This window comes from Plantactinospora sp. CNZ321 (assembly GCF_004217235.1).
In genome coordinates this window covers 7,480,496-7,595,024 of record NZ_SHKQ01000001.1, presented here as the reverse complement: position 1 = coordinate 7,595,024, position 114,529 = coordinate 7,480,496, and the positions used below count along the sequence as shown (strand labels likewise).

At 72.0% G+C, this 114,529-nt stretch carries 100 protein-coding genes, 3 tRNA genes, 1 other RNA gene and 3 pseudogenes (2 of these 107 cut by a window edge); 58 read left to right on the top strand and 49 right to left on the bottom strand.

Going from position 1 to position 114,529, the window contains the following annotated elements; translation table 11 throughout:
- A protein-coding gene (locus EV371_RS33100) for a PHP domain-containing protein (RefSeq protein WP_130465520.1) crosses the window boundary here: on the bottom strand, window positions 1-464 show its 5' end (the start). Its footprint begins 610 nt before the window's first position; 464 of the gene's 1,074 nt are visible here — the first part of the coding sequence; it begins with the start codon at window positions 462-464; the stop codon falls past the left edge of the window.
- A gap of 105 nt (window positions 465-569) precedes the next feature.
- Between EV371_RS33100 and mtnA the strand changes: the two genes are divergently transcribed.
- Window positions 570-1,655 (top strand): S-methyl-5-thioribose-1-phosphate isomerase, encoded by a 1,086-nt coding sequence (gene mtnA, locus EV371_RS33095; RefSeq protein WP_130465519.1) that lies wholly within the window; start codon window positions 570-572, stop codon window positions 1,653-1,655.
- Here mtnA and EV371_RS33090 read toward each other — a convergent pair.
- Together EV371_RS33090 and EV371_RS33085 are read right to left on the bottom strand one after the other, a co-directional pair.
- Window positions 1,627-2,631 (bottom strand): prephenate dehydrogenase/arogenate dehydrogenase family protein, encoded by a 1,005-nt coding sequence (locus EV371_RS33090; RefSeq protein WP_130465518.1) that lies wholly within the window; start codon window positions 2,629-2,631, stop codon window positions 1,627-1,629. The two genes, mtnA and EV371_RS33090, sit on opposite strands and share 29 nt — an antisense overlap.
- Window positions 2,632-2,659: 28 nt before the next feature.
- The gene (locus EV371_RS33085; RefSeq protein WP_486485001.1) at window positions 2,660-3,295 is read right to left on the bottom strand and encodes a M23 family metallopeptidase; all 636 of its coding nucleotides are present in this window, start codon (window positions 3,293-3,295) and stop codon (window positions 2,660-2,662) included.
- A gap of 563 nt (window positions 3,296-3,858) precedes the next feature.
- Between EV371_RS33085 and EV371_RS33080 the strand changes: the two genes are divergently transcribed.
- The 4 genes from EV371_RS33080 to EV371_RS33070 all read left to right on the top strand — a co-directional run bounded on the left by EV371_RS33080 (window position 3,859) and on the right by EV371_RS33070 (window position 5,711).
- Window positions 3,859-4,185 (top strand): hypothetical protein, encoded by a 327-nt coding sequence (locus EV371_RS33080; protein WP_130466391.1) that lies wholly within the window; start codon window positions 3,859-3,861, stop codon window positions 4,183-4,185.
- Window positions 4,186-4,295: 110 nt separating this feature from the next.
- Window positions 4,296-4,463 carry a hypothetical protein gene (locus EV371_RS33660; RefSeq protein WP_165436896.1) on the top strand — a complete coding sequence of 56 codons (168 nt, stop codon included), beginning with the start codon at window positions 4,296-4,298 and terminating at the stop codon, window positions 4,461-4,463.
- Window positions 4,464-4,623: 160 nt separating this feature from the next.
- Entirely contained in the window at window positions 4,624-5,160 is a 537-nt protein-coding gene (locus tag EV371_RS33075) for a tRNA adenosine deaminase-associated protein (RefSeq protein WP_130465516.1), read from the top strand.
- Window positions 5,157-5,711: a nucleoside deaminase gene (locus EV371_RS33070; RefSeq protein WP_486484892.1), complete on the top strand. Its 555-nt coding sequence runs from the start codon at window positions 5,157-5,159 to the stop codon at window positions 5,709-5,711. Before EV371_RS33075 ends, EV371_RS33070 begins: the two co-directional genes overlap by 4 nt.
- A 156-nt stretch (window positions 5,712-5,867) precedes the next feature.
- Here the strand turns inward: EV371_RS33070 and EV371_RS33065 are convergent, their stop codons facing one another.
- Window positions 5,868-7,100, bottom strand: coding sequence for an ATP-binding protein (locus EV371_RS33065; RefSeq protein ID WP_130465514.1), 1,233 nt, complete (start codon window positions 7,098-7,100; stop codon window positions 5,868-5,870).
- The gene (locus EV371_RS33060; protein WP_130465513.1) at window positions 7,097-7,753 is read right to left on the bottom strand and encodes a response regulator; all 657 of its coding nucleotides are present in this window, start codon (window positions 7,751-7,753) and stop codon (window positions 7,097-7,099) included. The genes EV371_RS33065 and EV371_RS33060 overlap by 4 nt, the downstream gene beginning before the upstream one ends.
- A gap of 131 nt (window positions 7,754-7,884) precedes the next feature.
- Here EV371_RS33060 and EV371_RS33055 point away from each other — a divergent pair, with 131 nt between their 5' ends.
- From EV371_RS33055 to EV371_RS33040, 4 genes are all read left to right on the top strand, one after another.
- Window positions 7,885-8,427: a hypothetical protein gene (locus EV371_RS33055; RefSeq protein ID WP_130465512.1), complete on the top strand. Its 543-nt coding sequence runs from the start codon at window positions 7,885-7,887 to the stop codon at window positions 8,425-8,427.
- The gene (locus EV371_RS33050; protein ID WP_130465511.1) at window positions 8,424-9,620 is read left to right on the top strand and encodes a peptidoglycan-binding protein; all 1,197 of its coding nucleotides are present in this window, start codon (window positions 8,424-8,426) and stop codon (window positions 9,618-9,620) included. The genes EV371_RS33055 and EV371_RS33050 overlap by 4 nt, the downstream gene beginning before the upstream one ends.
- A 62-nt stretch (window positions 9,621-9,682) precedes the next feature.
- Window positions 9,683-10,354, top strand: coding sequence for an ABC transporter ATP-binding protein (locus EV371_RS33045; RefSeq protein WP_486485000.1), 672 nt, complete (start codon window positions 9,683-9,685; stop codon window positions 10,352-10,354).
- Window positions 10,354-11,604, top strand: coding sequence for an ABC transporter permease (locus tag EV371_RS33040; RefSeq protein ID WP_130465510.1), 1,251 nt, complete (start codon window positions 10,354-10,356; stop codon window positions 11,602-11,604). Before EV371_RS33045 ends, EV371_RS33040 begins: the two co-directional genes overlap by 1 nt.
- 67 nt (window positions 11,605-11,671) lie before the next feature.
- On the opposite strand, the gene deoD is transcribed toward EV371_RS33040, so the two are convergent.
- Window positions 11,672-12,379: a purine-nucleoside phosphorylase gene (deoD, locus tag EV371_RS33035; protein ID WP_130465509.1), complete on the bottom strand. Its 708-nt coding sequence runs from the start codon at window positions 12,377-12,379 to the stop codon at window positions 11,672-11,674.
- A 76-nt stretch (window positions 12,380-12,455) separates the two neighbouring features.
- Between deoD and EV371_RS33030 the strand changes: the two genes are divergently transcribed.
- Window positions 12,456-12,542 (top strand) — tRNA-Ser (locus EV371_RS33030).
- A 916-nt stretch (window positions 12,543-13,458) separates the two neighbouring features.
- Window positions 13,459-13,941, top strand: a complete 483-nt coding sequence (locus EV371_RS33020) for a hypothetical protein (protein ID WP_130465507.1) — start codon at window positions 13,459-13,461, stop codon at window positions 13,939-13,941.
- Window positions 13,942-14,083: 142 nt separating this feature from the next.
- On the opposite strand, the pseudogene EV371_RS33015 reads toward EV371_RS33020, so the two are convergent.
- The 4 genes and pseudogenes from EV371_RS33015 to EV371_RS33000 all read right to left on the bottom strand — a co-directional run.
- Window positions 14,084-14,395: pseudogene (locus EV371_RS33015) on the bottom strand (NUDIX domain-containing protein); the annotation flags it as partial.
- Window positions 14,396-14,428: 33 nt separating this feature from the next.
- Window positions 14,429-15,799 carry a glycoside hydrolase family 18 protein gene (locus tag EV371_RS33010; protein WP_130465505.1) on the bottom strand — a complete coding sequence of 457 codons (1,371 nt, stop codon included), beginning with the start codon at window positions 15,797-15,799 and terminating at the stop codon, window positions 14,429-14,431.
- Window positions 15,800-15,953: 154 nt separating this feature from the next.
- Window positions 15,954-16,598 carry a flavin reductase family protein gene (locus EV371_RS33005; protein WP_130465504.1) on the bottom strand — a complete coding sequence of 215 codons (645 nt, stop codon included), beginning with the start codon at window positions 16,596-16,598 and terminating at the stop codon, window positions 15,954-15,956.
- A gap of 100 nt (window positions 16,599-16,698) precedes the next feature.
- Window positions 16,699-17,211, bottom strand: coding sequence for a hypothetical protein (locus EV371_RS33000; RefSeq protein WP_486484999.1), 513 nt, complete (start codon window positions 17,209-17,211; stop codon window positions 16,699-16,701).
- 167 nt (window positions 17,212-17,378) lie between these two features.
- Between EV371_RS33000 and EV371_RS32995 the strand changes: the two genes are divergently transcribed.
- Complete coding sequence (locus EV371_RS32995) at window positions 17,379-18,161, top strand: hypothetical protein (protein ID WP_130465502.1); 783 nt, start codon at window positions 17,379-17,381, stop codon at window positions 18,159-18,161.
- Between the two features lie 58 nt (window positions 18,162-18,219).
- Here EV371_RS32995 and EV371_RS32990 read toward each other — a convergent pair whose 3' ends face one another.
- Complete coding sequence (locus EV371_RS32990; protein WP_130465501.1) at window positions 18,220-19,959, bottom strand: histidine kinase; 1,740 nt, start codon at window positions 19,957-19,959, stop codon at window positions 18,220-18,222.
- 155 nt (window positions 19,960-20,114) lie between these two features.
- Between EV371_RS32990 and EV371_RS32985 the strand changes: the two genes are divergently transcribed.
- On the top strand, window positions 20,115-22,556 hold the full coding sequence (locus tag EV371_RS32985; RefSeq protein ID WP_130465500.1) for an HAD-IC family P-type ATPase: 2,442 nt from the start codon (window positions 20,115-20,117) through the stop codon (window positions 22,554-22,556).
- 146 nt (window positions 22,557-22,702) lie between these two features.
- Here the strand turns inward: EV371_RS32985 and EV371_RS32980 are convergent, their stop codons facing one another.
- Together EV371_RS32980 and EV371_RS32975 are read right to left on the bottom strand one after the other, a co-directional pair.
- Window positions 22,703-22,987 carry a MerR family transcriptional regulator gene (locus EV371_RS32980; protein WP_130465499.1) on the bottom strand — a complete coding sequence of 95 codons (285 nt, stop codon included), beginning with the start codon at window positions 22,985-22,987 and terminating at the stop codon, window positions 22,703-22,705.
- A 928-nt stretch (window positions 22,988-23,915) separates the two neighbouring features.
- A tRNA-Ser gene (locus tag EV371_RS32975) sits at window positions 23,916-24,000 on the bottom strand.
- An 85-nt stretch (window positions 24,001-24,085) separates the two neighbouring features.
- Between EV371_RS32975 and ffs the strand changes: the two genes are divergently transcribed.
- The 9 genes from ffs to EV371_RS32925 all read left to right on the top strand — a co-directional run bounded on the left by ffs (window position 24,086) and on the right by EV371_RS32925 (window position 34,616).
- Window positions 24,086-24,175: signal recognition particle sRNA small type (ffs, locus tag EV371_RS32970), an RNA gene on the top strand.
- A gap of 191 nt (window positions 24,176-24,366) precedes the next feature.
- A complete protein-coding gene (locus EV371_RS32965; RefSeq protein WP_130465498.1) occupies window positions 24,367-26,949 on the top strand; it encodes a DNA polymerase III subunit gamma and tau in 2,583 nt (860 codons plus the stop codon).
- A 224-nt stretch (window positions 26,950-27,173) separates the two neighbouring features.
- The gene (locus EV371_RS32960) at window positions 27,174-27,482 is read left to right on the top strand and encodes a YbaB/EbfC family nucleoid-associated protein (protein ID WP_349340421.1); all 309 of its coding nucleotides are present in this window, start codon (window positions 27,174-27,176) and stop codon (window positions 27,480-27,482) included.
- Window positions 27,483-27,493: 11 nt separating this feature from the next.
- Window positions 27,494-28,087 carry a recombination mediator RecR gene (recR, locus tag EV371_RS32955; protein ID WP_130465496.1) on the top strand — a complete coding sequence of 198 codons (594 nt, stop codon included), beginning with the start codon at window positions 27,494-27,496 and terminating at the stop codon, window positions 28,085-28,087.
- 238 nt (window positions 28,088-28,325) lie between these two features.
- On the top strand, window positions 28,326-29,993 hold the full coding sequence (locus EV371_RS32950; protein WP_130465495.1) for an ABC transporter substrate-binding protein: 1,668 nt from the start codon (window positions 28,326-28,328) through the stop codon (window positions 29,991-29,993).
- Window positions 29,994-30,107: 114 nt separating this feature from the next.
- Window positions 30,108-31,112, top strand: a complete 1,005-nt coding sequence (locus EV371_RS32945; RefSeq protein WP_130465494.1) for an ABC transporter permease subunit — start codon at window positions 30,108-30,110, stop codon at window positions 31,110-31,112.
- A gap of 280 nt (window positions 31,113-31,392) precedes the next feature.
- Entirely contained in the window at window positions 31,393-32,370 is a 978-nt protein-coding gene (locus EV371_RS32935; RefSeq protein ID WP_130465492.1) for an ABC transporter permease subunit, read from the top strand.
- Between the two features lie 6 nt (window positions 32,371-32,376).
- Entirely contained in the window at window positions 32,377-33,498 is a 1,122-nt protein-coding gene (locus EV371_RS32930) for an ABC transporter ATP-binding protein (RefSeq protein ID WP_130465491.1), read from the top strand.
- Window positions 33,495-34,616, top strand: a complete 1,122-nt coding sequence (locus EV371_RS32925) for an oligopeptide/dipeptide ABC transporter ATP-binding protein (RefSeq protein ID WP_130465490.1) — start codon at window positions 33,495-33,497, stop codon at window positions 34,614-34,616. Before EV371_RS32930 ends, EV371_RS32925 begins: the two co-directional genes overlap by 4 nt.
- 91 nt (window positions 34,617-34,707) lie before the next feature.
- On the opposite strand, the gene EV371_RS32920 is transcribed toward EV371_RS32925, so the two are convergent.
- The 5 genes from EV371_RS32920 to EV371_RS32900 all read right to left on the bottom strand — a co-directional run bounded on the left by EV371_RS32920 (window position 34,708) and on the right by EV371_RS32900 (window position 38,758).
- On the bottom strand, window positions 34,708-36,189 hold the full coding sequence (locus EV371_RS32920; protein ID WP_130465489.1) for a multicopper oxidase domain-containing protein: 1,482 nt from the start codon (window positions 36,187-36,189) through the stop codon (window positions 34,708-34,710).
- Window positions 36,190-36,325: 136 nt separating this feature from the next.
- Window positions 36,326-37,198 (bottom strand): SRPBCC domain-containing protein, encoded by an 873-nt coding sequence (locus EV371_RS32915; protein WP_130465488.1) that lies wholly within the window; start codon window positions 37,196-37,198, stop codon window positions 36,326-36,328.
- On the bottom strand, window positions 37,195-37,749 hold the full coding sequence (locus tag EV371_RS32910; RefSeq protein ID WP_130465487.1) for a winged helix-turn-helix domain-containing protein: 555 nt from the start codon (window positions 37,747-37,749) through the stop codon (window positions 37,195-37,197). Before EV371_RS32910 ends, EV371_RS32915 begins: the two co-directional genes overlap by 4 nt.
- A 104-nt stretch (window positions 37,750-37,853) precedes the next feature.
- Window positions 37,854-38,222, bottom strand: a complete 369-nt coding sequence (locus tag EV371_RS32905; RefSeq protein ID WP_486484998.1) for a hypothetical protein — start codon at window positions 38,220-38,222, stop codon at window positions 37,854-37,856.
- Window positions 38,117-38,758 (bottom strand): HNH endonuclease family protein, encoded by a 642-nt coding sequence (locus EV371_RS32900; protein ID WP_486484891.1) that lies wholly within the window; start codon window positions 38,756-38,758, stop codon window positions 38,117-38,119. Before EV371_RS32900 ends, EV371_RS32905 begins: the two co-directional genes overlap by 106 nt.
- Before the next feature lie 124 nt (window positions 38,759-38,882).
- On the opposite strand from EV371_RS32900, the gene EV371_RS32895 reads away from it, so the two are divergent.
- Complete coding sequence (locus EV371_RS32895; RefSeq protein WP_130466388.1) at window positions 38,883-40,370, top strand: DHA2 family efflux MFS transporter permease subunit; 1,488 nt, start codon at window positions 38,883-38,885, stop codon at window positions 40,368-40,370.
- A 143-nt stretch (window positions 40,371-40,513) separates the two neighbouring features.
- Here EV371_RS32895 and leuA read toward each other — a convergent pair whose 3' ends face one another.
- The 3 genes from leuA to EV371_RS32880 all read right to left on the bottom strand — a co-directional run bounded on the left by leuA (window position 40,514) and on the right by EV371_RS32880 (window position 43,977).
- Complete coding sequence (gene leuA, locus EV371_RS32890; RefSeq protein WP_130465485.1) at window positions 40,514-42,268, bottom strand: 2-isopropylmalate synthase; 1,755 nt, start codon at window positions 42,266-42,268, stop codon at window positions 40,514-40,516.
- A 322-nt stretch (window positions 42,269-42,590) separates the two neighbouring features.
- Window positions 42,591-43,136 carry a nitroreductase family protein gene (locus EV371_RS32885; protein WP_130465484.1) on the bottom strand — a complete coding sequence of 182 codons (546 nt, stop codon included), beginning with the start codon at window positions 43,134-43,136 and terminating at the stop codon, window positions 42,591-42,593.
- A gap of 85 nt (window positions 43,137-43,221) precedes the next feature.
- Window positions 43,222-43,977 carry a hypothetical protein gene (locus EV371_RS32880; RefSeq protein ID WP_130465483.1) on the bottom strand — a complete coding sequence of 252 codons (756 nt, stop codon included), beginning with the start codon at window positions 43,975-43,977 and terminating at the stop codon, window positions 43,222-43,224.
- A gap of 231 nt (window positions 43,978-44,208) precedes the next feature.
- Between EV371_RS32880 and EV371_RS32875 the strand changes: the two genes are divergently transcribed.
- Both EV371_RS32875 and EV371_RS32870 read left to right on the top strand, forming a co-directional pair.
- On the top strand, window positions 44,209-45,474 hold the full coding sequence (locus EV371_RS32875) for an aspartate kinase (RefSeq protein WP_130465482.1): 1,266 nt from the start codon (window positions 44,209-44,211) through the stop codon (window positions 45,472-45,474).
- Between the two features lie 4 nt (window positions 45,475-45,478).
- Window positions 45,479-46,546 carry an aspartate-semialdehyde dehydrogenase gene (locus EV371_RS32870; RefSeq protein WP_130465481.1) on the top strand — a complete coding sequence of 356 codons (1,068 nt, stop codon included), beginning with the start codon at window positions 45,479-45,481 and terminating at the stop codon, window positions 46,544-46,546.
- 9 nt (window positions 46,547-46,555) lie between these two features.
- Here EV371_RS32870 and EV371_RS32865 read toward each other — a convergent pair whose 3' ends face one another.
- The 3 genes from EV371_RS32865 to EV371_RS32855 form a co-directional block, all read right to left on the bottom strand.
- Window positions 46,556-47,986 (bottom strand): sensor domain-containing diguanylate cyclase, encoded by a 1,431-nt coding sequence (locus tag EV371_RS32865; protein ID WP_130465480.1) that lies wholly within the window; start codon window positions 47,984-47,986, stop codon window positions 46,556-46,558.
- A gap of 106 nt (window positions 47,987-48,092) precedes the next feature.
- Window positions 48,093-48,716, bottom strand: coding sequence for a DJ-1/PfpI family protein (locus EV371_RS32860; RefSeq protein WP_130465479.1), 624 nt, complete (start codon window positions 48,714-48,716; stop codon window positions 48,093-48,095).
- A gap of 144 nt (window positions 48,717-48,860) precedes the next feature.
- On the bottom strand, window positions 48,861-49,829 hold the full coding sequence (locus tag EV371_RS32855) for a DJ-1/PfpI family protein (RefSeq protein WP_130465478.1): 969 nt from the start codon (window positions 49,827-49,829) through the stop codon (window positions 48,861-48,863).
- 238 nt (window positions 49,830-50,067) lie between these two features.
- Between EV371_RS32855 and EV371_RS32850 the strand changes: the two genes are divergently transcribed.
- The 3 genes and pseudogenes from EV371_RS32850 (at window position 50,068) to EV371_RS32840 (ending at window position 52,495) form a co-directional block, all read left to right on the top strand.
- A complete protein-coding gene (locus tag EV371_RS32850; protein WP_130465477.1) occupies window positions 50,068-50,517 on the top strand; it encodes a hypothetical protein in 450 nt (149 codons plus the stop codon).
- Window positions 50,518-50,532: 15 nt separating this feature from the next.
- Window positions 50,533-50,745: pseudogene (locus tag EV371_RS32845) on the top strand (GNAT family N-acetyltransferase); the annotation flags it as partial.
- A 316-nt stretch (window positions 50,746-51,061) separates the two neighbouring features.
- The gene (locus EV371_RS32840; RefSeq protein ID WP_130465475.1) at window positions 51,062-52,495 is read left to right on the top strand and encodes a hypothetical protein; all 1,434 of its coding nucleotides are present in this window, start codon (window positions 51,062-51,064) and stop codon (window positions 52,493-52,495) included.
- A gap of 44 nt (window positions 52,496-52,539) precedes the next feature.
- On the opposite strand, the gene EV371_RS32835 is transcribed toward EV371_RS32840, so the two are convergent.
- Complete coding sequence (locus tag EV371_RS32835; RefSeq protein ID WP_130465474.1) at window positions 52,540-53,199, bottom strand: class I SAM-dependent methyltransferase; 660 nt, start codon at window positions 53,197-53,199, stop codon at window positions 52,540-52,542.
- A 57-nt stretch (window positions 53,200-53,256) separates the two neighbouring features.
- The gene (locus tag EV371_RS32830; protein ID WP_130465473.1) at window positions 53,257-53,844 is read right to left on the bottom strand and encodes a hypothetical protein; all 588 of its coding nucleotides are present in this window, start codon (window positions 53,842-53,844) and stop codon (window positions 53,257-53,259) included.
- Between the two features lie 556 nt (window positions 53,845-54,400).
- On the opposite strand from EV371_RS32830, the gene EV371_RS33655 reads away from it, so the two are divergent.
- Complete coding sequence (locus tag EV371_RS33655) at window positions 54,401-54,547, top strand: hypothetical protein (RefSeq protein WP_165436895.1); 147 nt, start codon at window positions 54,401-54,403, stop codon at window positions 54,545-54,547.
- Window positions 54,548-55,042: 495 nt separating this feature from the next.
- Window positions 55,043-55,267 carry a hypothetical protein gene (locus tag EV371_RS32820; protein ID WP_486484890.1) on the top strand — a complete coding sequence of 75 codons (225 nt, stop codon included), beginning with the start codon at window positions 55,043-55,045 and terminating at the stop codon, window positions 55,265-55,267.
- A gap of 10 nt (window positions 55,268-55,277) precedes the next feature.
- Here EV371_RS32820 and EV371_RS32815 read toward each other — a convergent pair whose 3' ends face one another.
- The 4 genes from EV371_RS32815 to EV371_RS32795 form a co-directional block, all read right to left on the bottom strand.
- Complete coding sequence (locus EV371_RS32815; RefSeq protein WP_130465471.1) at window positions 55,278-55,460, bottom strand: hypothetical protein; 183 nt, start codon at window positions 55,458-55,460, stop codon at window positions 55,278-55,280.
- 159 nt (window positions 55,461-55,619) lie between these two features.
- A complete protein-coding gene (locus EV371_RS32810) occupies window positions 55,620-56,192 on the bottom strand; it encodes a PH domain-containing protein (protein ID WP_165436894.1) in 573 nt (190 codons plus the stop codon).
- Window positions 56,193-56,487: 295 nt separating this feature from the next.
- Window positions 56,488-56,564: transfer RNA gene (locus tag EV371_RS32800), tRNA-Pro, on the bottom strand.
- Window positions 56,565-56,660: 96 nt separating this feature from the next.
- Window positions 56,661-57,554: a metallophosphoesterase gene (locus EV371_RS32795; protein ID WP_130465468.1), complete on the bottom strand. Its 894-nt coding sequence runs from the start codon at window positions 57,552-57,554 to the stop codon at window positions 56,661-56,663.
- Window positions 57,555-57,579: 25 nt separating this feature from the next.
- Between EV371_RS32795 and EV371_RS32790 the strand changes: the two genes are divergently transcribed.
- Window positions 57,580-58,038: a GatB/YqeY domain-containing protein gene (locus tag EV371_RS32790; protein ID WP_130465467.1), complete on the top strand. Its 459-nt coding sequence runs from the start codon at window positions 57,580-57,582 to the stop codon at window positions 58,036-58,038.
- A gap of 117 nt (window positions 58,039-58,155) precedes the next feature.
- Here the strand turns inward: EV371_RS32790 and EV371_RS32785 are convergent, their stop codons facing one another.
- Window positions 58,156-60,579 (bottom strand): transglycosylase domain-containing protein, encoded by a 2,424-nt coding sequence (locus EV371_RS32785; RefSeq protein ID WP_130465466.1) that lies wholly within the window; start codon window positions 60,577-60,579, stop codon window positions 58,156-58,158.
- Window positions 60,580-60,987: 408 nt separating this feature from the next.
- On the opposite strand from EV371_RS32785, the gene EV371_RS32780 reads away from it, so the two are divergent.
- Window positions 60,988-61,284: a WhiB family transcriptional regulator gene (locus EV371_RS32780; protein ID WP_101369108.1), complete on the top strand. Its 297-nt coding sequence runs from the start codon at window positions 60,988-60,990 to the stop codon at window positions 61,282-61,284.
- Here the strand turns inward: EV371_RS32780 and bagB are convergent.
- From bagB to EV371_RS32765, 3 genes are all read right to left on the bottom strand, one after another.
- Window positions 61,271-62,419 (bottom strand): ArsA family ATPase, encoded by a 1,149-nt coding sequence (gene bagB, locus EV371_RS32775; RefSeq protein WP_486484889.1) that lies wholly within the window; start codon window positions 62,417-62,419, stop codon window positions 61,271-61,273. The genes EV371_RS32780 and bagB overlap by 14 nt on opposite strands.
- A 131-nt stretch (window positions 62,420-62,550) precedes the next feature.
- Entirely contained in the window at window positions 62,551-63,540 is a 990-nt protein-coding gene (gene bagA, locus EV371_RS32770; RefSeq protein ID WP_130465464.1) for an ATPase BagA, read from the bottom strand.
- A gap of 42 nt (window positions 63,541-63,582) precedes the next feature.
- Window positions 63,583-64,341 (bottom strand): Rv0361 family membrane protein, encoded by a 759-nt coding sequence (locus tag EV371_RS32765; RefSeq protein WP_130465463.1) that lies wholly within the window; start codon window positions 64,339-64,341, stop codon window positions 63,583-63,585.
- Window positions 64,342-64,601: 260 nt separating this feature from the next.
- On the opposite strand from EV371_RS32765, the gene sp36 reads away from it, so the two are divergent.
- From sp36 to EV371_RS32725, 7 genes and pseudogenes are all read left to right on the top strand, one after another.
- Window positions 64,602-64,757: a Sp36 family protein gene (gene sp36, locus EV371_RS32760; RefSeq protein ID WP_130465462.1), complete on the top strand. Its 156-nt coding sequence runs from the start codon at window positions 64,602-64,604 to the stop codon at window positions 64,755-64,757.
- Window positions 64,754-65,215 (top strand): Atu1372/SO_1960 family protein, encoded by a 462-nt coding sequence (locus EV371_RS32755; RefSeq protein ID WP_130465461.1) that lies wholly within the window; start codon window positions 64,754-64,756, stop codon window positions 65,213-65,215. Before sp36 ends, EV371_RS32755 begins: the two co-directional genes overlap by 4 nt.
- A gap of 101 nt (window positions 65,216-65,316) precedes the next feature.
- On the top strand, window positions 65,317-66,117 hold the full coding sequence (locus EV371_RS32750; RefSeq protein ID WP_130465460.1) for an MBL fold metallo-hydrolase: 801 nt from the start codon (window positions 65,317-65,319) through the stop codon (window positions 66,115-66,117).
- A pseudogene (locus EV371_RS32745) lies at window positions 66,114-67,685 on the top strand (adenylate/guanylate cyclase domain-containing protein); the annotation flags it as partial. The gene EV371_RS32750 and the pseudogene EV371_RS32745, both read left to right, overlap by 4 nt.
- A gap of 2,908 nt (window positions 67,686-70,593) precedes the next feature.
- Window positions 70,594-72,363: a protein kinase domain-containing protein gene (locus EV371_RS34880; protein WP_349340262.1), complete on the top strand. Its 1,770-nt coding sequence runs from the start codon at window positions 70,594-70,596 to the stop codon at window positions 72,361-72,363.
- An 86-nt stretch (window positions 72,364-72,449) separates the two neighbouring features.
- Entirely contained in the window at window positions 72,450-73,391 is a 942-nt protein-coding gene (locus EV371_RS32730; protein ID WP_130465459.1) for a transporter substrate-binding domain-containing protein, read from the top strand.
- Window positions 73,388-74,563: a hypothetical protein gene (locus EV371_RS32725; protein ID WP_130465458.1), complete on the top strand. Its 1,176-nt coding sequence runs from the start codon at window positions 73,388-73,390 to the stop codon at window positions 74,561-74,563. The genes EV371_RS32730 and EV371_RS32725 overlap by 4 nt, the downstream gene beginning before the upstream one ends.
- On the opposite strand, the gene EV371_RS32720 is transcribed toward EV371_RS32725, so the two are convergent.
- From EV371_RS32720 to EV371_RS32695, 6 genes are all read right to left on the bottom strand, one after another.
- A complete protein-coding gene (locus EV371_RS32720) occupies window positions 74,560-75,855 on the bottom strand; it encodes an acyl-CoA dehydrogenase family protein (RefSeq protein ID WP_130465457.1) in 1,296 nt (431 codons plus the stop codon). The genes EV371_RS32725 and EV371_RS32720 overlap by 4 nt on opposite strands.
- A gap of 43 nt (window positions 75,856-75,898) precedes the next feature.
- Window positions 75,899-78,064, bottom strand: coding sequence for an ATP-binding protein (locus EV371_RS32715; RefSeq protein WP_130465456.1), 2,166 nt, complete (start codon window positions 78,062-78,064; stop codon window positions 75,899-75,901).
- A gap of 109 nt (window positions 78,065-78,173) precedes the next feature.
- Window positions 78,174-79,712 carry an acyl-CoA carboxylase subunit beta gene (locus EV371_RS32710; RefSeq protein ID WP_486484997.1) on the bottom strand — a complete coding sequence of 513 codons (1,539 nt, stop codon included), beginning with the start codon at window positions 79,710-79,712 and terminating at the stop codon, window positions 78,174-78,176.
- Window positions 79,713-79,797: 85 nt separating this feature from the next.
- Window positions 79,798-81,459: an acyclic terpene utilization AtuA family protein gene (locus tag EV371_RS32705; protein WP_486484996.1), complete on the bottom strand. Its 1,662-nt coding sequence runs from the start codon at window positions 81,457-81,459 to the stop codon at window positions 79,798-79,800.
- Window positions 81,460-81,536: 77 nt separating this feature from the next.
- Window positions 81,537-82,343, bottom strand: coding sequence for a TIGR03084 family metal-binding protein (locus tag EV371_RS32700; RefSeq protein ID WP_130465453.1), 807 nt, complete (start codon window positions 82,341-82,343; stop codon window positions 81,537-81,539).
- Window positions 82,344-82,382: 39 nt separating this feature from the next.
- On the bottom strand, window positions 82,383-83,042 hold the full coding sequence (locus tag EV371_RS32695; RefSeq protein ID WP_130465452.1) for a TetR/AcrR family transcriptional regulator: 660 nt from the start codon (window positions 83,040-83,042) through the stop codon (window positions 82,383-82,385).
- A gap of 260 nt (window positions 83,043-83,302) precedes the next feature.
- Here EV371_RS32695 and EV371_RS32690 point away from each other — a divergent pair, with 260 nt between their 5' ends.
- The 3 genes from EV371_RS32690 (at window position 83,303) to EV371_RS32680 (ending at window position 85,318) form a co-directional block, all read left to right on the top strand.
- A complete protein-coding gene (locus tag EV371_RS32690) occupies window positions 83,303-84,466 on the top strand; it encodes a helix-turn-helix domain-containing protein (protein WP_130465451.1) in 1,164 nt (387 codons plus the stop codon).
- Window positions 84,467-84,689: 223 nt separating this feature from the next.
- Window positions 84,690-84,935: a hypothetical protein gene (locus EV371_RS32685; protein WP_130465450.1), complete on the top strand. Its 246-nt coding sequence runs from the start codon at window positions 84,690-84,692 to the stop codon at window positions 84,933-84,935.
- Entirely contained in the window at window positions 84,932-85,318 is a 387-nt protein-coding gene (locus EV371_RS32680; protein ID WP_130465449.1) for a hypothetical protein, read from the top strand. The genes EV371_RS32685 and EV371_RS32680 overlap by 4 nt, the downstream gene beginning before the upstream one ends.
- Here EV371_RS32680 and EV371_RS32675 read toward each other — a convergent pair.
- From EV371_RS32675 to EV371_RS32660, 4 genes are all read right to left on the bottom strand, one after another.
- Window positions 85,237-86,505 (bottom strand): alpha/beta fold hydrolase, encoded by a 1,269-nt coding sequence (locus EV371_RS32675; RefSeq protein ID WP_165436893.1) that lies wholly within the window; start codon window positions 86,503-86,505, stop codon window positions 85,237-85,239. The two genes, EV371_RS32680 and EV371_RS32675, sit on opposite strands and share 82 nt — an antisense overlap.
- The gene (locus EV371_RS32670; RefSeq protein ID WP_165436892.1) at window positions 86,502-87,203 is read right to left on the bottom strand and encodes an RDD family protein; all 702 of its coding nucleotides are present in this window, start codon (window positions 87,201-87,203) and stop codon (window positions 86,502-86,504) included. The genes EV371_RS32675 and EV371_RS32670 overlap by 4 nt, the downstream gene beginning before the upstream one ends.
- Window positions 87,200-87,628, bottom strand: coding sequence for a PadR family transcriptional regulator (locus EV371_RS32665; protein ID WP_486484888.1), 429 nt, complete (start codon window positions 87,626-87,628; stop codon window positions 87,200-87,202). Before EV371_RS32665 ends, EV371_RS32670 begins: the two co-directional genes overlap by 4 nt.
- A gap of 180 nt (window positions 87,629-87,808) precedes the next feature.
- Complete coding sequence (locus EV371_RS32660; RefSeq protein ID WP_130465446.1) at window positions 87,809-88,486, bottom strand: cyclic nucleotide-binding domain-containing protein; 678 nt, start codon at window positions 88,484-88,486, stop codon at window positions 87,809-87,811.
- A gap of 482 nt (window positions 88,487-88,968) precedes the next feature.
- Here EV371_RS32660 and EV371_RS32655 point away from each other — a divergent pair, with 482 nt between their 5' ends.
- The 6 genes from EV371_RS32655 (at window position 88,969) to EV371_RS32630 (ending at window position 94,594) form a co-directional block, all read left to right on the top strand.
- A complete protein-coding gene (locus EV371_RS32655) occupies window positions 88,969-89,610 on the top strand; it encodes an adenosylcobinamide amidohydrolase (protein ID WP_130465445.1) in 642 nt (213 codons plus the stop codon).
- Window positions 89,611-89,697: 87 nt separating this feature from the next.
- Complete coding sequence (locus EV371_RS32650; protein ID WP_130465444.1) at window positions 89,698-90,897, top strand: CapA family protein; 1,200 nt, start codon at window positions 89,698-89,700, stop codon at window positions 90,895-90,897.
- Window positions 90,898-91,063: 166 nt separating this feature from the next.
- Window positions 91,064-91,858, top strand: a complete 795-nt coding sequence (gene nth, locus EV371_RS32645) for an endonuclease III (protein WP_349340264.1) — start codon at window positions 91,064-91,066, stop codon at window positions 91,856-91,858.
- Window positions 91,855-92,565, top strand: a complete 711-nt coding sequence (locus tag EV371_RS32640; protein ID WP_486484887.1) for a TlpA disulfide reductase family protein — start codon at window positions 91,855-91,857, stop codon at window positions 92,563-92,565. The genes nth and EV371_RS32640 overlap by 4 nt, the downstream gene beginning before the upstream one ends.
- Window positions 92,562-93,275 carry an NUDIX hydrolase gene (locus EV371_RS32635; RefSeq protein WP_130465442.1) on the top strand — a complete coding sequence of 238 codons (714 nt, stop codon included), beginning with the start codon at window positions 92,562-92,564 and terminating at the stop codon, window positions 93,273-93,275. The genes EV371_RS32640 and EV371_RS32635 overlap by 4 nt, the downstream gene beginning before the upstream one ends.
- Window positions 93,276-93,415: 140 nt before the next feature.
- Window positions 93,416-94,594, top strand: a complete 1,179-nt coding sequence (locus tag EV371_RS32630) for a MarP family serine protease (RefSeq protein ID WP_130465441.1) — start codon at window positions 93,416-93,418, stop codon at window positions 94,592-94,594.
- Between the two features lie 50 nt (window positions 94,595-94,644).
- Here EV371_RS32630 and mycP read toward each other — a convergent pair whose 3' ends face one another.
- On the bottom strand, window positions 94,645-95,934 hold the full coding sequence (gene mycP / locus EV371_RS32625) for a type VII secretion-associated serine protease mycosin (protein WP_486484995.1): 1,290 nt from the start codon (window positions 95,932-95,934) through the stop codon (window positions 94,645-94,647).
- A gap of 249 nt (window positions 95,935-96,183) precedes the next feature.
- Window positions 96,184-100,164 (bottom strand): type VII secretion protein EccCa, encoded by a 3,981-nt coding sequence (eccCa, locus tag EV371_RS32620; protein WP_130465440.1) that lies wholly within the window; start codon window positions 100,162-100,164, stop codon window positions 96,184-96,186.
- Between the two features lie 315 nt (window positions 100,165-100,479).
- Here eccCa and eccD point away from each other — a divergent pair, with 315 nt between their 5' ends.
- Window positions 100,480-101,907, top strand: a complete 1,428-nt coding sequence (gene eccD, locus EV371_RS32615; RefSeq protein WP_130465439.1) for a type VII secretion integral membrane protein EccD — start codon at window positions 100,480-100,482, stop codon at window positions 101,905-101,907.
- Between the two features lie 90 nt (window positions 101,908-101,997).
- Here the strand turns inward: eccD and EV371_RS32610 are convergent, their stop codons facing one another.
- Window positions 101,998-102,504: an inorganic diphosphatase gene (locus tag EV371_RS32610; protein WP_130465438.1), complete on the bottom strand. Its 507-nt coding sequence runs from the start codon at window positions 102,502-102,504 to the stop codon at window positions 101,998-102,000.
- A 596-nt stretch (window positions 102,505-103,100) separates the two neighbouring features.
- Here EV371_RS32610 and dacB point away from each other — a divergent pair.
- From dacB to EV371_RS32585, 5 genes are all read left to right on the top strand, one after another.
- Entirely contained in the window at window positions 103,101-104,591 is a 1,491-nt protein-coding gene (gene dacB, locus EV371_RS32605) for a serine hydrolase family protein (RefSeq protein ID WP_486484994.1), read from the top strand.
- A gap of 47 nt (window positions 104,592-104,638) precedes the next feature.
- Window positions 104,639-105,709 carry a zinc-dependent metalloprotease gene (locus EV371_RS32600; RefSeq protein ID WP_130465437.1) on the top strand — a complete coding sequence of 357 codons (1,071 nt, stop codon included), beginning with the start codon at window positions 104,639-104,641 and terminating at the stop codon, window positions 105,707-105,709.
- A 6-nt stretch (window positions 105,710-105,715) separates the two neighbouring features.
- A complete protein-coding gene (gene tilS / locus EV371_RS32595) occupies window positions 105,716-106,762 on the top strand; it encodes a tRNA lysidine(34) synthetase TilS (protein ID WP_130465436.1) in 1,047 nt (348 codons plus the stop codon).
- 188 nt (window positions 106,763-106,950) lie between these two features.
- Window positions 106,951-107,481 (top strand): RNA polymerase sigma factor, encoded by a 531-nt coding sequence (locus EV371_RS32590; RefSeq protein ID WP_349340266.1) that lies wholly within the window; start codon window positions 106,951-106,953, stop codon window positions 107,479-107,481.
- Window positions 107,474-108,685, top strand: coding sequence for a hypothetical protein (locus EV371_RS32585; protein ID WP_130465434.1), 1,212 nt, complete (start codon window positions 107,474-107,476; stop codon window positions 108,683-108,685). The genes EV371_RS32590 and EV371_RS32585 overlap by 8 nt, the downstream gene beginning before the upstream one ends.
- A gap of 93 nt (window positions 108,686-108,778) precedes the next feature.
- On the opposite strand, the gene EV371_RS32580 is transcribed toward EV371_RS32585, so the two are convergent.
- Complete coding sequence (locus tag EV371_RS32580) at window positions 108,779-109,762, bottom strand: helix-turn-helix domain-containing protein (protein WP_130465433.1); 984 nt, start codon at window positions 109,760-109,762, stop codon at window positions 108,779-108,781.
- 184 nt (window positions 109,763-109,946) lie between these two features.
- Between EV371_RS32580 and EV371_RS34875 the strand changes: the two genes are divergently transcribed.
- The 4 genes from EV371_RS34875 to folE all read left to right on the top strand — a co-directional run bounded on the left by EV371_RS34875 (window position 109,947) and on the right by folE (window position 114,019).
- Window positions 109,947-110,078 carry a hypothetical protein gene (locus EV371_RS34875; RefSeq protein ID WP_349340448.1) on the top strand — a complete coding sequence of 44 codons (132 nt, stop codon included), beginning with the start codon at window positions 109,947-109,949 and terminating at the stop codon, window positions 110,076-110,078.
- A gap of 102 nt (window positions 110,079-110,180) precedes the next feature.
- Complete coding sequence (hpt, locus tag EV371_RS32575; protein WP_130465432.1) at window positions 110,181-110,756, top strand: hypoxanthine phosphoribosyltransferase; 576 nt, start codon at window positions 110,181-110,183, stop codon at window positions 110,754-110,756.
- Between the two features lie 516 nt (window positions 110,757-111,272).
- On the top strand, window positions 111,273-113,300 hold the full coding sequence (gene ftsH / locus EV371_RS32570) for an ATP-dependent zinc metalloprotease FtsH (protein ID WP_130465431.1): 2,028 nt from the start codon (window positions 111,273-111,275) through the stop codon (window positions 113,298-113,300).
- A gap of 41 nt (window positions 113,301-113,341) precedes the next feature.
- Window positions 113,342-114,019 (top strand): GTP cyclohydrolase I FolE, encoded by a 678-nt coding sequence (gene folE / locus EV371_RS32565; protein ID WP_130465430.1) that lies wholly within the window; start codon window positions 113,342-113,344, stop codon window positions 114,017-114,019.
- Between the two features lie 82 nt (window positions 114,020-114,101).
- Here the strand turns inward: folE and EV371_RS32560 are convergent, their stop codons facing one another.
- Window positions 114,102-114,529 carry the 3' portion of a hypothetical protein gene (locus EV371_RS32560; RefSeq protein WP_130465429.1) on the bottom strand. The gene runs 4 nt beyond the window's last position, so the window shows 428 of its 432 coding nt (coding positions 5-432); the start codon falls outside the window, past its right edge — the gene reads right to left on this strand; it ends in the stop codon at window positions 114,102-114,104.

The following is a 114,529-nucleotide window of genomic DNA, read 5'->3' as shown; positions in this document are numbered from 1 at the left end:
CGCAGCCGGGCGGCGGTCAGCCCCCGGGCCACGGTCAGCCGGGGCGAGTGGTCGGTCAGTACCAGATACTCGTGCCCCAGCTCGACGGCGGCGAGTGCCATCTCCTCGATCGGCGAACCCCCGTCCGACCAGTCGGAGTGGGTGTGGCAGTCACCGCGCAGCGCCGCCCGCAGCGCGGCGGCCTCCTCGTCCAGGTCGAGCCCCTCGGTGGCGAGCAGCCGACGCAGATAGACCGGCTCCTCGCCACGCAGCGACTCGGTCACGGTCCGCGCGGTCACGTCGCCGACGCCGGAGAGTTCGGTCAGGGTGCCCGCCCCGGCCCGGGTCGCCAGCTCCTCGGCGGGCAGCTCGGCCAGGGTCTTCGCGGCCGACCGGAACGCCTTGACCCGGAAGCTGGCCTCGTTCGCCCGCTCCAGCAGGAAGGCGATCCGACGGAGGTCGGCGATGGGGTCGCGGCCAGTCATGCCGATCAGGTTAGCCGCGGAGGCCAGCATTCCGTCCGGCCAGCGGCCGGCACCGGGGCGGCCGCCGGCTCGCCCGGCCCGGAATGCCGCCGTACCCTGGCCGTCATGCGCACGATCGACTGGGTTGACGGTGCCGTCGAACTCATCGACCAGACCGCCCTGCCGGGTCGGCTCACCATCCTCCGGTTGACCGCCGTCGAGGACCTGGTCGGGGCGATCCAGCGGCTCGCGGTACGCGGCGCCCCGGCGCTCGGCGTGGCCGGTGCGCTCGGCGTCGCCCTCGCCGCACACCAGCCGGGCGACGTGGCGGCGGCGGTACGCCGGCTGGAGACCGCTCGGCCGACGGCGGTGAACCTGGCCCGGGGCGTACGCCGGGCCGCCGCCCGGCTGCCGGAGGGCGCCGACGCGGTCCTCGCCGAGGCGCTGGCGATCCGGGACGAGGAGATCGCCGCCTCGGCGGCGATGGCCAGGCTCGGCGCCGACCTGCTGGCCGAACTCTGTGGCGCGCGGCCCCGGCTGCTCACCCACTGCAACACCGGCGCGCTGGCGGCGGTGGTCGGCGGTACCGCCCTCGGGGTGGTACTCGAACTGCACCGGCGGGACGCGCTCGGCGCGGTACTGGCCAGCGAGACCCGGCCACTGTTGCAGGGCGCCCGGCTGACCGCCTGGGAACTGGGCCGGGCCGGGGTGCCGTACCGGGTGGCGGTGGACGGGGCGGGCCCGTTCCTGATGGCCCGGGGCGAGGTCGACGGGGTGGTGCTCGGCGCCGACCGGATCTGCGCCAACGGCGACGTGATCAACAAGATCGGCACGTACGCGCACGCGCTCGGCGCCCGCCGGGCCGGCATCCCGTTCGTCGTCGTCGCGCCGGAGTCGACCGTCGACCTCGACACGGCCGGGGGTGACCAGGTCGAGATCGAGGACCGGGGTGCCGACGAGGTGCTGTCGTACGGCCGGACGCCACGCCCGCCGGAGGGCCGGGTCTCCCGGCAGCCCGGAGCCGGTCGACCAGGCGGGTCGGAGACCGGGACGGAGGCCGGTCGAGCGGGCGGGCCGGGCGGTGATCGACCGGCCGGGCCCGACGGCGCCGACGCGGTCAATCCCGCCTTCGACGTGACCCCGTACGAGCTGGTCACGGCGATCGTCACCGAGCGGCGGGTGATCAGGCTGGATCGGGGGGAGCGGGTCTGACCGCGGTGACCGTACGCCGGTCCTCGGCGACCCGGGTCACCCAGCCACCCGCCCGGCCGAGCCGGAGCAGCGCGTCCGGTCGGGCCGGCAGGTCCACCGGGGCGCCGGGTCGGGCCGGCCAGGTCCGCCGGGCCGCCGAACCGGGCGCCAGCCAGTCCCGCAGCGCGCCGATCGGGTCCGCCGAACCGAGCGCGCTGCGGGCGCCGTCCAACTCCCGCAGTACCGCGTCCAGCGCCGGCCCGACCGCGGCGGCGTTGCCGCCGCACATCGCGGCGACCAGGTCGGGCCGGGTCGCCGCGACCCGGGTGCCGTCCCGGAACGAGCCGGCGGCGAGGGTGCCGGCCAGCGGATCGCCGGCGGCGACCGCCGCGATCGCGGTGGCCAGCAGATGCGGTACGTGGCTGACGGCAGCCACCGCACGGTCGTGCTCGGCGGCGACCGCCGGTACCACCCGGGCACCGATACCGGTCAGCAACGCGGCCAGCTCCAGCCAGTCCGCCAGCTGGGTCAGCCCCGGTTCGAGGCAGAGCACCCAGGCACAGCCGGTGAAGAGAGCCGGATCCGCGGCACCGAACCCGGAGGTCTCCCGGCCGGCCATCGGGTGCCCGCCGACGAACCCGGCCCGCCGGTCGGTACCGCCGCGCAGGTGCCGGTCGACCAGGGCGCGTACCGGTTCCTTTACCGAGGTGACGTCGGTGACCAACCCGGTGTAGCCGGCGGCGGAGAGCTCGTCGAGCACCCCGGCAACCGCCGGCAGCGGTACGGCGATCACCACCAGTTCGGCGCCGGCCACCGCGTCGCGTACCGTCCGGGCGACCTGCCAGCGGTGCGCCGGCGGCGCCTGCGCGGCAGCGGTTCGGGCGGTGGCCCTGGTCGCCGGGTCGGCGTCGTGGCCGAGCACCGCATGCCCGGCCGAGGCCAGTGCCCGCAGCACCGAACCGCCGATGAGACCGAGCCCGATCACCGCGACGTCCACGACCGGAACTCTCGCACACCGGCCCGGGCTACGGCGCCGTCGGGCAGCCCTTGTCGGCGCGCCACTGCCGCACCTTCGCGGCCGGTGACGTGTTCCGCTTCTTGCGCCAGGCGTCCAGGAACGACGCCGGCCAGACCACGCCGCGGCGGATCCACCAGTCGGCGGTCTTCTGGCACGGCGGTGAGATGCCGAAGTGCAGGTGGCAGACGTTGTTGGCGTTGCCGGTCCGGCCGACCGTGCCGACCTGCTGACCGGCGCGCACCCGAACGCCCGCCTCGATCCCGTCGGCGACGTTGGTCAGGTGCGAACCGTAGTAGCGGACCCCGTCGTCGCCGAGCAGCGAGACCGCCTTGCCGCCGTTGTTCGGGCCCTGCGGGCCGGTCTTGCGGTACCGGTCGACCCGGCTCACCTCGAGGATCTGGCCGTTCGTGACGGCGACCACCGGCGCGCCGCAGTTGGCGAAGATGTCGGTGGCCGGGTACACCGAGTGGGTCGGATGGTAGGCGACGTTGCCGGTCCGGACCGGGAAGACGTACCGGTGGGTGCCGCTGGTCGTCGGCGGCGGGGTCGGATTCCTCGACGCCGGATCGGAAGGCTGCGGGCCGGTCGTCGGCGCGGCGCTCGGGATGCCCTCGGCGGCCGGGCTCGTGGCCGACGTCCCCATCGGCTCGAAGGCGGGTGCGCCGGTCGGCTGCCGGGTACCGGCGCAGCCGGCGGCGAGCGCCGTCACCGTCACCAGCAGGACGGTGACCCACAGCGGTCGACGGCCGATCCGGCCCGGTCCGGCTGATCCCCCCCATGACATTCGGCCATAGTGGCAGACCGGTCCGGAGCGCGCCGGCCGTACCCGGAGCCGCCGGTACCGGACGACATCCGTACCGCCGTCGGGTCCGCCGTACCGGCCTCGTCCGTGCCGTCAGCGGGGTACCGGATTGCTGGCCGGCCCGGGTCGCGATCCGTTCGTCCGCCGGTGCCCGGCGGGTAGGCTGCGAACGGCGTGGAGTCACCGGTGGGGTGGAGAGGAGCGGTGTCATGGCGGGACAGCCGGCTCTGCCGCCCCGGTCCGGCGTACCGCTGCCCGGGCAGTCGCACCCCGGGCCGCCACCGCCCGGGCCGCCGCACCCCGGGCCGCCACCGCCCGGGCAGCCGCACCCCGGGCCGCCACCGCCGGGGGTCGGGCCCCGGCAGGTCTGGCAGCCGCGACCCTTCGGGCACACTCCGTCCGGGCTGTTCCCGGCCAGCCCGCCGCCCGTGCACACCCACCCGACCTACCGGGAGCCCCATCCGGTACGCCCCGGCTCGGTCGTCGCGGGAGCCGCCTCCGCCGCTGCCTGGCTGGTCGCCTTCGGCCTGCTCGGTCACGGCCTGCGCGGGTACGTGCTCTGGACGCTGCTGGCCGGCGGGGTGGCCTGGCTCGTCGCGCTGCTACTGACGCAGCGGGGCAACCGGGGAGCCGGCGCGGGCATCGCCCTGGCCACCGGCGTGGGCTGGGCGATCGCCGCGGCCGCGCTCGCGACGCGCTGGTCCACCAGCGCCGACTGGCCGCTGTGGTAGCCGGCACGACATCCGCGGGTATCCGGCACGACAGCCGCGCTGAGTGATGCGATCGCTGCGCACCGCGATCGGTCTTGACGAATCGGGCCCGACTCGGCACTCTCGGCGGTATGGCCTGGACAGAGCATCGGCTCGACCCTGAACGCAGCCGTCGTCGGTTGCAGCTCCTCGCCGAGCTTGCCGGGGCGAAGTCGGTGCGGGAGCGCGAACACCCTCGACGTGCCCGCGTCGACCGCCTGCGTGAACTGATCGCCACCCGTCGCCGCCTGGCGAACTGACCGGCAGCCCCGTCCACCTCGATTCCCCGCCTCTCCTTCGGGGCGTTGCGTGGGCTCTGCCGGATACGACCGGATACCGTCACGCGTGACAGAGAGCCGACTGGGCACCGTGAAGTCGGCGTGATGTGCGGCTGGGGGCCGCTGGGTAATTGGGGGGACCGTGTCGTACTTTGCTGCGGCGGTGGTGCGCCGCCCGTCCGGCTGGGCCGCGACAGAAGTTGATCTCAATGGTGCGGCGGACATCGACGAGGTCGCCGAGCTGCTCCGCGACGTCGACCAGGACGCCGAGATCTCGCTGCTGTTCGTCGAGGCCGACGACGCCTACCTGACCATCATGCGTCTCGACGAGGGCGAGGACCTGCGGATCTTCGGCTCGGACTCGGCGTTCGCCGAGGAGTCGCGGCTCGGCGCCCTGCTGGTCGGCGACATCAAGGCCCCGGTCCTGGGCATCGACGACGTGGTCGAGCCGGTGGAGCGGATGGCCGGGCCGACCGGTGACGACGACGAGAACGAACCGGCCGTCGATCCGGACGCCGACCCGGTCGGTGACGCCGACCTCCTCGCCGACCTCGGCATCTCGGCCCATCGCCTGCTCGCGCTCTGCGCGCACGAGGGGATGCTCCCGGCCGACGTGACGGCCGAGGTCTGCCAGATCATCGGCTGCGGCAACCAGGTCGAGGACCTCCGCGAGGCGTGACCGGACCGACGGGCCGACCCGGCGGCGAGCCGGACCCGCCGCTGACCGGGCGCCGGCACCGGCACGAGGCGTGGATGCGGCGCGCGCTGGAGGTCTCCCGCGCCGCACCAGGGCCGGTCGACGCCCCGCCCAGCCGCCCGGCCGAGGTGGCGGCCGTCGAGCCGCCCGCCGACGACGTCCCGGTCGGAGCCGTGGTCTACGGCCCCGACGGTACGGAGTTGGCGAGCGCCCGCAACGAACGCGAACTGACCGGCGACCCGACCGCGCACGCCGAGATCCTGGCCCTGCGCCGGGCCGCCCGGGCGGTCGGCGCCTGGCGGCTGACCGGTTGCACCCTGGTGGTGACCCTGGAGCCGTGCACGATGTGCGCCGGTGCGCTGGTACTCGCCCGGATCTCCACGCTCGTCTTCGGCGCTTGGGAGCCGAAGACCGGTGCGGTGGGTTCGCTCTGGGACGTCGTACGCGACCGGCGACTCAACCACCACCCCGAGGTGTACGGCGGTGTCCTGGCCGCCGAATGCGCTGCCGCGCTCCGCGCCTTCTTCCGCTGACCCCGGTTCTGCACAGGACGTGCCCACGTTGTGCACACCCTTGTGGATAACTCGGCACGCCTGTGGAAAACTCTCGCACCAGCTGGCCCGCGTGCTCTGCTGCGCGGGGACCCGCCGGCGCAGAACCGGGATCGCCCCGCAACAGATCCGCCAGCGTCAGGGCAGCCCGGCCCGGGGCGCGACGATCGTCGCCGGAACGGCCGGCGGGGCGTACGCCGGAACGGCCCGGACCGGGAGCTCGGCCGGCAGCAGGACCGTCACGACCAGCCCACCCCCGGGCCGGGGCTCGGCCCGGACCGAACCGCCGTGCGCGCCGGCGACCGCCCGGACGATCGACAACCCGAGACCGAAGCCGCGCCCGCCGCCGACCCGCTCCTGACGCAGCCGCCGGAACGGCTGGAAGATCGTCTCGACCTCGTACCCCGGCACCAGCGGCCCGGTGTTCGCCACCACCAGGGTCGCCCAGCCGTCGACCGTGGCGGTGTTGAGCCAGACCTGGCCGCCGGTCGGGACGTTGTGCCGGAGCGCGTTCTCCAGCAGGTTCTGGGTCAGCCGTTCCAGCAGTACCGGGTCTCCGGCGGTGGGCGCCGGTCCCAGGTGTCGGTGCACCGGCAGCTCCGTACGCATCTGCTCGGCCACGTGTCCGGCCAGTTCGGCGAGGTCGAGCGGCGTACGCTCCACCACCTGCTGATCCGAGTCGGCCAGGGTGAGTAGCCCGTCGATCAGCCGCTCGTGCCGCTCGTTGACCGCCAGCAGCGTCTCGCCGAGCTGCTTCAGCTCGGCCGGCGCGTCCGGCCGGGTGACCGCGAGTTCCAGCAGGGACCGGTTCAGCGCCAGCGGCGTACGCAGCTCGTGCGAGGCGTTGGCGACGAACCGCCGCTGACCGTCGAAGGACTGGTCCAGCCGTTCCAGCATCAGGTCGAAGGTGTCGGCGAGTTCCCTGACCTCGTCCCGGGGGCCGTCCAACGCGATCCGCTCGTGGAGCCCGCGACCGGCGGTGCCGGCTCCGGCGATCCGCCGCGCGGTGCCGGTGATCTGGTGCAGCGGTTGCAGCGCCCGGCCGGCGATCAACCAGCCGAAGGCGAAGGCGGTCGCCGAGACCACGGCGAGCGCGATGCCGCCCTGGGTGAGCAGGGTCTCCAGGGCGTTCTCCCGCGCCTCGTCCTGGATCTGCCGGGCGAAGACCCGGAGCTGCTCGGCGCTCTCCGGGGTGATCACCCGGTCGGCGGAGGGCTGGGGCAGCCGGGCCGAGTTCAGCGTGACCCCGAACGTTCCGGGCATCCGCTGCTCGACCAGTACGTAGGTGACGGCGAGCAGCACCATCCCGGCGAGCAGGAAGAGGCCGCCGTAGACCACTGTCAGGCGGGCGCGGATCGTCAGTCGTTTCACCGGATCTGGTACCCCACTCCCGGCACGGTCTCGACGATCTGCGGATCGCCGAGCTTGCGGCGCAGCTTCATCACGGTCACCCGGACCACGTTGGTGAACGGGTCGATGTGCTCGTCCCAGGCCCGCTCCAGCAGCTCCTCGGCGGAGACCACCGCACCGCCGGCCCGCATCAGCTCGGCCAGTACCGCGAACTCCTTGCGGGAGAGGGCGACGTACCGGCCGTCGCGGTAGACCTCGTGCCGGGCCGGGTCGACGACCAGACCGGCCCGGGTCAGTTTCGGCGGCGCGGCGGGCCGGGCCCGCCGGACCAGCGCGTGGACCCGGGCGGAGAGCTCGACCAGCGCGAACGGCTTGATCAGGTAGTCGTCGGCGCCCAGCGCCAGCCCGGCGACCCGGTCCCGGACCGCAGCGGCCGCGGTGAGCATCAGCACCCGGGTCCCGCCTCCGCCCTCGACGACCGCCCGGCACACGTCGTCGCCGTGCACCACCGGCAGGTCCCGGTCGAGCACCACCACGTCGTAGTCGTTGACGCCGAGCCGCTCCAGGGCCGCGTCGCCGTCGTACGCGACGTCGACCGCGAACGCCTCCCGGCGCAGCCACTCGGCGACGGCATCCGCCAACAGCTTCTCGTCCTCCACCACCAATACCCGCACCGTCCCATGGTGACTCGGTCGCGGATAACCCCGTCGTAAACGTCGACGGTTACGCCCCGGATACGTGCCGCCGACTTGACTTTGTCCGTATCGGCCGGCGAACCGCGCCGGCCCACGGAAGGAGTTGTGCCATGCGCCGACGAATGTCGGGCCTCTGGCTGGCCCTCCCCGTCCTCGGCCTGGCGCTCGCCGGCTGCGCCCGGGCCGACGAGGGGCCGGGGGTGGCCACCGCCCAGGGCGGCAGCGGAGCCGGACCGACCGCCAGCGCCAGTGCGGTCGCGCTCAGCGACGAGGATCGCCGCCTGGAGTTTGCCAAGTGCATGCGGGAGAACGGGGTGGAGATGCCGGACCCCGAGCCGGGCCAGGGCGGAATCCGGATCCAGCGGAAACCGGGCGACGATCCGGCCAAGACGCAGGCGGCGATGGAGAAGTGCCGCCACCTGCTGCCGAACGGCGGCCAGCTTCAGCTCGATCCGGAGCAGGTCGAACAGGTGCGCAAGATGGCGAAGTGCATGCGGGAGAACGGTGTGCCGAACTTCCCGGACCCCGGGCCGGACGGCACCGTGCAGGTGCCCCAGGGCAGTGGAATGAAGATGAACGACCCGAAGTTCCAGGCCGCCATGGAGAAGTGCCGGGGCGAGTTCCCGGTCCGGATCAGAGGTGGTGGCGAATGACGGCGGGCACCCCGGTGACCGAGAACGGCCCGTCTCCGGAGGGGTCGGCTCCGATCGGTACCGGAGCGGACGACGGCGCGGGTACGGCGCCGGCGGCCGGGACCCGGCCGGGGCGGCGGCGCCAGAGCGGCCGTGGCCGGGCGGTCGCCGTACTGACCGCCGCCGCGCTCACGGTCGCCGCCGGGGTGGCGGCCGCCGTCGGATTCGGCGGCGGCGATCCGGGTACGGCCACCGCCAGCAACCTGCCACCGGCGAATGCCCAGGTCACCCGGCAGACGCTGGTCGACTCGGAGACCGCCGACGGCGAGTTGGGGTACGGCGAGACCCGTACCTTGGCCGCCCGCAAGGGAGGCACCATCACCGTGGTCGCCGCAGCCGGCTCCCGGGTCAGCCGGGGCAAGCCGCTCTACTCGATCGACAACCAGAAGGTCGTACTGCTCTACGGCGGGCTGCCGGCGTACCGGACGCTGCGCTCAGGTGACAGCGGTGCGGACGTCGAGCAGTTCGAGAAGAACCTGCGGGCGCTCGGCTACGACGGGTTCACCGTCGACGACGAGTACACCCCGGCCACCGCCGAGGCGGTGCGGGAGTGGCAGGAGGACCTGGGCCTCGACGAGACCGGCCGGGTCGAGCTGGGCCAGGTCGTCTACGCCACCGGTCAGGTCCGGGTGGACAGCGTCGAGGCCGAGGTCGGCGACGTGGTACAGCCCGGCGCCGGGGTGCTCGGCTACAGCGGTACCGCCCGGGTGGTCACCGTCTCGCTGGACGTGGCGGACCAGCGGTTGGCGAAGCGGGGCGCCAAGGTCACCGTGACGCTGCCAGACGGCAAGGAGGTGGCCGGCACCATCGCGGCCACCGAGACGATCATCGAGACCGAGAGCGGCGCGAACGGTGGGCAGGGCGACCCGGAAACCAAGATCGAGGTGACCGTCACCGCCGCCGACCCGAAGGCACTGGCCGGATTCGACAGCGCCTCCGTCGACGTGGCGTTCACCGCCGCCCAGCGGGAGAACGTGCTCACCGTACCCGTCGCCGCGCTGCTCGCCCTCGCCGAGGGCGGCTACGGCGTGGAGATCGTCGAGGGCGACGCGACCCGGATCGTGGCGGTGCAGACCGGACTCTTCGCCTCCGGGCGGGTGGAAGTGACCGGCGACGGGCTGGTCGAGGGAGCGACCGTGGGGATGCCGAAGTGAGCCGGGACCTGGCGGCGTCGGGTGCCGCGCTGGCCGAGCCGCCGGCCGGTACCGACGGGGTCGTGGTGCTCGACCGGGTGACGAAGATCTATCCGGGCGGCGTGACGGCCCTCGGTGGCGTCACCCTGACCGTCCAGCCCGGTGAACTGGTGGCGATCGTCGGGCCGTCCGGCTCGGGCAAGTCCACCATGCTGCACCTGATCGGCACCCTCGACCGGCCGTCGACCGGCACCGTGCACATCGACGGGTACGACGTGGCGAAGCTGTCGGACCGGCAGCTCTCCGCGCTGCGATCGTCCCGGATCGGTTTCGTGTTCCAGCAGTTCCACCTCGCGCCCGGTGTCCCGGTGCTGGACAACGTGGCGGACGGGCTGCTCTACGCCGGCGTACCCCTCGGGGAGCGGCGGCGGCGCGCGGAGGCCGCGCTGGTCCGGGTCGGGCTGGGACACCGGCTCGACCACCGGCCGCACGAACTCTCCGGCGGCGAACGGCAGCGGGTGGCGATCGCCCGGGCGGTGGTGGGCAACCCGGCGCTGCTGCTGGCCGACGAGCCGACCGGCAACCTCGACTCGACCTCCGGGGCCGGGGTACTGGCGCTGCTGCGCGAGCTGAACGCCGCCGGTACCACGGTGGTGGTGATCACGCACGACCGGGAGATCGCGGCCAGCCTGCCCCGGCAGGTGCAGATGCGCGACGGCTTGGTGCTCACCGACGGCTCGGACGGGGTCCGCTGATGGCCGGGGCGAACGGCGGGGCACGGCCCCGGCTGGCGAACGGCGGGGCACGGCCCCGGCTGGTACCGGCCCGGATGCGGCCTCGGGACATCCTCCGGGTCGGCGGCGTCGGGCTGCGTACCCGGCCGCTGCGGGCGTTCCTCTCCGCGCTCGGCATCGCCATCGGCATCGCCGCGATGGTCGCGGTGGTCGGGATCTCGTCCTCGTCCCGGGCAGAACTGGACCGGATGCTCGACTCGCTCGGCACCAACCTGCTGACCGTCGCGCCCGGCAACACCATGTTCGGCGAGGCTGCCCAGCTGCCGGAGGAGTCGGTGGCGATGATCGGCCGGATCGGCCCGGTTCAGCAGGTGTCCGCCACCGGGCTGCTCGTCGAGGCCCGGGTCTACCGCTCGGACCGGATCCCCGAGGTGGAGAGCGGCGGGATCGCCGCCCGGGCGGCCCGACTGGACCTGCTCGACACCGTCGGAGCGACCGTGGCCAGCGGCACCTGGCTGAACGGGGCGACGGCACGGTATCCGGCGGTCGTACTCGGGGCGACCACGGCGGAACGGCTCGGGCTGGGCCGCGCCGGACCGGAGGTACAGGTCTACCTCGGCAACCGGTGGTTCACGGTGGTCGGGATCCTGGCCCCGGTGCCGCTGGCGCCGGAGCTGGACCTCTCCGCCCTGGTCGGCTGGGAGGCGGCGGCGTCGTACCTGGGCTTCGACGGGCACCCGACCACCGTCTACACCCGGTCGGCGGAGCCGTCGGTCGAGGCGGTGCAGGCGGTACTCGGCGCCACCGCCAACCCGGAGGCGCCGAACGAGGTCAAGGTGTCCCGGCCGTCCGACGCGCTGGAGGCGCAGCAGGCCACCGACGAGGCGTTCACCGGGCTGCTGCTCGGGCTCGGCGCGGTCGCGCTGCTGGTCGGCGGGGTCGGAGTCGCGAACACGATGGTGATCTCGGTGCTCGAACGGCGGGCCGAGATCGGGTTGCGCCGCTCGCTCGGTGCGACCCGAGGCCAGGTACGCACCCAGTTCCTCGCCGAGTCACTGTTGCTCTCCGCGCTCGGCGGAGTGGGCGGAGTGCTGATCGGCATCGGGGTGACCTCGGGCTACGCCCTGTCCCGGGACTGGCCGACGGTGGTACCGAGCTGGGCGATGGCCGGCGGGGTCGGCGCGACCCTGCTGATCGGCGCCTTCGCCGGGCTCTACCCGGCGATCCGGGCCGCCCGGCTGGCCCCGACCGAAGCACTCGCCACGCCCTGACGGGTGCAAGGAAGGGCCCCTTCCTATCGCTTCTTGTGTAAGAAGGGGCCCTTCCTTGCGTTGAGGATCAGGCGACGATGGTGTCCAGGGCGATCTCGACCATCTGGCTGAACGTCTGCTCGCGCTCCTGGGCGGTGGTCTGCTCTCCCCGCTTGATGTGGTCGCTCACGGTCAGCAGGGTCAACGCCCGCGCCCTGAACCGGGCCGCGATGGTGTAGAGCGCCGCCGACTCCATCTCCACCGCCAGCACGCCATAATCGGCGAGGGTGTCGTAAAGGTCCGGACGGTCGGTGTAGAAGGCGTCCGCGGCCAGGATCGGCCCGACCCGCATCGCGATGCCGCGCCGCTCCGCCACCTCGACCGAGGTACGCAGCAGCCCGAAGTCGGCGACCGGGGCGTAGTCGATCAACCCGTCGAACCGCATCCGGTTCATGTTCGAGTCGGTCGACGAGCCGCTGGCGGCGATCACGTCCCGGAGTTGGAGGTCCTCGCTGAGCGCGCCGCAGGAGCCGACCCTGATCAGCGACTTCACACCGTACTCGTTGATCAACTCGTGTGCGTAGATGGAGGCGGACGGCATCCCCATGCCGGAACCCTGGATCGAGACCTCGGTGCCGGACCAGCGGCCGGTGAAGCCGAGCATGCCGCGCACCGTCGAGTAGCACTTGGCGTCCTCGAGGTAGGTCTCCGCGATCCACTTGGCCCGCAGCGGGTCGCCCGGCATCAGGACCCGCTCGGCGATCTCACCGGGCTTGGCGCCAATGTGCGTACTCATGTGGCGTCATCCTGCCAGGTCGCTCCGGTCGATACCGCCGCGACGTCGCCCTGCGGCGTCGGGTACCCTACTCGGCGGTGGTGTGTCCGAGCGGCCTAAGGAGCACGCCTCGAAAGCGTGTGAGGGTTCACGCCCTCCAAGGGTTCAAATCCCTTCACCACCGCTCGTGAACAGCGAGAACGCTCGGTCGATCCGTGAGGATCGGCCGGGCGTTCCCACCTCTGGTCTCAGTTCCGGTCTCAGTTGTGCCTGGGGCGTTCGCGGTGAGGCGCGGCAGGCGCCGCCTTCCTTGGTTCGCCGTCCTGCGACCCGTGCCCCGACAGGTCGTCGACTACCTAACGGCTGCCTGGCTTGCGATCAGTCAGGCGATCCAGAACCGCGTAGGTCGCAACGGCTATGAGCATCGGATTGACAGTCGCTGGCACCTGCCACGCCAGTACGCCGAGTAGGGCGGCGACAGCCAGAAGGACCAGAACTCGTAGCGAGACGTCGGGTTCGGGATACAGCTGGCCGGTTGGCTGACGTAGCCTCATAAGCGGAGATCCTTTCTGATGGGAGATCCAAAGACGGCACCCGTTGCGGCGGGTGCCGTCGCGCTTTCCGGCCATTGGCCTGCTCCTGCGCGACGGCCAGCGTCCCAAGATCCGTTCGCGTGCACGTGCAGATGCACGTGCGGGTAATGATAGGGCACTTTGGAGAGATGCGGGGAGTGATCAACAGGAATCTCACAGTACTGATTTCGGAGGCAGGGGAGAGGCGAGTTGACGGCGCGCGCTGCCCCACCCGTACCGTCTTCGCTATCTCCAGAGCGGCCCGCCGACCCGCTGGGCGATGACGCATCCACTCGTCGTAGTCGGTACGCGGGTTGACCGGGCCGCCGGTCGGTGGGGCCGTCTCCACTCGCCCGCCACCCGGGACCACGTCCCGTGGCCCCGGACGATGCCCGCCAACCAGTGCCTGACCAGCGCCTTCAATGATCCTTCAACCGTGTTGCACATGCGGCTCCGCACACTGGTCGCCGTTGTCCGCAAACACGCGTTGGGTCGTCCCAACGGGTTCGACATGGCTGGAGGTAGTTGGTGCGCTTTTCAACGGGAAGGGGAATCCGCAAGAGGTTCCTGGTGCCGATCACGGCGCTGTGCGCAGTGGTCGGTCTCCTGCTCGCCGGTGGTCCCGCCCAGGCGGCCACCTACAACAAGTACACCAGGACCCAGGCGTCCAACCAGGACGCCGGTGGCATCGACACGTGGGCCTGGCTCAACAAGGTCGGCGCCGGGTCGGAGATCGACTATCAGGTGCACTTCCAGGCGTACGGCGAGAAGCTGTGGGTCTATGTCAGGGTCGGTATGGCGTCCAAGGGCAAGGTCACGGTGGTCGTCTACGACACCACGGGCAAGCACGTTGACACGGACACCTTTACCGTGGACATCGGGGAGAACCGGGAACTGAACCTGGGCACCCCGGACGGCAGCGGCAACATCGCCGAGGGGTACACGGTCTACTCCAGGATCTGCGTCGGCAACTCCACCACCTGCACGGCGTACGCCAAGGGCAGGGCATGACGACCTGACCTCAAGTTGATCACGGGGGCGGCTGCGGCCCGTCCACTGCCTCGCCGGCAGCGGGCGGGCCGCTCGTGATCTATGCGCTCGGCCTGCTCTGCGGGCATGGGCCGGCCGGCACTGATCACGGACGGCGGCTGCCCTAGCGTTCGTCCGGGCGCTTGAGGCGGGGAAGGATGAGCGGGAGCGCGCGTTCGACGAAGCTCGTGATCCGCATGTCCGCAGACTTCTCCGCCAGACGTTCCGGACTGAAGTGCTCGACCCGTTCGACCTCGTGTTTCTCGACCCGCAGGGGTCCGTCGTACGAGCCGAGGAAGATGCCGACCATCTCCCGATCGGGCACCGAGTAGAACTTGCCGACGTACTCGAGGGGCACCTCGATGCCGAGTTCCTCCTTGAGTTCCCGTCTCGCCCCCTCCTCGTAGCTCTCCCCGCTGCGCAGGTGGCGGGCTGCCGCACCTGACCAGTAGAGCGGGTACGCCTTCGGCTATGGCGTCCAGAGGCCGAGGTCGATGGTCCTGGTCAGGGTGGCCCGCTCGTCGTCACCGTCCAGCGACCAGACCATCGCGCCACCCAGTCGCTCCGCGCGGATGTACAGCGTCTTCTGGAGTACGACGGCCGGGTCGTCGTACGTCCAGAAGGTCGTACCGTCGTAGAGCCATGCCGTCCCGGCGCGGAGGTCGCGGTAGACCCTGAAGCCGTCTTTGCCGACCCTGGTCTTCAGCACCTTGTAGTCCTCGTAGCCGGGCTCGAAGGTGGCCGGGGCGGCGCCGCCGGTGGAGATGCCGAAGAGGCCGTTTCGGCCGCCGGTCACCCCGGTCCAGCCGCGCCCGTAGTAGGGGATGCCGAGCACGAGCTTGCGGCGCTCGGCGCCCCGGTCGAGCCAGGCGTCGACGGTGCGGTCGACCGCGAAGTCCGGCTCGGTCGCACCGGCCGGTACCCGCAGCGCGGACTGCTGGTTGGCGATCGGCTCCCAGGTGCCGTGGAAGTCGTAGCCCTGGACCGTGGCGAAGTCCAGGTGCCGGAAAATCTTCCGTACCTCGAACCCGGCGTCGATCGCGGCCGGGTTGGCGGGCACGAACGCGGTCAGCTCGTAGTGCTTCCCGGCCGGCTTGCCGAGCGCGTCGAGCTGGCGGCGGAACTCCGCGACGAGCGCGGTGAAGTTCTGTTTGTCCTCCGGCCGGTGGACCGTGTCGACGTCACCGGGCGAACCCGGCCACTCCCAGTCCAGGTCGATGCCGTCGAAGACTCCGGCGAGCGAGCCGGGCCCACCGGCGCTGCCGTCCGGATTGGGCAGATTGCCCCTGAGGTAGAGGTCGATGCAGGAGGCGACGAACGTCCGCCGCGACTCCGGGGTCAGCGCGGCGTCGGAGAAGTGTGTCGACCAACTCCACCCGCCGAGCGAGATCAGCACCTTCAGGTCGGGATGCAGCGCCTTAAGCTTCTGAAGCTGCCCGAAGTTGCCGTTCAGCGGCTCGCCCCAGGTGTCGGCGACGCCGTCCACGCTCTCCTGCGCCGGTACCGGCCGCTGGTAGTCGGCCCAGGCGTCGCCCTCGCCCGGCCCGCCGTCGACGTAGCACCGACCGTCCGGGCTGACGTTGCCGAAGGCGTAGTTGAGGTGGGTCAGCCGGCTGGCCGCGCCGGAGTCGTGCAGCTTCTTGACCGTGAAGGCCCGGCCGTAGATGCCCCACTGGGTGAAGTATCCGACCTTGACGAAGTCGCCCCGCTGGCCGCCGTCGTGCCGGGACGCCGCGTCGCGAGCGGCCGAAGCAGGGGGTACGGCGACGCTTGCGAGCAGGGCGGCGACGGCGGTGGCCGCGGTGACGGTACTGAGTCGACGGAGAGGAGAACCGCGCATACGCACTCCTGAACGGGGATGGAGCGTCGGCAGGACACCGGCGGTCGGCAGAACAGTTAGGAAAGTTTTCGGTGTCCTGAAAGGTAGGGCCGTCGATGTGGGGTGGTCAAGTGCGCCGCGCCGGATCGCACCGAAGGTACGACGCATGGTCGGATCACTCAGACGTCGACAGCGCCGGGAGCCGGTGCGGCATCCGCCAGCCGTCGGCGAGCCTCGACGGGTGCACGTTGCGGCCGCCGCCGAAGAACTCGCAGAACTTCATGATCAGTGGATCCCAGCCCAGCGGATCGACGTGCTGCGTACCGGGGATGACCAGGGACTCCTCGACGTGCGCGCGGAGTACCTCGACCTGGAAGGCGGTGCATTCGGGCGTCGGCTCCGCCATCGGCAGTACCGCGATGACCCGGCACTCCAACTGGATCGGGCACTGGGCGACCCGGGGCGCCCGGACCAGCTCGGACGGCTGTTCGGTCAGCCCGGCGAGGGTGAACTTGTCCGGCTCGTACCGGTAGCCCTGCGCCAGCTTGTGCGCCGGCACGTCCCGCCTTCCGGTGGTGAGCGCTATCCGGTCCACCGCGTCGACCATCGCCGACGACGGCAGGTTGAGTACGCACTCCCGCTCCCGTCGCAGGTTGGCCGTCGTCTGGCCGCTGTTGCCCAGCCCGAGCATGCCGGACTGGCCCAGCCACCAGGCCGAGGACATCGGCGCGAGATTGGCGCTGCCGTCCTCGTTACGGGAACTGATCAATACCACCGGGGTGCCGAAGTACAGCACCCTGAGTCCGGGAACGATGTGCATGCGGCAACTCTCGCCGGCCGGGGCGGACGATTGCTGGCGGGCATCGGACGTGGCGTTCCGGCAGGTCTGCCCGCAGATCCCGGGCCCTGGCCCGGGGCGGTCAGCAGGTGCCGAAGCCCTCGTCGAAGAGGCGCTTCGCGTAGTCGGTGTAGCCGGCGACGGTTTTCCGCACCGTCCGTCCATCGTGCAGAAACAGGTAGGCCCGGTCGCCCTGCATCGCCAGTAGCCCGTCGTAGCGGTAGCTGCCGGGCGGCGCCGTCAGCCGGGTGGCGGCCGGATAGGCGGCCTCGACCCGGTCCACCGGGGTGCCGGCGGTTACCCCTTCCGGGGTGCGCACCGGGGGGCTGGCCCAGAGCAGCACCAGCCGATCGTCGGCGAAGACCGGGCTGACCGTGGTCGGGTCGGTCAGGCGCGGGCCGCAGGCGGAGGCGGGTTCGGCGTGCAGTTCACCGCGTCGGAGCAGCTCCTGCTCGGTGTCACCGAACTCGATGTCGCGCACGCCCCTGAGATGGAGGACGTCCGGCCCGTAACCGGGTGTCGTCGCCGGCTCGTCCGACACCGTCCGGTACGCGTGACAGACCGCCACCGCACCCGCCACGAGTACCGCCACCAGACGTACGACTTTCCGTGCCTCCATGTAACCCTCCGGGAGCACAGCGTAGTTTATCCCTGATTAGTCCGGTTGGTCGGGGTGTGGACCGCCGTCCACACCCTGTGGATAGCACATGTGTACGAGCAAAGTCGGTTACGCCGCGCACAGCGCACCGGCACAATTCCAGCATGGTGATCATCGCCGAGCCCCTGCACGCGCGGCCTCGAACCAGCGGCGAACTGGCCTGGCTCGGCGACGGCTGGCCGGAGTTCATCTTCCACGACCAGGGGACCGCCCGACTCCTCGGCCGGATCCGCGAACTCTTCGCCGGACTGGAACTCGTACTCCTCGACGACGCCGACGGACCCCCCGACGCCGACGCCGACGCCGACAACAACGACGCCGGCAACGGCGGTGGCATCGTGGCTGCCGGCTGGGCGGTGCCGCTGTGCTGGAGCGGTGCCGTCGACGACCTGCCGACCGGCTACACCGCCGCGCTGGCCCGGGCGCTCGGCGCGTACGACGCCGGTCATTCGCCGGACACGCTGGCGATCCTGGCCGCGCAGGTCCGCCCGGACCGGCAGGGGCAGGGACTGGCCGGAAAGCTGCTGCGGGCACTCGGTGACCTCGTCCCCGCGCAGCACCGGGTGATCTGCCCGGTACGGCCGACCCGCAAGGCCCGCTATCCACTCACCCCGATCGACCGGTACGCCGGCTGGACCAGACCGGACGGCACACCGTTCGACCCGTGGCTGCGTACCCACGTCAGGCTGGGCGGGCGGATCCTGGCGACGGCACCCCGGTCGCAGGTGATCACCGGCACCGTGGCGGAATGGCAGCGCTGGACCGGCCTGGAGTTTCCCGACTCCGGCGAGTACGTCATCCCGGACGGTCTGGGCACGCTCCGAATCGACCTGGGCGCCGATCGGGGGACCTACGTCGAACCCAACGTCTGGGTCCGACACCGCTGACCCCACACGTCCACTCGACACGAGACGTCGGCGGCCGAAGCTGGTGACGAACAACTGGTCACGAGGGCGGGAGCTGGTCCTTCGCCACCAGCCGGCCGTGCGCGGCGCAGAGCCGGTAGACGTCCAGTCGAGGCTGGAGCACGTCCCCGTGCGAGCGGTAGTACCGGCAGTCCGCGTCGACCGGTGTCGGCAGTGGATCCGGGTCGGGTGGTTCCAGCATCTCCCGGCGAGGCAGCAACGGGATCGCGGTGGCCCAGTCCTGGCCGACCCGCAGCGCCGCGTACCGTTCCGGGCTGAGTACCGAGTTGCTGGTCGCGTAGAGGTAGTAGCCGAGGGCGGCACCGCCGAGCGTCGCGGCGAACGTGGCCAGCACCATCGCCGCGCCGACCAGTCCCCGCCGAGCCTCCCGGTGCACCCGCCGACGCTGTTCGGCGGCGGACCCGGCTGCTGACGGCAGGCAGTGACGCTGGTCGGCGGCGGACCCGGTCGCCAGTGGCGGGCCGTGACGGTGATTGGCGGCGGCCATTGGCGGCGGGCCGGACGTCCGGGACGCCCCGCTCGGCGCCCTGCTCCGGCTCGCGGAGGAGAGCGGATCCGCCGGTGCTGCCGTCGCGGGGCGGCTGGCGTGGCTGGGCAGGCGGGCCACCACCTCGAAGCCGCCGTCCCGCGCGCCGGTGCGCAGGGTGCCGCCGGCCAGCCGTACCCGCTCGCGGAGCCCGACCAGGCCGCGCCCGCCCCGGACCGAGACCGGCGCGGACCGCGGCGCACCGGGCGGCCGCGCGTTCGTGACGTTGACCAGGACCGCCCCGGTGCCGTCGGCTTCGAGTCGGACCCGGACCGCCGCGCCGGGCGCGTGCTTGTTGGCATTGGTCAGCGACTCCTGCACCACCCGGTAGACGGCCCGCCCTGTCGACGGCGGCAGCGGTTCGGCCGGGCGGCTGTCGTGCAGCCGCACCGGCATCCCGGCGGCCTGCGCCCGGCGTACGAGGTCGGCGACGTCCCCGCCGGCCGGCCGTACCGGACCGGCCGTCGGATCCGGTCCCGTCATCCGTCGTGCGGCGTCGTCCCGGAGTACGTCGATGATGTCCCGAAGCTGCTCGGTGGCGGCCGCCGCGCCGGCCCGGAGTTGCCCGGCGACCGCCCGGGTCCGCTCGTCCAGATCGGCGGAGAGCTCCAGCGCACCGGCCCGGAGCGCGAGCAGGCTCAGTTCGTGGCCGAGCGAGTCGTGCATGTCCTCGGCGATCCGGGCCCGCTCCCGGAGGCGTACCTCGCGGGTCAGCATCCGCTGTTCGCGTTCGAGTTGCTCGGCCCGCTCCCAACCGGCGGCGATCAGCGCCCGCTGCTGCCGCCGGTAGCGGCCGACCAGCCACGGAAACAGTCCGGCGTAGACCAGCGCGCCGGCCATCGTCGCCCAGTCCACGAAGCCGGACCAGCTCAACACCAGCGGGGTGCCGAGCACCGCCAGCGCGCAGTAGCTCGCCGCCGCCGGCCAGGTGCTGTCCATCCGCCGGCCGAGCAGGTAGCTGACCAGCGGCAGGCCGAGGCAGTAGTTCCCGTCCACCGTGCAGAGCAGCACCACGGCGAAGAGCGGGATCAGCGGCAGGCGTCGCCGGACCGCGAGCGCGCCACCCCAGAGCGCCAGGCCGCCGAGCAGCAGCCCGACCGGGTACGCCCGATGTCCGGTCCAGGACCAGGCAACGGCGGCGGCCAGCGTCGCCCAGAGCAGTACGTCCAGCAGGAGGGCCCGGTAACGCCGCAGCTCGCGGCCGATCCGGTCTGCCTGCGCCACGGCTCGCACCGTTCCGACGGTACGCAGCGGCGCCGCTCCCGACGATCCGGGACGCCGCCCCGCCGACCCGGAAATATCGGCGTCGCCGACCCTGAGAAAGGTCAGGGTCGGCGGCTGACGATCGGGCGCAGCCGATCGACGGCCCGGGTTCGTAGCTTCGGGCCATGCTGACAACCGAGGCCGGGCTGAGTACTGCCCAGGTCGCCGAGCGGATCGCCGCGGGACAGGTCAACGACGTACCGGTGCGGTCCGGGCGGAGCGTCGGGGAAATCGTCAAGGCGAACCTCTGCACCCGGATCAACGCGATCATGGGCGTGCTGTTCGGGGTGATCCTCGCGGTGGGCCCGATCCAGGATGCCCTCTTCGGCGGTGTGATCATCGCCAACACCCTGATCGGGGTGGTCCAGGAGCTGCGGGCCAAGCGCACCCTGGACCGGCTGGCGATCGTCGGTGCGGCCCGTCCGGTGGTACGCCGGGACGGTCAGGCCGTCGAGGTGACCTCCGCCGACCTGGTCCTGGACGACCTGATCGAGCTGGGATCCGGCGACCAGATCGCGGTCGACGGGGTGGTGGTCGAGGCGGAGCAGTTGGAGGTGGACGAGTCGCTGCTGACCGGCGAGGCCGATCCGGTGGTGAAGCGGGTCGGCGACCCGCTGCTCTCCGGCAGTTTCGTCACCGCCGGTGCCGGTGCGATGCGGGCCACCAGGGTCGGCCGGGCGGCGTACGCGGCCCGGCTCACCGAGGAGGCCAGCCGGTTCACGCTGGTCAACTCGGAGCTGCGCGGCGGGCTCAACACCATCCTGCGGTTCGTCACCTGGCTGATCGTCCCGACCGGACTGGCCCTGATCGCCAGCCAGTACCTGGTCAACTCCGACGACCTGCCGGAGGCGATCCGACGGATGGTCGCCGGGCTGGTGCCGATGGTGCCGGAAGGGCTGGTCCTGCTCACCTCGGTGGCGTTCGCGGTCGGGGTGATCCGGCTCGGCCGGCGGCGCTGCCTGGTGCAGGAGTTGCCGGCGATCGAGGGGCTGGCCCGGGTCAGCGTGGTCTGCCTGGACAAGACCGGCACGCTCACCGACGCGGCGATGACGGTCTCCGAGGTACGCCAGCTCGATCCGACCGCCCCGGTGTCGGAGCTGCTCGGTCTGCTCGGCGCGGCCGACGAGCGGCCGAACGCCAGCCTGCGGGCGATCGTCGAGGCGTACCCGGCGCCGCCGCACGGCATCGGATCGAGGGCGGCGTGGCGGATCGGGGAGCGGATCCCGTTCTCGTCCGCCCGGAAGTGGGGCGGGGCCACTCTCACCAGCCCGGACGGGATCAGCGCGCAGTGGCGGCTCGGCGCCCCCGACGTACTCCTGCCGGCCGGGCATCCGACCCTGGCCGAGGTCGACGCGTACGGTGCCCGGGGCCTGCGGGTGCTGCTGCTGGCCCGGGCCGGCGCCAACACCCCGCATGCGCACGCGCCGCACCGGCTGATGTGTTTGGAAGGGCCCCCTATACAACAGAAAACGATGAGCGGGGGCCCCTCCTTGCACCCGGTCGCGCTGGTGGTGCTCGCCCAGCGGCTCCGGCCGGAGGCGTCAGAGACGCTGCGCTACTTCACCGAGCAGGGGGTGGTGGTGAAGGTCCTCTCCGGCGACAACGCGCTCTCGGTGGGCGCGGTGGCCCGCAGCCTCGGGCTGCCCGGCGCCGAGCATCCGGTCGACGCCCGGGAGCTTCCCACCGATCCGGTGGAACTCGCCGAGGCGGTGCGCCGGAACACCGTCTTCGGCCGGGTCGGGCCGCAGCAGAAGCGGGAGATGGTGGCGGCGCTCCAGGGCGCCGGGCACACGGTGGCGATGACCGGGGACGGGGTCAACGACGTACTCGCGCTCAAGGACGCGGACATCGGGGTGGCGATGGGCTCGGGCAGTCCGGCCAGCCGGGCGGTGGCCCAGATCGTGCTGCTCGACAACAACTTCGGCGCGTTGCCGGCGGTGGTCGCGCAGGGACGGCGGGTGATCGGCAACATCGAGCGGGTCGCGAACCTCTTCCTGACCAAGACGGTCTACTCGGTGCTGCTCGCCGTGATCGTGGTGCTGAGCCAGGTGCCGTACCCGTTCCTGCCCCGGCATCTGACCATCATCTCGTCGCTGACCATCGGCATCCCGGCGTTCTTCCTGGCGCTGGCCCCGAACCACGAGCGGGCCCGGCCCGGTTTCGTCGGCCGGGTGCTGCGGTTCGCCGTACCGTCCGGGGCGGTGGCGATGGCGGCGACGATCACCTCGTACCTGTTCGCCCGGAGCGTCTACGACGGCGACCTGGCCGCGGAGACCTCGGCCGCGACGCTGACCCTGTTCCTGGTCGGGCTCTGGGTGGTGGCGATCATCGCCCGGCCGTACACCTGGTGGCGGATCCTGCTGGTGCTCGCCCTCGGCCTGGCGTTCCTGACCATCCTGGTGGTGCCGTTCCTCCAGGAGTTCTTCCAGCTGAGCCTGGTCGGGACGACGGCGCCGGTGGTGGCGGCGGGGCTGGCGGTCGCGGCCGGAACGCTGCTGGAACTGGTCCGGGTCGCGCTGCGCCGCACCGGTGCCGACAACCCGGCGGTACGCCGGGAAGCGCGCTGACAACCTCTCCGATGCCTACTCACCAGCGGGCGGTGCCTCGAAACTGGACTGATTGGCGGCACAGGAACGACGGGCGGTCCCTGCCCTGGCGGGAGGGACCGTGCGGTCTTCGTGTCGTTCCAGGCGCGCCGCCCGGGCGGGTGCGGTCAGCCCTGCTGGTAGCGCTCGTTCTGTCGCAGGGCCTCGGCGAGCTGGTCCTCGAGAATGATGATGCGGCAGGCGGACGCCATGTCGGTGCCCTGGTCGCACAGCTCCCGCGCCCGCGCGGCCAGCCGCAGCTGATAGCGGGAGTAGCGGCGGTGTCCGCCACCGGAGCGGTACGGGTCGATCAGTTTCGCTTCGCCGAGCCGGCGCAGGAAATCCGGCGGGCAACCCACGATCTCCGCCGCGCGGCCCATCGTGTATGCCGGATAGTCCTCGTCGTCGAGCATGTCGTCGGTTTGGGCCAATGAAACCTCCATCACGAGGGCCCCGGCGCTGGAAAGCGCCGGGGCCCAGGGGTTACGGGTCGATAACACCATCTACCGGCAGAGCTGCCGGCTTGTCGTATCCGCACCGCCCGTGCGTGACGGGAGCGGGTGCGAGGATCGCATAAGCGTGACCGGAGACCACCTCTCGTTCGATGGAAGCTGCGGTGTCCGCGCCAGCCCGGCACTGCGGCCGGCAGCGGGCGATCCAACGGTGTGCGAGCCCTCCCTTTCCTCTGACTTTCTCTGTCGTACTTCCGTGCTGTCCGCCGGTGTCGGAGCCCCACGCGACTTCATGGCCCCGCACACGTGCGACGGACGTCCCTCACCTCGGGTGCGGCCCTGAATCCCACATCGGCCCCACCCGCTGTCACTGCCCGGACGTGGATCACGTCCGGGCACTACCTACCAACTACTTGCCGAGCGGAGCCGGAACGATCCTCGGCCCTGCCCCTCCGCCCTCGGGTGGGGCGGCTGCGTCAGCGTCTTTTCTTCACCCTTGACCTGAAGAAGACTAGCCGCTGTCGGCGAGAATATCTACTACTTAGCACATAGATTTGCTCGCAGGCCGCGCTCAGCTTGCCGTCGAGCAAAGATCATCAACGCACCTGGCCCAACCCCGCCACGGCCTGCCACCGGGCGCGACGGACAGACCGCTGTCCCGCCCACCCGCCATCCGCCCCACCCACGCCGCCGCCGGGCAAGATCGTGCTCTTTTGCTGAAAGAGTGGCTTCGTCGAGCGGCCTCGGCACGAGTAGTTGGTCGGGGCCTCGATACTGACGGCCTGTCGACGTCCCGACGGAACCCGTGGCCGGCGGTCAACTGCGGCCTCAAAATCAACGCCCGACGGATCCGCGAGGATCTGCCGGGCGTTTGCGCTGCTCAGGCGAGCGGAGGATACGAGATTCGAACTCGTGAGGGTGTGAACCCAACACGCTTTCCAAGCGTGCGCCCTAGGCCTCTAGGCGAATCCTCCGTCCGACAGGATACAGGCTCCCCGCCGTACGCCCACCCCGGCCGGTCCCCCGAAGATCCCGCGAGCGGCCGGGTACACTTGGCGGCACCCCCCGTGTGGCGTCACCTCGTGAACCTCCCCAGGGCCGGAAGGCAGCAAGGATAAGCGAGCTCTGGCGGGTGCACGGGGGGCCTTGTCTTCCCGCTGAGCGTCCCTGGCAGCCACCTACCCAGACCGCCCACCGCCCGCCTCCTACGGGCTCCCTCGCCGCCCACCGGTCGGCGAACGGGTGGTCGACGTGGAAATCGTCGGGGGCGCGTGACAACCTTGGCACTCGGCAGCGCGGCGGCGGGTGGAGAATGGCCCGGTCGAGAGGAGGCGGGACGAGTGGCACTGGCGCTCTACCGCAAGTACCGGCCCCGCACGTTTGCCGAGGTGATCGGCCAGGAGCACGTCACCGAGCCGCTGTCCCAGGCGTTGCGTACCGGCCGGTTGAACCATGCCTACCTCTTCTCCGGCCCGCGTGGCTGCGGCAAGACCTCCAGTGCCCGGATCCTGGCCCGCTCGCTCAACTGCGCGCAGGGGCCGACCCCGGAGCCCTGCGGGGTCTGCGACTCCTGCAAGAGCCTGGCCACCGACGGGGCCGGCTCGATCGACGTGATCGAGATCGACGCGGCCAGTCACGGTGGCGTGGACGACGCCCGGGAACTGCGCGAACGCGCCTTTTTCGCCCCGGCCAGCAGCCGGTTCAAGATCTATGTGATCGACGAGGCGCACATGGTCTCGACCCAGGGCTTCAACGCCCTGCTCAAGCTGGTCGAGGAGCCGCCGGAGTACGTCAAGTTCATCTTCGCCACCACCGAGCCGGAGAAGGTCCTCGGCACGATCAAGTCGCGGACGCACCACTACCCGTTCCGGCTGATCCCGCCGGGCGTGCTCCGGCCCTACCTGGAGCAGCTCGCCTCGGCCGAGGGCGTCAAGATCGAGCCGGCGGTTTTTCCGCTCGTGGTCCGGGCCGGCGGCGGCAGCGCCCGGGACTCGCTCTCGGTGCTCGACCAGCTCATCGCGGGTGCCGGCCCGGAGGGGGTCAGCTATTCCCGCGCGGTTGCCCTGCTCGGGGTGACCGACGTCGCCCTGATCGACGAGATGTGCGACGCGCTGGCCGCCGGGGACGGCGCCGCCGCGTACGCCACCATCGACCGGGTTGCCGAGGCCGGGCACGATCCGCGCCGGTTCGCCTCTGACCTGCTCGAACGGCTCCGTGACCTGATCGTCCTGCGCCAGGTGCCGGACGCGGTCGCCAAGGGCCTGATCGACGGCCCGGCCGACCAGATCGAGCGGATGGCCGCCCAGGCCGAACGACTCGGCCCGGCCACGCTGTCCCGGTGCGCCGACATCGTGCACAACGGCCTGGTCGAGATGCGTGGCACCACCGCACCGCGACTGCTGCTCGAACTGATCTGCGCCCGGATGCTGCTGCCCGGCGCCGAGGACTCCACCGGCAGCCTGCTGCAACGCCTCGAACGCATGGAGCGCCGGCTCACCCTCTCCGGCGACGCCGCTCCGCCGGCCGCCGCCATCCGCCCACCGACCGCCGTCGACCCGGGCACGGCCCCCGCGACCGCTTCCGCTCCGCCGGCCACCGCCAGCGCCGTCCCGGCCGCTCCCGCCCGGGAGGTACGCGACGCCGCCGCACCCGGGCCGAGCCAGGCACCGGCCGGACCGGTCGTACCGCCGCCGGCCGCCGCCCCGGAGCCACCGGCCCGGCGTCCGGTGCCGCCCGAGGCGGTGATGCCCGACCCGGCCACCCCGGATCCGGTGCCGGCCGGTACCGAGCCGACGGGCGAACTGGACGCCGCCGCCGTACGCCGGGTCTGGGGCGACGTCGTCGGTATGGTCAACCGCAGCAACAAGCGGATCGCCGCGCTGATGCGCGACGCGGTCGTACGCGACCTCGACGGCGACACCCTGGTGCTGACCGTCAAGTCCCCGGTCCTCGCCCAGATGCTCGCCAACGCCTCCGAGGTGCTCACCGACGCCCTCTACGAGGAACTGGGCGGGCGCTGGCAGATCCGTTGCGAGGTGGCCGGCGAGCAGCGTGGGCCGGCACCGGGCGCCCCGCCCCGCCAGTCCACCGGCAGCGGCCCGGTCCCGAACGGCGCCCCGCCCCGGGGCGGCACCGGCTCCGCCTCCGCCGGCGGCAGCCGGGGTGCGACCGGTGGTCGGGAGCGGTCAGCCGGTGGTCGGGAGCGGTCAGCCGGCGGATCCGGCTCGGGCAGCGCCGGTGGCGGTGCGCCGTCCAGCGCCGATGACGACGACTGGCCGGAACCGGCCCGTCCCGGTGGCGTCGCACCGAGCGGCTCGGCCGACGACGACTGGCCGGAGCCGACCCCGCCCGGCAGCACCGGTCCCGCCGGCACGACCGGCACCGCAGCCGGAGCGCCGGGGACTCCGGCCCCCGACGGCGGTCCGAGCGGTGCCGGTAGCCGTACCAACGGCATCGGGGCGCCGGGCGGCAACGGTGCCCGGTCGGCGGGCAGGGGCGGGCCGAGCGGCGGTAACGGGTCCTCGGCCGCCGGTAGCGGCGGATTCGCCGCTCCCGGCGTAGGCAGCGACGGAGTCGGTGCGGTGAGCGGTGTGCGTACCGGCGCGGGGGCCGGCGGCGGCGCGGTCGGTTCCGGGCTCGCGGCGGCCCGGGCGGCGGCGGCCGGCCGTGGACCGAAACCGACCCCGGCTCCGGAGCGGACGCCGGACCCGGAGTGGGCGGGCGAGCCGCCCTACGACCCCGACTACGACGGCCCGCGCCCGCAGCCGGCGTCGATCGGTTACGAGGGCTTCGACCCGGGCGACGAGCCCCTCGACGAGGTGATCGACGAGCGGACCGCCCGGCAGACCAGTGAGCAGCAGGCGGTGCAGTTGCTGCAGCAGACCCTCGGGGCGGAACGGATCGGCGAGGTCGATCTCAACTGACGTCCTCGCCGCTCGCCGACCAGCCGGACGGCCGGCCGGTCGCGGGGCGTCGACCCGGTTGGGGCGTCGAGCCAGCCGGCTGTGGGGCGTCGAGCCAGCCGGCTGTGGGGCGTCGAGCCGGACGGCCGCGGGGCGTCGAGCCGGCCGCGACCGGTCCGACTAGGCTGGACGCGACCAGTTTCCGCAACCGAGGAGTCGCCGTGCGCCCGGGTGGACAGCCCAACCTGCAGCAGATGATGAAGCAGGCGCAGAAGATGCAGCAGCAGCTCGCCGCCGCGCAGGCGGAGCTGGCCGAGGCGGAGCTGACCGGTACGGCCGGGGGCGGGCTGGTCACCGTGACCATTTCCGGTGCCGGCGAGGTCAAGGCCGTCAAGATCGATCCGAAGGCGGTCGACCCGGAGGACGTGGAGACCCTGGAGGATCTCGTCCTGGCGGCGGTGCACAACGCCCACGACGAGGTGCGCAAGCTGACCGAGGAGAAGATGGGCCCGGTCACCGGCGGCATGGGCGGCCTCGGCCTGCCCGGTTTCTGAGCCACCCCGCGATGTACGAGGGTGCCATCCAGGATCTGATCGACGAGTTGGGACGCCTGCCGGGGGTCGGTCCGAAGAGCGCCCAGCGGATCGCGTTCCACGTGCTCTCGGCCGATCCGGCCGACGTGACCCGGCTGGCCACCGCGCTGCGCCGGGTCAAGGAGCTGGTGCGGTTCTGCACCGTCTGCTACAACGTCGCCGAGTCCGAGCAGTGCCGGGTCTGCCGCGACCCACGCCGCACCGAAGAGGTGCTCTGCGTGGTCGAGGAGCCCAAGGACGTGGTGGCGATCGAGCGGACCGGCGAGTTCCGGGGCCGCTACCACGTGCTCGGCGGCGCGATCAACCCGCTGGAGGGTGTCGGCCCGGACAACCTGCGGATCCGGGAACTGCTGGCCCGACTCGGCACCGGCTCGGTGCGCGAGCTGATCCTGGCCACCGATCCGAACACCGAGGGCGAGGCGACCGCGACCTACCTGGCCCTGATGGTCAAGCCGATGGGCATCTCGGTGACCCGACTCGCCAGCGGTCTGCCGGTCGGCGGCGACCTGGAGTACGCCGACGAGATCACCCTGGGCCGCGCCTTCGAAGGTCGCCGCGCTGTCTGACATCGGTGGTGAACAGCCCGACAGGTGATGTAACAAATTCGCATATCCAGAGCCGGACAAAGGCCTCGATTGTTGACCATGCGCGACGCTCTGTCGCTGGTGTCCTGACTGTAAAGACACGATCCGGTACCAACCCATTCGCGGCCCGTTTCCGCCCGGTCCGCGCGACGGCTAGTGTCTCGCCATCGGTGGCCCCCGTCACCGCGTTTGTCGTATCCACAGGACGAGGTGAAGCACCATGCGTGCACCAAGACCGAAGGTCGCCATCGCGGCCGTAGCGGTCGCGGCCCTCGCGGTAGCCGGCTGTGCCGAGAGCGACCGCGGCGATTCGGGCGCAAGTGAGAAGGACACCCTGGTCTTCGGCGTGGCCGGTGACCCGAAGGTGCTGGACCCCAGCCTGGCCAGTGACGGCGAGTCGCTGCGGGTCGCCCGTCAGATCTTCGAGACCCTGGTCCGCCCCGAGGAGGGCGGCACCAAGATCACGCCGAGCCTGGCCGAGAGCTGGACCCCGGACGCGACCGGCACCGTCTGGACCTTCAAGCTCCGCTCGGGTGTGAAGTTCCACGACGGCACGGACTTCAACGCCGACGCCGTATGTGTCAACTTCAACCGCTGGTACAACGCCAAGGGTCTGATGCAGAGCCCGGACGTCACGCCGTACTGGCAGGACGTGATGGGTGGCTTCGCCGCCAACGAGCGGGACGACCTGCCGCAGAGCCTCTTCAAGTCGTGCACGGCGAAGGACCCGACCACCGTCGACCTCGCCTTCACCCGGGTCTCCAGCAAGATCCCGGCCGCGCTGATGCTGCCGTCGTTCTCCATCCACAGCCCGAAGGCGCTGGAGGAGTACCAGGCCAGCAACATCGGCGGTAGCGCCGACAACATCCAGTACCCGCCGTACGCGATGGAGCACCCGACCGGCACCGGTCCGTTCAAGTTCAAGTCCTGGGACATCGCCAACAAGACGCTGACCCTGGAGCGGAACGAGGAGTACAGCGGCGCGCAGAAGGCCAAGCTGAAGACCCTCATCTTCAAGACCATCTCCGACGAGAACGCCCGGAAGCAGGCGCTGCGCTCCGGCGACATCCAGGGCTACGACCTGGTCGGTCCGGCGGATGTGGAGCCGTTGAAGAACGAGGGCTTCAACATGCTGACCCGTCCGGCGTTCAACATCCTCTACCTGGCTATCAACCAGGACGGCGGCAACCCGAAGCTCAAGGACATCCGGGTCCGGCAGGCGATCGCATACGCCCTGAACCGGCAGGCGCTGGTCGACTCGAAGCTTCCCCCGGGCGCCAAGGTGGCCACCCAGTTCATGCCGGACACCGTGGAGGGCTGGAACCCGCAGGTCACCACGTACGACTACAACGTGGAGAAGGCCAAGCAGCTGCTCGCCGATGCCGGCGCCAGCAACCTGACGCTGCGGTTCCACTACCCGACCGAGGTCACCCGGCCGTACATGCCGAACCCGAAGGACCTCTTCGAGCTTCTCTCGGCGGACCTCCAGGCGGCCGGCATCAAGATCCAGCCGATTCCGCTGAAGTGGACCCCGGACTACCTCAACGCCACCACCACGGGCACCGAGCACGACCTGCACTTCCTGGGTTGGACCGGTGACTACGGCGACGGCTACAACTTCATCGGCACGATGTTCGACCGGCAGAAGCCGGAGTGGGGCTTCAACAACCCGGCCCTCTTCGAACTGTTCAAGAAGGCCGACACCACCGCGGACGCCGCCGCCCGGTACGAGCTCTACAAGGAGCTCAACGCCGAGATCATGAAGTTCCTGCCGGGTGTGCCGATCTCGCACTCGCCGCCGGCGATCGTGTTCGGTAAGGACGTGACCGGGGTCAAGCCGAGCCCGCTCACCGACGAGCGGTACGCCACCGCCGAGTTCAAGTCCTGACATAGAGAAGAGGGACCGCGGGCGGGCGCGCCCTGATCCCGGCCGGTAGACCCCGGCCGGAGGTCAGCCCAGCGCCCGCCCGCGCGACCCTCCGCACCCCGCCAGAGGTCGCCAGTGTTCCGGTTCATCGTCAGACGCCTGTTGCAGCTGATACCCGCGCTTCTCGGGCTCTCCATCCTGTTGTTCATCTGGCTGCACCGGCTGCCCGGCGGCCCGGAGACCGCGATCCTCGGCGAGCGTGGCACCCCGGAGATGCGCGCCGCGATCCGGGACAACCTCGGGCTGGACGAGCCGGTCCTGGTGCAGTACGGCCGGTTCATGCAGCGCATGTTCCGGCTCGACCTGGGCACCTCGATCTCCACCAAGCGCGAGGTGACCACCGAGTTCCTGCAACGCTTCCCGGGTACCTTCGAACTGGCCACGACCGCGTTGGTCATCGCGATCGCGGTCGGCATCCCGCTCGGCTACCTCGCCGCCCGCCGTCGCGGCCGGCTCCTCGACCACCTCTCGGTGGGCGGATCGCTGATCGGTGTCTGCATCCCGGTCTTCTTCCTGGCGTACGTGCTCAAGGCGATCTTCGCCGAGAACCTGCATCTCTTCCCGGCCAGCGGCCGGCAGGACCCGACCATCGACGCGACCCGGGTCACCAACTTCTTCGTCCTCGACGGGCTGCTCACCCGCGAGTGGGACGCCGCCGCCGACGCGCTCTGGCACCTCGTCCTGCCCGGCCTCGCCCTGGCCAGCATCCCGCTGGCGATCATCGTCCGGATCACCCGGGCGAGCGTGCTGGAAGTGCTCAGCGAGGATTTCGTCCGGACCGCCGAGGCCAAGGGCCTGACCGAGCGGGTCGTACGCCGACGGCATGTGCTGCGCAACGCGATGCTGCCGGTGGCAACCACGATCGGCCTGCTCACCGGTGGTCTGCTCTCCGGCGCGGTACTCACCGAGACCGTCTTCGCGTTCAGCGGCATCGGGGCGTTCATCGCGGACGCGATCAGCCAGCGGGACTATCCGGTGTTGATGGGCTTCATCATGATCATTGCCGTGCTCTTCGTACTGGTGAACCTGCTGGTCGACCTCTCGTACAGCCTGATCGACCCCAGGGTGCGTGTCCGGTGAGCGCGAGGAGTGAGCTTGCGAGCCCCGCAGTCGCGAACGGAAGGCGGGCTCGGGTGAGCGCGAGGAGTGAGCTTGCGAGCCCCGCAGTCGCGAACGGAAGGCAGGCTCGGGTGAGCGCGAGGAGTGAGCTTGCGAGCCCCGCAGTCGCGAACGGAAGGCAGGCTCGGGTGAGCGCGAGGAGTGAGCTTGCGAGCCCCGCAGTCGCGAACGGAAGGCGGGCTCGGGTGAGCGCGAGGAGTGAGCTTGCGAGCCCCGCAGTCGCGAACGGATGGTGGGCCCGATGACGATCACCGAACGGGCCAGGAAGAAGGCCGAGAAGCTCGACCGGCTCGGCGAACTCTCCGCGGCCCGGGACGAGGAACGCGGCGTCAGCCTCTGGCAGGAGGCGTTCCGCCGGCTCCGACGCAACCCTGCGGCGATCGCTGGCGCGGTCGTACTCGGCATCTTCCTGCTGGTCGCGATCGTCGGGCCGTTCTTCGTGCCGTACGGGCCGACCGACACGGTCGGGATCCGGGACGGTCTGGTCAAGTCGGGCCAGGGCATCATCCCCGGCCCCTCCGCCGAGCACTGGCTCGGCTTCGACCACCAGGGGCGGGACGAGTTCAGCCGGTTGATCGTCGGAGCCCGGCAGACCCTCCTGGTCGGCGTGGTCGCCACGCTGATCGGTCTGGCGATCGGCGCCCTGATCGGCGGTGTCGCCGGTGCCGCCGCCGGACTCGGCGGGCGCTGGGGGCGCTGGGTCGACACCATGCTGATGCGGCTCATCGACATGATGCTGGCGCTGCCCAGCCTGCTGCTCGCGGTCAGCATCGCGGCGTTGCTCGGCGCCAGCCTGACCACCGTGATGATCGCGGTCGGTGTGGTCTCGGTGCCGGTCTTCGCCCGGCTGCTGCGCGGGGCGATGATCGCCCAGGCCAACAGCGACTACGTGCTCGCGGCGACCTCGCTCGGGGTACGCCGGTCGAAGATCGCGCTCGGCCACGTGCTGCCGAACTCGCTGGCCCCGGTCATCGTGCAGGCAACGCTGACCCTGGCCACCGCGATCATCGAGGCGGCCGCGCTCTCCTTCCTCGGCCTCGGCAACCCGGACACCGCGATTCCGGAGTGGGGTGTGATGCTCGCCGACGCGCAGCCGTACCTGGGCATCCGGCCGGCGCTGGCGATCTATCCGGCCGTGGCGATCATCATCACCGCGCTGGGCTTCACCCTGCTCGGTGAGGCGATGCGCGAGGCCCTCGACCCGAAGCTGCGGAAGTGATCAGTCATGGCACTGCTTGATGTGCAGGATCTCTCCGTCACGTTCCGTCAGCGCGGAAAGCGTACGGTGCGGGCGGTCGACGGGGTCTCGTTCTCGGTGAACGCGGGCGAGGTCGTCGGCCTGGTCGGCGAGTCCGGCTGCGGCAAGAGCGTGACCTCGCTGGCGCTGATGGGTCTGCTGCCCCAGCAGCCCGGGATCTCGGTGCAGGGCCGGGCCGACTTCGACGGTACCGACCTGCTTCGGGTCGACCGGCGGGCGATGCGGGACATCCGGGGCCGGGACATCGCGATGATCTTCCAGGACCCGCTCTCCTCGCTCAACCCGGTCATCCCGATCGGCCGGCAGGTGACCGAGGTGCTGGCCCGGCACCGTGGGCTCGGCGGCGACGCGGCTCGCAAGGAGGCCGCCGACCTGCTGGACCGGGTCGGCATCCCGGACCCGAAGCGGCGGCTCAGGGAATATCCGCACCAGCTCTCCGGCGGGATGCGCCAGCGGGCGCTGATCGCGATCGCGGTGGCCTGCCGTCCCCGGCTGCTGATCGCCGACGAGCCCACCACGGCGCTGGACGTGACCATCCAGGCACAGATCCTGGAACTGCTCAAGGACCTGGTACGCGACTCCGGCACCGCCCTGGTGATGATCACCCACGACCTGGGTGTGGTCGCCGGGATGTGTGACACCGTGAACGTGCTCTACGCCGGCCGGGTGGTGGAGACCGCCCGCCGCAAGCCGCTGTTCACCAAGCCGAGGCACCCGTACACGGTGGGGCTGCTCAGGTCGATTCCGCGCCTGGACGTGGGCCGGGGCGAGCGGCTTTCCCCGATCCCCGGCTCGGTCCGGGACGTACTGCCCTGGGCCGACGGGTGCGCCTTCGCGCCCCGCTGCGACCGGCAGGTGGAGGCGTGTCTCGGCCAGCCGCCGCAGCTCGCGCTGACCCACACCGACCGGACGTACCGGTGCGTCAACCCGGTGCCGCCGGCCGGCGCGGGGCCGGCCGGACCCGCTTCGGCGGCCGCCGCGGAGCCGGCGGTGGCCGGAGTCGTTCCGGCGCAGGCGACGGTGCCCGGGGAACGGCCGGTGGAAGAGCGGGCGGAGCTGCCCGCTCCGGGCGAGGAGGAGTCGGCATGACCGACGTGCAGGCCACCGGGAAGTCCGGAAACCTGGTCGAGGTCCGGGATCTCAAGGTGCACTTCCCGATCACCCGGGGAGTGCTCTTCGACCGGGTCGTCGGGCATGTCAAGGCGGTGGACGGGGTCGACCTGTCCATTCCGCGCGGCAAGACGTACGGGCTGGTCGGCGAGTCCGGCTGCGGCAAGTCGACGCTCGGCCGGGCACTGCTCCAGTTGACCCGACCGACCGGCGGGCAGGTGAACTTCGACGGCGTCGAGCTGACCAGGCTGCCGCCGAACCGGCTCCGGACGATGCGCCGCCGGATGCAGATGATCTTCCAGGACCCGATGTCCAGTCTGGACCCCCGGCAGAATGTCGAGTCCATCCTGGTCGAGGGCTTGCAGGCGCACGGGATCGGTGCCGACCGGGCGGCCCGGCGGGACATCATCACCAAGACCCTGGACGCGGTCGGGCTGCCGAAGTGGGCGCTGTCCCGCTATCCGCACGAGTTCTCCGGCGGGCAGCGGCAGCGCATCGGCATCGCCCGGGCGCTGGTGCTCGGCCCCGAACTGATCGTCGCCGACGAGCCGGTCTCCGCGCTGGACGTGTCGATCCAGGCCCAGGTGGTGAACCTCCTCGACGAACTCCAGGACGAGCTGGGGCTGACCTACCTGGTGATCGCGCACGACCTGGCGGTGGTGCGGCACATCTCCGACGTGGTCGGCGTGATGTATCTCGGTGCGCTGGTGGAGGAGGCGCCGAGCGACCGGCTCTACCGGGAGCCGCTGCACCCGTACACCCGGGCGCTGATGTCGGCGGTGCCGGTGCCGGACCCGGACCTGGAGGACCGTCGGGAGCGGATCCTGCTCGCCGGCGACCTGCCCTCGCCGGCCAACCCGCCGGCCGGCTGCCGCTTCCACACCCGCTGCCCCTGGGCGCAGCCGACCCGGTGTGCCGACGAGCGGCCGGCGCTACGCGAGATCGGCGAGAGCCGGGTGGCCTGCCACTGGGCGGAGCAGATCGCCAGCGGCGAGATCCGACCGCACAGCGTGAGCGTGCAGATCGTCCGGCCGGAGGACGAGGGCGAGGCGCCCGGCGTCGTCTCCGCGCCGAGCGAGCCGGGCTCGTTCGTCTAGGTGGCCTCCGGGCGGCGGGACGAGTTCCTCGCCCGCCGCCGATGCGGTCAGCTCCGCTGCCGGTGTCGCGTCGATGCGGCAGCAGCCCCGGTCAGTTCCCGGGTGCGGAGCCGTGGTGCGCGTGGTCGGCAACGGCGATCGTCCGTGGTACCTGAGCCTCGGTGCCGGGTTCGACGATGACGAACTGCCCCATCATGCCGGAGTCCTCGTGCCGGAGGATGTGGCAGTGGTACATGTAGGGCGTACTCGGGTCGGTGTGCTGACCGAACTGGACGGCGAGCCGTACCTTGCTCTTTCCCGGCACGTACACGGTGTCCTTCGGGCCGCTGGCGTAGGCCGGTGGCGGCCCGCCGTTCACGTCCAGGACCCGGAACGCGACCTCGTGGATGTGGAAGTTGTGCGCGTAGACGTTGTTCTCGATCTCCCAGATCTCCCGGGCGCCGGCCGGCACCACCTCGTCGATGCGGGACATGTCCATCTCCTTGCCGTTGATGGCGTCATGGCCGTTGAGCCGGAATCGTCGAACCCGGGCGTCGGCGGGTACCTCGACCCGGTTCTCCGCCAACCGGGCGGGTAGCGCGGGCGAGGCCGCCAACCGTGGCGCGGCGACGATCTTCAGCACGTCGAAGTCGCCGGCGTCGATGTCCGCGGACCCGCCGACGCTGGAGAGCACCACCTGCTCGCCGGCGGAGAACCGTACGACGATCTCGATCCGTTCGCCGGGGGTCAGCGACACCTGGTCGACCTCGACCGGGGCTTCGAGCAGGCCGGCGTCGTTGCCGACGACGTGGAACCGGCGGCGGTCGGTGAACCTGACGTGGTACATCCGGGCGTTCGAGCCGTTGAGGATGCGGAACCGCACCAGTTCGGTGCTGACCTCCAGGTAGGGGTCGTAGGTCCCGTTGACCAGGATGTGGTTGCCGAGGATGCCGAAGGTCCCCTTCAGCGGATCGCCGTCCAGGGAGCCGTCCGGGGTGAAACGCTTGTCCTGGAGGATCAGCGGGACGTCGTCGACCCCGTACGTCTCCGGCAGCGGCGGGCCGCCCGGCTCGTCGAGGATGAACATCCCGGCCAGTCCCCGATAGACCTGCATGGCCGTGGACCCGTGCACGTGCGGGTGGTACCAGGAGGTGGCGGCCGGCTGGTCGATCGTCCACTGCGGGGTCCAGGTCGCACCCGGAGCGATCGGCTGGTGCGGTCCACCGTCCATTTTGGCGGGCAGCCGCATCCCGTGCCAGTGCACGGTGCTCAGCTCGCCCAACCGGTTGGTCACCGCCATCCGTACCGTCTCGCCACGCCGGGCCCGGATCGTCGGGCCGAGGTGCGGTCCGTTGAAGCCCCAGGTGGCGGTCGGTTTGCCGGGCAGCAGCTCGCTCTGGCCGCGTTGCATGGCCAACTCGAACCGCCGCACCCCTGCGGCGTCGACGGTCGACTTGGCCAACGGCGGGATGCGTAGCCGGTTCCCGAACGTCAACGTGCCCTGCGGGCGGAGGTCGTCCGTCCGGGCGCCGGAGCCACAGGCGGTCGCGAGGGCGGGCAGGGCGGCTAGCAGGAGAAACTTTCTGCGGTGCATAAGGTGATCATGCTTTGTCGGTCGAGGTTGCGGATCAGGAGGATCACCCCAACCGCAGCTAGGGGGAAGTCAGGGTGTCGGCCGTACGGTGTGCCGCCGGGTCCTCGGCCGGACCCGGCGGCACACCGGCCGAAGGTCAGGCCTCCGTGTGGGCCTCAACCGGCACGTTGTCGGTCGGGTCGTCGAGCCAGATCGGGCGCCAGTCGGCCAGCTCGTGGTAGCGGCGCAGCTCGGCGAGGCCACTGAGCCATCCGGCCCAGGCCGCGTACGGCGGCTGGTCGAAGCCGCTCTGCACGAAGGAGAGCTTGGTCTTTCCGCCGCTGCCCTCCAGCTCCCAGCTCACCACCCCGGCCGGCCCCCAGTCGACGGTCATCGCCTTGCCGGGGGTGAGATCCAGCACCTTCGCCGGGTTGGGGTTGTTGTCGAAGCCGCCCATCGCGTAGCGGCCGCCGACGAAGGGCTCGATCCCGATCGGGTAGCCGAACCACTCGCTGGCCTTGGCCGAGTCGGTCAGCGACTCGTAGAGCTCCTCGGGGGAGGCGTCGATGACGATCTCCTCACGGAGCGTCGCCGAGGTGAAGTCGGTCTTCGGGGTGAGCGGCCGTCCCTCGACGTGGTCGACGAGGTTGGCGATCGCCAGCGCCCAGTACGTCTGGAGCACGCCCCGGATGCTCGCGCCGGTGATCACGTCCTGGAAGCTCCAGTGGGTCTGCGAGAGCGAGATGACGGTGGAGTCGGGGCTCTCCTCGGTCAGGGTGATCTCGGTGGTGGTCTCCTCGCCGTCCAGCAGCCAGCTGAACCGGAGGCTGTGCTCGCCGACGTGGCGCAGCCGTTGGTGCGGCGCGTCGCCCTCGGGCACCTGTGGGCCCCAGAACTCGTAACGGTGTGGCAGCTCCACCTCTGCCTGGTCGGCGAGCCAGACGCGCAGCTCGGCGGCGTCGGTGAGGGCGTGCCAGACGTTCTTGATCGGCGCGGCGGCGCGAGCGCGAAGCGTCAGTGGTGCGGTCATTCGGTGCCTCCGTGTGGGTAGCAGGCGACGGCGAGCTTGAAGGCGTCGCCCTCGGCTCCGCCGTAGCGGGTGAACAGCTCTTGCAGTGCGGCCTGTAGGTCGGCGAGGAACTGTTGGCGTTGTTCCGCCGGCACCCGGATCTCGCCGGAGACGCCGATCGACGGCAGCTCCGGTGCGGTCCGGTCGAGGGCGGCGATGTCGGCCTGGACCTCCTCCATCAGGTTGAGCAGGTAGCCGAGGCTCATCTCGTCCTGCGCCTTGCGCAGCCCGAGCCGGCCGACCAGCCGAGGGGAGAGCCAGTACGACCGGGCGCTGGCCCGGTAGATGCCCTCGGCGATGCCCCGCACCCTGCGCTCGGAGACCTGGTCGACGAGGCCGGCCTCGACCAGGCGCTTGACGTGGTAGTAGACCCGCTGCGGGGTCTGGCCGAGTTGGGTCGCCACCTCGGTGCAGGTGCGCGGCTCGGCCAGTTGGCGCAGCACCTCGATGCGCTGCGGTTTGAGCAGGGTCTCGGCCTGCTCGATCTGCTCCAGGTACATCACGTCTCTCATAACAAAAACAATCCTGTACGTAAAAACTGATTTTGTCAATCGGCCACGCGAGAGCCGATCGGGTCCGATCGTGGAGGCGGAGCGTCTGCTCGTGGAAGCGGAGGTCAGCCCTCGGGACGGTTCAACAGGCCGACCGCGACGGTGTGCACCGCGGCCAGGTCAGCCGGGTCGGAGAGCGCCGCCCGCCCACCGGTGACCGCGTACCACTCGTCGGCGTCCTTGTACTGCACCCGCAGGACGGCGTCCTTCCCGTCCAGCTCGGTGCGGAGCGTCAGCTCGCCGGTGATCACCCCGACCTCGTCGGTCATCACCCCACCGGGGCCCGCGGTGATGTCGGTGGTCTGCGCGGCGCTTTCCGTCCCGGCCATCAGCAGCTCCCCAGCATGTCGTCGAGCGCACCCTTCTCGGCCGAGGTCACCGAGAGCCGCCAGTAGTGCTTGACCGCGATCCAGTCCTCCGCGTACCGACACCAGTCGCCCCGGTTCGGCGGCTTCCACTGCGACGGGTCCTGGTCGCCCTTCGACCGGTTGGAACTCGCCGATACCGCGAACAACTGCGGCCGGTCCAGGTCGTTGGCGAAGTCGCCCCGCTTGTCGTCGTCCCACTCGTCGGCACCGGAACGCCAGGCGTTGGCCAGCGGCACCATGTGGTCGATGTCCACCGCGGAGGGGTCGGCGAGGGTCCGCTTGTCGTACCGGCTCGACCAGCGGCCCCCGACCACGTTGCAGCCGGAGAGCTTGATGCCGGTGCCGTCCCGCTGGAGCACGGTGTCCCGGACGTCGCAGTTCTTGCCGGCATGCCGCCAGTGCGGGAATCGCTCCCGGCTGTAGCCCCGCATCGAGCCGGCACTGGCCACGGTGAGCTGGTCCAGCTGGGCGTGGGCGTCGGTCGGTCCGGTCGGCTCCGGCGCCGGGCTCTCGACCGGGGCGCAGGCGGCGGCCACGAGCAGGCCGGCGAGCACGGCCGCAGTTCCCGACCGTGCTAGTGATCTGGTACGGATGAACGGCACGTTCCCAGCTCGCGAGGTCTAGACCGGTCCGAGGGGCGACCGGCAGAGGTTCCGGCGTTTCGCGGCATCCTACGACACAGGCAGGAAGATTGACACCGTGAGCGATTCGTCAGCACCGTTGCGGATGTCCAGCACGGCCGGTCGAGGCACCCTGCTCGCCGCCGTCGTCGCCTCCGGCATGGTCTTCCTGGACGCCACCGTGGTCAACGTGGCCCTCCCGCACCTCGGCGCCGAACTGCGGGCCAGCACCGCCGGCCTACAGTGGACGCTCAACGGCTACCTGCTGACGCTGGCCGCGTTCGTACTGCTCGGCGGGGCGCTCGGCGACCGGGTCGGGCGGCGCAGGGTCTTCCTCGCCGGCGTGCTGGCGTTCACCGCCGCCTCCGTACTCTGCGGCGCGGCGCAGAGCATCGAGTGGCTGATCGTCGCCCGTTTCCTCCAGGGACTCGGCGGCGCGCTGCTGACCCCCGGCTCGCTCGCCCTGCTCCAGGCCAGCTTCCACCCGGACGAGCGGGGTCGGGTGATCGGCGCCTGGTCCGGCCTGGCCGGTGTGTCGACCGCGCTCGGCCCCTTCCTCGGCGGTTGGCTGATCGACGCGCTCTCCTGGCGGGCGATCTTCTTCCTCAACCTGCCACTCGCGGTGATCGTGATCGTCGCCGCGCTGCGCTGGACCCCGGAGAGCAGGGCCGACGGCGCGGCGGCAGCCCGGTTCGACGTGGCCGGCTCGCTGCTCGGCGCGCTCGGCCTGGCCGGCGTCACGTACGCGCTGATCGAGGCGGAGCAGCGCGGACCCGGCTCCGCACCTGTGGTCGGCGCGGCGGTACTCGGAGTCGCCGCCGCCGTCGCGTTCGTGCTGCTCGAACGGCATCGGGGCGAGCGGGCGATGCTGCCGCCGACCCTCTTCGTCAGCCGGCTCTTCGGGGTGCTCAACGTCTACACCGTGCTGGTCTACGCCGCGCTGACCGGACTCACCTTCTTCTTCTCCGTCTATCTCCAGAACGTCGTCGGCTACTCCGCCCTGGAGACCGGCCTGGCCACCCTGCCGATGACGATCCTGCTGCTGGTCGGCTCGGCACGCTCCGGCGCGCTCGCCTCGAAGATCGGGCCCCGGCCACAGCTCACCGTCGGCCCGCTGGTCGCCGCCGCCGGGCTGTTCCTGCTGCACGGGGTGAGCCGGGGCGACTCGTACTGGACCGACGTCCTGCCCGGGATCACCCTCTTCGGGCTCGGCATGACCCTGGTGGTGGCCCCGCTGACCGCCTCCGTGCTCGCCGCCGCCCCCGACCGGCTGGCCGGCGCGGCGAGCGGCTTCAACAACGCCGCGTCCCGGGTCGGCGGGCTGCTCGCCGTCTCCGGGCTGCCCCTGGTGGTGGGGCTCTCCGGTGGCGGGTACGAGCGCTCCGACCAGCTCACCCCGGCGTACCGGCAGGCGGTGCTCTGGTCCGCCGGGCTGATGCTGCTCGGCGCGCTGATCGCCGCCGTACTGGTGCACCGGCCGGAGCGGGAGCCGAAGAAGTCCCGCCCCTGCCCGTCCCTGCCGCCGCCCCCGACCCACCAGCACGAACCGGACCGGGATACCGGCCGGGCACGGGCGGAACAGCACCGCTCGTAGCGGTGCCGACAGGCGTGCCGGACGGGTCGGGCACGGCGACGGCGGTGCGCCGGTTCGTGCGGGTCGGCCGGGATCGCCGATCCGGCCCGCACGAACGGCTGCTCACTGGAGGACGTGGCTCGGCTTAAGCCGGCTCGGCCCGCTCAGCGCAGGGCGCGGTTGACGGCGCTGGTCACCGCCCGGACCGAGGCGGTCACGATGTTGGCGTCCAGACCCACGCCCCAGACCGTACGACCGTCGACCTCGCACTCCACGTACGCGGCGGCCTGGGCGTCGCCGCCCGAGGACATCGCGTGCTCGTGGTAGTCGAGGACCCGGACCTGGACGTCGAGCGCCTGCAACGCGCTGACGTACGCGTCGATCGGGCCGTTACCGGTTGCCGAGAGCGGCCGGCTGTCGCCACCGAACCGGGCGTCGACCTCGATGTCGACCTTTCCGTCGGTGGTGCCGATGGTGTAGCCCTGCACCTGGACCGCCGGCTCCCGCTGCTGGTCCATCAGGTATTCCTCGGCGAAGAGCTGCCACATCCGGCCCGGCTCCACCTCGCCGCCGTCGTCGTCGGTGACCCGCTGCACCACGCCGGAGAACTCGATCTGGAGCCGCCGGGGCAGGTCCAGGTGGTGCTCCGTCTTCATGACGTACGCCACGCCGCCCTTGCCGGACTGCGAGTTGACCCGGATCACCGCCTCGTAGCTGCGGCCGAGGTCCTTCGGGTCGATCGGCAGGTAGGGCACCGCCCAGCCGAACTGGTCGATCGGCACCCCGGCCGCCTGCGCGTCGGCGGCCAGCGCGTCGAAGCCCTTGTTGATCGCGTCCTGGTGCGAGCCGGAGAAGGCGGTGTAGACGAGGTCACCCGCGTACGGGTGCCGCTCGTGCACCGGCAACTGGTTGCAGTACTCGACAGCCCGCTTGATCTCGTCGATGTTGGAGAAGTCGATCTGCGGGTCGACGCCCTGGGAGAAGAGGTTCAGCCCCAGCGTGACCAGGTCGACGTTGCCGGTGCGCTCGCCGTTGCCGAAGAGGCAGCCCTCGACCCGGTCCGCCCCGGCCAGCAGGCCCAACTCGGCGGCGGCGACGCCGGTGCCCCGGTCGTTGTGCGGGTGCAGGGAGAGGATGACGCTGTCGCGGCGGGGCAGGTTCCGGTGCATCCACTCGATCGAGTCGGCGTAGACGTTCGGGGTGGCCATCTCGACGGTCGCCGGCAGGTTGATGATCAGTGGCCGGTCCGGGGTCGGGTCGATGACCTCGATCACCGCCGCGCAGACCTCCAGGGCGTAGTCCAGCTCCGTCCCGGTGTAGGACTCTGGCGAGTACTCGTAGAAGACGTCGGTGTCCGGGGCGTGGATCTCGTGGTACTTCTGGCACAGCCGGGCGCCGGAGGTGGCGATGTCGGTGATCCCGGCCCTGTCCAGGCCGAAGACCACCCGGCGCTGGAGCGTCGAGGTCGAGTTGTAGAAGTGCACGATCGCGCGCCTCGCACCCCGGATCGCCTCGAAGGTGCGGTCGATCAGGTGCTCCCGGCACTGGGTCAGCACCTGGATGGTGACGTCCTCCGGGATCAGGTCCTGCTCGATCAACTGCCGGACGAAGTCGAAGTCGGTCTGGCTGGCCGACGGGAAGCCGACCTCGATCTCCTTGTAGCCCATCTGCACCAGGAGCTGGAACATCCGCCGCTTGCGTTCCGGCGACATCGGGTCGATCAGGGCCTGGTTGCCGTCGCGCAGGTCGACCGCGCACCATCGGGGCGCCGTCTCGATCCGCCGGGTGGGCCACTGCCGGTCGGGCAGGTCGATTGCGAACTGCTGGTGGTAGGGCTGGTAACGCCGGTACGGCATGCGGCTGGGCCGCTGCCGGGCTATCGGATCAGCGTCGGTGGTGGTGCCGGCAGGTTGTGCCATGACAGGAAGCTCCCGTGGTCATGTGGCGTGAACGCCGAGTGTCAGATCGAGATTTCGGATCTTCGTGCCGGATCCGGGCCTGGTCGCGGGCCGGATCCCGGTGTCAGATCTTTCGAAGAGGCTGACCGGGACGGGGCCCGGCCGAGATGCAGGACGGCGCGCTTCAACTCCGCGACGAGGTGCCGGCCTGGGAAGCCTCGTCGCGGCGGCGAAGGAGCAGGGCCTGCCACATGACAAAGTCACCTTAAGTGCTCGACGAGCGATCGGGTAAGCGTAGTCCGCAATCTGGGAGCCGCCCAGGTGGCGACGGGGGTGGGCGGGGTCAGCGGAGCAGCAACTCGGCCAGCGGGCGACGCTGGCGCAGGCCGATCTCCCGCGCCCGCAGGTCCTCCGGCAGCGAGTAGGGGTCACCGAGCCGGCCCACCGCGACCACCACGTGTGGGCGTACCCCGGACGAGAGGTCCAGGTCGGCGTGGAGCCCGGCGGCGTCGAACCCGGAGATCTGCCGCACGTAGAGCCGCAGCGCGGTGGCCTGGACCGTGAGATGCGCCACCGCCTGGCCCAGGTCGTACGCGGCGTGCGGCAGCGGCCCGCCGTTTGGCCCGGTGGTGGTGTGCGCGCCGAGCAGCAGCGCCGAGGCCCGGCTGGCCCACCGCTGGTTACCGGCGGAGAGGTTGGTCAGGATCCGCTTGAATGCCTCGTCGTCGCGGCGACCGACCAGGAAGCGCCAGGGCTGGGTGTTGTCGGCGGACGGCGCCCAGCGGGCCGCCTCGAGCAGCGACGCGACCTCGGCGTCGGTGAGGTCGGCGACCGGGTCGAAGGCGTGCGGGCTCCACCGGGTCGCCAGAATCGGGGAGAGCTGGGACATGGTGCCGAGTGTGCCGTATCAGGCACTCTGTCCCCACACTGGGGTCACCCGACGTGACGAAGCGCACCCATAACGTGAAGGAGGCTCATTCGCCGTCTGAGCCGTCGGGCGGCGGTGCGGCGATCGGTAACGGCTCCCGGTCGACCAGCGGACCGGGCAGCGCGACGGTGGCCGGGGCGGCGGTCGGCGTACCGGCCAGGGTCAGGGTGCCGGCGGGCAGCCGGGCCGCCGTGAGGGTGCCGTCCTGGGCATAGCAGTAGATGCCCGGGTCCAGCTGCGGGCTGACCGACGCCGAGGTCGACTCGACGGCGAAACACCTGCCCCGGGCGCCCGGCAGGGCGGCGGCGGAGACCGCGAGCGGGGCCTGCCGGTCGGTGAGCACCGCCGGCCAGTCGGTGAACGGGTGCCGCATCCGGGGGTCGATGCCGGGGTCGAGGGGTTGGTCGGGCCCGGCCACCCGTACGCAGCCCGACTCCGGTCGCTCCGCCGAGGGGAGCGCGCACTGGAACATTCCGGCACGATTCTGGACAACTGAGACGTCGGCGCTGCCGCCGAGCGCGCCACCCGGGATGTCCACCCGCCAGGAGCGGTCGGCCGCCCGGACCACCGAGATCGACCGGTCCGGTTCGCCGGCTGCGCTGAGCGTGTACACGGCCGTCAGCTGGCGGTCCTGTGCGGCGGCGGCGAGCGCGGCGAGCTGGTCCCGGGCCTCGGCCGGCTGGCTCGCCGCCGGAGCGGGACTGGTCGCGGCCGGCGCGGGGGTCTCGGCGCCGCAGCCGGCCAGCAGCGCCGTGCCGGCCAGCAGGAGTGCGCCGAGCAGGGGGGCTACGCCGGGATGCACCCCGCCATTCTCGGGGTATACCGCTGGAACGGGTGATCAGTCCAGCTACTCTCGCGTGTCGCGCCGGGTCGGATGGTGGGAACGTCTGGTCGGCGCGACGGCGCCGGCCGGTACTCTGAGTTGGTCTCACACGGCGCCGCCGGTCTCGACCCGGCGGCGTCGGCACGCTCAGGGTCGTGCGCCTCGTCCGGCCCGGGATTCGCTTGGCCCATCGGGAAGGAGTGCACCGTCGTGGCACTGGTCGTGCAGAAATACGGCGGATCGTCGGTCGCCAACGCCGAGCGGATCAAACGGGTGGCCGAGCGGATCATCGCCGCCCGCAAGGCCGGCGACGACGTGGTGGTCGTGGTGAGCGCGATGGGCGACACCACCGACGAGCTGCTCGACCTCGCCAACCAGGTCAGTCCGCTACCGCCCGGACGCGAACTCGACATGCTGCTCACCGCCGGTGAACGCATCTCGATGGCACTGGTGGCGATGGCGATACACAACCTGGGCTACGAGGCGCGGTCCTACACCGGATCCCAGGCGGGCGTGCTGACCACCTCGGTGCACGGCCGGGCCCGGATCATCGACGTCACGCCCGGCCGGCTGCGCTCGGCGCTCAACGAGGGTGCGGTGGTGATCGTCGCTGGCTTCCAGGGCGTCTCCCAGGACACCAAGGACATAACGACGCTGGGTCGGGGCGGCTCGGACACCACCGCGGTGGCCCTGGCGGCGGCGCTGGAGGCGGACGTCTGCGAGATCTACACGGACGTCGACGGGATCTTCACCGCCGACCCGCGGATCGTGCCGAACGCCCGGCACATCAGGATCCTCACCTACGAGGAGATGCTCGAACTGGCCGCCTGCGGCGCGAAAGTGCTGCACCTGCGGAGCGTGGAGTACGCCCGGAGGGCCGGGTTGCCGATCCGGGTACGTTCGTCATACTCGACCAACACCGGCACGTTGGTGACCGGATCGACGGAGGACCTACCCGTGGAGCAAGCACTTATCACCGGGGTCGCCCACGACCGGAGCGAGGCGAAGATCACGGCGGTCGGCGTACCGGACGAGCCGGGAGCGGCGGCCCGGATCTTCGAGACCGTCGCGGGGGCCGAGATCAACCTCGACATGATCGTGCAGAACGTCTCGACCGAGGGCACCGGCCGGACCGACATCTCGTTCACCCTGCCCAAGTCCGACGGACCGACCGCGATGGCGGCGCTGAGCAAGGTGCAGGAGCAGGTCAAGTTCAAGGGCCTGCTCTACGACGACCATGTCGGCAAGGTGTCGCTGATCGGCGCCGGCATGCGTTCGCACCCGGGTGTGGCGGCCAGCTTCTTCGCCGCGCTGGCCGAGGCCGGGGTGAACATCGAGATGATCTCCACGTCCGAGATCCGGGTCTCGGTCGTCTGCCGGGACACCGACCTCGACATCGCGGTCCGGGCCGTGCACGAGGCCTTCGACCTGGGCGGCAGCGAGGAAGCGGTGGTCTACGCCGGGACCGGGAGGTAGTCCGATGGCGACGCTCCCCACACTCGCGGTGGTCGGGGCAACCGGTGCGGTCGGCACGGTCATGTGCGACCTGCTCTCCTCCCGGAAGAACGTCTGGGGTGAGATCCGGCTGATCGCCTCGGCGCGCTCCGCCGGGCAGACCCGGCTGTGCCGGGGCGAGGAGCTGACCGTACAGGAGTTGACCGCCGAGGCGTTCGACGGCGTGGACGTGGCCATGTTCGACGTACCGGACGAGGTCTCCGCGCGGTGGGCGCCGGTCGCGGTCTCCCGGGGCGCGGTGGCGGTGGACAACTCCGCCGCGTTCCGCGGCGACAGGGACGTGCCGCTGGTCGTACCGGAGATCAACCCGGAGCAGGTACGCAACCGTCCCAAGGGCATCATCGCGAACGCCAACTGCACCACCCTGACGATGATCGTCGCGGTCGCGCCGCTGCACCGCGAGTACGGGCTGCGTGAGCTGGTGCTCTCGTCGTACCAGGCGGTCTCCGGGACCGGGCAGGTCGGGGTGGACACCCTGCACGACCAGCTCTCCAAGATCGCCGGTGACCGGGTGCTCGGCTCCCGACCGGGCAACGTGCGGCAGGCAATCGGCGACGACCTCGGCCCGTTCCCGGCCCCGATGGCGCTCAACGTGGTGCCCTGGGCCGGGTCGCTGCGGGACGGCGGCTGGTCGTCCGAGGAGCTGAAGCTGCGCAACGAGTCGCGCAAGATCCTCGGTCTGCCCGACCTGAAGGTCTCCGCCACCTGCGTACGGGTGCCGGTGGTCACCGGACACTCGGTCGCCGTACACGCGGTCTTCGGCACCGAGGTGGACGCGGAGGGCGCCCGGGAGGCGCTGCGCAACGCCCCCGGGGTGATCCTGGTCGACGACCCGGCGACCGGCGAGTTCCCGATGCCTATCGACGCGGTCGGCACCGACCCGTCCTGGGTGGGCCGGATCCGCCGCTCGGTCGACGACCCCCGCGCCCTCGACCTCTTCGTGACCGGCGACAACCTGCGCAAGGGCGCCGCCCTCAACACCGCGCAGATCGCCGAACTCCTCTCCGCCGAGTTCTCCGCCGCCGCCCGCTGAGCGGCGGTGTCAGACACCGGCCAGGCGTACGCCGTCGCGGCCGTTCCGTTTGACGCCGTAGAGGGCCTCGTCGGCGCGGCGCAGGGTCAGGTCGGGTGGCTCGCCGTACCGCTGCACGGCCACCCCGATGCTGACCGTCCGGCCGGTACCCCGGGCCGCCTCCACCAGGCGTTGGGCGATCCCGACCGCCTCCTCCGGGCGGACCACCTCGACCACGGCCACGAACTCGTCACCGCCGATCCGGTACAGCTCGTCGCCGTGCCGCAGCGCGCCTTCGAGGGCCCGGGCGAGATCGACCAGTACCTGGTCGCCGACCTGGTGGCCGTAGGTGTCGTTGACGGTCTTGAAGTTGTCGACGTCGATCGCGAGCAGCGCCGTCCGGCCCGGGTGCGACCCGGCGATCCGCTCGCCGAACGACCCCTGGTGCCGCAGCCCGGTCAGCGGGTCGGAGCTGGCCCGCTCGCGCAACCGCGCCAACCCGTTCAGGCGTTCCAGGCAGATCCACGACTGGGCGCCGAGCAGCTCGATCAGGTTGACGGTGGTCGGGTCGGGGCGCAGCGTACGGGTGTCGCCGACCAGCAGCACCCCGCAGAACTCGGTGGGGCCGAGCGGTACCGAGATCAGGGTGCGTACCCCGGCGGCGATCAGCACGTCCTGGTCCGGCGTGGTCGGGTGGTTTCCCTCGCCGAGCGTGTAGGAGGCACCGTAGGTGTGCGCGTGCGCCCGGAGCCGTTCCAGCACCGGTCGGCCGGCGCCGGCCAGCGCGGCATGCACCCGGGACTCAAGAGCGTCGGGTACCAGGTCCGGCGTCGCCACCCGAGGCCCGGCCGGCCCGTCCAGCACGAAGACCGCCGAGCTGAGCCCGGAGACGTCCCGGGCCGCGGAGACGGCGGCGGTCATCAGCTCGGCCTCGGTGGCGGCGGAGGTCAGCGCGGAGGCGTGCCGGAGCAGCTTCTCGCTCCGGGTCTCGGCGGGCGGGCCGCCGAGCTGCCCGATCCTGCCGCCGAGCAGGGCGGCGACCTGCTCGGCGGTGCGCCGCCAGGCGTCCAGGTCGACGTCGACGGTCGGCCACTCCAGATCCAGTACCCCGATCGGCTGCCCCGCCAGGTCGAGGATCGGGGCGCAGATCTCCGCCCGTACGTCGGGTCGCAGCGGCACGTAGTCGGGTTCGTTCGTCACCTCTGGCACGGTTTCGGTCTTGCCGGAGGCGTACACCCGGCCGACCGTTCCGGTGTCGGTCGGTACCGAGGCGAAGACCTGCCACGATCCGGTCGCGGCGACACAGCGGAGCCGGTCGCGGACCCAGAGCAGCACCGCGATCCGTCCCGGCATGTGCTTGCCCAGCGTGACCACCGTCACCTGAGCCGCCTCGACGGCGGTGGACGCCGTGCGCAGCCGGGTGGTCACGTCGCTGACGACGCGGGAGTGGTCGAGGGACACCGTTTCCGATCCGGGGAGGAGGGGTTCGAGGGGTCCGACCAAGATTACTCAGGGTATTGAGAATCTGCCGGGTGTGAGTGATCTCCGCCTCCCCGGACGCCTCGGATCAGTTGATCAGCGCCAGGGCCGCCTCGCGGAGCGGCGCCGATGCGTTCGCCGGGGAGCCGGCGTGGAACGGCGGGTCCGGGTCGTACTCGATGGCGAGCTGGACGGCGTGCGCGGTCGGCACGTCGGTCGCCTCGGCCAGCAGGGTCAGCGCCATGTCGACGCCGGCCGAGACGCCGGCCGCGGTGATGATCCGGCCGTCCCGGACCACCCGCTCCCGGACCGGCTCGGCGTCGAAGGCCCGCAGCTGGTCGAGCCAGCCCCAGTGGCTCGTCGCCCGCCGCCCGCCCAGTAGCCCGGCCGCGCCGAGCAGGAACGAGCCGGAACAGACCGAGGTGGTCCACCGGGTGTACTGGTGGGCGAGGGCGATCCAGCCGACCAGTGCCGCGTCGGCGAGCGCGGCCCGGGTGCCGGGCCCGCCCGGTACGACGATCACGTCCGGGCGGGACAGCTCGGCGTAGCCGGCCGTGGCGGTGATCGACATCGCGCCCCGGTCGTCGACGACCGGGCCGGGTTCGGCGGCGACCATGGTCACGGTGACGCCGGGAGCGAAGGCCAGCACCGTGTACGGCCCGACGACGTCGAGGGCGGTGAATCGCGGATAGAGCGGGATGGCGACGTGCATGCTCGGTTCCTCCTTGCCGGAACGGGCGGGATCGGCTGCGCGGTACGGGGCCCGGCAGATGTCGGGACGTGCGTGATCGGCTCCGGTGCGGCGGTTGCCGGCGACTGCCGGAGGTGTGGGAGGGTCGGTGGATGTGCCGGCCGGTCAGGCCTGTTTCGACCGGAAACGGCGGCGGTAGTCGCCCGGCGCGACCCGCCAGTGCCGGCGGAAGACGCGGTAGAGGGTTTCGGCGGCGCCGAGACCGGACTCCCGGGCCACCCGGTCCAGCGGGTGGCCGGTGTGTTCCAGCAGCCGGCGGGCGGCGTCGGCCCGGCTGCGTTCGACGTACCGGCCCGGGGAGACGCCGGTCTGCTCGGTGAAGAGCCGGGAGAAGTGCCGCTCGCTCATTCCGGCCCGGCGGGCGAGCGCCGGCACGCTGAGATCCTCGGTCGGGTTGGCGTCGATGAAGGTCTGGAGTTCGCGCAGCGGTTCGCTGCGTGGCACCGCCGCCCGCATCGCCGTGCTGAACTGGCTCTGGCCGCCCGGCCGGTGCAGGTAGACCACCAGGCCCCGGGCGACGTACCGGGCGAGTTCGTGCCCGTGGTCCGCGGCCACCAGCGCGAGTGCGAGGTCGATGCCGGCGGTCACCCCGGCCGAGGTCCAGACGTGTCCGTCCCGGATGTAGATCCGGTCGGCGTCCACCTCCACCGCCGGATAGCGATCGCCCAGTTCCTGGGCGGCCAGCCAGTGTGTGGTGGCGCGCCGACCGTCGAGCAACCCGGCCTCGCCGAGCAGGAGCGCGCCGTTGCAGACCGAGCCGACCCGTTCGGCGATGCCGGCGAGTCGGCGGATCCCGGCGACCAGCTGCCGGTCGGTGAGGTGCGCCGACGCGGCGAGCCCACCGGCGACGAGCAGCGTGTCGATCGGCCCGGTGACCTGGTCCAGGGCCAGGGGTGCCAGAGTGCTGATCCCGTTGCCCGCCGTCACCGGGCCCGGGCGTACCGCCGCGACCTCGATCCGGTAGCCCCGGGGATCGCCGACGATCAGGCTCGCCAGCGCGAAGACGTCGGCCGGGCCGGTGAGGTCGAGGTTCTGGAACCCCTCGTAGATCAGTGTCACCACCCGTCGCCGCATGTGTTCATGCTGCTCGCGGCGGCGCTGTGGCGTCAACGACACAGGTATTGCAGATTACGCCAGCGGATCGGCCCGGTCGCTTCGTGCGGCCCCGAGTGGCTCGGGCCGGTCACCGGCGGCGGCCCGGCGCTCGGCCAACACGCCGAACGGACCGGGGAAGCACGCACGGTGCTTGGCTAAGATCGTCGACAATCCACGTGATCATGATGGCGGGAAGTCGGCGGACGGAGAGCCCGACATGGCGAGGTTGCCCGACGAGGTGGTGGCCGCGATCGGCCGGATCACGATTGCCGCCGGGGACCTGGAACTCATCCTGGCCTGGATCGGCGCCGACCAGGCCGGCGGCAACGCGTTCGAGGTGCTGGCCCGGCCCGGCGAACCGGTACGCGCCGCCCGGGGCTCGGTCGAGTTCGCCACCCCGGCGTACCGGCAGGCGTACCTCCCGGTGGTCGAGATCGCCGCGAAACTGCTCGCCAAGCGACACGCGGTGGTCTCCGCGATGTGGGTCAGCGAGGCTCCGGACGAGTCCGTGCAGCGCTGGGAACTGCTCGACGACAAGACCCACGTACGCCAGCTCGTCGACCCCCGGGCCCTGGACGAGCTGTCCCGGCAACTGCTGGAGGCGCGCAACCGGCTGGTGGCGATCGTGACCGCCCAGCTCAACAACGACCCGGTACCCGCCTCCTGACACTGGACGGAGCCGGACCGGCGCGGACAGGGAATCGGGCGGCAGGTCCTCGACCACGTGATCGGCTGGGCCCGCGAGCGTGCGCTCCGGGTCGACCTGTGGGTCGCCGACGACAATCCCGGCGCCCGGCGCCTCTACGAGTGCCACGGCTTCCGCCCGGACGGCCGGACCGAGCCGATCCGGGAGGGCAGCGAGGCCACCATGAGCCACCTGGTGCTGCCCGGCTGACCCGCCCCGGACGGAACATCCATTCTGGCCGGCCCCGTCCCGTTCGGGCAGACGTGAAATCGGGCGGGTGGTCGGCCGGAGCGCGATGCCTATCCATCGTGGAACGATGGTGGTGTGTGGCGGGGTGGCTCGACGAGCGTCGATCTGGTGGTCGGGGAGGGGTCCCGAACCGGCCGGGTTAGGTTCCGGGAACCGCACCGCCCCGTCGACGCTCGGTGGTGGCTCGTCCACCTCGACCGCCGGCACGACCGAGGCCAGCTTGCGACGTTGCCGCTCGCCGCCGGTCGATCGAACCCCGTGACGGGAGGGGACCAGGATGGATCTCGTGACGCAGGCCGGGCTGGACCGCGAGCCGGCGGAGCGGTCCTATGACCCGCTGGCCACCGCCCTCGGCAACGCCTCCCTGATCGGCGTCGGCTACCTGATGCTCGGGCGGATCAGGCTGGCCGTGGCCGCGACGCTGGTCAGCGTCGTACTCGTCGCCTCCCTCGTCTGGGGTGCGCGATCGGGGTGGGCCGAGATCGTCGTACTCCTCTGGTGGGTGGCTCTGGTCGGGCACGCGTGGCTCCTGGCGGGCGGGCGGCAGCCGGGGGCCGTGCAGCGTGACCAGCGACTGGTCGCGCTCGCCGTCACGGTTCCGGTGCTGCTCGCCGTGGGGTTCCTGCGGTTCGACGCGGCGGGGATCGAGCGGACCGTCACCGAGGCCCGGGGCAGCGGCGACTGCGCTCGGGCGTTGACCGCGCTGGACCGGGTGTCGTTCGGCCACCGGGTCGCCGACGCTCCGCTGACGGTTCGTGGCGAGCGGAGTGTGGAAGCCTGTCAACGGCTGCGGGCCGCCGAGCAGAGGCTCGCCAGCGGGTTGACCGGGGACCCCGACGGGCTGAAGGCGGGCTTCGACGAACTCGGCGCGGTCCTCGTGGACCTGCCGGGTCACGAGAAGATGGTCGACGCGACCCTGGACAGGTTCCTCGGTGAGCTGCCGACCGACGACCCGTGCCGGACCGCCACGGTCACCGACTGGCTTCGCCAGCGGCCGGCGACCAACAACGCGCTGGACCGGGCCACCGAGGTGGTGGCGCGGACCGCACCGGCGGCGCTGGTCGACTGTGCCGACGGCCTGATGGCCGGCAGCGAGTGGGAGGCGGCGCGGACGCGCTACCAGCAGCTTCTCGACCAGTATCCCGGCCAGGAACTGACAGCCAGGGCTACCGAGGGAGTCAAGCGGGCCGGCCTGGCCATCGAGCTGGCGAACGTCCGCAGCCTGCTCGACGGGCCTGCCAGCAGCCGACCCGCGTACTGCACCAAGCCGGCGCCGTACAGTGCCGCCACCCCGTACACCAAGGGGAGGACCAACCGGGCCCTGTTCTACGGCGACGACGAGTACACGAAGAAGCTTCCCGCCACCTGGCGGGCCGCCGACGTCACCGCTGCGGTGCTGATCGTCTGCGTGGGCCGAAAGGAGTATGGCACCACCGTCCGGACCTGCCCGTACGAGAACAAGATCTCCAAGCGGTTCCCGACGTACGTGGCGTTCCGCAAGATCGCGATTCCCGTGCAGGCCTACGAACTCCGGACCGGAAAGCTCGTGTTCAACAGCAAGGTGCAGATCAGCGGCGCAAGCTGCCCGAGGATCCTCAGATACACCCGCTACGGCAGCCTGATCGATCTCGGCCCGCCGTCCGAGGTGTACGTCACCGCGTCCAACGCCAACGTCCGCGCCGCCTTCCAATCGCTGATCACCCGGGGTTGACGGCCGGCGACGGATCGGTTTTCGGAGTGGGCTGGGGGCCGGTGCTATCCGGCGTCCAGGCGTCTGCGGGCCAGCAGGTAGCCCTGTGAGGTCCGCTCCCGCTCGCCCTCTGCCGCGCGGACGGCCTGCACCCGGACGTCGAAACCTGCCTTGTCCAGCAGATCGGCGACCTCCTCGGGTTGTTGGCGGTAGAAGTCGAGCGAGATCGTCAGGTCGTCCACCCCGTCGTAGTGCTTAAGGTCATCACCGATCTGGAAGGCGAGCATGAGCTGCCCGCCCGGGGCCAGCGTTCGATGGAACTCCGCGAACACCTGGGGGCGGTATTCCCAGGGAACGTGGATGATCGAATAGTTGGCGAGGAGGCCGCCGAGGGAGCCATCGGGGATGTCCAGAGCCAGCATCGATCCCACCTCGAACCGCAGGCCGGGGTAGGCCTGTCGGGCGAGCGCGATCATCTCGGGGGACAGGTCGACACCGAACGCCTTGAGGTCGAGCTCGTGCAGGGCGTTCGTCAACCGACCGGGACCGCAGCCGATGTCGGCGACCGTGCTGTTGCCGGTCGCCCGGACCCACTCGGCGAAGAGGGCCAACATGGCCCGGTCCACCGGCAGATTGGCCAGGTCGCTAGCGACGACGTCGAGGTGAGCGACGGTGAGCGCGTCGTAGGACTCGCGGGTGGTGCGCAGAAACGGTGCCTCGGTCATGGGCGGCAACCCTAGTACGGCTGAGGCCACCATCTCGTCCGCTGACCGGCGACGTGATCAGGGCGCGGGCAAGAGGTCGAGGGCAGCCAGCAGCATCGGGACGGCCAGTAGAATTCCGCCCAGCCCGAGGGGCGCGCCGAGCGCGCCGAGGACGGCAACGCCTTTCCGAAGCCCAGAGCGCCGCGAGTACGAAATCGCCAGGACACCGTAACCGGCTGCGAAGAGCAGGAAGAAGAGCACGTAACCGACTCCGGCCATATCGATCTGGTCGGCGGTGCCCGCCAGGCCCGAGGCCATGCCGACCGCTTGGATCACGCTGCCGAGGGCGTACACGCTGAGCATGGCAAACGCTCCCCACAGCAGCACGCCCAGCAGGGCCGGAGGAAGAAGCCTCGGGCGCTTGACGATCGACAGCAGTGCCAGCGTCGCGCCGATCACCTTCAGCACGGCGACGAGCCAGTTCATCACGGCGATCCCAGAGGCGTACTCGGCGTGGACCCCGTCGGCGAAGTGGTCGGTCATCTCGAAGTGGACGTTCACCGTCGCGAACCCGATGCAGAACAGGACCACCAGAGCACCTGTCACGGCGACGCCGACGCCGGGCGTGGCAGGGGCCTTGTCTCTAGCGGAAGCAACGGAAGCCATGCCGCCAGTCAACGCGCGTTCTTCAACCGAGTCCTCCCTCCCGAGAGGGGGATCGACCTGCGGACTAGCGCTGAAGTGGGAGCCGCGGCAGGCGCATCCAGTCACTGGATGTGCCTTCTGGGTTGGCCCGGCGGTCATGCGGGTACCGGATGTCGCGCCCCCGCATGACCGCCTGCTCCTCGTAGTCGCGGTAGCCGTTGTGGCCCCGCTCGGAGGAGGTCGGTCCCGCCTGCTTGTAGCGCGCGGGGCGCGGGCGGTCGTTCCGATCGCCTCGGCGAACCGCCGATCCGCGCACCAATCCCCCGAGACGTGGCCCTGTCACGTCACGACCGCTCCGCCATCGAAGGATCGCCCCAACCCCTCTTCGGCTCAACCTGTCGACCCACGCACCGTGGAGCGGGCCAGGGCCCGGGTGCCAAGGGTGGAGCGCCCTGCCGGACGTACGACCTTGGCGCCCTGGCCCTGGCCCGCTCGGCTCCGCCTGGGTCGTCGGTAGGCGGGATGGCTCTCCACCATCCCGGAGCCTGAGCGCTCCCGCCGGAGGCTCCTGCTTCTGGTGAGTCCGGCCGAAGGCCGGTCCTTCTGGTTCTTCTGCCCCGTGCTGCTGATCCTGGCGGCCCGGGGCTTCGTCGTGTTCCGCGCCGTCCGGCGGGGCTCTACCGTCGACGCCGGGAGTGAAGAGGTGTGGTGTGGCAGCGGGTAACGGCTCCACGGGAGCCAGTTGCCGCGCCGTGGCCCGCACTCGTGGAGCGCCTTGATCCTGTACTTGAAGACGCCCACAGCGTGGTAGCGGCATGACCGAACCATGTCAGCCCGAGCATCGGCCCTACGGAAAGGGCTCCCTGGCAGTCCAGGACACGAACCTTTGAAACAAGACCCTTGGGTCCGGTTCGGGCTGCGGGTTCAGCCTGTGGAGATCTTGCAGCGCCGACATGAGCTGTGCCGCCATGTAAACGGCCAAGCCGACGGGCGCGTCTTGGAATTCGGCTTTCAACAGCAGTCGCGCCATCCCGCATGGCCAGGGTTGCCCGGGGCAGCCAGAGCAGTGCCAGAGGGGTCGGCGGGGCTGGTGCGGTCTGAGTCGAAAAGGGGTGGGCCGTTCGTAGGGCGGTAACCCGTTCGGGGAGGTCATGCCCCTAACGGTGCCGGACCTATGGACTAGGGTCAAGGGATCGGGTCAACGAATACCTTCGGGTAGGTGGATGAGCCGGAACTCGTCGGGGCGCACGAGATCCGGGTCATGCTGGGCGGGATCAGCAAGCAACGCGTTCACGTGATCACGTCACACCGGAACTTCCCGGACCCGTATCAGGAGCTGATGATGGGCAAGGTCTGGCGGAAGTCGGATGTTGAGGCATGGATCAGGAAGTTCCGGCCAGACCTGGCGAGCCAGGTTCAGCAGAACGAGCCAGACGAGGAGTAGACCGCCGTTCCTAGACGACGGCGGTCACGTGTCGATCGATCTGGCGAGCGGCATCCTCGGGGTCGATCAAGAGGGTGTTGATGGTCAGGTCCGCGAGCCCGATGATCGCGGTTTCATCCCAGGCTTTCAGCCTTTCGGCGGTGTCTCCGGTGCCGCGTTCCTTGATCCGGATTTCGGCGATCTCGCGGGGCACCAGACGAAGACGACGCTCCAGCGGGTGTCGGGGATGGCGTTGGTAACGGCACCGATGCCCTCGGCCTGGCCGAGGTGGAGCACCGGGACGTGCTTGGCCAGCCTTGTCGCGAGCTCTGGTCAGGCCCGGTATCGCAGTGATACCGGGCCTGACCTGCATTCACTCTGGTCGGCACTCGCTCGGTGCGGGTTGGGTCGACCGTCGGTGCTCATGGGCGCGTCGTTCGAGGTAGGCAGCAACCTCGTCCGCCCGGGTCTTACGTCCGAGCCAGCGACTCAGGTTCGACTTCTGTGGCGCGGGAGCCACCACTCGGCTGCCGTCAGTGCAGGTGATGGTGATCCCGTCATAGCCCGGATCACACCTGACGATCACGGACCACGGGATGCGGACCGTACGCCACCGGCTGCGCAGGATCACTCCTTGTGGACCCACGGACGTCCGAGGACGGAATGTCTGCTGCCACATCGAGAGTCCCAAGACCCCGAAAGGCACCGCGACAGCGAGCGGCGCGCGCAGATCGCCTTCGGGTGCAGCAGCCGCGTAGGCGACGAACACCATCACCCCTGCGGCCATACCGCCGAGCACCAGTCCGGCAAAAATCCTCAACCCGACGCCCAGCCGCCACACCTGCACTTCGTCCAAGTCGATCGGCAATCCCGGCCCCAATCTGTCCAACGCGAACGCGGCCAGCACACATCGACCCCCGTCCGCGAACACCCGTGGCACCATCATGGTCCAGCACCTTGACCTTGACCGACAGTCCGACATTGATCCGCCGCTGCGGCCCGCCGTACAGGTCCGGCGCTCGGACCCTGACGGGGCTTTGGGAGGCTGCCCTAGCGGTCCGCCGGGCACTGGCCACCGGCTCTCCCGTGCCGGTGCTGGACCGCCTGTTGAAGGCCCCGGCGGTAGGCCGATGGGAGAGGAATCCTCAAGATCTTCTCCCAGATTTCTCCCAAGGCGACCCGGGAGACGAGTCAGGGCCGGTCTCATAAACAACGAGACCGGCCCTGAACTGCACTTACTCTGGTCGGGGTGGCCGGATTCGAACCGACGACCTCTTCGTCCCGAACGAAGCGCGCTACCAAGCTGCGCCACACCCCGAGGCGTGCCGAGCAATAGTAGCCCACCCGTCCTCTCGGGCAAATTCGGTATCCCGCCCGGTGCGTCCCGCTCACACCGGGTCTGGGCAGCGGCAGGTCAGCGCGGAATCAGGGTCAACAGCGACGCCTCCGGCCGGCAGGCGAACCGTACCGGGGCGGTGGGGTGGGTGCCGAGGCCGGCGGAGACGTGCAGCCAGGCGTCCGTCTCCGGCCAGCGGTGCAGGCCTCGGGCCATCGACCGGGGCAGGTCGCAGTTGGTGGTCAGCGCGCCGACCAGCGGGACCCGGACCTGTCCGCCGTGGGTGTGGCCGGCGAGCAGCAGGGTGAAGCCGTCGGCGGCCATCTCGTCCAGTACCCGGGGCTCGGGCGAGTGGGTGACCCCGATGGCGAGGTCGGCCTCTGCCGGGACCTGCCCGGCGACCGAGGCGTAGTCGTCCCGTTCGATGTGCGGGTCGTCGACCCCGACCAGCTCGATCTGCCGGCCGCCGGCCTTGATCGACGTACGGGCGTTGTTCAGGTCCGCCCAGCCGGCACCGACCAGTACCTCCCGCAGGTCCTCGGCAGGCAGTTCGACGCCCTGCACGTACTCCCGGTCGGGCAGCAGGTAGCTGAACGGGTTCTTCCAGACCGGTCCTCGGTAGTCGTTGGAGCCGAACACGAAGGCGCCGGGGTAGTCGAGCATCGGTTGCAGCGCCCGCAGCGCCCCGGGTACCGCGTCCGGGTGCGCCAGGTTGTCCCCGGTCACCACCACCAGGTCCGGGTCGGTGGCGGCCAGCGAGGCGACCCAGGCCTGCTTGCGGCGCTGGTCCGGCATCATGTGCAGGTCCGACAGGTGCAGGATGCGCAGCGGTTCGGCGTCGGTGGCGAGCACGGGTACGTCGTACCGGCGCAGGGTGAACATGTTGCGCTCGACGAGCGAGGCGTACGCCAGGGCGGCGCCGCCCGCGAGGACGGTCCCGGCAGCCAGGCGGAATACTGTGCGCTTCTGCATGCGGATCAGGGTAGTTTGACCGTCCATGGGTACCCTGAAGGACCTCCTGACCACGGACATGCGTACCGCGCTGAAGGCTCGGGACGAGCTGACCACCTCGACCCTGCGGATGGCGCTGGCGGCCGTCGGCACCGCCGAGGTCGCCGGCAAGGAGAAGCGGGAGCTCTCCGACTCCGAGGTGCTGGCGGTGCTCACCCGGGAGGCGAAGAAGCGACGCGAGGCGGCGGCCGCCTTCGGCGACGCCGGGCGGACCGAGCAGGCGGAGCGGGAGCGGGCCGAGGGCGAGGTGCTGGACCGGTACCTGCCGAAGCAGCTTACCGACGAGGAGGTGGCCGAGCTGGTGACGGGCGCGCTGGCCGCCGGCGGGTTCACCGAGCGCGGCCAGATGGGCCCGGCGATGAAGGCGGCCCAAGCCGCGGTGGCGGGCCGGGCCGAGGGCGGTCGGGTGGCCGCGGAGGTACGTCGGCAGCTCGGCGTCGCCTGACGGCCGGGTCAGCCTGCACGCGCGACGGGCGGGCATCCCAGCGATGGGATGCCCGCCCGTCGTCGTCGTGACTGCGTGGCGTGGCGTCGGGCCGTGGCCTGGGCCGCTACCGACCGCTCAGCGGCGGCCGGGTGGCCGGGGGCCGCGCGGTCCACCCGGTCCGCCCGGCGGGTCGTCGCTGGCCGGAGCCTTGCCGTTGCTGACCTCGATGCTCACCGCCCCACCCTTGATGGTCCGACCCTCGGGGCTGGTACCGGCCGCCGTGCCGGCCGGGCAGCTGGAGTCGACCTGGCCGCCCACCTCGGCGTCGAAGCCGGCACCCTTGATTCTGGAGAGGGCGGTCTGGATCGGCTGGCACTTGACGTTCGGGATGCTCCGCTGGTCACCGTTGACGATCTTGCCGCCCGGCGGGGTGAACTGGATCGCGGGTTTGCCCTTCATCGCGTCCCGGAGCGTCTGGTAGACGGCGTGGTTGACGCCGCCCGGGTCGTTGTGCCTCATGTTCTGCGTGGTCTCGGCCCAGTCCGGGTCGGCGAGGATGCCGGCGACCGCGAGCTGCTTCGTCATCACGACCAGCGAGGCGCTCTTCTCGCCGTCGGTGGTGCCGCTCTTGCCGGCGACCGGCTTGCCGACGGCGCCGCGCACGTTGCGGGCGGTGGCGCCCTTGCACCGGGAGGTGGAGGAGCGGTCGCCGACCGGGCAGCGGGCGGCGTCCACGGCGGCCCGGGCCACCTCGGTCTTGATCGTCTGCGAGCACTGCGGGTTGGCGATGTCGAGCTTGTTGCCCTCCTGGTCCCGGATCAGCTGCACCGGGATCGGCTTGCAGTACTTGCCGTCGGCGGCCAGCGTGGCGTACGCGTTGGCCAGCTCCAGCGGGGTTGTCTGGGAGACACCGAGGGTGAAGGCGCCCCAGCCGTTCGCGAGCTGCTTGGTGGAGGCGAAGTGCGCGTCGTTACTGGCCCGGAACGTGATGCCCATCCGCTTGGCGGCGTCGACGACCTTGGCCGCGCCGACCCGCTCCTGCAGCGGCACGAAGTAGGTGTTCACCGACGAGCCGAACGCGCTCCACATGTTGTGCACGCCGGCCATGCTCTTGCTGGCGTTCTGCGGGCAGTACTTGTTGGTGCCCGGGCAGGCGGCGTCTGAGCCGTACTCGACGATGTACTTCGTCTGGGCCACCTGCTTGGCGTTGATCGTGGTCTCCAGCGGGTAGCCGTTCTCCAGAGCCGCCACCACGGTGAAGATCTTGAAGGTAGAGCCGGCCTGGTAGCCGGTGATGTCGCCACCGCCGGTCAGCAACGGGTTGGTGGTGTTCGGGTACGTACCCCGGATCTTCTTCTTCCTCTTCGCCGGGTTCGTGCTGAGCTTGTTCTGCGGCTTCTTCGGGTCGTCGAGCTTGTAGTTCCGGTTCACCGCCAGCGCGCGGACCCGCCCGGTGCCGGGCTCGATCGCCGCCACCATCATGGCTTCCTTCTTGCCCGTCTTGACGTTGCGCTCGACGGCGTCCTTGGCGGCCTTCTGCGTCTTGGCGTCCAGGGTGGTGACGATGGTGTAGCCACCGCTCTTGAGCCGCCGCTCCCGGTCGTACTGGGTACGGCCGAAGGTCTCCTGCTGCATCCACCAGCGGTAGAAGTAGTCGCAGAAGAAGCCCCAGTCGTTCTTGCCGACGTCGACGCAGCCGTTCGGGGTGCGCTTGTCCTTGACCACCAGCTTGATCGCCTTGGCCTTGTCGGCCTCTTCCCGGGTGATTGCCTTGGTCTCGACCATCTGGTCGAGCACCCAGTTGCGCCGGTTGACCGCCTCCGGGTAGCCGCTCTTGGTGGTCGGGTCGTTCTCCGAGGGGGCCTTGACCATCCCGGCCAGCATCGCCGCCTCCTGGAGCTTCAGGTTCTTCGGGTGCTTGCCGAAGTACACCTGGCTGGCCGCGAAGATGCCGTACGCGCCGTTGCCGAACGGGGCGATGTTGAGGTAGCCCTCCAGGATCTCGTCCTTGGTCAGGTCGCCGTCGAGCTGCATGGCGTACCGCATCTCGCGCAGCTTCCGGGCGCTGGTGTCCTCAGTGGCTGCCACGACGTCCTGCGGGTGCGTCGCCGAGTAGGCGATGGATAGCCGGACGTACTGCATGGTGAGCGTGGAGGCACCCTGGGTGGTGACCCCGGCCTGGTTGTTCGCCACGAACGCCCGGGCGACGCCGTTGATGTCGACGCCGTTGTGCTCGTAGAAGCGCTTGTCCTCGGCGGCGATCAGTGCCTGCGCCATCACCGGCGCGACGTCCTTGAGCGGCACGTCGCGGCGGTTCTCGTCGTACATGGTGGCGAGCGGGGTCTTGCCGTCGGAGGCGTAGAGGTAGCTGATCTGCGGCGCCTTCTTGACGGTCAGCTCGGTGGGCAGCTTGTCGAACGTCTCCGCGCCGGCTTTGGCGGCCAGGCCGGACATCGCCACTGCGGGGAACGCGGCCGCGGCAACCACCACGCCGGCCAGCAGCCCACAGATCAGCAGCGACGCGGCGTTGGTGAAGACATTGTGGTCACGCTTCCGCATCCAGGTCACCTCGACAGGGTACGTGAGTCGACACAGAGGTCGCGCCCTGCGTACTTTCCCCATTTCCTGCGGGCGCTGGCCTCGTTGTGTTAAACGCACGACCCCTGGTGCGCGGTTGCGGGCTCCTCGCTGCAGAGTCTCCTCCCTCCGGGAAGTCTCCGCAGCGTTTTCGCTGATCGCGGCCGGGTAGTCAGGGCCGGATTGCCGGATGAAGCGTCAAGGAATGTCCGGGTTGACGGATTTGGCTGACAACGTTGCGTAATCAGTTGACTACAGAGCATGATGGTCGAGCGAGAGAAACGCATGTCGTCCGTGATGCCCGGGGGAGGGCAGCACGGGTGGCCGGGGGGTTATCGCCGGCTGACCGGCTCTGGTCGGTAGCGGGACTGCAAGGGGGGACAGGAGCAGATGGGCATGATCACAGATTGGCCCACGTTGGCGGCGTGTCAGAACGGTGATCCTGACGCGCTGTTCGTGCAGGGTGCCGAACAGAACGTGGCGAAGCGGATCTGCCGCAGCTGCCCGGTGCGGTACGAGTGCCTGGCCGACGCACTCGACAACCGCATCGAGTTCGGCGTGTGGGGTGGCATGACCGAGCGGGAACGCCGGGCGCTGCTGCGTCGTCACCCGCAGGTGGCGAGCTGGCGCAAGATGTTCGAGGCGGCCTTGAAGAACAAGGACAAGGTACTGGTCAACGCCGGCTGATCGCGGCACCGATCGTGCGCAGCCCGTCGACGTCGTGCACGTCGGCGGGCTGAGCCGTCACCGCCACCGCCGGTACCGCCGGAAAGGCGTCGGTGAAGACCCGGGCGACCCGCCGCTCCCGCGCCGCCTGCTGGGCGAGCGCGGCATGGGCCAGCAGGGTCTCCACGGTCGCCTCGTGCCCACCGAGCCGCACCAGCCGCTCGGCCGCGGCCAGGCTCTCGGCGGCGGTCGGCCGCTCCACGGCGGGCCGATGCACCCGATTCAGCACCAGGCCGGCCAGCGGCATCCGTTCCTGGCTCAGCCGGCCCGCGAAGTACGCCGCCTCGCGGACCGCGTCCGGCTCCGGCACCGCGACCAGCAGGAACGCCGTCTCCCGTGCCTGGAGGACCCGGTACGTCTGCTCGGCGCGCTGCCGGAAACCCCCGAACATCGAGTCGAGGGCCGCCACGAAGCCGGACAGATCAGTGAGCAACTGGGCGCCGAGCACCTTCTGCACCACCCGGGAGAACATCCCGAACGAGGCGGTGACCAGGCTGAACATGCTCCGCCCACCACTGCGGGCCGGAGCCAGCAGCAGCCGCAGCATCCGCCCGTCCAGAAACCGGGAGAGCCGCGCCGGCGCGTCGAGGAAGTCCAGCGCGGACCGGGACGGCGGGGTGTCGACCACGATCAGGTCCCACTCGTCCCGGGCGTGCAACTGGCCCAGCTTCTCCATCGCCATGTATTCCTGGGTGCCGGCGAAGGTGGAACTCATCGCCTGGTAGAACGGGTTGGCGAAGATCTCCGCCGCCTTCGCCGGATCGGTGTGCGCGAGCACCACGTCGTCGAAGGTCCGCTTCATGTCCAGCATCATGGCGTGCAGCTCGCCGCCGCTCGCCTCGATGTCGATCCCCTTGACCTGCCGAGGGGTGTTGTCCAGCTCGTTCAGCCCGAGCGACTGGGCCAGCCGCCGGGCCGGGTCGATGGTCAACACCACCGTACGCCGGCCGTGTCGCTCGGCCGCCCGGAGCGCGAGGGCGGCGGCCGTGGTGGTCTTGCCCACCCCGCCCGAGCCGCAGCAGACCACGATCCGAACGCCGGGATCGGCGAGGATCTGGTCGATGTCCAGCTCCGGTGCTGGGTGATCGGGACGCACCAACCGAGCGTATCGGGACAGTGCCGCCCTGGCGGCGTGGTGGCACTCAGGTGTGAGTCAATCGGCGCTGCGGGGTAAGGGAGGGCCCCCTGTTATCGCTTTCTGGTGCATAAGGGGCCCTTTCTGACACCTCAGGCGGCGGCCAGCAGCGTGTCGGCGATCAGGTCCAGACCGGTCCGGTCCACTCCTTCGGCCAGCAGCGGCAACTCGACCAGGGGCAGCCCGAGCTCGAGCAGGTCGGCCCGGAGCGACTCCTCCAGGTCACGTCGGATGAGCTGGTCGCGGGCCTCGGCGTGCAGGCCCGCCACGGTCGTCCGGTCGGTCGGCAGGCCGGCGGCCTCCAGCCCTCGGCGCAGCTCCGCCTGGGTGACCCTGCCGGCCAGCAGCGGCGGGCGGGTCGCGTTCAGGATCAGCCGCCCGACCGGGATCCGCAGGTTGTTCAGGTCCGCGATCGCGTCGATGGTCTCCTGGACCGGCATCTCCTCCAGCAGCGTGACCACGTGTACGGCGGTCATCGGCGAGCGGAGCAGCGCCGCCACTCCCTCGCTCTGGGTCTTGATCGGGCCGACCTTGGCCAACCGGGCGGTCTCGGCGGTGACGTTCAGGAACCGGCCGATCCGTCCGGTCGGCGGGGCGTCCAGCACCACCGCGTCGTACACCCGGCGCTTGCCGGCCGTGCGGGTGGTGGCCTCCTTGACCTTGCCGGTGAGCAGTACGTCCCGCAGCCCCGGCGCGATCGTGGTGGCGAAGTCGATCGCGCCGAGCTTGCGCAGCGCCCGGCCGGCCGCCCCGAGCTTGTAGAACATGTCGAGATATTCGAGGAGCGCCTCCTCGGAGTCGACGGCCAGGGCGCGCACCTCGCCGCCGCCGCGCGCGGTGGCGATCGTCCGTTCCTCGTACGGCAGCGGGTCGGTGCCGAAGAGTTGGGCGATGCCCTGCCGGCTCTCCACCTCGACCAGCAGGGTACGGCGGCCACCGCTCGCCAGCGCCAACGCCAGCGCGGCGGCGACCGTCGTCTTGCCGGTCCCGCCCTTACCGGTGATCACGTGCAGCCGGGCCGGCCACCGGGCACTCGCCCGGTCGGCGTCCGCCCGGTCGCCCGACTCCTCGCCCGCTCGCACCCTTCGAGCCTAACCAGCCCGGCACCCGACCAGCCCGGCCGGTCAGATGACGTCGCAGACCCACCACCCGGTCTCCCGTACCACCACGAAGGTCAACTGCTGGTCCGTCGACCGCTCGTCGCCGGTCGTCATGGTCAGTTTGGTCGACACCAGAGCGCGCTCCCCGGCCTGCTCGTCGACCTTCGGCGTGGACCAGCGGAACCGGGCGGTGTCGTACCGTCCGGCGGATTCCGCCACCTCCTTGATCTTGGCGGCGATCCGGTCAGCGTCCCGGGCGGCCGGGCAGACCAGGCTGGCCGCCCGCGCGGCGTCCTGCTCGCTGTAGACCGCCGTCAGGAACTCGTCCACGGCCACGACCGGATCGGCGGCCCCCTCGCCCCGCTCCGCACCGCGGATCACCAGGACGGCCGCGATCCCACCGACCACGCATAGCAGCAGTGTCGCGGCCAGCGCGATCGACGCGACGATCAGCCCGCGCCGCGTCCTCGGCGGCGCGGCGAAACCGGCCGCCGGGTAACCGGGCGGTGCCGGATAACCCGGAGGTGCCGGATAACCGGGTACGGCGGGACCCGGCCCCGGCTGGCCGAGGTGGTGGCTGGCCGGCCCTGGTTGTTCCGGCCCTGGTTGTCCCGGTTCCGGTTGTCCCGGTTCCCGTGGCTCGGGCTGCGGGCTCGCGTCGAGTGGTTCGGGCTGCGTGGCCGCGTCGCGGGGCTCGGTGTCCGGAGGTGAGGCGGTGGACCCGGTCTGCGGCGAGGGCTCGGCCGGCGGGCGGGTTTCGTCGCCGTCGGACGGTTGCCTCATGTTCTCCCCAATCCCGCAGGCCTCGGTCCGGCGGTGAAGGTACCGGCCGGCGGGTCGGGAGGGCTGGCGTGGTCGGTGGCTGTGCCGGCGGAGCGGTGGCGGACCCGCCCCGGCAGGGTATCCCGGCGGGGCGTATCGGGGCAGCCACGGTCCGGCGTGGACGGGACCCTGTGCCCCACGGATCGGGAGGCGTACGCGTACGGCCGTGGCCGCAGCCCGTAGGCTGTCGCCGACAAGCCTGAGACGAGGAGACCCAAGCGATGCAGAAGTGGGAGTACGCCACGGTGCCGCTGCTCACGCACGCCACCAAGCAGATTCTCGACAACTGGGGCGAGGACGGCTGGGAACTGGTGGCGGTGATACCTGGCCCGAACCCGGAGCAGCTCGTCGCGTACCTCAAGCGGGCCAAGTCGTGACGGCTGGGCCACACGGCAAACTCGCCGAGTTGGGTCTCGTACTGCCCGAGGTGGTGCCGCCGCTGGCCGCGTACGTGCCGGCCGTCCAGTCCGGCCGCCAGGTCTACGTCTCCGGCCAGTTGCCGTTGCGCGACGGCAAACTGCTGGCGACCGGCAAGGTCGGCGGCGGCGTCTCGGCCGAGCAGGCGAAGGACCTGGCCGCGCAGTGCGCGCTCAACGCCCTGGCCGCGATCGACGCGCTGGTGGGTCTGGAGAGCGTCGTCAAGATCGTCAAGCTGACCGGCTTCGTGGCCTCCGCCGACGGGTTCACCGGGCAGCCCGGGGTGGTCAACGGCGCATCGGAGCTCTTCGGCACCGTCTTCGGGGAGGCGGGCCGGCACGCCCGCAGCGCGGTCGGGGTCGCCGAACTCCCGCTGGGCGCACCGGTCGAGGTCGAGGTCGTCGTCGAGGTGGCCTGAGCGCCTACCGTCCTCCCGGATCCTGGGCGCTTTCGAGCCGGAAGGGCGGTTGAGACCGGCAGGTCACGCTGCCCTCGCCCCCGGGTCGTACCATCGCAGCCATGACCGGGCACGTGACCGCGCCGGCCGCGGCGTTGGCTGACCAGCTGCCGAGCTGGGCGACGCTGGTCCGTGCTCCGAACCCGGGGCCGATGACCCTGGACGGCACCAACACCTGGGTCCTGGGCGCACCGGGCGCGGGTGAGGTGCTCGTGGTGGACCCCGGTCCGCTCGACGAGGGCCACCTGGCCGCCGTCGCCGCGCACGGGCCGGTCGCCGGGGTGCTGGTCACGCACGGCCACCCCGACCACACCGAGGGGCTGGACCGGTTCCTGGAGCTGACCGGCGCCGAGCCGCTGACCCTGCGCCGTGGGTGGTCGGAGATGGAGCTGGCCGGCCTGCGGATCCGGCTGCTGGTCACTCCCGGGCACACCGCCGACTCGCTCTGTTTTCTCGTGGAGGGCGGCGGCGAGCGGGCCGTCCTCACCGGCGACACCATCCTCGGCCGGGGCACCACGATCGTCGCGCACCCAGACGGCGACCTGGGGAACTATCTCCAGAGCCTGGCAGGGCTGGCCGAGTTCTCCGGGATTCCGGCGCTGCCCGGGCACGGCCCGCCGCTGGCCGACTGCGCCGCCGCCGCCCGGTTCTACCTGGCCCACCGGCGGGCCCGGCTCGACCAGGTCCGCACGGCGCGCAGCCAGGGGGCGCGCACCGCCGCCGAGGTGGTGGCGGTGGTCTACGCGGACGTGGACCGGTCGCTCTGGCCGGCGGCCGAATGGTCCGTTCGGGCTCAGCTCGCCTATCTCGATCAAGAGAACCGGGAATCCGGCCCGGGGGCCGGTGGGTTGGAACATCCGTGACCTGCCCGGTGTGTGGAACAGTCGCCGTACCCGGTGCGCGGTTCTGCCACAACTGCGGAGTCGCGCTGCCGGCTGCCGCGACCCTGCCTGAGGCGGAGCGCCGGGTGGTAACGGTCCTCTTCGGCGATCTGTCCGACTTCACCTCCTGGTCCGAGGATCTTGATCCGGAACGGGTAAGCACGGTCACCGACCGGGTCCTCGCCGCGCTCGCCGGTGCGGTCAAGACCTTCGGCGGGCACGTCGACAAGCTGACCGGCGACGGGATCATGGCCGTCTTCGGTGCGCCCGTCGCACACGAGGACGACGCCGAGCGGGCCGTCCGGGCGGCGCTCTCCATGCAGCGCGCCGTACGCCGGGTCCTCGACGACGAGCAGGGCGGCGGCGCGCCGCTCGGGCTGCGGGTCGGGCTCAACACCGGTGACGTGGTCGCCGGCATCCAGGCGTCGATCGAGTACACCGTCATCGGCGACACCGTGAACACCGCCGCCCGGCTCGCCGACGCCGCCGCGATCGGCGCCGTCTACGCCGGTGCCCGGACCGCCGCGGCCACCCGGCGGGTCGCCTCCTGGCGGCAGCTCCGGCCGCTGCGGCTGAAGGGCAAGCGGGAACCGGTCGAGGCGTACGAGCTGCTGGGCCTGCTGGACGCGCCGGGTACCCGCTCCGGGCTCGGTGACGAGGCGCCCTTCGTCGGCCGGGAGACCGAGATCGGCCGGGTCGCCGGTCGGCTCGCCGAGGTGATCGACCAGGGGCAGCCCCGGGTGCTGCTGATGACCGCCGAGGCGGGGATCGGCAAGTCCCGGTTCGCCGCCGAGGTGGAACGGCTGGCCGCCGGGTACGACGTCGGCGCCGGCCGGTACGCGACGCACACCGGCGCCCGGGTGCTCTCGGTGAGGTGCGCGGCGTTCGGCGAGCGCCGCCGGCTCGCCCCACTGGCCGACCTGGTCCGGGCGGCGGTCGGCCTGCCCGACGGCCCGGCCACCGCCGTCACCCGCCCGGTGGTCGAGGAGCGGCTGCGCCGGCTCGGCCAGCGGCTGTCCCGCTACCGGCCGGACCCGCCGCCGGTCGCCGTGGACCTCCTGCTCGCCCTGCTGGGCTACGCCGAGCTGCCTCCACCGAACGGCACCGTGCCGGCGGGTCCCGCCGAGTGGTCGGCGGGCGACCCCGGCCCGGACGCCGACGCGATCCCGGCCGCCGTCGCCGAGCTGCTCAGCGCGCTCGCCGCCGAGAGCCCGCTCGCGGTCATCGTCGACGACCTGCACGACGCCACCCCGGAGACCACCGATGCGCTCGGCGTGACGCTGTCCCGGCTGACCGGACCGGTGCTGGTACTGCTGCTGGGCCGCCCCGAGCTGGTCCGCACCGCCGGTGCGCTGACCCGGGTGGCCGACGCCGAGGTGCACGCCCTGCCGCCGCTGCGTGGTGCGGACACCGCCCGGCTGCTGACCGCCTACCTGGGTGGGGGGCGGCTGCCCCAGGCCGACGTGGACCGGCTGCTCGCCACCGCCCAGGGCAACCCGTACTACCTGGCCGAGCTGGTCACCCTGCTGATGGAGCGGGGCGCGCTGACCACCGTGCGGGACCGGGCACCGGCCAGGAGGCCCGGCGGGGCGACTGCCGCAGGGGCTCGGACGTCCGCCGGGGCGACCGGCGCAGCGGCCCGGACGTCCGGCATGGTGACCGCACCGGCCCCGGGGTCCGGCGAGCCGACCGCCGCAGCGGTTCGGACGTCCGGCACGGTGACCGCACCGGCCCGGCCGCCCGGCGGGCCGACCGTCGGACCGCTGACCGGTGTCGTCAGCTCCGCCGGGCGGACCGGCGCGTCCGGGACCGGTGACCCCGGTGGACGGGGCGGCGGGCCGGTCGGCGCGGACAACGGCCAGGGAGCCGCACTGACGTCCATCCCGGCCGCCGGTGCCGGGGGCTCCGGCACCTGGCGGCTGGCGCCGGGTTCGCTGAGCAGCCGGCTGCTTTCCCGGGACCTCGCCGCCGTACTGGCGGCCCGGATCGACGCGCTGCCGCCCGACGCCCGGGCGGCGCTGCGGGACGCCGCCGTGGTCGGCGACACGGTGCCGGCGGGTGCGCTGGAGGCGCTGCGCGAGCGGCGGGCCGGGCGCGAGGGGCGGCCGACCGCCGTCGTCGCGGTCGAACTGGAGCGGGCCGTCGAGGAACTGCTCCAGCGCCGGATGCTGCACCGCAACCGGGACGGTTACATCTTCGCCACCCCACTGATGCGGGAGGCCGTCTACGCCGGCATCGGCAAGGCCGACCTCGCCGACCGGCACGCCGCGCTCGCCGAGTGGGCCGCGCCGCCGCAGCCGGGCACCGGTCCGGGCGAGGCGGTCCGGGCCGGCATCGGGGCGAGCGGGCTGCCGGTCGCGGAACGCGACGCCTTCATCGCCGAGCATGCCGAGCGGGCCAGCGCGCTCGCCGACGTGATCAGCCTGCGCTCCGACGCGACCGCCCGGAACGTGGCGCCGCTCGGCATGGCCGCGCTGGGCCGCTCCGCCCGCCGGGCACTCGCCGCCGGGGAACCGGCACAGGCCGTCGAGTACGCCGAGCGGGCCGGCCGGCTCGCCGGAGAGTCGGTACCCGGTGGGGACCGGCTGGTGCACGCCCGCGCCCTGCTCCAGGTGGGGCGGATCGCCGAGGCGCTCGCCTTGGCCGAGAAGACCGGGGCGAACGCCGGGGACGACCCCGCCGTACGGGCCGGGGCGCTGCTCGTCGTCGGGCAGGCGTACCTGGCCCAGGGCGACCAGGTGCGGGCGGTGCACTCCTGGCAGGAGGCACTGCAGGTGGCCACCCGGGCCAACCTGCCGGGACAGCGCGCGTCGGCGATGCGCCGGCTGGGGATGGCCGACTTCGTCAATGGCCGGCTGAGCCAGGCCAGCAGCCGGTTCGCCGGGGCGTACCAGGTCAACCTGGATGCCGACGATCCCCGGGGCCAGGCGTGGTCACTCCAGAACCTGGCCTGGGTCACCACCACCCGGGGCGACTTCCCCGGCACGGATGCCGTACTGGACCGGGCGGCCCGGCTCTTCGCCGAGATCGACGACCCGGTGGGCCGGGCCTGGCTGCGCGGCACCACCGCGTTCGCCCGGCTGCTCGCCGGCCGACTCGGCGAGGCGCGCCGGCTGGCCCAGGTCTTCCTGCCGTTCGGCGAGCGGGTCAGCGAGGCGTGGGCGGTGGGTACGCTGCGCGCCGTGGAGGCGTTCGCCGCTGCCGAGCTGGGCGAACTCGCCGACGCCGACCGCGAGGCGCGGCGGGCGTACCGGGACTTCGCCGCCGCCTCCGACGACTGGGGCCGGGGGTTCGCCCTCGTCGTACGCGGTGCGGTGGCGCGCGGCGTCGGCGAGCCGGAGCACGCCACCGACCTGCTCACCGACGCGCTCGGCTACGGCCGGCGTACCTCGCATCCGCTGCTCACCGGGCTCGCCGGCACGCTGCGCGGGTTCGTGGCGCTGGACCGGGGCGACGTCGCGGCGGCGGAGCGGGACGCCGAGGCGGTGCTGGCGGCGGTGGAGCCGCACAGCCCGCTCGCGCCGACCCAGCTCGGTCCCCGGATGTTGCTCGCCGCGAGCCGGCTGACCGACGGTGACGCGGCCACGGCGGTGAGCCTGCTCGAACCGATCGCGACGGCCGGCGCGGTGCCCTCGGTGCTGTTCAGCCGCCGCCAGGCACTGGCCCGGTACGCGTCCGCGCTGCTCGGCGACGGGCAGACTGCGGCGGCGCTGGACTGGGCCCGGCAGGCGGTCGAGGCTCCGGGCGAGGACATCCGCAGCCGGGTGATCGCCGCGCGGGTGCTCGCCGAGGCGCTGGCTGCGGCGGGGCAGCCGGTGGAGGCGGCCGGGGCCGCCGAGGAGGCGGTCCGGTTGGCGTACTCGACGCAGCAGATCAGCGAGCGCGCCGCGGCGGAGGAGTTGCGGGACCGGCTGGCCCGGCCGTCGACCGGGGTAGGCGGGGTCGGGCCGTCGACCGGGGCCGCCGGGGACGGGCTGGTGGTGGTCCGGCAGCGGCTCGCCGGTGAGGTTTCGGCGCCGACCGCTCTCGCCGGGGACGGGCCGGCGTAGTCCGGCCGGCGGGCCGATGGCCGGTCCGCTGACCACCCGGGCCGGTTCTGTGGATCTTCGGGATTCCGTGCGGCGCGGGCAGCCGTCAACCTGGATCAACTGCCGTCCAGAACGCCACCGGCGCAGGCACGGAGGAGTGCAGGTGGGGCTGCCCCGTTCGGTCGCCGGCTGGACCGTCGCCGTCTTCACCGTCCGGTGCTGACCGAGGTGGCGTCCGGATGGTTCTTCGGAGTGGCCCTCTGGGAGGGTCTGGGTACGGTTGCCACCGGCGCCGGCCTCTGGTATGACCAGTGCCGCAATGGCAACCAGCCGGTAACAGCCACGGGTGCGGGGGGCTGAACCGGCTCATGTTCCCGGTATTTTCGTCTCTGTGACCGAGACCCCGCCAGGCGCGCTGCCATTGCCCGTCGTGCCCGGCCTGACGGATCTGCAGGTATTTGCCCGAGGCGGATACGCCACCGTCTACCGGGCCACCCAGCAGTCCGTGGGGCGCGAGGTCGCGGTGAAGGTCGAGAACCGCACCCTGGACAGCGAGCGGGACCAGCGCCGCTTCCTCCGGGAGGCGCGGGCGGCCGGCCGGATGTCGTCGCACCCGCACGTGGTCGACCTCTTCGACGCCGGGGTCACCGAGGACCAGCACCCCTATCTGATCATGGAGCTCTGCGACGGGTCGTACGCCGAGCGGATGCGTACCTCGCCGCTCACGCCGGCCGAGGCCCGCGACGTCGGCGTGAAGATCGCCGACGCGCTCGCCGACGCCCACCAGCTCGGGGTACTGCACCGCGACGTCAAGCCGGCCAACATCCTCTACTCCCGGTTCAACGAGCCGGCGCTGGCCGACTTCGGGCTGGCCGTACTCGCCGAGGCCCGGGACTCGGCGATCACCCTGGAGGTGCTGACCCCGGCGTACGCACCACCGGAGATGTTCCGGCACAGCCCGCCCTCGCCGGCGGTCGACGTGTACGCCCTCTGCGCCACCCTCTACGCGGTGATGCACGGCAAGCCGCCGCGCTGGCAGGCCGATCGCAACCCGGGGCTGCTCACCCTGATGGAGCTCTTCACCGAGCCGATCCCCGAGCTGCCCGGGGTGCCGGCCCCGCTGCTCGACCTGCTCCGCTACGGGATGGCCAACGACCCCGCCGACCGGCCCAGCGCCGAGCAGCTGCGGGACCTGCTCGCGGCCGTACCGCTGGATCCGCCGGCCGGGGCGTCCACACCAAACCCGACCGGAATCACCGCGGTGCCGGTGCCGGGGATGCCGGTCACCGGGATTCCGGTCTCCGGCGGGTCCTGGCCGTCCGGAGCGCTCGGCGACTCGGGTGGCCGCGTCGCCGTCTCCGGCAGCGGTGTCGCCGGCCCGGCGGGTGTCGGGACCACGTCGGCTCCCGGAGGTACGCCCTCGCCCCGCACGCCCACCTCGGGTGCGCCCGTCTCCGGCGTTCCCGCCCCCGGCGCGCCGGTCTCCGGTGTCCCGGTCTCCGGGGTCCCCGTCTCCGGGGCGCCGGCCTCGGGCGGTGCCCCGCCCACCGTCTACCTCTCGAAGTCCTATACGCCGCCACCCCGGCCCGGCACCGGGCCGCCCGAGCCGGGCGGGGAGCCCGGCGCCTCGCCGCCGAGCCGCCGCAAGCGGCGCTACTGGATCTTCGGTGGGCTGGGCGTACTGGCCCTGGTCGCCACGATCACCGGCGGTACCTGGTTCGTCGCCTCCCGAGGGGCGCCGAAGCCCTCGCCGAGCGGGCGGGCGGTGGCGACCACGGCCGGCCCGACCGCCGCCCGACCGTCGGTCGGGACCGGTGCGCTGCCCGGCTGCCGGTTGTCGCTGCCCGAGGCTGCCCGCTGCCCGACCGAGCTGGAGTGTTTCGGCCCGGTCCGGCTCCGGGGCGCGACGGCGGAGGCCAGCGCGACATCCTGCGCCGGCCGGCACACCTGGGAGTCCTACGCCGAGGGCGACCTGCCGCCCGGGCTGGACCCGACCGACCACGCGGCGGTGAAGAACGACATCACCGTTCGCCAGGTCTGCAACGCGACCATTTTCCGGCGCACCACCACGCTGCTCGACGTCGCCCCGTGGCAGTTCGAGGTACTGCCACCGAAAGCCGACGACATCGGGCGGACCTTCCGCTGCCTGGCCGGCAAGGGCGTCAACCGGCTCACCGGGCCGACCCTCACCGCGAGCTGATCTCCGCGCCCTGTTGAACACCGAAGTGGACGTTGGCGGCTACCCTCAGCTAGAACATCTCCCCCTTCCCAGAGCGGGGTCAGCCGATGACCGAGACATCGCCCGGCGGCCGGCTACGGCTGCTCGGCACGACCTTGGCGGTCGTGCTCACCCTGCTGCTCGCCGCCGGAGCGGGCTGCGACAGCCGGCGCGGTCCCGAGCCCCCCTCCGTGCAGGAGAAACTCAAACAGTCGCACATCTACGGCCAGAGCAAGCTGCGCATCGGGGTCGCCAACTACGAACCGCTGATGGGCGTACTGGACGACAGCGGCAAGTACGTCGGGTTCGACATCGACATCGCCCGGTACCTCGCGGCCTCGCTCGGCTATGCCGGCGACCAGCGGATCGAGTTCGTCCGGCTCGCCACCGAGGACCGGATCCCCGCGCTGCAGAGCGGGCAGGTCGACATGGTCGTCTCCAGCTTCTCCATCACCGAGGAGCGGCAGAAGCTGGTGAGCTTCGCCGGGCCGTACTTCGTCACCACCCAGGAGGTGCTGGTCCCGGTCGCGCTGAAGAACCGGGTCCGCACGATCGAGGACCTGCGCAGTCCCGACCTGCGGGTCTGCGTCGGCGGCGGATCGACCACCGAGGCCGAACTCGGCAGGCACGAGATCAAGACGCTGGTGGTCAAGAACGTCCACGACTGCGTTGAAGGGATCCTCGACGGCAGGTACGACGCGGTGAGTTCCGACGAGACCATCCTCGCCGGGTTCCGCTCCCGCTATCCGACCAGGTTCGAGATCGTCGACATGCCGTTCGGCACCAGCGAGCAGCTTGGCATCGGGGTGCCGATCGGCGATCCGGCACTCCGGGACCTGGTCGCCTTCTTCCTGCACAAGAGTTACCAGGAGGGGCGGGCCGGCCGGACGAGTCCGTGGCTGAGCGCGTACCACCGGCACCTGGGGCCCTGGCTCGGACCCGACCGGCAGCAGCCGCCGCCGCTGAACGTCCCGGACCTGGTGGACTTCGACGAGAAGGCGCCGGTGTGACCATCGACGCCCCGGCCACCGGCGAGCCGACCACCGGCGCCCAGGCGACCGGCGGGCCGGAGCCGGGCGTGCCGGTGGTCGCCGTCGCGGGCGACGGCGGTGACCGGGGCGGGCAGTCGGCGGCCGGGTGGCCGTCCGTCGACGTCGCGGAGCGGAAGGCCCGGGCCAGCCAGTCCTTCTGGACACTGGTCGTCGGGGTGCCGGCGATCTTCTCGGTACTCCGGCTGAGCGTGGAGGCCGGTGGCGAGTTGCAGACCACCCTGCTGCTCGTCGCCAACGTGAATCCGGTGAACCTGGCTGCCGCGCTGGTCACCACCGCCGCCCGGCTGGTCTCGGCCGGGTTGGTCGCGGTCTTCGCGATCGGCGCAGTGCTGCTGGTCAGCGCCGAGCACAACCGGGCGCACCGGATCGGCCGGCACCCGCCGATCTTCGCGCGTTGGCGGGCGATCACCCCGCCGTGGGTGGTGGTCGCCGCCTTCGCCGTCGCGCTCGCCACCTGGCCGATCCTCTACCTGCCACTGCTGCTGCCGGCGTTCGCGGCCGCGTTCCAGCTCAGCCCCGCCCGGCTCGACGAGCGGCGGATTCCCCGGCTGCTGCTTCTGGCCGCACTCCTGGTCGGCTACGCCGTGCTGATGCTGCCGACCCTCGGCGACGCGTGGCAGCAGCGGGAGGCGTTCGCGGTACTCGTGATCGCGGCCCCACCGCTGCTGGCGATGCTCGTCACCGGGCCCGTACCGGTGCTGGTGGCACGGCCGCTCGCCATGGCGGCGCAGTTGGCGGTGCTGGCGATGCTCTGCTGGGCGGCGCTGCCGGTGATCACCACTCCGGTGCTGCCGCTGACCGTCACCACGATCCGGGCCGCCGAGGACGGCACCGGCCCGCCGGCCCCGGATGTGCCCGCACCCGGCTCGGAAGGCGGAGGCGTCGAGCGGATCCGTGGGCACGTGATCACTGTGGACGACGTGAGCATGGTGATCCTGCAGGAGCGCGGCGGCGTCCGGTACGTGCCGACCGACCGGGTCGAGGCGCAGGTGCTCTGCCCGACCGAGGAGGAGTTGCCCCGCTACCGGCTGCGGGTGCACGGGTTCCACGTCGAGGACTCGCTGCTGGAGGGGATGGGCCGGCGGGTACGCCCGGTGAACCGGATCGCCGCGGAGTGCCGCACGGTCTAGTAGCTCCTCGGCTGGCCGAGGACGCGCTGTGCGACGAAGTTGAGGATCATCTCGCGGCTGACCGGGGCGATCCGGCCGGCCCGTACCGCGCCGAGCAGGGTGGCCACCCCGTAGTCGGTGGTCATCCCGTTGCCGCCGTGCACCTGGATCGCGGTGTCCACGGCCAGCGCCGCCGCCTCCGCAGAGGCGTACTTGGCGAGGTTCGCGGCGACGCCGGCCTCGACGTCACGCCCGGCGTCGTACAGGGCGGCGGCCTTGGCGATCATCAGTCGGGCCAGTTCGACCTGGACGGCGGCGTGCGCCAACGGGTGCGAGACCCCCTGGTGGGAGCCGATCGGGCGACCCCAGACCCGACGGGTGGCGGTGTAGGTGGAGGCGCGCTCGATGGCGTACCGCCCGGTGCCGGCGCCCATCGCGGCGACCGTGATCCGTTCCGGGTTGAGTCCGGCGAAGAGCGCCGGCAGCCCGGCGTCGAGGCCGCCCCGGTCGCCCGGCTCGGTCGTCCCGCCGACCAGGGCGTCGCCGGCCAGCCGTACGTCGTCGAGGTAGAGCAGCCACTGGTTCTCCGGGGAGACGATCTCCATCTCCAGTTTCGACCTGGTCAGCCCGGGGGCGTCCGTCGGGACGACGAAGAGCGCGGGTCGGAGCCGTACGCCGGCCGTCCCGGGGTCACCGCCGCCTTGATCGGTCGCGCCGTCGCCGTCGGCCGGCCCGCCGGATCCGTCGTCGGCCCGTCCGCCGGGCCCGTCGTCGGCCCGTCCGCCGGGCCCGTCGTCGGGTACCCGGGCGACGACCAGGACGTACGGCGCCTCGTCGACCCCGGAGACGAAGCACTTCCGGCCGGAGAGCAGCCAGTCCGCGCCGTCCCGGCGGGCGACGGTGCCGAGCCGGTGGAAGTTCGAGCCCGCCTCCGGTTCGGTGATCGCGAAGGCGATCTTCAGCGATCCGTCGGCGAGCCCGGGCAGGAAGGTCCGGCGCTGCTCCCCGGTGCCGTGCCGGGCGATCACCGTGCCGGCGATGGCCGGCGACACCACCAGGAGCAGCAGCGGGCAACCGGCCGCCGCCAACTCCTCGCAGACGATGGCCAGTTCGCTGATGCCGCCGCCACCGCCGCCGTACTCGGCGGGGATGTTGACCCCGAGATAGCCGAGCCGGCCGGCCTCGTCCCACAGCTCGCTGGTGTGTTCGCCCGCCCTGGCCTTGGCGACGAAGTAGTCGTGACCGTACTGCTGACCGAGCGTCCGGACGGCCTCGCGGAGCTGCCGCTGCTCGGGTGTGGAGTCGAAGTCCATGCGGGATGCCTTCCGACGACGGGAGCGGGGAACTGGCGGCGGACTACCCCGGGCCCGGGGCGGCCGCGTCGGGTTGCTCCGGCCCTGGGACGGTGGCGGGTTGTTCGGGGGTGACCACGGCGAGCATCGCACCGGTCTCCACCTGGGCGCCGGCGGTGACCGGCAGCTCGGTGACGACCCCGGTGGTCGGGGCGGTGACCGGGTGTTCGAGCTTCATCGCCTCCAGCACGAGCAGCGGCTCGCCGGCGTCGACCCGTTGCCCGGCGGTGACCAGGATCCGGCCGACCGTGCCGGGCATCGGGGCCAGCAGCGTGCCCTCGGTCAGCACGGGCGCCGGTTCGGCGTACCGGGGCAGCTCGGTCAGCGCCACCGAACCGTCCGGACCGTCCACGAAGGAGACCCCACCGACCCGGTGTACGGCGAACAGCTGCCGGACCCCGTCGACCGTCAGCACGGTGCGGGACGGTTCGGCGGCGACCAGCAGCACCTCCGGCTGCCGGTCCGGGTCGGGCTGTGCGGTGTCGGGGCGCCGGTCCGAGTGGGGCTGTCCGGTGGCGGGCTGCCCGGCGTCCGGTTGCCCGGTGTCGGGCTGGCCGGGGTGGATCGGCCGGGCAGCCCAGCTGAGCAGGGTGCCGGAGCGGTCCAGCCGGTAGTCGATCTCGACCGCGACGAGGTGATCCTGCGACCCACACACCCGTACAGGGCCGGTCGGGCCGGCGTACCCGATGGTTTGTGGCGCGCTGGGGACGTTGCGCCAGCCGGACGGCAGCGTGCCGAGCACCGGGGCGGTGGCCCGGCGTTCGGCGGCCCCGGCAAGCGCGGCGGCCAGCCCGGCCAGCCCGACCCGGTCCGGCGGGAGCAGCGGGACGAAGACCCCCGGATTCCGGTCGAGGAAAGCGGTGTCGATCTCGCCGGCCACGAACTCGGCCGAGCGCAGCACCCGGACCAGCAGATCGCGGTTGGTCGCCACGCCGTGCAGTTCGGCCCGACGCAGCGCGCCGGCCAGCGCCCGGGCCGCCTCGTCCCGGGTCGGCGCCCAGGCGATCAGCTTGGCGACCATCGAGTCGTAGTGCACCCCGACCACCGAGCCGTCCCGTACCCCGGAGTCGAGCCGCAGCCCGCGGTCGCGCCCCGGATCGGTGCCGAACTCGACGGTCACCCCCGGCACGGCGAACCGGTGCAGCGTGCCGCTGGCCGGCAGCCAGTCGGCGGCCGGGTCCTCGGCGCAGAGCCGCACCTCGATCGCGTGCCCGGTCACCGGCGGGGCGGTGGCCGGCAGCCGGCCGCCCTCGGCGACCAGCAGTTGCAGCCGGACCAGGTCGGTGCCGGTGACACACTCGGTGACCGCGTGCTCGACCTGGAGCCGGGTGTTCATCTCCAGGAAGTGGAACTCCCCGGCCGGGGTGAGCAGGAACTCGACCGTACCCACCCCGAGATAGCCGACCGCCCGGGTGGCGGCCACCGCCGCACTCTGCAGACCGGCCCGCAGCGCAGGGGTGACCGCGACCGAGGGTGCCTCCTCGACGATCTTCTGGTGCCGGCGCTGGATCGAGCACTCGCGCTCGCCGAGGCAGAGCACGGTACCGTGCGCGTCCGCGACGACCTGCACCTCGACGTGTCGGGCCCGCTCGACGTACGGCTCGACGAAGACCGTACCGTCGCCGAACGCGGCGGCGGCCTCCCGGCGGGCCGACTCGATCGCGTCGGCGAGGTCGGCCCGGTCGCGGACGATCCGCATGCCGCGCCCGCCGCCGCCGGCCGCCGCCTTGACCATTACCGGGAACGCCTCGACCCGGTCGGCGGCGGTGTACGTCGGCAGCATCGGCACCCCTGCGTCGGCGAGCAGCGCCTTCGCCTCGGTCTTGTCACCCATCGCCGCGATCGCCCCGGCGGGCGGGCCGACCCAGGTCAGCCCGGCGTCACCGACCGCGCTGGCGAAACCGGCGTGCTCGGCGAGGAAGCCGTAGCCGGGATGTACCGCGTCGGCCCCGGTGCGCCTGGCCGCCGCGACCAGCAGGTCGACCCGGAGGTACGTGTCGACCGGCGCGGCGCCCGGCAGCCTGACCGCGAGGTCGGCCTCGGCGACGTACGGCGCGTCGGCGTCCGGGTCGGAGTGCACGGCGACGGTCTCGATGCCCAGGGATCGGCAGGTGGCGAAGATCCGTCGGGCGATCTCGCCCCGGTTGGCCACCAGCAGTCTGCGGATCATCCGCAGTTCCTCCTCACCAGGGTGCCGGGTGTGCGTGGTCGTCCGGGCGGGCGCATCCGAAGCCGTCCGGCCGGGGTGCCGAGGGTGTTGCTGCCGTCGTAGTGGTGCATCAGAAGCGGAAGACGCCGAAGGTGTCGGCGCCGCGGACCGGCCCGTTGTGGACTGCGGAGAGGCAGAGCCCGAGTACGGTACGGGTGTCCCGAGGGTCGATGACGCCGTCGTCGTAGAGCCGCCCGGAGAGGTGGAGCGCGGCGGACTCCGCCTCGATCTGCTGCTCCACCATGGCCCGCATGGCGGCGTCGGAGTCCTCGTCGTACGGCCGGCCCCGGGCCTGCGCCGCCTGCCGGGCCACGATCGAGAGCACTCCGGCGAGCTGGGTCGGGCCCATCACCGCCGACCTGGCGTTCGGCCAGGTGAAGAGGAAACGTGGCTCGTACGCCCGCCCGCACATGCCGTAGTTGCCCGCACCGTACGAGGCGCCGAGGTTGACCGTCAGGTGCGGCACGGTCGAGTTCGAGACCGCGTTGATCATGAGTGCGCCGTGCTTGATGATGCCGCGCTGCTCGTACTCGGTGCCGACCATGTAGCCGGTGGTGTTCTGCAGGAACAGCAGCGGCGTGTCGGCGGCGTTGGCGAGCTGGATGAACTGGGCCGCCTTCTGCGCCTCCTCGGAGAAGAGCACTCCCTGCACGTTCGCCAGGACGCCGACCGGATAGCCGTGCAGGTTGCCCCATCCGGTGGCCAGGGCGCGGCCGTACGCCGGCTTGAACTCGTCGAACTCGGAACCGTCCAGGATCCGGGCCAGCACCTCGCGCGGGTCGAACGGCACCCGCAGGTCGCCACCGGGGATGCCGAGTAGTTCCTCGGGGTCGTACTTCGGCGGCTGCGGGACCGGCGACCGTGGCGGTGGACCGTGTTTGCGCCAGCCGAACCGGCGTACGCACTGCCGGGCCAGTCGCAGCCCGTCCCGCTCGTCCACGGCGAGGTGGTCGGCGAGCCCGGAGGTGCTGGCGTGCATGGCGGCGCCGCCGAGGGACTCGTCGTCGGCCTCCTCCCCGGTGGCCATCCTGACCAGTGGCGGCCCGGCCAGGAAGACCTTCGCCCGGTCGCGGACCATGATGGTGTGGTCGGACATCCCCGGCACGTACGCACCGCCGGCCGTGGCGGTGCCGAACACCACCGAGACGGTCGGGATCCGGGCCGCCGAGAGCCGGGTCAGGTCCCGGAAGACCCGCCCGCCGGGGATGAAGATCTCCGCCTGGCTGGGCAGGTCCGCCCCGCCGGACTCGACCAGATTGATCATCGGAAGCCGGTTCGCCAGGGCGATCTCACCGGCCCGCCGGGTCTTGCGCAGCGTGTACGGGTTGACCGCCCCGCCGCGTACCGTCGGATCGTTGGCGACGATCACGCACTCGACGCCCTCGACCACCCCGATCCCGGTGACCACGCTGGCCCCGGTCAGGAAGTCGGTGCCCCAGGCGGCGACCGGGGAGAGTTCCAGGAACGGGGCGTCCCGGTCGAGCAGCAGCTCGATCCGTTCCCGGGCCAGGAGTTTGCCCCGGCCGTGGTGCCGGGCCAGGTACTTCTCACCGCCGCCGGCCCGGGCGGCGTCCAGCGCCCTCTCCAACTCGGCCAGCCGGTCCAGCATCGCCGCCCGGTTCTCCCGGTACGCCGGAGCCGCCGGATCGACGGCGGTGCGCAGCACGCTCACGACCAGTTCCTCCCGTCCAGCGTCATCCGTCGAGCAGTTCGGCCGGCAGGTCGACGAGGCGGGCACGTAGCAGCTCGCCGAGCGCCTTGGCCTGCGGGTCGAACCGGGCCGAGCCGGCCGCGCCCGGGCGCAGCAGCCCGGTGAGCACGAAGTTGACCGCCCGCAGCCGGGGCAGGTCGTACCTTCGCACCGGCAGGGTGGCGGTCTCCGGAAGCAACGTCCGCAGCCGTTCGACGGTCAACCAGCCGTGCAGCCAGCGGTATCCGGCGTCGGACCGGGCCCACACCCCGAGGTTGGCGTCGCCGCCCTTGTCACCCGAGCGGGCGCCGACCACCGTCCCCAGCGGCGCCCGCCGGGTCGATCCGCTCCCGGCCGGTGGCCCCTCGTCCGGCTCCGGGACCGGCTCCTCACGGCGCCCTGCGGTGGCCTCGTCGTGCCGCGCTGGGGTGGCCCCGTCGTGCAATGGGGCGGTGACCGCCGGAGGTGCGATGTCGAGCCGCTCGCCGGAGGGGAGCACGGCGACCTGCCGTACACCCTCCTGGGCCACCTCCTCGACGGCGTACACCCCGTACGGGCTGGCGTCGCCGGGCGGCGTGGTCAGGGTGCAGCCGGGGTAGGAGGCCAGGGCCAGTTCGACGGCGGCGGCCGAGAAGGCCCGTCCGGCCCGCTTCGGGTCACCGTCTCTCAGGTGTACGCGCAGCAGCGCGCTCGCCGTCTCGGTGTCGGCCGCGTCCAGGTGGTCGGTACGGGCCAGCGTGAACTCCAGCCCGTCGGCGCCGACCGCGTCGGTGAGCTGGGCCCGGACCAGCGCCGCCTTCGCCTCGATGTCGAGTCCACAAAGGACGAATGTCATCGAGTTGCGGAACCCGCCCAGCCGGGTGATCCCGACCTTGAGGGTGGGCGGCGGAGCAGTGCCGCGCGCCCCGCTGACGCGTACCCGGTCCGGCCCGGCGTCGGTCAGGACGACCGTGTCGAGTCGGGTCACCACGTCCGGACCGAGATAGTCGGGGCCGGCGATCTCGTACAGCAGTTGTGCGGTGACGGTCTCCCGGGTGACCGCGCCCCCGGTGCCCGGATGCTTGGTGAGCACCGCCGAGCCGTCCCGGTGCAGTTCGGCGAGGGGGAAGCCGGGGCGGCGCCCGCCGTCGGGCAACTCGGTGAAGAAGCTGAAGTTGCCGCCGCTGACCTGCGCGCCGCACTCCAGCAGGTGGCCGGCGACGGTCGCTCCGGCCAGGGCGTCGAGGTCGGTTCGGGTCCAGCCGAAGTGCGCGATCGCCGGACCGACCGCCAGCGAGGCATCGGTGACCCGCCCGGTGACCACCACGTCCGCCCCGGCATCGAGGCAGGCGGCGATGCCGAACGCCCCCAGGTACGCGTTCGCGGTCAGCGTGCCCGGCCGGTCCAGCGCGTCGCCCTCGACGTACCCGATCCGGCACGGCAGCCCGAGCCGGTCGGCGAGGGTACGCAGCGCGGTGGCCAACCCGGCCGGATGCAGTCCGCCCGCGTTGGTCACGATCCGTACGCCCCGGTCGAGCGCATCGCCGAGGCAGGGTTCGAGCTGCCGGAGGAAGGTGCGGGCGTACCCGAGATCGGGGTCGCGGTGCCGGTCCCGGCCCAGGATCAGCATGGTCAGCTCGGCCAGGTAGTCGCCGGTCAGCACGTCGAGGTCGCCGCCGTCGAGCATCTCCCGCCAGGCGCTGGACCGGTCGCCGTAGAACCCGGAGGCGTTGCCGATCCGCAGCAGGTCCGGGCTGGCGCCGATCACGGCGTCGCGGCAGGGCGCCGCCCCTCGGCGGGTTGCCGGCCCGGGCCCGGTGGGCCGGCGAAGACCTGGGCGATGCCGAGCCACTCGGTGGCGACCGGCCCGACCGCGACGAGCGCCAGGTCGGTGTGGTGTCGCCGCTGGGTGACCAGCAGGCAGAAGTCCAGCGCCGGCCCGGAGACCCGGTCCGCCGCGTCCGCCGGCCCGAACTGCCAGGACTCACCGTCGGGGCCGGCCAGCTCGACCCGGACGGGTGAGTCGGGAACCGGTCGGCCGTGGCTGGCGAAGGCGTGTCCGACGGTACGGGCGCCGAGGTAGGCGACGTGCCGGAGCCGCGCGGTCGGGGTACGGGTGACGCCGAGCGCGTCGGCGACGTCCTCGCCGTGCGCCCAGGTTTCCATGATCCGGGCGGTGGCCATCGAGGTGGCCGACATCCGGGTCCCGTACCAGGGCAGCTTCACCCCGGACGGGACGCCGCGCAGCGCCCGGTCCAGGGCCGCCCGGCTGGCCCGCCACCGGTCCAGCAGTCCGGGTGCGGGCGCCAGAAACTCGGTGGCGCCCCGGTCGATGAACCCGTGCGGATCGCTCGCCGCGTGCCGGATCGACTCGGCGAACGCGTCGGCGTCGGTGGCGGCCAGCGTGGCGACGTGGTCGGTCCAGGCGAGGTGTGCGATCTGGTGGGCGATGGTCCAACCCGGTGCGGGGGTGGGGCGGGCCCAGTCCGCCTCGGGCAGCTCCACGACCAGCGTCTCCAGTGCCGCCGACTCGGCGGCCAGGTCCGTCAGCAGGCTGTCCAGGTCGACCATGCGTGGGCTCCTCGCGGCCGGTTGCGGTAGGGGTACGGGTCACGGTTGCGGTACGGGTCGGTGGCGTGCGGTGGCGACGATCGAGGCGAGTTGCCGTTTCCAGGTGTCGAGCAGGGCGGCGCGCCGGGCCGAGTCGTCGGAGAGCAGGTTGGCCACCCCGAGTCCACGGAGCAGGTCGAGGGTCACCTGGACCGCCTCCCGTACCCCCGGTTGCCGTTCGTCGGCGCCGAGCAGGTCGACGGTGAGTTTGTGCATTTCGCGGCCGACCCGAGCCTCCAGCGGCACCAACGCGTCCCGCAGCTCCGGATCGGTCCGGCCGGCCACCCACAGCTCCAGGGCGGCGACGAAGAGCGGGCCGGTGAAGGCGGCGGCCAGCATGTCGACCACCCGGTCGAGTCGCTCGGGTCCGGCCGGCAGGGCGGCCGCCTCGGCGCGGATCTCCGCCGCCCGTCGCTCGGCCAGATGCTCGACGGCGGCCATCACCAGGGTGCTCTTGGTGGGGTAGTGGTGCAGTTGGGCGCCCCGGGAGACGCCGGCCCGGGCCGCCACCACCGTGGTGGTGGTGCCGGACCAGCCCCGCTCGACCAGGCACTCCACAGTGGCCTCCAGCACCCGGGCCTGGGTGGCTCGGCTGCGGTCCCGTTGCGGGGTACGGCTCGATGCGGCTTGCGGGGTACGGCTCGGCGCGGCGGCGGACACGGTGCCAGCCTGCCGCCCAACAAACAAACAGTCAAGACTGCTTGTTTCTCGTCGCCGGACGGGGGCTGACTGTCCGGGGCGGTCGGCACCGGTCGACCGCCCGACACGTCACCGAGCGGGGTGGGCCGACCACCACGTCGAGTCCGTGACCGTGCCGTTTCGCTGCGTGTGGTCGCAGCGTGTACCGTCCGAATTGGCGGCCTGCCGGATTCTGGCGGTAGAACTGCCGCCCAGTCCCATCCGGGGGAGGGTTTCAGCAGATGCCTGCCAGGATCGGCGACGACATCTTCATCGGCGAGCAGGTCGCCTACTGGCGGAAGCGCCGGGGTAGGACGCAGCGTGCTCTGGCCGGGCTGGCTGGCCTGAGTCAGCCGTACCTGAGCCAGATCGAGCGCGGTGAGCGGGCTGTCGACCGTCGTGCCACCCTCGTCGCCCTGGCCGGCGCGCTCAGCCTCTCTGTCTCAGAGCTGACCGGTCAGCCCGGCGACCCGACCGCACCGGCAAAGGCGACGGCTGCCGCCAGTGTTCCGGCGATCCGCGAGACGCTGATCAGGCGAGAGGTGGGCGAGACCCGTCCGCCTGAGGGCAGCGTCGAGAGGTTGATGGCGGCCGGCGGCGCGTACGACTTCGCCGCCGCCGCTCCCATGCTGCCCGCCTTGCTCGGTGGGCTGACCGGTCCGGATCTCGTCCAGGTGTGTCATGTAGCGGTGTTCACGCTCAAGCACCTCGGCTACCCGGATCTCGCCCGGGACGCCGCTCGGCTCGCGGTGCGGGCGGCCGAGGAGGTACAGAAGCCGGCGTGGATAGGGGTTGCCGAATTCATCCGAATTCTGAGCCTGCCGCCCGAGTTGCCCACCATGCCCACCGCCCGCGCGCAGCGGATGGCGGTGAACCTGCAACCGGACACCGGCGATCCGGAGGTACGCCAGGTCTACGGAATGCTGCACCTCTATGCCGCGCTGCGGTCGGCGGTCGACCGGCGTCCGGACGATGCCCTGGACCACCTCCGGGAGGCGCAGGACGCTGCCGACTCGCTCGGCGAGCCGGACAACCTGGGACTGGCCCGATTCGCGTTCGGACCGACAAATGTCGGGATCTGGCGGCTGGCTGTGCAACTCGAACTCGGAGAATCGGCGCTGGCTGTCGAACGCGCCGCATCTGTCGTGCCGGAGCGGATTCCGTTGGCGATTCGCCAGGCACCCTTCTACCTGGACCTCGGGCAGGCTCTCGTGGCTCAGCGACGCGACGGTGCGGCCATGGCAGCGTTCCTGCGTGCCGAGGCCATAGCGCCACAGTTCGTCCGACTCCGCCCCACCGTTCGGGACAGCATCGCCGTGATCCTCCGCCGGACGAGAAAGAACGCGATCAGCGGGCCGATGCGCCGGGTAGCCGCGATTGTCGGGCTGGAACATCAACTCGTCTGATTGCACGACGCAATCAACCTTCGTCACACCTCGCCTACCTTCTGTCACGGAAGTGCGTGGCGACCCCCGTCGGCAAACGGTCCCGGCCGCACGTCGCTTCCGATGCGCAGGTGCGGGACCAGCTTCCCCTTCTGGCCCGCACCTGTCCGAACGGGTGCGGCGGTCGGTGCCGTGTGGGGCCCGGCCGCCGTGCCTCCGAGACACTGCGGGCGAGGAGATCATCATGCGTGGATGGCGGTGGACTCGACGGTCCGACCCGATGCCGGACCAGGTCGGACCGGCGACGGCGTACCCCGACCAGCGGGGTGGCTACGCCGAAGGCGCCGCCCCCGTCGAGCAACAGGCGGCGGATCGGCAGGCAGTGGATCGGCAGGCGGCTCCGACCGCCGGTGGGCAGGTCGACGGGTCGGCGAGGACCGGTGGGTACAGCCGGCGACGCGGCTACCGCCGCGACGGCATCGGCCGATGACAGGCCACGCCGGACGGGCTGCCGGTCGCGGATTGGTGATCGCCCGGACCGTCGTCGCGATGCGCCGGGCCGTCGAACGATGCTGGTACTCCTCGCCCGGCGGTGCGGCGGAGTGCGTACTGCTGGAGTGGGCGGCCCGGCGTGCCACCCGGCGCACCCTGACGCTCGCCGCCCGGCGGACCGTCGCCGCACACTGGCCCAGCGCCGAGGGCGGTTGCCCGGTCTGTGTGCTGCCGGACTGCCAGGCGTTCCGGACCGCAGTGGCGTACCTCGATCTGATCGGCGACGACTACCTCCCGGTTCACCAGGGCGGTTCGGCGGCCCGGTACGGCTCCGCCGGCAGCGGCCTGTCCAGTAGGAACGCGAGGATCGCCTCCCGATAGCGCTCTGGCTGGTCGACCGCGATGCTGTGCCCGGCTCCGTCGATCGGTACGAGAACGGCGCCGGGCAGAAGGTCCCGGTACTCCCGAGTGACGGCCCAGGCGAGGTAGTCGCACTCCCCCCGGAGCACGAGCACCGGTGCGGTCACCTGGCGCAGCCGTGGCCGAGGATCAGGAACCCGCTGGCTGTCGTAGACGGTGGCGGCGTTGGCCCAGAACCCGAAACCGACCGGTTCGGGATCGTCCGGCTCTGCTGCCGACGACCTCGGGGCGGTGCAGCCGGGCCGCATGTCGATGTCGGCGACGATGGCCTGGTACACGCCGTCCATGGCGGCGTCGGGGAGCAGCACCCGGGCCGGCTGCGGGCCGATCATCTGCATCAGCGCGTGCGCGAGCGCGAATCGCGGCTGGCTGGTGATGATCCGGCTCTGGTCCCGGTACCCGGCCTCGGTCAGCCGTTCGGCATCGCTGAACGCCGGTGCCCAGATGGCTCCGGGGGAGGAGACGACGGCCTTCGCCACCCGGGTGGGGTGGGCGGCCAGGTAGCTCGCGATGAGCTGGCCACCCCAGGAGGCGCCGATCAGCACCATCCGTTCGACGCCGAGCGTGCCGCGGATCGCCTCCAGATCGGCGACGTGCCGGGCGACGGTGTAGCCGGAGGCGTCGGCCAGCCGCTCGGACAGGCCGGCGCCGATCTGGTGGTAGGCGTACACGTCGAAGCCGGCCGTCGCGAGCGCGGCGGCCGGTTCCGGAGCGGGTTCGTCGGGCGCGCCGGGTCCACCGTGGAGCAAAATCACGGGCGTGGCCCGCGCCGTCCCGAGCGCGGCGGTTTTCGTGTACGCGATCCGCGAACCGGTCGGCAGATCCCAGTACCGCACGGCCGGAGACCCCGGATACGCGGTGTACGGCGGTGCGGGCGCGTAGACGAGCGTTCCCACCACGGCCGCCACCAGCCCGAATGTCAGGGCGGTGACGGCGATGGTGAGTCCGGTCCGCCAGCGGACACCCCGGACCGCCCACCACGCCAACGCACCCGTGCAGAGCCCGAGCGCGAGTGCCCCGGCGACCGTGGCGACTGTCCGCTGCTCGGTCGCCGCGACGGTCAGCACCAGGGTCACGATCCCCGCGACGGCGCCGATCGGGGCAGCCGCGACGAACACCAGCCAGCGGGCGATTCTTCGGACGGTCACGGCTCGGCCCGCCGGACGACCCGGGTACCGGCCACGTAGTCGAAGAGCCGGCGCGGGCGATTCGCCAGGAACGGGACCCAATCCAACCAGGCCAACGGGCCGAGCAGGAAGCTGACCCGCCGGACGATCCCGGTCAGCGCGCCGATGCGCAGGCCAGCCTCGGTCACCACGCACAGGCCGGCCAGCCGCTTGCCCGGGGTGGACCCGGTCCGGCTCTCGATAAGGCCCAGCCCGAGGATCGACCAGGCGAGCGCGAGCGGGACACCGACGCTGTAGAGCAGACCCGCACCGTCGTACGCCCCGCAGCCGGGACCCACCGGGCCGCTGAGGCAGACGGAATCCCCGAACTGGACGTACGCGTACGGCGGGAACGCCCCGAACGCGCCACCGCCGTCGAGCAGATCCAGTACGAACAGTGCCACGGCAACCCCGACCAGCGGCAGATTGTCTACCAGCGCCGCCACCAGGCGTTGCCCCATCGGGGCGGGCGGCAGCGGTCTGGCCAGCGCGAACGACGCGGCGGCCGTTGCGGGGGTGCCGAGCCGGCCGAGGGCGTCGGACAGCTCGCCGGCGTTCGCGGCGCCGTCGAGATGATCGAGCAGCTCCGCGCGGATCGCGGCCCTGTACGGCGCGGAACCGACCAGATGGTGCTCGACCCGGTCCGCGTACGCTTCGATCGCCTGCCGATCGTCGGTCATGTCGCATCCGTTTCCGCGCCGCCGGAAGCGCCGTCGTGATTCAACGCGTCGAGCGAGTCGAGGAGGCCGCCGAGCGCGCCGACCAGCCCGCTCCATTCGGTACGCAGCAGTTTCAGCCGCTCCCGCCCGGCGGCGGAGAGGGCGTAGTACTTGCGTGGCCGCTGCCGGCCCTCGGCCTCCCACTCGGCCGTGATGTGTCCGGCGTCCTCCAGGCGGTGCAGCAGCGGATAGAGCGTGCCCTCCTTGAGTTCGAGCACGCCGGCTCCGGCGCTCTGCAACAGCTTCAACAGCTCGTATCCGTAGCGCCGTTCGGAGGAGAGCACCGAGAGGACCGCCAGCTCTGCGGTGCCCCGGGCCAGCTCACGCCGCAGCCGGGCGAGGCCGGCGACCTCGTCGCCCGGCCCCGCCACCCCCTCGTTCGGCACGACACCAAATTACAACCCGATACCTCGGACGACAAGGTATAGGTGACGGCCGGAAACAGCCGGTGCAAGGAGCAAGCCACCACAAAACCGAAACGACCCGCCCCACCGACCGATCAGCGTCGGCGGTGGGGCGGGTTCGAACGGCGTGCGCGCGGGTGCTCAGACCACCGGGCGCGGTGCTCAGACGCGGGCGCGGCGGGCGAGTCGCTCCGGGTCGAGGATGATGATGCTCTTGCCGTCCAGGCGCAGCCAGCCCCGGGAGGCGAAGTCGGCGAGTGCCTTGTTGACGGTCTCCCGGGAGGCGCCGACGAGCTGGGCGATCTCCTCCTGGGTCAGGTCGTGGGTGACCCGGAGTATCCCGCCGTCCCGGGTGCCGAACCGGCCCGCCATCTGGAGCAGGTTCTTCGCCACCCGACCGGGCACGTCGGTGAAGATCAGGTCGGCCAGGTTGTCGTTCGTCCGGCGCAGCCTGCGGGCGAGCACCCGGAGCAACTGCTCGGCGATCTCCGGTCGGTTGTTCAGCCACGGACGCAGCGCCTGCTTGCGCAGCCGGGCGAGCCGGGTGTCGATCACGGCGGTGGCGGTCGCCGTACGCGGGCCGGGGTCGAAGAGCGAGAGCTCGCCGACCATGTCGGACGGGCCCATCACGGCAATCAGGTTCTGCCGGCCGTCGGCGGCCCGGCGACCGACCTTGATCTTGCCGCTCAGGACGATATAAAGACTGTCGCCCGGTTCGCCCTCGTTGAAGACGATCTCGCCCTTACGGATCTCGATCGTTTCCATGTCCTTCGCGAGTGCCTCGGCAGCCTCGGGGTCCACGCCCTGGAAGATCCCGCTCCGAGCCAACACCTCGTCCATCGCGCACCTCCGCCCACGCGAGCCGCCCGCGGCCGGGTTCCGGCCGGTGATCGGCGCGCGCCGCCAAGTCTAGGCGCATGTGAAGAGTAATCGGAGGAGCCCCCTGGAATCTTGATCCGGCTCGGGCCCAGTTAACCCCGGATGACCAGGGGGTACGCCCGGTTTGGCGGCTCCTGTCTCCACTCGGCCGCCGTACCTGCCGCGCCCGCCCGTACCCAACATCCCGCACCCGCACCGCCACCCGGCCGAATGCCATGATCGTCCAGCGCGGCGACCTGGACACCAGAGGCGTTATCCGTGCCCGGTGACGCCTCTGGTGTCCAGGTGAACGAAATGCATGCGGTTGTCGACCGGTGTGGCGGTGGGTGGCTGGTGTGGCGGTGGGTGGCTGGTGTGGCGGTGGGTGGCCGGGGTGGCGGTGGGGTTGGCCGGTCGGGCGCCCGAGGAGGGAGAGGTCCGGGACCGGACCGTAGAGTCGGCCGGTGCTTGGCGAACCGGAGCTGACCTACCGATCCGAGGACGGGCGCGACCTTCCGCTGCTGGTCTGGCGCTCCCACCGACCGGCGCTGGCGATCAGCTCCGGCCCGCTCGGCGGCGGGATCGGGGTACGGCACTGGGTGGTCAACGCAACCGTGCCGATGTCGTACCGTCGGGACGACCCGGATGCCCACCTCGGCGAGCTGGCCGACCGGCTCGGCCTGCGCGGACCCGGGGTCGGGCTGCTCACCGGCGTCGACGTGGCCGAGGTGGTGACCGCCGACGACGACGGTGTCCGGATCTGGGCCACCGTCGGCCTCGGCGCCCCGATCTGGGCGGCGCATGTCGATCCCGTGGGCTCCGTCGATCCGGTGAGTGCCGTGGGCACGGTCAACGTCGTCGCGCTGTTGCCGGAGCGCCTGGGTGATGCCGCCCTGGTCAACGCCGTCGCGACGATCACCGAGGCAAAGGCGCAGGCGCTGCGCGAGCTGGGCCTGGCGGCCACCGGCACCGCCACCGACGCGGTTACCGTGCTCTGCCCGCCGGACGGTCCCGCCGCCCCGTACGGCGGCCCACGGTCGCGCTGGGGAGCCCCGCTGGCCCGCGCCGCCTGCCGGGCGGTACGCGAGGGTGGTGCTCGAAGGTGACCGGGGGAGGCCCCCTCCTGGCGGCGCGGCAACATCGGCCGGTCGACGGTCGCCCCGGTCGCCCGAGCCCGGTACTGTCACCGAGCGATGTACGAGACCGAGCCGACCAGACCCAGGTCCCGCCGGGCGCCCCGCAGCGCCGGCCGGACCGCCCTCGTCGTCACCGCCGTCCTCGCCGTGCTCCTCGGGGTGGGTGTGGCGGGAGTGGCCGCCTTCGACATGCTCGGTGGCGACGACCCGGCCGGGCCGCAGGCCGCGCCGAGCGCCACCGGCCCCGCCTCGGCCGACCCGTCCCCGACGGGCGAACCGGAGCCAAAGGTCATCTCCATGTCCGCCACCGGCGACATCGTGATGGGCAATGCCCCCGGTCGGCTGCCGGCCAACGGAGGCAAGGGCTTCTTCGACTCGGTCCAGAAGGCGCTCGCCGCCGACCTGGTGATGGGCAACCTCGAAGAGCCGTTGACCGATGACACCGGCACCTCCAAGTGCGGCGCCAACTCGACCCGCTGCCACCAGTTCCGGGCCCCGCCGTCCTATGCGGCGCACCTCAAGGCGGCCGGCTTCGAGCTGCTCAACCAGGCCAACAACCACGGGTACGACTACGGCGAGGCCGGCTACGAGAACACCCAGGAGGCGCTGGAGAAGTACGGCCTCCAGCACACCGGCGCGCCCGACCAGATCACCGTGGTCGACGTCGAGGGGGTCAAGGTGGCGGTGGCCGGCTTCTCGTCGTACCGCTGGTCCAACAGCCTGACCAACATCAGCTCGGCGAAGAAGGTGATCCAGAAGGCCGCCGGCATGGCGGACCTGGTGGTCGTGCAGGTGCACATGGGCGGCGAGGGCTCGGACAAGACCCGGGTCCGGCCCGGCACCGAGATGTTCCTGGGCGAGAACCGGGGCGACCCGATCAAGTTCTCGCACTCGATGATCGACGCCGGTGCCGACCTGGTGGTCGGGCACGGGCCGCACGTGATGCGGGCGCTGGAGTTCTACAAGGGCCGGCTGATCGCTTACAGCCTCGGCAACTTCGCCGGTGGCGGGGGGACGCTCAGCAACAATGGCCGACTCGGCTGGGGAGGCATACTCAAGGTCTCGCTGACCGCCGAGGGCGAGTGGATGGGCGGGCAGCTCGTCTCGACGTACATGAATGGCGCGGGCAAGCCGACGATGGACTCGCAGCGGCGGGCCGCCGGTCTCGTCCGGGACCTGTGCAGATCCGACTTTCCCAAGACCGGCGCACGGGTCGCCGCAGACGGCAAGATCACCCCGCCGGCCGCCGCCAGCTGAGTGGGCTGTCCCCCCGGGCGGGCGGTTTCCCATGCTTCGGCCAGGGTCGGGCTCCCCGAGGTCGATGTCGGCGCCGCGACGTAGGCTGGCCGGCGTGAGTGCCAGAGACGACTCCGCGCGGACCGGAGTCGGAGTCGCAGTCGAGCCCGGCGCGGCGACCCGGGCGATCCGGGCAACGCGGCCGACCCGGCGTACCGTCGAAACCGAGCTGGGCCGCAAGCGGCGGGCGCGGCGGATCGGCCGGGTCCTGACCGAGACGCACCCCGACGCCCATTGTGAGCTCAACCACCAGGGTCCGTTGCAACTGGCCGTCGCGACCATCCTCTCCGCGCAATGCACCGACCAGCGGGTCAACGAGGTGACGCCCAAGCTGTTCGCTCGCTACCCGACCGCGGCCGACTACGCCGGGGCGGACCGGGCCGAGCTGGAGGAGCTGATCCGACCCACCGGCTTCTTCCGGAACAAGACCAACTCCTTGATCAATCTCGGTCGTCAGCTGGTCGAGCGGCACGACGGCGAGGTGCCGCGCCGGATGGCCGACCTGGTGGCGCTGCCCGGGATCGGTCGCAAGACCGCCAACGTCATCCTCGGCAACGCCTTCGGGGTGCCCGGGATAACCGTCGACACCCACTTCGACCGGCTCGTGCACCGGTGGGAGCTGACCACCGAGACCGACCCGGTCAAGATCGAGCACGCCGTCGGCGCGCTCTTCGAGCGCCGCGACTGGACGATGCTCTCGCACCGGGTGATCTTCCACGGCCGGCGGGTCTGCCACGCCCGCAAGCCCGCCTGCGGTGCCTGCACACTGGCCCGGCTCTGCCCCTCCTACGGGCTCGGCCCGACCGACCCGGCCGCCGCCGCGAAACTGCTCAAGGGCCCCCGGGCCCGCGAGCTGGCGGCGCAGGCCGGGGTCGATCCCGACCTGGTGCCGGCGACCGCCGCCGTCGGCGACACCCCGTGAGGTGGTTGCGTCCCGGCGGGTCGCTGCTGGCACTGGTGTTGCTCGCCGCCGCCTGTACCGGGCCGGACGCGGCACCGCGGGACGCTGACCCGACGGCGGGTGGGGAGAGCGCCACGACCACCGCCTTCGCCGACTGCACCACCCTGACCGCCCCGCTCGCCACCCCCGGCACTCCAGCAGTTGGCTCGACGGTCGGCTCGACGGCCGGTGCACCGGTTGGCTCGACGGCCGGCTCGAAGGTCGGCTCGACGGCCGATGCACCGGCCGGTTCGATGGTCGGGCGGTCGCTGCCGGCGTTGAGGCTGCCCTGCTTCGTCGGGACCGGCGAGGTCGACGTCGGCGAGTTGCGCGGACCGGCCGTGGTCAACCTGTGGGCCTCGTGGTGCCGGCCCTGCCGCAAGGAGCTGCCGGCCTTCCAACGGCTCACCGAGCGGGCCGGCGACCGGCTCCGGGTGGTCGGGGTGAACAGCGGGGACGCCCGACCCGCCGCCGCGTCGATCGGCGAGGACTTCGGGCTGGAGTTCCCCAGCCTCTACGACCGGGACAAGAAGCTGCTGACCGAGCTGGGCGGCCGACCGGTACTGCCGATCACGCTCTTCGTGGACGCGGAGGGGCGGATCCGGCACCGGGACGAGACGGGTGCCCTCGACGACGCCGAGCTGGCGACGCTGGTCCGCCGGCACCTGGGGGTGGCGGTGCCGTCGTGACCGAGTACCAACTCCCGGCGTGGTGCGAGCCGCTGCTCACCCGGGTCCGGTCCGCCCGTACCGAGGACTTCACCCAGTTGCGCACCCCGGCCAACCGCGGGCGGGCCAGTGCCGTACTGGTGCTCCTCGGTGAGCAGCCGGAGCACGGGCTCGACGTGCTGATCCTGCAACGGGCCGCGACCCTGCGCACCCATGCCGGGCAGCCGGCCTTTCCCGGTGGGGCCTGCGACCCGGGTGACGAGGACGCGGCGGCGACCGCCCTGCGAGAGGCGCACGAGGAGGTCGGCCTCGACCCGAGCAGCGTCACCGTGCTGGCCCAGTTGCCCCGGCTGTGGATTCCGGTCAGCGACTTCGTGGTCACCCCGGTACTCGCCTGGTGGCACCGGCCGCATCCGGTGCACTCCCGGGAGCCGGCCGAGGTGGCACACGTCGCGCGGCTGCCGGTCACCGAACTCGTCGACCCGGCCAACCGGGTCCGGGTACGCCACCCCAGTGGCTGGATCGGCCCTGCCTTCCAGGCCCGGGGGATGCTGGTCTGGGGCTTCACCGCAGGGGTGCTGGCAACCCTGCTGGAGATGGCCGGTTGGGCGCGGCCGTGGCCGCAGGACCGGGTACTCGACCTGCCGCCGGCGAGCCCGCCCCCGAGTCCCGCCCCGGGCGTGGAGAACCGTGACGCGGTGCAGGAGCGGGACGCGGCGCCATCCTCCTGAGTGGGGCGTACACCCTGCCTGGTGGGGGTCGGTGCGGACCGGTTCCGGCGGCGGCCGTAGGGCGGGCCGTGCGGCAACTGATCCGGCGCTGGGCACCGGTGGCCAAGGCCGTTCCCAGGTCTCCCCCGTACCCTGAACGGGTGTCGGTGGTGGATGTGGTCCTGATCCTGCTCATGTTGCTGTTCGCGATCAGCGGCTACCGGCAGGGATTCGTGATCGGCCTGCTCTCCTTCACCGGCTTCTTCGGCGGCGCCCTGCTCGGGTTGCAGGTCGGTCCGCTGCTCGCGGAGCAGTTCACCAGCAACGCGACCCGGATCGTGGTGGCGCTGGTCTCGATCTTCGGCCTGGCGGTGCTCGGCCAGGCCCTCGCCGGCTGGCTCGGCTCACACCTGCGGCACGCCATCACCAGCAGGGCCGGACGGACGGCCGACGACGTCGGTGGGGCGGTGGTCTCGCTCTTCGCCGTACTCCTGGTGGCCTGGCTGGTGGCCGTTCCGCTGGCCTCCTCGTCGCTGCCCTGGCTAGCCAGCGCGGTCCGCAACAGCGCGCTGCTGACCGTGGTGGACCGGGTACTGCCACCGGAGGCGCAGGCGCTGTCCCGGGCGTTGCGGGACACCGTCGACACCAACGGATTCCCGGACGTGTTCGGCGGGTTGGCCCCGACCCGGTCCCGCGAGGTGGCCTCGCCCGACCCGGCCCTGGCGGGCTCGCAGGTGGTGGTTAACGGGCGACGTTCGGTGGTCAAGGTGCTCGGCAACGCGCCCAGCTGCTCCCGCCGGATCGAGGGCTCCGGTTTCGTGTACGCCGAGAACCGGGTGATGACCAACGCGCACGTGGTGGCCGGCACCCGGAGCGTCCGGGTCGAACTGGCCGGCGAGCGGCACAGTGCCCGGGTGGTCGTCTACGACCCGGACCGCGACCTGGCGGTGCTCTACGTGCCGGAGCTGTCCGCTCCGGTGATGCGGTTCGCCACCGGGCAGGCGGCGATCGAGGATGACGCGATCGTGCTCGGATTCCCCCTGGACGGCCCCTACAACGCCCAGCCGGCCCGGATCAGGGACGTCGGGCAGATCACCGGCCCGGACATCTACGAGTCGGGCCGGGTCAATCGGGAGATCTACACGATCCGGGGGCTGGTCCGCAGCGGAAACTCCGGCGGCCCGCTGGTGGCCCCGGACGGCCAGGTGCTCGGGGTGATTTTCGCGGCGGCGGCCGACGACCCGAACACCGGCTTCGCGGTGACCGCCGACGAGGCCCGCTCCACCGCCAGCACCGGCCTGGAACGGACCCGGGTCACCAACACCGGTGCCTGCACCTGAGGCGGTGGCGGGGACGGCGGCAGGGACGTTCCGCCGGCCGGCTGGTGGGGTCAGGGGCGGTTCCGCCGGGCCCGACGCCGGGCCACCAGCACGGCCGCGGGGACGACCAGGAGCAGGAGGACGCCGCCGCTCCACAGCCCGGGCAGTTGGTGGCCGACCGTGTCGCCCGCCGGCTCGGCATTCCAGTCGGCCGAGTGGCCGGACGCCGCCGTGCCCACGCTCTCCGCCGGGTCGGTGGCGGACGGCGTCGCCGACTCCTGAGCGGGTGCCGAGCCGAAGCCGGCGACCCCGGGCGGGGCGGCGCCGTCGTCCAGCGGATTGGTCCGTACGCTCGACACCTCGCCGTTCAGCGCGGCGAGCGGGTCGACGACGCCGAAACCGAACCGGTCGTCCCGGCCGGACGGCCCGACGTCCCGAGCGGTGTTGATCAGCCGGTTGACCACGTCAGCGGCGGTCATCTTCGGCCAGTGCGATCTGACCAGGGCTGCCGCCGCGGCCACCAGCGGCGCGGCGAAGCTGGTCCCCTGGACCCGCCAGAAGCCGTTCGGCCGGGCGCCGGTGAGGCCGGTGGCCGGGGCGGAGAGCACGGTCTCCGGGCCGGTGATCGAGCCTGACCAGAGGGCGTCGCTCTCGCGTTCCAACCCCGCCACGGCGACGACGCCCGGCTCACGGGCCGGGTACCAGACCCGTTTTCCGGCGGACGAGCCCAAGTTGCCGGTGCAGGCGACGACGACCACGTCCCGGGCGAAGGCGTAGTCGAGGGCGGCGGCGAGCGCCGGGCTCTCCGCGGTGCCGCCCAGCGACAGGTTCACCACCTGGGCGCCGTTGTCGACCGCCCAGCGGACGCCCTTCGCGACGATCAGCGCGTCGTCGTAGCGGTTCTCCTCGTCGAGCACCCGGACGGGCAGGATCTTGGCCTTGGGGGCGAGCCCGGCCACGCCCCTGGTGTCGTCGTTGCGCCCGGCGATCAGCGCTGCGACCGTGGTGCCGTGCCCGACCGGATCGGTCTGGCCGTCGCCGATCCCCTCGACCAGATCGATGCCGGGCAGCACCTGCCCGGCGAGATCCGCGTGCGAGGCGTCCACCCCGGAGTCGACGACCGCCACCGTGACGCCCTTGCCGGAGGCGACCTTCCAGAGCGCCTTGGCGTTGAACTCCGCCAACTGCCACTGCTCGTCGCGCACCGCGTCGGCCAGCACGGGCAGGCTGGCCGGCGGTGCCGGCACCGCGGCGGTCGCCGGTGCCGGCCGCGGACCGAACAGCGATCCGGCGATCCCGGCCGTGGCGAGCAGCGCCGCTCCGGCGACCCGGGCGACGGCACGTTCGTATTGATGCGGCAGCCTGGTCACAGCATGGTCATTTCACCCCGGGGGACACATGATGCACGGAGGTTACCCCGTTTCACCCCCGTCGCGTGGCGAAACTTTGCAACCGATCTGAGATCCACTGTCCACCGCCCCGAGACCGAGGATCGAGCCGCCCTGGTGATCAGGTCCTCCGGCCCTGTGGACCTGACGGAAGGACGGATCCGACGGAACGACGGACCCGACGAGACCCAGCCCCCGGGAGGCTCCGCCCGACGAGAGCGGTCAGCTCGACGGAAGGTACGCGAGCTGCACCAGCCGGATGCCCTCCTTCCGGGTCACCAGCCGACCCCGGCCGGGCGGCATCGGGCCGGGGCGTACCGAGCCGATCAGGGCGCCCTCGTCCTTGCTGCCGGACATCACCAGCCCGGGGGAGGAGAGTTCCCGGAGGCGCTGGATGATCGGCTCGTAGAGCGACCGGGAGGCGCCCCCCGAACGCCGGGTCAGCACCACGTGCAGACCGACGTCCCGGGCCTGCGGGAGGTACTCCACCAGCGGCAGCAGCGGGTTGTTCGGCCCGGTGGCGACCAGGTCGTAGTCGTCGACGAGTACGAACAGTTCCGGCCCGGTCCACCAGGAGCGGTCCCGCAACTGCTGCGGGGTGACGTCCGGGCCGGGCAGCCGGCGCTGCATGTAGCCGGCGACCGACTCGATCAGCTCGCTGGTCGCCTGGGCGGCGGTGCCGTACCCGATCAGGTGGTCGGACTGGATCACGCCGAGCAGGCTGCGCCGGAAGTCGACCAGGATGATCCGGGCCTGCTCCGGGGTGTACCGGCTGGTGATCGAGGTGGCCAGCGCCCGCAGGAACGACGACTTGCCGCACTCGGCGTCGCCGAAGAGCAGGAAGTGCGGCTCGGAGGCGAAGTCGATCGAGACCTGCTGGAGGTCGGCCTCGGAGATGCCGATCGGCAGCCGCAGGCCGGTCGCACCGGCGACGTCCAGGTCGGCGTAGGGCAGCACCGGCGGGAGCAGCCGGACCCGGGGGGCGGGTGCGCCACTCCAGTTGCCGGCGACCGCCTTGACCAGAGCCTGGGTCTGGCCGCCGCCGAGGCTGGACAGCTCCGGCAGCACGGTCAGGAAGTGCAGGCTCTCGGCGGTGATACCGCGACCCGGCGTCTTCTCCGGCACGTTCGCCGCCGCCTTGCGGGCGATGATCGAGTCGGTGGGGTCACCGAGCCGCAGCTCCAGCCGGGAGCCGAACAGGTCGCGGATCGCCGGCCGGAAGTCCATCCAGCGGGGCGCCGCCGCCACCACGTGCACGCCGTACGAGAGGCCGCGGGTGGCGATGTCGGTGACCAGGGGCTCCAGGTCGTCGTACTCGCCACGCAGGGTGGGCCAGCCGTCGATGACCAGGAACACGTCACCGAACGGGTCCGCGCCGACCCCGACGCCGCCGGCCGAGGCCCGCCGCTTCCGGTACGCCGGCATCGACTCCACGCCCAGCTCGGCGAAGCGCTGCTCGCGATCGTTGAGCAGGGTGGCGATCTCGCCGACGGTACGCCGCACCGCCGCCGCCTCGGCCCGGCCGGCGACCCCACCGACGTGCGGCAGTTCGCGCAGCGAGGCGAGCGAGCCGCCGCCGAAGTCGAGGCAGTAGACCTGCACCTCGGCCGGGGTGTGGGTGAGCGCCAGGCCGCAGATCAGGGTGCGCAGCAGGCTCGACTTGCCGGACTGCGGGCCGCCGGCCACCGCCACGTGCCCGGCGCCGCCCTCCAGGGAGAGCCAGAGCAGGTCGCGGCGCTGTTCGAACGGCTTGTCGATCATCGCGACCGGCACCTGGAGCGCGCCGTGCAACTCGGGGTTGCCGAAGGTGAGTCCTCGGGACGGGTCGGTGACCACCGGGCCGAGGATCTCGTCCAGGGCCGGTGCCTGGGACAGCGGCGGCAGCCACACCTGGTGGGCCGGCGGACCCTGGCCGACCAGCCGGGAGACCATCACGTCGAGCAGGCTCTGCGCCGCCGGATCCTCCGGGGCCGGCTTGGGGGTGGCCGGCACCACCGGCTTGGGCACCGGGACGTGGTGCGTCGAGTACGACAGCAGCCGGGGACCGGTGTAGCCCTGCGCGCCCGGCCCACCCGCGGTGGTCTTCTGGTAGGGCCCGGAGACGTACGCCGCCTTGAACCGGACCAGCGGCTCGGTGCCGAACTTCAGGTAGCCGTGTCCCGGTGCCCGGGGCAGCTCGTAGGCGTCCGGCACGCCCAGCACCGCCCGGGACTCCAGGGCGGAGAAGGTCCGCAGACCGATCCGGTACGACAGGTGCGTGTCCAGCCCGCGCAGCCGGCCCTCCTCCAGCCGCTGCGAGGCGAGCAGCAGGTGCACCCCGAGCGACCGGCCCAGCCGGCCGATCTGCACGAAGAGGTCGATGAAGTCGGGCTTGGCGCTGAGCAGCTCGGAGAACTCGTCACAGATGATCAGCAGCGAGGGGAGCGGTGCCAGCGCGGCACCGCCGGAGCGGGCCTTGTCGTAGTCCTTCAGGTTGGCGTAGTTGCCGGCCTTGCGGAGCAACTCCTGCCGGCGGATCATCTCGCCGTTGATCGCGTCGACCATCCGGTCGACCAGCGGCAGCTCGTCGGCGAGGTTGGTGATCACTGCGGCGGTGTGCGGCAGCCGGTCCAGCGAGGCGAAGGTCGCGCCACCCTTGAAGTCGACAAGTACGAAGTTGAGCGCCTCGGACGAGTGCGTCGCCGCCAACCCGAGCACGAGGGTACGCAGCAGCTCGGACTTGCCGGAACCGGTGGCGCCGATGAGCAGGCCGTGCGGGCCCATGCCGTCCTGCGCGGACTCCTTCAGGTCGAGGTCGACCACGCCGCCGTCGCCGCCGACGCCGATCGGCACCCGCAGCTTGTCGCGGTTCGGTCGGGGCGCCCAGCCCTGCACGGTGCTGAAGTTCTCCGGGTCGCCGACCCCGAGCAGTTCGCCGAGGGTCATCTCCTTGACCAGTGACTCGTCCGAGGAGCCCTTCTGGGCGGCGGCGAGCCGCAGCGGGGCGAGCCGTCGGGCGACCGCCTCGGCCTCCTCGACGCTGAGCCGGTCGGGAGTGCCGACCTCGGCCTGCCCGTCCATGGAGTAGGTGTTCAGCCGGCCGCCGTCGGTCTCCAGCACCAGCATGGCCCGGTCCAGCAGCCGGGGCGGCGGGCTGTCCAGGTCGATGATGGTCACCGCGTCGATGCCGCTGTCCCCGGCCAGGTAGCTGGCCCCGTTCAGGTCGCCGCCGTCGAGCACGATCACCACGTGCGGGCCGTCGGTCGCCGGGCCGGAGAGGCTGAACCGGGAGCGGTTGCCGACCACGTCGTCGATCAGCTTCTCCAGCTCCACCGCGGAGCTGGCCACCAGGCGTACCGCGCCGAGCGCGTCGACGGCGGTCGGGTGGTGGGCGTGCGGCAGCCACTTGGCCCACTCCCACCGGGCCCGGCGTTCCGGGCCGGCGCAGATCGCGATCAGCAGTTCGTCGGGGGCGTGGAAGACCGAGAGCTGGGTGAGCACCGCCCGGGCCAGCGCCTGCGGGTCGCCGCCGGCCGGGTCCCGGGACTGGTCGGGCTGGCCCGGCGCGTTGCGCACGAAGACCCGGGCGAAGCCCCGCATGGAGAGCGCCACCGGCAGGTCCGGCACCACCGAGTACGCGTCGAGGAACCGGCGCAGCGCGCCGGCGGTCATCGGCTCCAGGTCCTCCAGCGGCCGGGTCACCGGCGGCACCAGCGGGGTGGCCAGGGTCTGCGGGCCGACCGCGACCCGGACGACGCCGAAGTCACCGTCGCTGGGGCGCCGCTCCCAGACCCGGAAACTGCCCACAGTGGACCAGAGCTGGGTCGGGTCGGGATGCCGGTAGAAGAGGCCGGCCCGCTGCTTCGACGCGGTCTCCCGGACCCGGCGCCGCAGGGTGGCCAGGTGCCGCAGGTACTCCCGACGGGCCTGCATCATCTCGGACTTCTTGGGCGAACCGGAAGCGCTGCCCCAGGAGGACGCCACCATCGCCAGCGAGGAGACGCCGAACATCGCGCCGATGACGTACGAGTAGGCGCCGCCGCCCCGGCCGAACATCATCGCCATCGCGACCGAGCCGCCGAGCATCGGCAGCACCATCATCAGTTGCTGCCACTTGCCGCCCGTCGCCTGCGGGATCTCCGGCGGTGCCTCGACGGCGAGTTCGCCGGTCGGGACCTCCGGCGCCGGCCGGCGCGGCGGACGCTTGATGACGACGGTGCTCATCGGTCGCCTCCCGCCGGTCTGTCCGTGCTGTCCCGCCGATCGGTGCCCACCTGCCCGGACCGGCCGCCACAAGGCCGTACGTCGAGCTCCGGGGCACGTCCGGCACGGCCGCTGCCGCTCCGGCCCTGGCCACCCGTGTCCATCTGAGACCTCCCCTAAGGCCGCGCCGGTGGAACCGTCGAGCCGTCCCGGCGGGCCATCCGACGCCCCCGCGTCGCAAATGTCATCGCGCTCGGTCGGACGAGTGTGACCCATCCTAGGTAAAGTGCGGTCGTCCGCGCAGCCATGGGTTGCCCCCTCGATGGAGGACTGTCGATGAGTACCGGGCTCGCCCGCGTCACGATCAGCGCGCCGCAACGACGGGTCGACGTCGCGCTGCCCGAACACCTGCCGCTGGCCGAACTCCTGCCCGAGGTACTCCGGCACGCCGGCGAGGGGTTGGCCGACGACGGCGAGAAACACGGCGGGTGGTTGCTGCGCCGTACCGACGGCGCGCCGTTGGCGGCCGGCAAGGCACTGCTGCCGCAGGGCGTCCGCGACGGCGACGTGCTGCACCTGGTGCCGGCCCGGGCACAGTGGCCGGAGCTGGAATACGACGACGTGGTGGAGGCGATCGCCGACGGGGCGAGGCGCCGGGGCAGCGCGTGGTCCGGGCGGAACACCCGGATCGGCACGCTCGGTGCGGCGGGCGGTCTGCTCGCCGTCTGCCTGCTCGCGGTCGTGGCCGGTGGCACGCTGTGGGAGATGGGCGCCTTCGTCGCGCTCGGTGCGGCCGTACTGCTGTCGCTGAGTGCGGTGGTGGCCTCCCGGGCGTACGGGGACGCCACGGCCGGTGCCGCCCTCGGCGGGTACGCGATGCCGTTCGCCTTCTTCGGCGGCGCCCTGCTGGTCGCCTCCGGGGACCCGGTGGGCGTGATCGGGTGGGTCGGCTGGCTCGGTGCGCCGGAGGCGCTGGCCGGCTCGGTCGCGCTGCTGCTGATCGCGGTGCTCGGCATGGTCGGGGTCGCCGCCGGGCTGCGGGTCTTCGCCGCCGGTGTCTCGGTCGGGCTGCTCGGCGCGCTGGCCGCGCTGGTCGGGTTCGTGGTCTCGGCGGCGGGTTCGGCGGCGATCCTGATGGCCGCGCTGGTCTGTGCGATCGGCATGCTGCCGCTGCTGGCGATCCGCTTCGGCAAGCTGCCGATGCCGCCGATCACGCTACCCACCGGTGCCGAGGCGGCCGAGGGTTTCACCGCGACCACCCCGATGCCGAGCGGCGTGCGGGAGCGGCCGGACCGGGGACGGGTCTTCGCGGCGGTCGCCCGGACCGAGGAGATGCTCACCGGGATGCTGGTCGGGCATGCCGTACTGGCCGTGGTGGCGGCGCTGGTGCTGGTGGTGGCGGGCGGGTTCTCCGGCCGGCTGATGGTCGCGGTCTCGGCGGCGGCCCTGCTGCTGCGGTCCCGGCTCTTCGTCACGGTCCGGCAGCGGGTACCGCTGATGGCGGCCGGGATCGGCTCCGCCGTGGTGCTCGGGATCGCCCTGCTGTTCCGGATGCAGGAGACCGGCCTGCTGCTGCTCGCCGGCGGCGGCCTGGTGCTCGCCCTGGTGGTGGTCGCGGCCGGCGCGACCTACTCGAAGCGGGAGCCCGGACCCTACCTGGGTCGGACCGCCGATCTCGTCGACACCATCATGGTGATCGCGGTGGTGCCGGTGGCCTGTGCGGTGCTGGGCCTCTACGCCCAGGCCCGCGGCCTGCTCGGCTGACCGCCCCCAGCCGGGAACATGCGGCGGGGACGAAATCGGCCGGTGCACCCTTGACGGGGTGCCACCGGCCGGTTGCTGCCGTTGCGGGGGTCAGTGTGGTGACTCGCCCCGTTCGACCGCTTCCTGGTGCCGCCGGAACGACGTCCGGATCTCCGCCTCCGCCTCGGTCCGGCCGACCCAGGTGGCACCCTCGACCGATTTGCCTGGCTCCAGGTCCTTGTACACCTCGAAGAAGTGCTGTATCTCCAGCCGGTCGAACTCGCCGAGGTGGTGTATGTCCCGCAGGTGCTCCTGGCGCGGGTCCTCGTACGGCACGCAGAGGACCTTGTCGTCGCCGCCCTTCTCGTCCGTCATCCGGAACATGCCGATCGTCCGGCACCGGATGAGGCAACCTGGAAACGTGGGTTCGGGTACCAGCACCAGAGCGTCGAGTGGATCGCCGTCCTCACCCAGGCTGCCTTCGATGAAACCGTAGTCCGCCGGGTACTGGGTCGAGGTGAAGAGGGTCCGGTCCAGCCGGATCCGGCCGCTCACGTGGTCCACCTCGTACTTGTTGCGGTGACCCTTGGGGATCTCAACCGTGACGTCGAAATCCATCTCGCACGCTCCCTCGTTTGCCGGCGCTGGCCCACGGAACCACAACGATCGGCACCTGCGCGGGTGATCTCGCGATTCACCTTGCCGCCGCCCCCGTGCGGTGTTCGGACCAAAGTAGTGTCGCGTAGGCAGAATTCGACGGGGAGGAGGGGCCGGTGGGGAGTGAAGATTCACACTCGGGCCTGGCCGGAGGGAACCCGCCGGAGCATCCCGCACAGGGTCGCGTGGTGGTGCCGGGCGTCGGCGGACCGCAGCCGCCCACCGGGCCCGCGCCGGTCCGTGGCCGGGCCGTCGTCCCGCTGCCGGCCAGCCTGCCGATCCCGCCGTCGGACACCCCGAACCACGCGCCCGGCGCGCCGCAGCGGCCCGCACCGCCGCCCTGGCCCGGGCGGTCGGAGGCGGACGCACCGGGCGGGCCGGGAACGCCGGCTTCCGGCAACGGCCCACTCCCATCCGGTACGCCGCCCCCGGGCAGCTTGCCGCCGGGTGGTCCGACTCCGGGCGGTCCGCCCCCGGGCAGCTTGCCGCCGGGTGGTCCGACTCCGGGCGGTCCGCCCCCGGGCAGCTTGCCGCCGGGGGTGTCCGGCGGTGGCGCGGTGCCCGGCGGCGTACCACCGGCCGGACGGCAGCGCCGGGGCCGGCTGCTCGGCGTACTCGCGGCCGTCCTGGTGTTCGCCCTCGCCGTCGCCGGGGTGGCCGTGGTCCGCCCCGGTCCGGTGGACGGCTGGCTGGGCGGGAGCGACTCGCCGACCCCCGGTGCCGTCGACCCGGCCGAACCGCCGCCACCGCCCGTGCTCGCGGCCGCCGGGGCGAACGCTCCGGTACCCACCCCCGAGGGCGTACGGGCCGTGCTGGGCCCGTTGGTCACCTCGTCCACCCTCGGCGACGAGGTGAACATCTCGGTCGTCGACGCGGTCACCGGGCAGGTGCTCTACGAGAAGGGCCAGGACACCCCGACCGTCCCGGCGTCGACCACGAAACTGGTCACCGCGGCTGCCGTACTCGCGGCACGTGGTCCGGCGTACCGGATCGCGACCCGGGTGGTGGCCGGGCCGAACCCGGGCGAGGTGGTGATCATCGGCGCCGGTGACCCGACGCTGTCGGTGGACGCCACCGGGTGGTACCCGGGCGCTGGGCGGCTCGACCGGCTCGCCGCCCAGGTCAAGAAGGCGCTCGGCGGCACCGCCCCGACGAAGGTGATCGTCGACGGGACCCTCTTCCCCGGCCCGGTCGTCGAACCGGACTGGGACCCGGACGCCCCCACCGGCGGATTCGGCGCGGTGATCACGGCGCTGATGACCGACGGCGCGCGGAGGAACCCGGCGGACAAGGGCCGGGGCCAGGCGCGGTACGCCAAGCCCGACGAGGCCGCCGGGCGGGCCTTCGCCAGGTTGCTCGGGCTGCCGAACTCGGCGGTGGTGAGCGGCACGGCGCCAGCGGCGGCCGCCACCGCCCCGGACACGGCCGCCAGCGCCAGCCCCGGCACCGCCGGGCCGCCGGTCGTCGGCGCCGAACTGGGCCGGGTCCAGTCCCCGCCGATGATCCGGCTGGTCGAGTTCATGCTCCGGGAGAGCGACAACGTGGTGGCCGAGGCGCTGGCCCGGCAGGTCGCGCTCAGCCGGGACAAGCCGGCCTCGTTCGTCGGCGCGGCGGAGGCGGTCGACGAGATGGTCGGCGAGCTCGGGCTGCCGGCGGCGGAGAGTGCGCTCGCCGACGGCAGCGGGCTGTCCCGGGCCAACCGGGTCACCCCGAGCCTGCTGACCGACCTGCTGACGATGGCCGCGAAGCAGACCCGGCCGGAGCTCGCCGACCTGTTCCCGGGGCTGCCGGTGGCGGCCTGGTCCGGCACCCTGCGCGACCGGTTCGACCGGTCCGGCGAGCAGCCGACCACGGCCGGCGCGGGCGTGGTGCGGGCCAAGACCGGCACGCTGAGCGGGGTGCACGCGATCTCCGGCGTGGTGACCACCGCCGACGGCCGGCTGCTGGCCTTCGCCGTACTCGCCAACAAGGTGCCGGTGGGGCAGCTGCAGGCGCAGCCGGCACTGGACCGGATCGTCACCGCCCTGGCCCGGTGTGGCTGCCGCTGACCCCCGAGGTCGGGATTGGGCGTGTTGTGCCCGGGTACGGTGGTGGTATGGCGCAGTTCGTGGACTGGGATCTGGCCGCCGCCACCGCAGGGGCGTTGGGAAAGTCGGGACCTCGGGTCTCGTACGACGAGGCGACCGAGGTGGTGTCCGAGCTGCGTCGGCTGACCGACGAGGCCGCCGGTCACGTGCTGGCGTACACCGGGCTGCGTCCACAGGTCGCCCATCCACCGGTACGGGTGGTGGACCGGCGGGACTGGGCGGCGACCAACATCGCCGGGCTGCGTGAGGTGATCACCCCGCTGATCACCCGCCTCTCCGGGGACAGGCCACCGGGGGTGATCACCGACACGATCGGCTCCCGGCTGACCGGGGTGCAGGCCGGCACGGTACTGGCCTACCTCTCCGGCCGGGTCCTCGGCCAGTACGAGGTCTTCTCCGCCGACCCCGGCCAACTGTTGCTGGTCGCCCCGAACATCGTCGAGGTGGAGCGGAAGCTCCAGGCCGATCCCCGGGACTTCCGGCTCTGGGTCTGCCTGCACGAGGTGACCCACCGCACCCAGTTCACCGCCGTGCCGTGGATGCGCGGGCACTTCCTCGGCGAGGTGCAGGCGTTCGTCGACGCCTCCCAGGCCGGCGGGGACAACTTCCTCGACCGGATCCGCCGGGGCGTCGGCACCCTCTCCGACGCGGTCCGCAACCCGGAGAGCCGGGCCAGCGTGCTGGACATCGTGCAGACGCCCGGCCAGCGGGCGGTACTCGACCGGCTGACCGCGCTGATGACCCTGCTGGAGGGGCACGCGGAGTTCGTGATGGACGGCGTCGGGCCGGAGGTCATCCCGAGCGTCGAGTCGATCCGGGCGAAGTTCAACCGGCGCCGCGAGTCCGGCAACCCGCTGGAGAAGGCGATCCGCAAGCTGCTCGGCGTCGACGTCAAGATGCGCCAGTACGCGGAGGGCCGCAAGTTCGTGCACGGTGTGGTGGACCGGGTCGGCATGGAGGGCTTCAACCGGATCTTCAGCTCGCCGCTGACCCTGCCCCGACTGGAGGAACTCGCCGACCCGGACGCCTGGGTGACCCGGGTGCACGGTCCGGTCGGTCCGGTCGCCACCACCGGCTGACCGGTCGTGGCCGCCCTGCCGCCGCCGGTCGCGGCGATCCGGGTCGCGGTCCGGCGGGCGCTGCACGACGTACCCCGGAACCGTCCGGTCCTCGTCGCCTGCTCGGGCGGCGCCGACTCGCTCGCGCTGGCCGCCGGCACCGCCTTCGTGGCGCCCCGGCTGGGCGTGCCGGCCGGGCTGGTCACCGTCGACCACGGTTTGCAGGAGGGCTCGGCCCGGCGGGCCGCCGACGTCGCGCGGTGGGCCGGCGGGCAGGGTTTCGGGCCGGTCGAGGTGGCGACGGTCGAGGTCGCCGGCCGGCCGGGCGGTCCGGAGGCGGCGGCCCGGGAGGCGCGGTACCGCGCACTGGTCGAGGCCGCCCACCGGCACGACGCCGGTACCGTGCTGCTCGGGCACACCCGCGACGACCAGGCCGAGACGGTGCTGCTCGCGCTGGCCCGGGGCGCCGGCCCGCGCGGGCTCGCCGGCATGCCGGCCACCCGGGAGTACGCCGGGGTGACGCTGGCCCGTCCACTGCTGGAGGTCACCCGCGAGCAGACCCGCAAGGCGTGTGCGCTGCTCGGGCTGACCCCGTGGGAGGACCCGCACAACACCGACGACCGGTACGCCCGGGCCCGGGTCCGCTCCGACGTGCTGCCGGTACTGGTCCGGGCGCTCGGTCCCGGGGTGCTGGACAACCTGGCCCGGACCGCCCGGCTGGCGGCCGAGGACAGCACCGCGCTGGACGACCTGGCCCGGGCCGGCTACGCCGAGGCGCTGATCCGGCCGGCCGGCGAGCAGGCGGGGGCGGCCACGGCCCGTGCGGCCGGCGAGCCGGCGGGAGCGGCCACGGCCCGGCTGGCCGTACCGGTGCTGGCCGGAATGCCGCCGGCGGTGCGTACCCGGGTGCTGCACCTCTGGTGCCGCGAGGTGGGCGCGGCACCGGCCGCGCTGTCGTACCGGCACATCGCGGCGCTGCACGCGTTGGTCAATGCGTGGCGCGGCCAGGGCGCGGTGCACCTGCCCGGCGGCATCCGGGCCACCCGGCGCGGCGGGGTGTTGATCGCGGAGTAGGCCTGGGCCCGTCCGCGTCGTATCGGGGCCGGTCCGGGCGAGTATCACCCCGTCGCCGTGCTCCGTTCACAATGTCCACGGCATCCAGCACACCGAATGATCTGCAACGCTTCCCTTGCCCGACCTGTGTTGCCTTCGAACGGCCGGGAAGATCGGCCGCACCAGGGAAGGAAGGCAGCGTGATCGCGTTGCAGGGCAAGGGCGACCCGCCGGCGCTCGCCGACACCGGACCACCGGGTCGATCCGACTTCGAGGAGCTCTACGCGGCGCACTTCCAGCCGTTGACCGTCCAACTGTTCGCGTACACGAACGACATGGGTGCCGCCCAGGAGGTGGTGCAGGAGGCGTTCTGCCGGGCGCTCGCGCGGTGGAAGAAGATCGCGCTCTACGACGACCCGTCGGCCTGGGTACGCCGGGTGGCCTGGAACCTCGCCACCAACCGGTGGCGCCGGGCCAGGACGGCCGCCCAGTTCCTCCGACGCCAGCGCGAGGAGTACAGCCCGGCGCCGAATCCGGACCGGGTGGCGCTGGCGCAGGCCCTCAAGGCGCTGCCAGCTCGGCAGCGGCGAGCGGTGATTCTCTACTATCTCGCGGACCTTCCGGTCAACGAGATCGCCCGCCAGGATGGCGTCGCCGAGGCGACGGTCAGGTCCTGGCTGCATCGCGGCCGAACGGCACTCGCGGCCCAACTTTCCGGACAGGGGGAGCGTCATGCCTGACTTCGATGACAAGGTGCTGGCCGGCGCCTTCGCCGAGTTCCGAAACGAGAACATGCCACAGGTGAAGCCACTCGGGGTGGAGGCGGCGTACGCCACGGTGCGCGACCGGCGCCGAACCAGGACGATCACCACGGCGGTGCTGGCGGTGCTCTTCGTGGTCGGACCCGTCACGGCGTACGCGGCGGTCGGTCACGACTCACAGCGGCCACCGCCGTCCATCGTCGCCGACACCCCGACCCCGAAGTCCGAGCCGACCACGCCCCCGGCGTCCACGTCCCCGTCCGCGCCCCCGACGACGCCGCCGGACGGCCGGATCAGCCAGGCGGAGCTGAGCCGGGCCACCCTGGAGATTCCCGCCTGGCCGTCCGACGCGATCGTCTCGGAGTGCGTCTCGGGCTCGGTGCGCTTCGACGGCGGGTATCGAATCGGAGACTCGGTCGGGATGAACTTCGACAAGGTGGTACACACCGACCTCGACGGGGACGGCGCGCGGGAGACGGTGGCCCGGCTTTCCTGCGGCGACCAGGAGACCGCATACCAGGTGTTGGCCTTCGACCGGGACGCGGGCGGCCGGATCCGTACCCTCGGCCGGGTTGTCGCGCAGACCGGGCCGATCAAGGGGATCTGCGACGTCCGGGCGGGGGAGTCCGGCACGGTCCGGGTACAGGTGGTCGACTACCCGGCCCCGCACCACTGCTCGAAGCTGGCGCTGCCCGGGTACGCCCAGAAGCAGTGGCGTACGTACGCCTGGAACGGCGACCGGTTCACCCAGGCCGGCGGGCCGACCGCCTTCCCGTCGAACCAGAGGGTCAGTGATCTGACGGTGACCAGTTCCGACCTGACGTTCGGAGCGCTGGACGGCGGTGTACGCCGGGGCACCATGACGGTGACGGTGCGCAGCCTCGGCCCGGGGATGGTGCCGTACGTGGTCCACCTCACCCTGCCCGGCGGGCTCACCCTGGTGCGGCCCGGCGGTTGCGAGGTGGAGAACTATCCGAGCGGCAGCATGGGCGTGAGCTGTGACTATCCCGCGCTCAAGCCGAACGCGAGCCGGACCTTCACATTCGAGTTCACCGCTCCGCGTGCGATCGAGATCGAACTCGTGCCGGAGGCGCTGGTTCAGCAGGAAGGCTGGGGTGAATCGGACGCCTGGGGTGACCCGGAGGGGGACAACAACCGAACGGAGTTCTCCATCACGTTCTGATCGGGCGGCATCGACCTCCACCCCGGCGTCGGCCGGTCGCTTCTCTGGCGGCCGGCCGACGCCGGGTGTCTGTGTGCGTCCATGCCGCTGTGGTCAGCCGGGGAGGAGGGCCTGGTCGTGCGGGGCGCGGCTCCGGAAGGTCGACCGGTAGGCGTGCGGGGTGGCGCCGAGCCGGCGGCCGAAGTGGTGCCGGAGGGTGGCCGCGTCGCGGAAGCCCGCCCGGCTGGCCACCGCGTCGATGCTTAGCTCGGTCTCCTCCAGCAGCCGCCGGGCCAGCAGCACCCGCTGGTTGGTGATCCAGTCGTGCGGTGTGGTGCCGGTCTCGGCCCGGAAGCGCCGGGCGAAGGTGCGGGGCGCCATGTGCGCTCGGCCGGCGAGGTCGTCGACGGTGAGTGGCCGGTCGAGGTGCTCCATCAGCCAGCTCAGCACCGGCTCCAGGGTGGGCGCCGCCGGGGTGGGTGCGATCGGTGCCTCGATGTACTGCGCCTGCCCGCCGTCGCGGTGCGGTGGCACCACCATCCGGCGGGCCAGTTTGGTGGCGAGCGCCGAGCCGTGCTCCTGGCGGACCAGGTGCAGGCAGGCGTCGATCCCGGCCGCCGTGCCGGCCCCGGTGAGCAGGTTGCCGTCCTGCACGTAGAGCGAGTTGCAGCGCACCTTGGCCAGCGGGTACATCTCGGCGAGCCGGTCGGCGTACTTCCAGTGGGTGGTGCACTCGCGCCCGTCGAGCAGGCCGGCGGCGGCAAGCACGAACGCGCCCGAGCAGACACTGAGCACGTACGCCCCGCGGTCGGCGGCGCGGCGCAGCGCCGCCAGCACGCTCTCCGGGATCGGGGCGCCGATGCGGTGTATCGCGGGCAGGGCGACCAGGTCGGCGTCCTCGACCGGGGTCAGGTCCGCGCTCGGGGTCAGGCCGAAGCCGGACCGGGTGCGGACCGGCCTGCCGTCGTGGGTGCAGACGTCGAAGCGGTAGCCGGGGAAGCCGTCGGCGACCCGGTCGGTGCCGAAGACCTCGCAGAGCACCCCCAGCTCGAAGGGGGCCACCGGTTCCAGGGCGATCACGGCCACGTTGCGGAGCATGGATCGAGGCTAGCCGAGATGTGGCAGAAATTCGATGGTGTATGGCAAAGCTGCCACTGTCCGAACGGTACCCGGCGGCGCAGACTGGAGTCACGACAGCCGGTGCGCACCGGCGGCGAACCAAAAGGACCGGTCAGGCCCGCGATACCGGGCCGGCCGCATCGACCGGAGAGGTCACGCCGCCATGGAACTCTTCTTCTCGCTCTTCTTCCTCGTCCTGGTCCTCGCCTCGATGCTCGGACTCACCGCCGACAGCCGCGACTCGGCCGACTGGCGGCCCAGCAACGGCGGCTGGCGGGCGTCGCCCCGCGGCTGAGGTACCGGGTCGAACCGTCCGCGCCTGGCCAGCCGGGGTGGGCACCGCGGGAAGGTGCCGCCCCGGCGACGGGCGCGAAGGGGCGTACGGCAGGCTAGGCGCATGGTGCAGGGCTCCTGGTACGACGCCGACATCGACCACGTGATCATCTCGGAGGAGCAGATTCGGGAAAAGATCGCGGAACTGGCCAAACAGGTGGCCGCGGACTACGCAACCGTGGAGGACGGAATCCTCCTGGTCTGCGTGCTCAAGGGGGCGGTCATGTTCATGGCCGACTTCTCCCGGGCCCTGGGCCGATACGGCCCCTCGGCCGAACTCGAGTTCATGGCCCTCTCCTCGTACGGGCAGGGCACCAGCTCCTCCGGGACCCTGCGGATCCGCAAGGACCTGGACCGGGACATCGCCGGCCGGCACGTGGTGGTGGTGGAGGACATCGTCGACTCCGGGCTCACCCTCTCCTGGCTGCTGCGCTATCTGGAGTCCCGGAAGGCGGCCAGCGTCGAGGTGGTGGCGCTGTTCCGCAAGCCGGACGCGATCAAGGTCTCGGTGCCGGTGAAGTACGTCGGCTTCGACATCCCGAGCGAGTTCGTGGTCGGCTACGGGCTGGACTTCGCCGAGCGCTACCGCGAGGTCCCCTACGTCGGCGTGCTGAAGCCGGAGGTCTACGCCCGGTCCTGAGCCGGCCCGTCGACGAGCCGGCCGGACCTCCGGCTCGTCCTCGTCCGGACGGGACTTTTTCGGCCCGGCTCGGACCCCTTGTCCGGTCTTCAACGCGAACCGATGTCCGGTACGCCCTGAGCATCCTGAATGTCATCGCCGAAATATCGAGTCGACGTACAGCGCGCTCCCAGGAAACGCGGTTACGGTATGCGGTGGTGGCGCGGAGCATCCCGCGCCGGGTTCCCTGCCCAGTTTGACCCGAAAGATGGGCCGTACGGGGTCAGGCGCTCGGTAATGGTCCGTGCTCACCCGGCACCCCGGGCGGAGACGGACCTGTTACCCCAGGGCTCGCAGGCTCGCTCCTCTCGCTCACGGTGTACCGTCGAATGACCGCGGCGCGGTACCAAGCGCCCGGCGTCGGGGCCGGCTCGCAAGGGCCCGGTGTCGGCCCGTCGCTCCGGCGGCGACAGAAGGCAACCAGACGATCAGGACGTCGATCAGGAGGGTCCGGGCGTTAAGGCGCTCGACAACAGCATGGAACGTACGCGTTTCTTCCGCCGCCCGGTGGTCTGGATCATCCTGGTGATCATCGGTGCGATAGCGCTCAGCTCATTCTTCAGTGGCGGCCCGAGCTATCACAAGGTCGAGACCAACGTGGTGCTCGACCAGCTCAACAAGGGCGACATCGAGAAGGCCATCTTCCAGGACAAGGAGCAGACGCTCCAGCTCGACCTGAAGAGCGCGGCCAAGTTCGGTGACACCGAGACGGACAAGATCCAGGCCCAGTTCCCGTACGAGGTGGGCGACGAGGTCTGGAACTCGGTCGCCGCCGCCAAGGCGGCCGGCCGGATCAGCGGTCCGATCGACACCGAGGTCTCCGGGGACAACCTCTTCGTCTCACTGCTGGTCAACCTGCTGCCGATCGTCATCCTGGTGATCCTGCTGCTGCTCTTCATGTCGCAGATGCAGGGCGGCGGCTCCCGGGTGCTCAACTTCGGCAAGTCCAAGGCCAAGATGATCACCAAGGACACCCCGAAGACCACCTTCGCGGACGTCGCGGGCTCGGAGGAGGCCGTCGAGGAGCTGCACGAGATCAAGGATTTCCTGCAGAACCCGGCGAAGTACCAGGCCCTCGGCGCCAAGATCCCCAAAGGTGTGCTCCTCTTCGGCCCGCCCGGTACCGGTAAGACGCTGCTCGCCCGGGCCGTGGCCGGCGAGGCCGGCGTGCCGTTCTACTCGATCTCCGGCTCCGACTTCGTGGAGATGTTCGTCGGCGTCGGCGCCAGCCGGGTCCGCGACCTCTTCGAGCAGGCCAAGGCGAACGCCCCGGCGATCGTCTTCGTCGACGAGATCGACGCGGTCGGCCGGCACCGTGGCGCCGGCATGGGCGGCGGCCACGACGAGCGGGAGCAGACGCTCAACCAGCTCCTGGTCGAGATGGACGGCTTCGACACCAAGGGCGGCGTGATCCTGATCGCCGCGACCAACCGGCCGGACATCCTCGACCCCGCGCTGCTGCGCCCGGGCCGGTTCGACCGGCAGATCGCGGTCGACACCCCGGACATGGAGGGCCGCAAGGCGATCCTGCGGGTGCACGCCAAGGGCAAGCCGTTCTCGCCCGACGTCGACCTCGACGCGGTGGCGCGGCGTACCCCGGGCTTCACCGGTGCCGACCTCGCCAACGTGATCAACGAGTCGGCGCTGCTGACCGCCCGCAGCGACAAGCGGGCGATCTCCAACGACGCGCTGGAGGAGTCGATCGACCGGGTGGTCGCCGGCCCGCAGCGCCGGACCCGGGTGATGAGCGACAAGGAAAAGAAGATCACGGCCTACCACGAGGGCGGGCACGCTCTGGTCGCCTGGGCACTGCCGCACTCCGCCCCGGTGCACAAGGTCACGATCCTCTCCCGGAGCCGCTCCCTCGGGCACACCCTGGTGCTGCCGACCGAGGACAAGTACACCCAGACCCGGGCCGAGATGATCGACACCCTGGCGTACGCACTGGGCGGCCGGGCCGCCGAGGAACTCGTCTTCCACGAGCCGACCACCGGTGCCGCGGACGACATCGTCAAGGCCAGCGCGCTGGCCCGAGCGATGATCACCCAGTACGGGATGAGCAGCAAGCTCGGCGCCATCAAGTACGGCACCAGCGGCGACGAGCCGTTCCTGGGCCGCAACATGGGGCACGAGCGGGACTACTCGGACGCGGTGGCCGCCGAGATCGACGCCGAGATCCGGTCGCTGATCGAGCTGGCCCACGACGAGGCCTGGGAGATCCTGGTGGAATACCGGGACGTCCTGGACAACCTCGTGCTGGAGTTGATCGAGAAGGAGACCCTCTCCACGGCCGACATGGCGCGGATCTGCGCCCGGGTGGTCAAGCGGCCGCCGATGGCGCCGTACAACGGGTTCGGCAAGCGGCAGCCGTCGACCGAGCCGCCGGTGCTCACCCCGGCCGAGAAGGAGAAGCTCAAGGCGCAGGCCGAGGCCGACGGCGTCCAGGCGACCGTCGGGGGCAACACCACCAGCAACACCACCCCCAACTCGGATGGTCCACACTGAGCGCAGCAAGCTACCAGGCCGCCGACATCACTGCCGGCGGCCTGTCCGCGTCCGCCACCGAGCCGGACGGCGACGAGGAGCTGGACTACCTCGCCGCCCGGTTGGTCAACGGCAAGCTCGGCGGCGGGCCGGTCGAGGATGCCGTCGACCTCGCCCGGATCGAGAAGGCGGTCCGGGAGATCCTGATCGCCGTCGGCGAGGACCCGGACCGGGACGGCCTGCGCCAGACGCCGGCCCGGGTGGCCCGGGCCTACGCCGAACTCTTCGCCGGACTGCGGGTCGACCCGGCCCAGGTGCTCAGCACCACCTTCGAGGCCCACCACGAGGAACTCGTAGTGGTCCGGGACATCGACGTGATGAGCCTCTGCGAGCACCATCTGCTGCCGTTCCGGGGTTCGGCGCACATCGGCTACATTCCGGGCGAGAACGGCCGGATCACCGGGCTCTCCAAGCTGGCCCGGCTGGTCGAGGTCTACGCCCGCCGGCCGCAGGTGCAGGAGCGGCTGACCTCGCAGATCGCCGACCTGCTGCTGACCAGGCTGGAGCCGCGCGGCGTGATCGTGGTGCTGGAGTGCGAGCACATGTGCATGGCGATGCGGGGCATCCAGAAGTCCGGCGCCAAGACCATCACCTCGGCGGTACGCGGACTGCTGCAACGGGACGCCAAATCCCGCTCCGAAGCGATGGCGCTGATCCTGAACGCCGGCCGCGCCATCTGAGGCGGCCGTTCGGGGCCATCCGGCCGGCCCCGTCCCCGGTCAGGGCAGTCGCCCCGGTCCGGGGCCACCCGGCCCGCCTGGGCTATCTGATCAGGTAGACGCCGCCGAGGCAGAACGCCGTCAGCAGGCCCAGCAGGCCGGTCACGAGCGCGCCGTAGAGCAGCACCCGGGTCCACGGCAGCGTGCCGGCGCCGGGCAGCCTGGTGGCGGCGTCCGCCGCGTCTGCGGTCGCCCGGGCATCCCGCAGCGCCGCCAGCACCGCCTGGTGACCGTCGGCCATCGCCTGTCCGGCCGCCACGACCTCGGGCTCGGTGGGTACCAGCTCGGCCTCGGAGACGCCCAACGCGCGCAGCCGGGACTGCTGGGGTACCAGCCTGGCCCGGAGCCCGGCCAGCTCCTCCCGGGCGCTGTGCACGCCCCGCTCCTGCTCGGCGGCGGCGGTGGCAGCGGAACGCCGTACCGCGTCCAGCCGCTGAGCGGCGGCCAGGTAGTCCTGCCAGGGGTCTGCGC

Excerpts from the sequence above, each read along its gene's own strand:
- EV371_RS32950 (WP_130465495.1), top strand. The coding sequence starts at position 28,326 with ATGCGTGCACCAAGACCGAAGGTCGCCATCGCGGCCGTAGCGGTCGCG.
- EV371_RS32715 (WP_130465456.1), bottom strand. The coding sequence starts at position 78,064 with ATGATCCGCAGACTGCTGGTGGCCAACCGGGGCGAGATCGCCCGACGG.
- leuA (WP_130465485.1), bottom strand. The coding sequence starts at position 42,268 with ATGGCACAACCTGCCGGCACCACCACCGACGCTGATCCGATAGCCCGG.
- EV371_RS32585 (WP_130465434.1), top strand. The coding sequence starts at position 107,474 with ATGCCTGACTTCGATGACAAGGTGCTGGCCGGCGCCTTCGCCGAGTTC.
- EV371_RS32870 (WP_130465481.1), top strand. The coding sequence starts at position 45,479 with ATGGCGACGCTCCCCACACTCGCGGTGGTCGGGGCAACCGGTGCGGTC.
- EV371_RS32670 (WP_165436892.1), bottom strand. The coding sequence starts at position 87,203 with ATGACCGACGATCGGCAGGCGATCGAAGCGTACGCGGACCGGGTCGAG.
- EV371_RS32780 (WP_101369108.1), top strand. The coding sequence starts at position 60,988 with ATGGGCATGATCACAGATTGGCCCACGTTGGCGGCGTGTCAGAACGGT.
- EV371_RS32610 (WP_130465438.1), bottom strand. The coding sequence starts at position 102,504 with ATGGATTTCGACGTCACGGTTGAGATCCCCAAGGGTCACCGCAACAAG.
- EV371_RS32830 (WP_130465473.1), bottom strand. The coding sequence starts at position 53,844 with ATGGCTTCCGTTGCTTCCGCTAGAGACAAGGCCCCTGCCACGCCCGGC.
- EV371_RS32795 (WP_130465468.1), bottom strand. The coding sequence starts at position 57,554 with ATGCAGAAGCGCACAGTATTCCGCCTGGCTGCCGGGACCGTCCTCGCG.
- EV371_RS32985 (WP_130465500.1), top strand. The coding sequence starts at position 20,115 with ATGCTGACAACCGAGGCCGGGCTGAGTACTGCCCAGGTCGCCGAGCGG.
- EV371_RS32930 (WP_130465491.1), top strand. The coding sequence starts at position 32,377 with ATGGCACTGCTTGATGTGCAGGATCTCTCCGTCACGTTCCGTCAGCGC.
- EV371_RS32710 (WP_486484997.1), bottom strand. The coding sequence starts at position 79,712 with ATGCTGGACCGGCTGGCCGAGTTGGAGAGGGCGCTGGACGCCGCCCGG.
- EV371_RS33010 (WP_130465505.1), bottom strand. The coding sequence starts at position 15,799 with ATGCGCGGTTCTCCTCTCCGTCGACTCAGTACCGTCACCGCGGCCACC.
- EV371_RS32660 (WP_130465446.1), bottom strand. The coding sequence starts at position 88,486 with ATGGACGAGGTGTTGGCTCGGAGCGGGATCTTCCAGGGCGTGGACCCC.
- EV371_RS32910 (WP_130465487.1), bottom strand. The coding sequence starts at position 37,749 with ATGAGAGACGTGATGTACCTGGAGCAGATCGAGCAGGCCGAGACCCTG.
- EV371_RS32835 (WP_130465474.1), bottom strand. The coding sequence starts at position 53,199 with ATGACCGAGGCACCGTTTCTGCGCACCACCCGCGAGTCCTACGACGCG.
- EV371_RS32750 (WP_130465460.1), top strand. The coding sequence starts at position 65,317 with ATGACCGGGCACGTGACCGCGCCGGCCGCGGCGTTGGCTGACCAGCTG.
- EV371_RS32580 (WP_130465433.1), bottom strand. The coding sequence starts at position 109,762 with ATGCTCCGCAACGTGGCCGTGATCGCCCTGGAACCGGTGGCCCCCTTC.
- EV371_RS32685 (WP_130465450.1), top strand. The coding sequence starts at position 84,690 with ATGCGTGGATGGCGGTGGACTCGACGGTCCGACCCGATGCCGGACCAG.
- EV371_RS33055 (WP_130465512.1), top strand. The coding sequence starts at position 7,885 with ATGCGCCGACGAATGTCGGGCCTCTGGCTGGCCCTCCCCGTCCTCGGC.
- EV371_RS32920 (WP_130465489.1), bottom strand. The coding sequence starts at position 36,189 with ATGCACCGCAGAAAGTTTCTCCTGCTAGCCGCCCTGCCCGCCCTCGCG.
- EV371_RS33040 (WP_130465510.1), top strand. The coding sequence starts at position 10,354 with ATGGCCGGGGCGAACGGCGGGGCACGGCCCCGGCTGGCGAACGGCGGG.
- EV371_RS32690 (WP_130465451.1), top strand. The coding sequence starts at position 83,303 with ATGCCTGCCAGGATCGGCGACGACATCTTCATCGGCGAGCAGGTCGCC.
- EV371_RS34875 (WP_349340448.1), top strand. The coding sequence starts at position 109,947 with ATGGAACTCTTCTTCTCGCTCTTCTTCCTCGTCCTGGTCCTCGCCTCG.
- EV371_RS32680 (WP_130465449.1), top strand. The coding sequence starts at position 84,932 with ATGACAGGCCACGCCGGACGGGCTGCCGGTCGCGGATTGGTGATCGCC.
- EV371_RS32790 (WP_130465467.1), top strand. The coding sequence starts at position 57,580 with ATGGGTACCCTGAAGGACCTCCTGACCACGGACATGCGTACCGCGCTG.
- EV371_RS32995 (WP_130465502.1), top strand. The coding sequence starts at position 17,379 with ATGGTGATCATCGCCGAGCCCCTGCACGCGCGGCCTCGAACCAGCGGC.
- EV371_RS32720 (WP_130465457.1), bottom strand. The coding sequence starts at position 75,855 with ATGGACTTCGACTCCACACCCGAGCAGCGGCAGCTCCGCGAGGCCGTC.
- EV371_RS33660 (WP_165436896.1), top strand. The coding sequence starts at position 4,296 with ATGGCCTGGACAGAGCATCGGCTCGACCCTGAACGCAGCCGTCGTCGG.
- EV371_RS33085 (WP_486485001.1), bottom strand. The coding sequence starts at position 3,295 with ATGGGGACGTCGGCCACGAGCCCGGCCGCCGAGGGCATCCCGAGCGCC.
- EV371_RS32895 (WP_130466388.1), top strand. The coding sequence starts at position 38,883 with ATGTCCAGCACGGCCGGTCGAGGCACCCTGCTCGCCGCCGTCGTCGCC.
- EV371_RS32785 (WP_130465466.1), bottom strand. The coding sequence starts at position 60,579 with ATGCGGAAGCGTGACCACAATGTCTTCACCAACGCCGCGTCGCTGCTG.
- EV371_RS32860 (WP_130465479.1), bottom strand. The coding sequence starts at position 48,716 with ATGCACGTCGCCATCCCGCTCTATCCGCGATTCACCGCCCTCGACGTC.
- EV371_RS32980 (WP_130465499.1), bottom strand. The coding sequence starts at position 22,987 with ATGCTCGACGACGAGGACTATCCGGCATACACGATGGGCCGCGCGGCG.
- EV371_RS32600 (WP_130465437.1), top strand. The coding sequence starts at position 104,639 with ATGGCGCAGTTCGTGGACTGGGATCTGGCCGCCGCCACCGCAGGGGCG.
- eccCa (WP_130465440.1), bottom strand. The coding sequence starts at position 100,164 with ATGAGCACCGTCGTCATCAAGCGTCCGCCGCGCCGGCCGGCGCCGGAG.
- EV371_RS32885 (WP_130465484.1), bottom strand. The coding sequence starts at position 43,136 with ATGTCCCAGCTCTCCCCGATTCTGGCGACCCGGTGGAGCCCGCACGCC.
- ftsH (WP_130465431.1), top strand. The coding sequence starts at position 111,273 with ATGGAACGTACGCGTTTCTTCCGCCGCCCGGTGGTCTGGATCATCCTG.
- mtnA (WP_130465519.1), top strand. The coding sequence starts at position 570 with ATGCGCACGATCGACTGGGTTGACGGTGCCGTCGAACTCATCGACCAG.
- EV371_RS32765 (WP_130465463.1), bottom strand. The coding sequence starts at position 64,341 with ATGAGGCAACCGTCCGACGGCGACGAAACCCGCCCGCCGGCCGAGCCC.
- EV371_RS33050 (WP_130465511.1), top strand. The coding sequence starts at position 8,424 with ATGACGGCGGGCACCCCGGTGACCGAGAACGGCCCGTCTCCGGAGGGG.
- EV371_RS32925 (WP_130465490.1), top strand. The coding sequence starts at position 33,495 with ATGACCGACGTGCAGGCCACCGGGAAGTCCGGAAACCTGGTCGAGGTC.
- EV371_RS32855 (WP_130465478.1), bottom strand. The coding sequence starts at position 49,829 with ATGCGGCGACGGGTGGTGACACTGATCTACGAGGGGTTCCAGAACCTC.
- hpt (WP_130465432.1), top strand. The coding sequence starts at position 110,181 with ATGGTGCAGGGCTCCTGGTACGACGCCGACATCGACCACGTGATCATC.
- EV371_RS32935 (WP_130465492.1), top strand. The coding sequence starts at position 31,393 with ATGACGATCACCGAACGGGCCAGGAAGAAGGCCGAGAAGCTCGACCGG.
- EV371_RS33005 (WP_130465504.1), bottom strand. The coding sequence starts at position 16,598 with ATGCACATCGTTCCCGGACTCAGGGTGCTGTACTTCGGCACCCCGGTG.
- sp36 (WP_130465462.1), top strand. The coding sequence starts at position 64,602 with ATGCAGAAGTGGGAGTACGCCACGGTGCCGCTGCTCACGCACGCCACC.
- EV371_RS32650 (WP_130465444.1), top strand. The coding sequence starts at position 89,698 with ATGTACGAGACCGAGCCGACCAGACCCAGGTCCCGCCGGGCGCCCCGC.
- EV371_RS32840 (WP_130465475.1), top strand. The coding sequence starts at position 51,062 with ATGGATCTCGTGACGCAGGCCGGGCTGGACCGCGAGCCGGCGGAGCGG.
- deoD (WP_130465509.1), bottom strand. The coding sequence starts at position 12,379 with ATGAGTACGCACATTGGCGCCAAGCCCGGTGAGATCGCCGAGCGGGTC.
- EV371_RS32705 (WP_486484996.1), bottom strand. The coding sequence starts at position 81,459 with ATGCTCGACGGCGGCGACCTCGACGTGCTGACCGGCGACTACCTGGCC.
- EV371_RS32850 (WP_130465477.1), top strand. The coding sequence starts at position 50,068 with ATGGCGAGGTTGCCCGACGAGGTGGTGGCCGCGATCGGCCGGATCACG.
- EV371_RS32700 (WP_130465453.1), bottom strand. The coding sequence starts at position 82,343 with ATGGTCGACCTGGACAGCCTGCTGACGGACCTGGCCGCCGAGTCGGCG.
- recR (WP_130465496.1), top strand. The coding sequence starts at position 27,494 with ATGTACGAGGGTGCCATCCAGGATCTGATCGACGAGTTGGGACGCCTG.
- EV371_RS32810 (WP_165436894.1), bottom strand. The coding sequence starts at position 56,192 with ATGATGGTGCCACGGGTGTTCGCGGACGGGGGTCGATGTGTGCTGGCC.
- eccD (WP_130465439.1), top strand. The coding sequence starts at position 100,480 with ATGAGTACCGGGCTCGCCCGCGTCACGATCAGCGCGCCGCAACGACGG.
- EV371_RS32915 (WP_130465488.1), bottom strand. The coding sequence starts at position 37,198 with ATGACCGCACCACTGACGCTTCGCGCTCGCGCCGCCGCGCCGATCAAG.
- EV371_RS32730 (WP_130465459.1), top strand. The coding sequence starts at position 72,450 with ATGACCGAGACATCGCCCGGCGGCCGGCTACGGCTGCTCGGCACGACC.